The organism is Microbispora sp. NPDC004025, assembly GCF_053604425.1.
In genome coordinates, this window is sequence record NZ_JBSGHN010000001.1 from 110,115 (window position 1) to 225,457 (window position 115,343).

Below are 115,343 nucleotides of genomic sequence, written 5' to 3' on the forward strand. Positions count from 1 at the left end.
GCCGCCACACGGGCGGCCTTGGCGGGACCCACGCCGGGGACGGCGAGCAGCCGATGGGCCTCGGATCGGGCCAGCTCGCCGAGGTCGCCGCAGTGGGCGATGAGCTGGGAGGCGAGTTCGACGGCGCTCACGCCCCTGCTGCCCGAGCCGAGCAGCAGGGCGAGCAACTCCCTGTCGGCGAGAGCCGCGGCTCCGGAGGCCATCAGCCGCTCACGCGGCTGGTCGGCCAGGGGCATGTCCTTGACGCGCATCGGCACCTCCGGATGGGGGATCCGGATCGGTTGTACCAGTGGGCACCGACAGTCAGAGGGGGCTGGGAATGCCGTAGACCAGCCGGAACCTGTCGCCGGGCACCACGGCGTCGCTGGTCTCCACCGGCCGCTCGCCGGCCCAGTACGTGCGCTCGATCTGGAGCACCTGGACGCCGGAAGGCAGCTCCAGCAGGTCGCTCTCGGTCGGCTGGGGAACGCGGACGTGCACGGTCTCGCTGATCTCGGTGAGCGGCATGCCGCTCGCCGCGAGACGGAAGGCCGCGCTCCTGCGTTCGTACGTGCCCTCCTCGGGCGCCTGACTCTGCCCCGGCTCGACCGGTTCGTACGTCGTGAGCAGCTGCACCGGACGACCGTCGCCGCGAAAGACGTATCGGGTCCGGATCACCGGGCTGCACTCGCCGATACGCAGTCGATGGGCGATGTCGGGAGGGGCGTCGGCGAGCTCGCTGCGCCAGCTCCAGCTGGGTTGCCGCCCGCCCGCCTGCATGTCGCCGACGAAGGCGGCGTGCGGTTCGGGGAGGCGGCTGCGGTTGAGCGGGAGCAGGATCGGTTTCTCCCGCACCCGGTGCCCGGAGCCCACGCGGCCGATGATGAGGCCTTCCTGCGCGAGCACGCGCAGCGCGTGGCGGGCGGCCGTCTCTCCGACGCTGTATTTCCGGGTTATCTGGTGCCGCGAGGGGATCGGTGCGCCCGGGGGGAGCGTGCCGTCGACGATCTGGCGGCGAATGTCCTCGACTACGCGCAGGTAGACCGGATCAGAGTTTGCCATCAATCCATCCCTGAGGGGGTGACGGGTCTTCCAAATCTTGGCGTATTCGCCGGGCCACCGAGAGTGACGGGAACGGCCTGTGACTCCAACTTTGCCTGGTGAAAGGGCTGCTAATGGGTGATATTGCCGCTAAGCGGCCAGGTGCTGATATTCCCCTCCCGCCGCCCTATCACGGCATCCATGCCAGCCCTCCGAGGGACAGGCACCGGAAGATCGCGTGGTCGAAACCCACCAATCGCAGCGATCGGGTGCGGGTGCACAGGCACACGTGTGAGTGCAAGGCGACGATCTACGAGCTGTGCTCGGCCGGCGGACTGATGTTCATCCGGCGGACGAAACGGGGCGTGAAGATGGAGATCCGCGAGAGCGAACGGCTCGTCTCCGCGCGGATGCAGGAGCTGTGGGTGCGGCTGCTCGCGGGGGAGGCCCACTGATCCGGCTGCGGCCCCATGCCTGCCGATCCGCCCGCGGTTCACCGATTCGCCGCCTGACGGCCTGGGTATCTTCCGCCCGTAGGGTGTACGACCGGTCGTATTACGACCTTCCGGAAAAATTTCGTCAGCGGCGTGTAACGTCCGCGTAAGGCGCGGCGATTCCCGGTTAGAGGTCGCTGATGTGTGTACCCCCGAGCACATATCGGCGGCCTCTTCCGCTGTCGGCGGCATCGCGGGCGGTACTGGACATAACGGGGTGGCGAGGTCCATCACCCCAGCGGATCCGGGTACCGTTCGGTCTATGGCATCGCCTACTGGAACTTCCGACGCCCCCTTCGGTCGCACGCTGACCGCGATGGTCACACCGTTCACCTCGAACGGCGCCGTCGACTACGAGGGCGTCCAGCGGCTCGCCGCCTATCTCGTGGACGAGCAGTGCAACGACGGGCTGGTCGTCAGCGGTACCACCGGGGAGTCCCCCACCACCTCCGACGAGGAGAAGGACCGCATCCTCCGCGCGGTCGTCGAGGCCGTGGGCGACCGGGCCACGGTCGTGGCCGGCGTCGGCACCAACGACACCCGGCACAGCGTCGAGCTGGCCCGGGCCGCGGAGCGCGCCGGTGCGCACGGTCTCCTGGTGGTGACCCCGTACTACAACAAACCGCCGCAGGAGGGCCTGCTCCGGCACTTCTCGACCGTCGCGGACGCGACCGGCCTGCCGGTGATGCTGTACGACATCCCCGGCCGCGCCGGGGTGCCCATCACGACCGAGACCCTGTTCCGGCTGGCCGAGCACCCGCGCATCGCCGCCGTCAAGGACGCCAAGGGCGACCTGTTCGCGGCCTCGCAGGTGATGTCCTCCACCGACCTCGTCTTCTACTCCGGCGACGACGTGCTGAACCTGCCGTGGCTCTCCGTCGGCGCGGTCGGGTACGTCAGCGTCGTGGGCCACGTGGCGGGCGCGGAGCTGGCCTCGATGGTCGACTCCTACCGGTCCGGCGATGTCGAGAACGCACTTGCCGTCCACCGTCAGCTCCTTCCGGTGGTCTCGGCGATCATGACGCGCACCCAGGGCGCGATCATGGTCAAGGCGGCGCTCACGCTGGTGGGCCAGGACGCCGGGTACGTCCGGCCGCCGCTCGTGGACGCCACCCAGGAACAGATCGCGGCGCTTCGCGAGGACCTCATAACGGGGGGTCTCAAGCTTGTGGATTAGATCAGCAGATGGAGTCGAATGAGCGACGTGTACAGAGAAAACGAACATAGGGAACGACGCGGGGCGAAGGGGGCGGCATGAGTCATCCGCATCCCGAGCTCGGGCCGCCTCCGCCGCTGCCGGAAAACGGCCTGCGCGTCGTCGCGCTGGGCGGTCTCGGCGAGATCGGCCGCAACATGGCGGTCTTCGAGTACGACGGCCGTCTGCTCGTGGTGGACTGCGGCGTGCTGTTCCCCGAGCCGGACCAGCCGGGCGTGGATCTCATCCTGCCCGACTTCGACTACATACGGGGGCGCCTCGACGACATCGAGGCACTGGTGCTCACGCACGCCCACGAGGACCACATCGGCGCGGTGCCGTACCTGCTGCGGGAGCGGCGCGACATCCCGATCGTCGGCTCGCGGCTGACGCTCGGGCTGATCGAGAGCAAGCTGATCGAGCACCGGATACAGCCGGTCAAGGTCGAGGTGATCGAGGGCGAGCGGCGCTCGTTCGGGCCGTTCGAGTGCGAGTTCGTCTCGGTGAACCACTCGATCCCGGACGCGCTGGCCGTGGCGATCCGCACCCCTGCGGGTCTCGTGCTCCACACCGGCGACTTCAAGATGGACCAGCTCCCGCTGGACGGGCGGCTGACCGACCTCGGGGCGTTCGCGCGGCTCGGGGCCGAGGGCGTCGACCTGCTGATGTCCGACTCCACCAACTCGGAGGTGCCGGGCTTCGTCACCAGCGAGCGGGAGATCGCGCCGGTCATCGACGACGTCTTCCGCAGCGCGTCCAAGCGGATCATCGTCGCGAGCTTCGCGTCGCACATCCACCGCGTCCAGCAGATCATGGACGCGGCCGAGAAGCACGGCCGGAAGGTCGCGCTCATCGGCAGGTCGATGGTCCGCAACATGGGCGTGGCACGCGAACTCGGCTACCTGAAGGTACCCGGGGGCCTGCTCGTCGACTCCCGGGAGATCGAGGAGTGGCCGCCGGAGGACGTGGTGCTGATCTGCACCGGCTCCCAGGGCGAGCCGATGGCGGCGCTGTCGCGCATGGCCAACCGCGACCACCCGATCAGGATCGCCGAGGGCGACACGGTCCTGCTCGCCTCGTCGCTGGTGCCGGGCAACGAGACGGCGGTCAGCAAGGTCATCAACGGCCTCAACCGCTGGGGCGCGCGGGTGGTCCACAAGGGCAACGCGCGGGTGCACGTGTCGGGCCACGCCGCCGCGGGCGAGCTGCTGTACGTGCTCAATCTCACCAAGCCGTCCAACTTCATGCCGGTGCACGGGGAGTGGCGGCACCTGCGGGCGCACGCCGCGCTGGCCGAGCTGACCGGCGTCCCCCGGGAGAACATCGTGATCGCCGAGGACGGCGTGGTCGTCGACCTCGTCGACGGCCAGGCGAGGATCACCGGCGCGGTCCCGTGCGGGTACGTCTTCGTGGACGGCACCTCCGTGGGCGACATCACCGACGTGGCCCTCAAGGACCGGCGCATCCTGGGCGACGAGGGGTTCATCTCCATCGTCGTCGTCGTGGACTCCACCACCGGGAAGCTCACCGGCGGGCCGCAGATCACCGCCCGGGGCTCGGGCATCGATCCCGACGCGTTCGACGCGGTCATCCCGCAGCTCGAGGCCGCGCTGCAGGAGGTCGCGGCGGCGGGGGTGGCCGACGAGATGCAGATCCGCCGGACCATCCGGCGTACGGTGGGGCGCTGGGTCAGCGACACCTACCGCCGCCGCCCGATGATCATTCCGGTGGTCGTCGAGGTCTGACGGACAATCCCGTTGTACTCGGAGACGGGCGTGGCGTAGCGTCCCGCCCGTGTCCGAGGTGAGGATCATTTACCGCAAGTACGGCGGTTCGCTGCACTGGCACCACCCCGCGCGGGTGCTGGGCGAGGACGAGCACGGCGTCTGGGCCGGCTGTCCCGCGGGCACCGCCGGCCGGCGGGGGAGCGAGCCGCCGGTGGTCTGGGCGGACCCCTTCGTGATGCTGTTCCCCCGCCACTCGTGGTGGACGGCCACGTTCAACGCCCGGCCGAACAGGTGCGCGATCTACTGCGACGTCACCACAGTGCCCGTCCGCGGCGACGGCCGGATCACCATGGCCGACCTCGACCTCGACGTGCTCCGGATGCGGGACGGCCGGCTGATCCTGGACGACGAGGACGAGTTCGCCGAGCACCAGGTGCGGTACGGATACCCGGAGGAGATCGTCCGCCAGGCGGAGCGGTCGGCCGCCTGGCTGATGGAGGCCGTGGGCGCGCGCACCGGCCCCTTCGGCGGCGCCCACGACCGCTGGCTGTCGCAAGTCACTCGAGCCGGGATCACTTGACGGAGACCGGCTCGTCCACGGACTCCTCCTCTGTCTCCGGGATCACCTTGGGCACGCCGCGCAACGCGAACGGCACGGCGACCGCGAGGACGAGCAGGATCGCCGCGCCGGTCAGCACCGTGACGTGGATTCCCTCGACGAACGCCTGCCGCGCGGCCTGCGCGACGGCCCCCGCGGCGTCGCCCGGCAGCGTGGCGGCGGCCTTCAGGGCGCCCGCGAGCGTGTCGCGGGCCTCGGCCGCCGCGCCGTCGGGCAGCCCGGGCGGAAGCACGAGGCCGTTCCGGTAGGCGCTGGTCAGCACGGTGCCGAGCACGGCGATGCCGAGCGCGCCGCCCATCTCGTGGGCGGTCTCGGAGATCGCGCTCGCCGCGCCGGCCCGCTCCTTGGGCACCGAGGCGAGCACCGTGTCGCCGGTCACCGCGAACGTGAAGCCCATCCCGACGCCCTGGATGAGCATGGCGGCGAGCATGTAGAGATAGGGCGTCTCCATGCCGATCCGGCTGAACAGGATGAACCCGATCGCGGTCAGCACGAGCCCGAGGCCGACGACCGGCCCGCGTCCCCACCGGTGCACGAGCACCCCGGACAGCGCGCCGCCGACGCCCCCGGCCAGGCCGCCCGGCATGCCGGCGAGCCCGGCGGTCAGCGGTGACCAGCCCATGACCAGCTGGAAGTACTGCGCGAAGACCACCGACATGGCGAGCATCGCGAAGACCGCGACCAGTTCGGCGCCGACCGTGGCCGCGAACGCGCGCCTCCGGAACAGCGCGATGTCGATGAGTGGCTCGGCCAGCCGGGTCTGCCGGCGGACGAACACGAGCAGCGCGGCGACCGCGATCACCGCGGCGGCGATCACGGAGGGCCGCGCGACGCCTCCGGTCGTGGCCTCCTTCATCGCGTAGATCAGGCCGAGCACGCCTACGGCGGACAGCGGGACGCTGACGAGGTCGAGCCTGCCGGGGCGGGGGTTGCGCGACTCGGGCAGCACGACGAGCCCGGCGGCCAGGACGACCGCGACGACGGGCACGTTGATCAGGAAGACCGAGCCCCACCAGAAGTGGTCGAGCAGCAGGCCGCCGACGATGGGCCCGAGGGCGAACCCGACCGCCCCGACGCTGCTCCAGACGCCGACCGCGGTGGTCCGCTCTTTGGGGTCGGGGAACACGTTGCGGATCAGCGACAGTGTCGAGGGCATGACCGTCGCGCCGGCCACGCCGAGCAGCGCGCGGGCCGCGATCAGCAGCGGGGCGTTCGGCGCGTACGCCGTCAGCACCGAGGCCGCGCCGAAGGCGGCCAGTCCGGCGAGCAGCAGCCGCCTGCGCCCGATCCGGTCGCCGAGGTTCCCCATGGTGACGAGCAGCGCGGCCAGCGCGAAGCCGTAGATGTCGGCGATCCACAGCAGCTGGGTGGCAGAGGGCGCGAGGTCCTCGCCGAGCTTCGGCAGGGCGAGGTGCAGCACGGTGAGGTCGACGGACAACAGGAGCATGGCCAGGCAGGCGATGACCAGCGTGCCCCACTTGCGGGAGGTGTCGTTCATGGCCGCCAGCGTGCGCGCCGGCGCTGACCGTTCATCCACCGAGCGCTGACAGGTGCCCTTCGACGATGGTCAGCGCCGCGGTGTCCGTGCTGCCCGTGATGCCCCCCGCGACCGGCACCCGCTCCTGTGCGTAGGCGCGGCCCTGGGCGTACGCCCGGTCGAATGCGTCAGCGCCGAGGACGGTCCGGCAGCCCGCCTCGATCCGGGCGACGTCCGGGTCGCCCGCGGCGGGTGCGCCGCGCAGGGCGGCGGCCACGCCCAGCAGCCAGGCCGCCCGCCCGAGGTCTCCTTCCAGCAGCGCGACGCCGGCGACCCCCTCCGCGACCCCGGCGGTCATGCCGAGGCTGCGGGTGCCGGGCAGGGTGGTGAGGGCGCGCCGGTGCCACGCCAGCGACTCGGAGGCGTCGCCCGACAGTTGCGCGGCCCAGCCGAGCGCCAGGTAGACGCGCGAGCGGGTCTCCTCCGCGCTGAACCACGCGCTCGTGCACTCCGCCAGGGCCGCCTCGTAGTGGCGCCGGGCCCCGGTCACGTCGCCCGCGAGCCGGGCGAGCTCGCCGAGCCCGAGGAGCGCCGCCGCGAGGGTCTCCGGGCCGCCGGTCCGCCGCGACAGCTCGGCGGCGCGCTCGAAGTCGGATCTCGCGGCGTCCGCGAGTCCGGAGCGCATCCGCGCCCAGGCGCGCCGGCAGAGGGTCTCCGCGACGTCCGACGCGGCGCCCAGCCGCTCGGCCAGGTCGAGCGCCTCGTTGGTCAGCGCCTCGACCCGCTCGTGGTCCCCCCGCTGGTCGGCGACGTCCGCCATGGCGGACAGCACCAGCACCCGGAGCCAGATGTCCCCCACGGAGCGGGCCTCCCGGAGCGCGCCGGTGAGCTCGTGTTCGGCCTCGGTGAGCCGGCCGTCGAACACCTTGAGATAGGAGAGGCTGAAGCGGCTGAGCGTCCGCGTCCACGGGTCGCGGTCGAACACGCGGAACAGGTCCTCCATGGTGTGGAGCTGCTCGCGCGCGGGGGGACCGCTGATCATCGCCTGCAGCACCAGCAGGAACGGCTGCCGGGGCGGCATGGGCAGGACGTAGGTCCGCCGGACGGTCTCGGCCACGAGCCCGTCCACGGCGGGGCCGCCCGTCCCGCCCCAGGCCACGAGGCAGGCGCACACGACGTGCTCCTCCTCCAGCCCCTCCGGTGGTGTGGCGCCGATCCGGCCCAGCAGTTCGGCGGCCGGCCTGGCGGCCTCGCCACGCAGCCCGCGCAGCAGCCAGTAGCCGGTCGCCGCCGACAGCAGCCGCAGCGCGGGCGCCACGTCACCGGCGCGTACGGCGCGGCGCAGCGCGGCCTGCAGGTTGTCGCGCTCGCCGTCGAGCCTGCGCAGCCACTCGACCTGGTCCGGTCCGCGCAGGTGCGGGTCCGCCGCGGCGGCCAGGTCCAGGAAGTACGCGAGGTGGGCCTGCCGCGTGGACTCGCTCTCGCCGGCCTCGGCCAGCCGTTCGGCGCAGAACGCGCGGATCGTCTCCAGCATCCGGTAGCGGTCGTCCACCACCTCGACGAGGGACTTGTCCACCAAGGAGGCGAGCACGCCGTCGGTGTCGGGCAGACCGCACACCCGCTCGGCCGCCTCCAGCGTCGCGCCGCCCGCGAAGACGGTCAGCCGCCGCGCGAGCGCGCGTTCCGGCTCGTCGAGCAGGTCCCAGCTCCACTCGACGACCGCGCGCAGCGTCCGGTGGCGCGGCTGCGCCGTACGGCTGCCGCGCGACAGCAGCGCGAAGCGGGGGGCGTCGCCCTCCGGCCCGGGATCGCCGGTGCCGAGACGGGCGGCGATCTGGGCCAGGGGCAGCGAGCGCAGCCGGGCGGCGGCCAGTTCGAGCGCCAGCGGCAGCCCGTCCAGCGCCCGGCAGATGCGCAGCACGTGCCCGACGTCGCCGGGCCCGAAGGCGATGCCGGGCCGTACGGCGGCCGCCCGCTCGGCGAATAACCGTACGGCCGGATAGGCGAGCGCGTCCTCGGCATCATCCTCGCCGCCGGGCGGCGGGACCCGCAGCGGGGGGACGGGACACAGGCGCTCGCCGGTGATGCCGAGCGCCTCGCGGCCGGTGGCCAGCACGCGCAGGGCGGGGCACGCCGCGAGCAGCCGGTCGGCGAGCCGGGCCGCCTCGTCCACGACGTGCTCGCAGTTGTCGAGCACGAGCAGCACCGGCCGCAGGGTCAGGGCCGCCACCAGGCGGGCGACGGGATCGGCGGTGCTCGGCCGAGTCCCGGGGCCGGGGATGGGCACGGGGATGGGCACGGCGCTCTCCCGCAGCCCGAGCGCGCCGAGCACGGCCTGCGGCACGTCGGCGCCGTCGGTGAGCGGGGCGAGTTCCACGACGCACACCTCGCCCGGCCACCGGGCGGCCGCCTCGATCGCCAGCCGGGTCTTCCCGGTGCCGCCCGGGCCGGTGAGCGTCACGAGCCGGGCCTCGGCGAGCAGCGCGCCGATGCGTTCGAGCTCGGTGTCGCGGCCCACGAGCGAGGTGAGCGGCACCGGCCGCGCGCCGGTCGCGGCGGGTGGGGGAGCGAGCGCCGGGTCGGAGCGCAGCACCGCGAGGTGGATCGCCGCCAGCTCCGCCGACGGATCGGCGCCCAGCTCGCCGGCGAGCACCCGCCGGGCGTCCTCGAAGACGGCCAGCGCCTCCGCCGGGCGGCCCGCGGCGTACAACGCGCGCATGAGCTGCCCGCGCGAACGCTCCCGCAACGGATGCGCGGCGACCCGTTCCTGCAGCTCGGGCAGCAGGTCGCGGTGCCGCCCGAGGGCCAGGCCCGCCTCGGCGAGGTCCTCGGCCGCCGACAGGCGCAGCTCCTCCAGCCGGGCCGCCTGGGCGGGCGCGAACGGCGCGTCGGGCACGTCGGCCAGCGCCGGCCCGCGCCAGAGGGCGAGCGCCTGGTCGAGCAGGCCGGCGGCGCGGGCCGGGTCGCCGGCGTCGAGCGCCCGCCGCCCTTCGGCCGCCAGCCGTTCGAAGCGGGACGCGTCCACGTCGTCCGGGTCCACCGCCAGCCGGTAGCCCGCCGGCTCTCGTACGACCAGGTCGCCGAGGTGCTGGCGGAGCCGCGACACCTGGGCCTGCAGCGCGTTCGTCGCCCCGGACGGCGGCTCGGCGCCGTAGAGACCGTCGATCAGGCGGTCGGTGGTGACGACCTTCCCGGCATTGAGGAGCAGCAGGCCGAGCAGCGCGCGCAGCCCGGGCCCGCCGACCGGCACCGGGCGGTCGCCGTCGAGCCGTGCCTCTGTCGGGCCGAGGATGCCGAACCGCATGACCATGATTGTCCCGCATCGCCGGCCGGGCGCGGTGGGGAGCGGTGCGGCTCAGCGGCGGATCGCCTCCGCGATCGCCTTCAGCCGGGCCGTGGAGGCGAGGCCGCCGTGGTACCAGTGGATCTCGGCGGCGCCGGCCGCCGTGTAGGCCTCGGCCAGGAACGACAATGCTTCGCCGTCCGCCGGGCGTGGGGGAAGAGCCAGCACGTACGCGCCCACGCGGGGGCCGAGCCGGCCCAGGGCGCGCAGCCCCGCCTCGTCCACCTCGGGCGCGTTCCAGCAGTTGCCGACGAGCAGGTCGGCGTCCACCCCCTGCGGGACGGTCGCGAACGGTCCGGTGGCCCACGGATCGGCGTTGGCGTGCAGGGCGATTCTCAGGTCCGGCCGGATCTCCCGGGCCTCCGCCAGCAGCAGGTCGCGCAGCTCGCCCGCCAGACCGGTGCGCAGGTCGCGCACCGGGTCCGCGAGGTCGCCGAGCGCGTCCTCGACCGAGCCGGGCGCGCTGTCGACGCCGGCCCGCACCCGCGCGCGGACCTCGGCGACGTCCAGCCCGGCCGCCTCGTAGCGGCGCAGGCAGGCCGCGCAGAAGCACAGCGACAGCAGCGCGAGCTGGGCGGGCGACCAGTCGGCGCCGTCGGTCTTCTCGTGGTGCCCGCCGTGGCGGAACCCGAGGGCGCCGCACGCCTCCAGGATCAGCGCGTCGGGGTCGCCGACCTCGACGATCTCGTGGACCAGCGTGCGGCAGTAGTCGCGCACGTCGGCCGCCGCCGGGCACAGCGCGTACGGGTAGGTCTCGCCGAAGGCGTTGGTGACGACGAGGTCGGGGTTGGCCGAGCCGAGCAGCGTGTTGTGGGTCAGCACGGTCCACGCCTGGACCGGCAGGCCCACGGCGCGCAACGCGTCCCTGGCCTCCCCGAACGGATCGTCCGCGTCCACCCACGACGGCGTGCCGGGAACGAGCCGGTTGTCCTTCCACGCCTCCTCGCGTACGGGGACGTAGCAGGCCGCGTGCCGGGCGTCGACCAGCCGGTGCGCCGGATGCAGGGGAGTCGCGGCGCGGGTGGTGTGGTAGGACGCGGCGAGCGCCACCGCGTCGACGCCGAGCGCCTTGAGGCGCGCGGCGGCGCCGGGGTCGCCGACGATGTCCCAGGGGTAGGCGTAGATGACGTTCACCAGCGTGGCCTCCGTGCGGAGAAGGACGGGTCGACGGACCGCATGTACGTCGTGTCGTCGCGGGAGCGGACCCCGCACTTCTCATACTGCTCGTTCATGATTGCGAGGGCGTCGCGGTCGAGTTCCACTCCGAGCCCCGGGCCGTCCGGCACCGGGACCGCGCCGTCCACGAAGCGCAGCGCGCCGGGAGCCACCACGTCCTGGCCGTCCTGCCAGGGGGTGTGGGTGTCGCAGGCGTGGGTGACCGACGGGGTGGCGGCGGCCAGGTGGGTCATCGCGGCGAGGCTGATCCCGAGGTGGGAGTTGCTGTGCATGGACAGCTCGATGCCGAAGGTCTCGCACAGCGTGGCGATGTGCGCCGAGCGCACCAGACCGCCCCAGTAGTGGTGGTCGGTCAGCAGCACCCCGATGGCGCCCTGGCGTACGGCGGGCGGGATGTGCTCGGGGGTGACGACGCACATGTTCGTGGCGAGCGGCATCGGCACCTCGGCGGCGACCCGAGCCATTCCCTCGATGCCCTCGGTGGGGTCCTCCAGGTATTCGAGCACGCCGTCGAGCTCGCGGCCGACCCGGATGGAGGTCTCCACGCTCCAGACGGCGTTGGGATCGAGGCGCAGCGGATGCTCGGGGAAGGCCTCCCGCAGCGCGCGGACCGCCTCGACCTCCTGCTCGGGCGGGAACACGCCGCCCTTGAGCTTGATGGAGCGGAAGCCGTACCTGCCGATCAGCAGGCGGGCCTGCTCGACCACGCCCTCGGGGTCGAGGGCGGCGCCGAAGCCGTCGTCCGGCGCGCCCGGGTGCCCGGCCCACTTGTAGAACAGGTAGGCGCTGTACGGCACGGCGTCGCGCACCCGGCCGCCGAGCAGGTCGACGACGGGCCGGCCCGCCGCCTTCCCCTGGATGTCGAGGCAGGCGACCTCGAAGGGGGAGTAGATCCGGTCGACGGTCTTGGCCCGTGAGGAGGTGCCGGTCAGGCCGTGCAGGTCGGTGACGACGTCGGCCCCGACGAGGCCGGCCACGGTGGCGTACATCGCGTTGCCGCCGTAGACGTCGTGGCCGATCAGCGCCTCGGCGGCGGCCCGCACCCGGACGAGGTGGTCGAGGTCGCCGTAGGTCTCCCCGAGTCCGGTCAGCCCCTCGTCGGTGACGACCTCGACGATCGTGCGCAGCGCCCACGGCTCGTGGACGCCGGCGGCGTTGAGCAGCGGCGGGTCGCGGAAGGCGACCGGCGTGACATGGATCTCGCGGATCCTCATCCCACCAGCTCCAGTCCGGTCGCGATGAGCTTGTCCAGCCGGGCGACGTGCTCGGGGGCGGGGTCGACGAGCGGTGGCCGGACCCGGCCCACGTCGAGGCCGCGCAGGGCGACGCCCGCCTTGACGAGGGAGACGGCGTAGCCGGGCACGAGGTCGCGCAGCTCGACCAGGGGCCGGTAGAAGCCGCCGAGCAGGCGCCGCACCAGGTCGTCGTCCCCGGCGGTCACGGCCTTGTGGAAGGCCAAGGCCACCTCGGGCAGGAAGCAGAACACGGCGGAGGAGTACAGGCTGACGCCGATGCCCCGGTAGGCGGGCACGGTCATCTCGGCCGTCGGCAGCCCGTTGAAGAACGTGAAGTCGCGGTCGGTCGCCTCCCGGACGGCGAGGACGATCCGCTGCATGGCGTCGATGTCGCCGAGGCCGTCCTTGAACCCGGCGACGTTGGGGATCTCGGTCAGCGCCGCCGCGGCGGCGGCCGTGAAGCGGGCGTTGGCCCGCTGGTAGACGATGATCGGCAGGTCGGTGGCGGCCGCGATCTCGCGGACGTAACGCACCAGCCCTTCCGCGGGCGCGCTGACCAGGTACGGCGGCAGCAGCAGCAGGCCGTCCGCGCCCGCCTCCGCGGCCCTGCGCGCGCACTCGCGGGCGAACGGGAGCGAGCCGCCGGCGCCGGACAGGACCGGAACCCGTCCGGCCGCCGACTCGACGGCGATCCGCACCACCCGCGCGTACTCGTCGATGCCCAGCGCGTTGAACTCGCCCGTGCCGCAGGCGGCGAACACCCCGCCCGCACCCTCGGCGACACCGCGCGTCACGTGCGTGGCCAGCACGTCCTCGGCCAGCTCACCGTCCGCGCCGAACGGTGTGACCGGAAAGAAGAGAACGCCGTCGAGCTGCATCCGCCCACTCCCTTGGGTGTCCATATACATGGACAAAGTTCTTAAATATGTCCACGACGCTAGCTGTGCGATCTCGCGAAAGTCAACCGAGGTCATCTCGCGACGGCTCGTCGTCACGTCGGCCCCGTCCTGGTTCGTGTACTCGAACGGGCTCCGCAATTGCGGATGCATGTCAGCAAGACGATAAGAATTGGCAACAGTTGCGTCAAGGAACGATCTCGGGTCAGATATGTGAATCATGCCCGTACTTGTGAACAGCTGGGAATTGCTGCGAGACTGACGCCGTTCGCCATTGACACGGTCCGTACGCCGCGCGGACGATCACGGGGCGCCGCCCACGGCGCGGGCGCCCGGGCCGCGCATGCCGCAGGGCCGCTTCGACAGGAGGCACATGCGAATTCTCATGACCGGCGCGGCGGGCGGCGTCGGCACTCTGCTGCGACCCCGGCTGGCCGGGGAGGGGCGCGTGCTGCGCCTGCTCGACGTCGTCCCGCTGGAGGCGGGGCCGGGTGAGGAGGCGGTGACCGCCGACATCACCGACCCCGAGGCGATGGACGCGGCGATGGACGGCGTGGACGCGGTGCTGCACCTGGGAGGCCACAGCCTCGAACAGCCGTGGGCGGACATCCTGCAGGTCAACATCAACGGCACCTACGTGGTGCTGGAGGCCGCGAGGCGGGCCGCGGTGCGCCACGTCGTGCTGGCCAGCAGCAACCACGCGGTCGGGTTCCACCCGCGCGAGGCGGGCGAGGCCCCCGACTACCTGTTCCCGCGCCCGGACACCTTCTACGGCGTGAGCAAGGTGACCAAGGAGGCGCTCGGCTCGCTCTACCACGACCGGTACGGCATGCACGTGACCTGCCTGCGGATCGGCTCGTGCTTCGAGCGGCCCAGGGACGTGCGCATGCTGTCGACCTGGTTGTCGCCGGACGACTGCGCGCGGCTGGCCGAGGCGTCGCTCGCGGCGGAGGGCTTCCACGTGGTGTGGGGGGTGTCGGCCAACACGCGCCGCTGGTGGTCCCTGGAGGAGGGCCGGGCCATCGGCTACGAGCCCAAGGACGACGCGGAAACATACGCCGATAAGCTCATCGCCGAGCACGGCGAGCCCGATCTCGGGGAGCTGCCGCACTCGCTGGTCGGGGGAGCCTTCTGCGGCCCCCGCTACGACGTCGAGAATCTCACGGCGGGGGGCTGAGGTGACTGACCTGAACACTGACCAGGTGAACGACGCCGTCCAGTCGGCGGTGGAGCGGGCCGCCGCGGCGGGCGAGGCGTGGCGGGCGACGCCCCCGGCCGAACGCGCCGCCGTGCTCGAGGGCGTCGCCGACGCCCTGCTGAAGCACACCGAGGAGCTGTGGCCGGCCGCGGCGGAGGAGACCCGGCTGCCGGAGGCGCGGCTGCGCGGCGAGATCGCCCGTACGGCCGCGCAGTTCCGGCTGTTCGCCGAGGTCCTGCGGGACGGCGGATGGGTGGATGCGGTGATCGACCACCCCGACCCCGGCGCCACCCCGCCGCGCCCCGACGTGCGCCGGATGAACCACCCGCTCGGCGTCGTGGCCGTCTTCGCGGCCAGCAACTTCCCCTTCGCGTTCTCGGTGGCGGGTGGCGACACGGTGTCGGCGCTGGCGGCCGGCTGCCCGGTCGTGGTGAAGGCCCACGAGGGGCACCCCCGCACCTCCGACCTGACCGCCTCCGTCGTACGGCAGGCCCTGCCCGACCCCGGCCTGCTCGGACTCGTGCACGGGTTCGAGACGGGAGCTCCGCTGGTGCGGCACCCGCTCGTCACGGCGGTCGGCTTCACCGGCTCGGTCGCGGGCGGGACGGCCATCCAGAAGCTGATCGACGAGCGCCCCGACCCCATCCCGTTCTACGGCGAGCTGGGCAGCGTCAACCCGGTCGTCGTGCTGCCCTCGGCCGATCCCGCCGAGGTGGCCTCGGGGTTCGCGGCGTCGCTGACGCTGGGGGTGGGGCAGTTCTGCACCAACCCCGGCCTGGTGTTCGTCCCCGCGGAGGGAGGCTTCGAGCAGGCCGTCGCCGAGGCGGTCGGCGCGACCAGCGGCGGGCCGATGCTGACCGACAAGATCCGCGAGGGCTACCTCCGGGCGTCCGGCCGGCTGGCCGAGCGGCTCACCGTGCTGGCCGGCGGAGGCACGGTGGACGGCATCACCCCGCAGGTCTTCGCCGCCGACCTGGAGGCGTTCGCGGACGGGCTGCCCGAGCTGGCGGAGGAGTGCTTCGGCCCGGCGGCGATCGTCGTCCGCTACCGCGACCCCGGCGACCTGCCCGCCGTGCTGCGCCGGCTGCCCGGGTCGCTGACCGCGACCGTCCACGCGGCCGCGCACGAGGAGGCCCGCGACCTCGTCCCGGTCCTGAACCGGCTGGCGGGGCGGCTCATCTGGAACGGCTGGCCCACGGGCGTCGCCGTCTGCTGGGCGATGCACCACGGCGGTCCCTGGCCCGCCTCCACCACCCCGGCGCACACCTCCGTCGGCGCGGCCTCGATCAGGCGCTGGACGACCCCCGTGGCGTACCAGGACTGGCCGGGGGATCTGCTGCCCCCGGAGCTGCGCGACGACAACCCCCTCGGCGTGCCGCAGCGCGTGGACGGCCGCCTGCGCGTCTGACGCCGACGCACGCGTCTCCGTGCCGCCCCCGCACGCGTCTCCGCCGCCCCCGCACGTGTTTCCGCCGCTCCCGCTTGGGGGCGGCGCGGACGCCTATCCGGGATCGAGCCCGAGGATCCGGGCGAGGAGGGCGACCTGGTCGGCGTAGTGCCGGACGAAATCGGGGGAGCGGGGATCGACCCCGCAGACGCCTTCCACGACGTGCGGCAGCGTCGTGGTCGCCATCGCGGCGGCCATCAGCATGACGGTGAGGCAGGCCGGGTCCACCTCGTCCGGCAGCCGGCCGGCCGCCTGCCGGGCGCGGACCTCCTCCACGTAGCCCCGCAGCCGCTCCGAGCGCGGCGCCTGGTCGGGGTCGGTCCGCGGCCCTTCGTACTCCAGGCCGCTCCACGCCAGCAGCCGGACACCGTCCGGGTCGTGCAGCACCTCCAGCGCGTACCGGCGGAGCTGCTCGGGCAGCGGAGTGCCGGGCGTCACCAGCTCGCTCTGGCGCTCCCGCCAGCGTTCCCCGAGGGCCCGGTAGAGGCCTTCCTTGCCGTCGAAGTAGTACGAGATCAGCTGCTGGTTGACGCCGGCCCTGGCGGCGATCGCGCTGAGCCGGGCCCCCGCGTACCCGTGCGCGGCGAACTCCACCGTCGCGGCGTCCAGGATGAGCCGGCGGGTGCGGTCCGGGTCGCGCTGCCGTTCCTGGGGCTGGGGAGACCGGCGTGGCTTCGTGGGCACCCTCCGATCGTATAGCCGACGGCCGTAATCAATCGGATGATTGACACAATTTTAGGTTAGGTTGATTATCGGAGAGGCGGGCCGGCGTCCCGGGCGACCCCGCCGGGCACAGACGGGAGCCGTAGCGATGACCGGACCGTACGACCGCAGGACCGCCGTCCTCATCGTGGGAGGAGGCGTCACCGGCCTGTCCGCCGCGCTCTTCCTCACCCGTCTGGGGGTCCGTCCGATGCTGGTCGAACGGCATCCCTCCACGGCGATCACGCCGCAGGCGCGGGCGTTCAATCCGCGCTCGATGGAGATCTACCGTGCCGCGGGCCTGGAGGAGGAGATCCGCGGGCGTCAGTCGATCCTGGCCGGCCTTCCGGAGATGATCGGCGCGGAGACGCTGGCCGGCCGGGAGCGCTTCCGCGTCGACCTGCTGGCGCACGTCCGGCCGCCCGCCGCGGTGAGCCCCGCCGACTGGGCGATGATCGACCAGGACGAGCTGGAACGCGTCGTGCGCGCCCATGCGGAAGACGGCGGTGCGGAGGTGTGCTTCGGCACCGAGCTGGTCTCCTTCGACGCCGACGACGACGGCGTGACGGCCGTCGTCCGCGACCTCGGCACCGGGGACACGCGCCGCGTCCGCGCCGACTACCTGGTCGCCGCCGACGGCCACCGCGCGGGCATCCGCGACCGGCTCGGCATCGGCGCGGACCGGCCCGGGCCCACGACCGACGTGTCGTATTTCGTCTTCGACGCCGATCTGTCCGCCGTGCTGCGGGGGCGGCGCTTCCTGCTGGCCTACCTCGACCGGCCGGCGCCGGGCACGGTCCTGGTGCCGCTGCGCACGTACGGACGGTGGATGCTCGGGGTGCCCGCGCAGCCGGGCCAGGGCGAGCCCCACGGCGACCTCTCCGAGGAGCGCTGCGCCGAGCTGGCCCGCCTCGCGACCGGAGTGGCGGACCTCGACGTCACCCTCGTGCCCCCGGTGCCCGGGCGGCCGGGGATGGTGTCCCGCAGCACGATCGGCGGCTGGGTCGCGCACCGGTTCCGGTCCGGGCGGGTGTTCTTCGCGGGCGACACGGCTCACGTCGTGCCGCCCGCGGGTTCGTACGGCGCGAACACCGGCATCGCCGACGCGCACAACCTGGCGTGGAAACTCGCCGCCGTGCTCGCGGACCGGGCGGGGGAGGCGCTGCTGGACACCTACGAGCGGGAACGCCGGCCGGTCGCGTGGCTGACGCTGGAGACCGCGACGCGGCACCTGGCCGGCCGCCACTCGGGAGGGGACGTCACCGGGATCGACGACGTGACGATGATCTTCGGCTACCGGTACGACTCCGCGGCGATCGTGCCGGAGACGTCGGCCTTCGAGACACCGGCCTTCGGGACACCGGCCTTCGGGACACCGGCCTTCGGGACACCCGCCTTCGGGACGAAGGCCTTCGGGACGCCGGCTCTCGTGGCGACGGCCGAGGACCCCCGCGTCCCCAGCGGGCGCCCGGGTCTGCGCGCGCCGCACGTGTGGCTGGAGCGGGCGGGGACCAGGCTGTCCACGCTCGACCTGTTCACCGGCGCCTTCACCCTGCTGACCGGCCCGGACGGCGGGGAGTGGGCCGCCGCGGCCGCGGGGGAGGCCGGGCTGCACGTTCATCGGATCGGCGTGGGCCTGCGCGACCCCGAGGACCGGTTCCTCCGCGCCTACGGCATCACGGGGACCGGCGCGGCCCTCGTCCGGCCCGACGGCTTCGTCGCCTGGCGCGCACGCGAGCTGCCCGCGCACGCGAGTCGCCCGCGCCCCGGGCGCCTGTTGCGGGACGCGCTGACGCGGCTGCTCTGCCTGGACGGCGCGCCGCCCGACCGGCCGGTCCTCCCGGCCTGGCCCGGCCCGCCGCCGCCCCGATAACCTGGACTACCAGGTGCGAGGATCGGGGGTCTCGCCGTGGCCGACGTGGTGGACCGGTATTTCAGCGCGTACAACGCCCACGACCTGGACGCGGTGATGCGGTGCTATTGCGCCAAGCCCGTCGCGGTCGGCCCGGGCGGGCCGGCGGAGGGCCGCTCGGAGGTGGCGTCCTACCACACCGGCATATGGCAGGCCTTTCCCGACGTCCACGCCACGGTCCTGCAGAAGGTCGCGGACGGCGCGACCACGGCGGTCGCCGCGGTGGGGACCGGCAGGCACACCGGGCCGTTCGCGATCACCACGGGCGAGGTGCTCGCGGCCACCGGGCGGTACGTCAGCGTACGGTGCTGCTGGTTCTTCGGCACCGAGGGCGGCCTGATCGCCGACCAGCAGGTCTTCTACGACCAGCTTGAGCTGTATCTCCAGCTCGGGTTGCCGCTGGCCCGCCTCGCCATGTGACGCCGGGGGACGCGCGGCCCCTCCGGGCGGAGGGGCCGAACGCCGCCGGCCGTCAGTGGATCTCGCCGGCCCCGGCGTGCCGGGAGACCTCCCTGCGCACGGTCGCGGCGGGGTCGACGGTCGTGTGGAGGGTCGGGGTCCAGCCCGCGTCGGCGCCGAGGTCGGGGTCGTTCTTGGCGTTGTAGGCGGCGATCAGGTCGATCGGCGTCTCCTTGCCGCCGACCCGCAGCAGGTTGCCCTTGGCCGTCAGCGTCGTGCCGCCCCAGTTGTAGAGCAGGTCGGCGGGGTCGACGCTCCGGCTCAGCCGGAAGTAGTTGTTCTCCGCGTAGATCTGGGACTCCACCCCCACGCCCAGCGCGTACTCGAAGGGCCCGGCGTCGGGCACCTGGTAGTAGTTGTTGTAGACGTGCACCTTGCCGAAGCGGACGCGCGGCAGCCGCTGGAGGTTGTTGTCGAACTCGTTGTGGTGCACGGTGACGCTGAGCTTGCCCCGGTCGGTCGCGGGGTTGTTGGTCGAGCCGATCAGCATGGTCTTGTCGTGGTCGGTGAACTTGTTCCACGACACGGTCACGAAGTCGGACCCGGCCGTGATGTCCGCCTGGCCGTCGTGCACCTGGTAGGGCCGGCCGAAGTAGACCGGCTGCGCCGAGTCGGGGTTGTCCCCGTCGCTGAACGTGTTGTGGTCGATCCAGACGTGGGTCGAGCCGGTGACCGAGATGTTGTCGTAGAGGGAGTTCCAGTTGCCCTCGGCGCCGTCGGTGGGATCCCACTGGGGGAAGCAGTCGGCGGCGTCCTCGAACCGGATGTTGCGGATGATGACGTTGTCGGCCTTGTCCACGTGCAGGTTGACGCCCCGGATGGTCGCTCCCGGCAGGCCCACGATGGTGGTGTCGGACGGCACCTTGAGCTTGATGTACTTCGTCTGCGCCGCGGCGGAGGCGGCCCGCGCGTCCTCCATCGGCCCGGACGGCTCGGTGTCGCGGCCCCACACCGCCGGGTCGTACGCCGCGAGATAGCCGGCCAGCGTGTAGCCGCCGGTGGCGAAGTCCGCGCAGGTCTTGTCGACCTCTACGACGCCCTTGACGTAGATGATGCGCGGGCCGGGGGAGGCGAGGGCCGCGGCCAGGCCCGCGCGGTCGGTGACCACGCGGACGTTCGCGGCGGGGGCCGCGGCGCCGCCGGTGGTGCCGGTGCCGGCCGAGGCCCAGCCGTCGCCCGCGGGCAGCGTCTGCCTGCCGAGGTCGGGCCGCGGGGCGGCCGCGGCGGGGCCCGACCCGAGCAGGGGGACGGCGGCCGTGACCGCGAGGGCGGCCGACAGGAGTAGGGATCTTCCGGGCATGACTGTCTCCGTTCTGCGATCGCTCCCCCGAAACTCGTCGCCCGGCGCTCAGGCCGGATCGGGCGACCGCTCCAGTTCGTCGAGAAGGGCGAGACCGCGGTCGATCAGCGCGGCGAGCCTGTCGATGTGCTCGGGGCTGGGATCGGACAGCGGCCGGCGGACGGGTCCCACGTCCAGACCACGCAGGCGCACACCCGCCTTGATGAGCGAGACGGCGTATCCCGGGCCCTCGCCGCGCAGGTCGACCAGGGGCCGGTAGAAGCCCTCGATCAGGCGGTTCGCGACGTCGTCGCGACCGTCCCGCAGCGCCTCGTAGCAGGCGAGCGCGAGATCGGGGAGGAAGCAGAAGACGGCGGAGGAGTAGCGGACCACGCCGAGGTCCCGATAACCGGCCTGGGACAGCTCCGCCGTCGGCAGGCCGTTGAAATACAGCAGGGAGGGCGGGGCGGCCTCGATGATCCGGCGCATGAGGCCGAGGTCGCCGTAGCCGTCCTTGAGCCCGATGACGCCCGGGTGCTCCGCGAGCGCCGCGACCGTCTCCGGCTCGAAGACGGCGTTGTCGCGCTGGTAGAGGATGACCGGCAGCCGGGTGCCGTCCGCGATCGCCTCGTAGTGGCGGCGCAGGCCGTGCTGGCCCGCCTGGACGAGGTACGGCGGCAGCGCGAGCAGGGCCGAGGCCCCGCCGTCCTCGGCGGCTCTGGCGAACTCCAGGGCCATCGCGGTGCCGTAGCCGGTCCCGGCGACCACCGGGACGCGCCCGGCGGCCTCCTCGACGGCCGCGGCCACGCAGGCGGCGTAGTCCCGCAGGCTGAGCGAGGGGAACTCGCCGGTGCCGCAGCAGGCGAACACCGCGCCGCACCCCGCCTCGACGCCCTGCCGTACATGCCGGCGGAACACCTCGAGGTCGAGCCGCTCCTCCTCGTCGCACGGCGTGACCGGGAAGAACAGCAGGCCGTCGAACGTCACCGGCATCCTCCGTCATCCTCCTGCGTCATCCATCTGAACCTGATTCATATTCGTGAACACCGGGACCGTACGGCGCGCGGCGGCGCGTGGTCAAGACGCCCGCCGCAGAAGGGTGAATGTTTCGAAAAGGACACGGGTCCTTGACAGGACCGAGGCCCGAACATCACCGTTGATCCGTCCACGCTTGTGAACGAAGTTCAGGAATATGTCCTGACCGCGTTCCGAAAAGTCCGTGTTACGAAAAGTCCGTGTTCCGGAAAGTCACAGAGGAGATGCGCCGGTGACGACGATGCGCCGCAGGGCCGTGCCGTACCTGCTGATCTCACCGACGGTCGCGCTCATCGCGGCGTTCCTCGTCTATCCCATCGGCAGCGTCGCGTACTACAGCCTGCAGCACCAGAACCTCACCAGGCCATGGGCCAACGGGTTCGCCGGGCTGGACAACTTCCGGCGGATGCTGTTCGAGGACGAGCTGTTCTGGCAGAGCCTCGGTTTCACCGCCAAGTGGGTGATCGTCGAGGTCGGCCTGCAGCTGCTCCTTGGACTCGCGCTCGCCCTCATCGTCAATGAAAGTTTCATCGGCCGGGGGCTCGCCCGGTCGCTGGTCTTCTCCCCGTGGGCCGTCTCCGGGGTGCTGACGACGGGCATCTGGATCCTGCTCTACACCCCCAGCACCGGGGTGCTGCGGTTTCTCGGGCAGCCGGAGGCGGCGGTCCTCGGCAACCCCGACACGGTCTTCCCGGCCGTCGTGGTGACCGAGTTGTGGCGCGGCGTGCCGTTCTTCGCGATCCTCCTGCTCGCCGGCCTGCAGGGCATCCCGGGCGAGCTGTACGAGGCCGCGGCGGTGGACGGGGCGGGCCGGACGAGGCGCTTCTTCCACGTCACGCTGCCGCACCTGCGGGACGCGATCGTGCTGGCCACGCTGCTGCGCGGGGTCTGGGAGTTCAACAACGTCGACCTGCTCTACACGCTCACCGGCGGCGGTCCCGCGCAGGCGACGACCACGCTGCCGCTGTACGTGGCCCAGCGCGCCGTCGACTCCAAGGACTTCGGGTACGGCTCGGCGCTGACGATGGCGGGCTTCGTGATCCTGCTGTTCTGCTCCATCCTCTACCTCCGGCTGAACCGGTTCGGGGAGGACCGAGACCGATGAAGAGGCGAGGGTTTTCGCAATGAGCGCCGACGTCATGACCCGCCCCCGCAGCCGGGCGGCGGTGCCCGCGGGGGCACGCCGCCGTCGTTCGAAGAGGAAGGACCCCGGCCGCGTGCTGCGGCTCTACATCCCCCTCGGGCTGTACCTGGTCTTCACCCTCGTGCCGTTCTACTGGATGCTCGTGTTCGCCCTGCGGCCGGCGGGCTCGACCGACCCCGTCCCGTGGCCGATCACGTTCGAGCACTTCGAGACCGTCTGGAACGACATCGGCTACGCGGTGTTCTTCAAGAACAGCGTGATCGTCGGGGTCTGGTCGCTGCTGTTCACCACGGTCATCGCGGTGATGGGCGGGTACGCGCTGGCGCGCTACCGGTTCCGGGGCCGGAGCCTGTTCATGGTCGTGCTGCTGTGCACCCAGTTCATCCCCGGCGCGATGATGCTGATCCCGCTGTTCTCGATCTTCAAGTCCCTCGGCCTGATCAACAGCCTGGGGAGCCTCGTCCTCGCCGACACCGTGTTCAACCTGCCTCTGTCGATCATCCTCATGAGCGGTTTCATCTCGGCCGTGCCGTTCACGGTGGAGGAGGCCGCGATGGTCGACGGCTGCACGCGGTTCCGCGGCTTCCTCGCGATCGTGCTGCCGCAGCTGCGGCCCGGCCTGATCGCCGTGGGGTCGTTCGCGTTCATCCACACGTGGAACAACTTCCTGTTCGCGCTGATGTTCGTCAGCAAGCAGGACAGCTTCACGATCCCCGTCGGTCTCAGCTACACGATCGGGGAGTACAGCGCCGACTTCGGGGCTCTAGCGGCCGGGGGCGTCGTCGCCGCCCTGCCGGTGGTCTGCGTGTTCGCTGTGGTCCAGCGCTATCTCGTGCACGGCATCAGCGCCGGCGCGGTCAAGGGATAGCACCCCCCACCATTCGAGAGACCAGCCTGTCGAGAGCAGGAGGAACACAGATGAGAATGAAAGTGGCCTGGGCGGCGCTCGCCGTTCTCGCCGTCACCGCCACGGGATGCGGGTCGGACTCGGGCTCGGGTTCCGGCGACGGGTCCGGCAAGACGACCATCACGTTCTGGGACAACAACGGGGGCACCCGCACCCCGATCTACCAGGAGCTGATCAAGCGGTTCGAGGCGGCCAACCCCACGATCCACGTCGAGTACGTCGGCGTCCCGATCGCGTCCGTCCAGCAGAAGTACGACACCGCCATCGCGGGCGGGGACACCCCCGACGTCGGCGGCGTCACCACGTCGTACCTGGCCAACCTGACCGGCCAGCAGGCGCTGGAGCCGGCCGACGACTGGCTCGCCAAGAGCGCGGTGAACGGCAAGCTCGCCACGCCGATGCTCGACTCGGTCCGCAAGACCGTGCCCGACGGCAAGCTCTACCTCGTGCCCAACACCTCCAACATGGACGTGGTGTGGTACCTGAAGGACAAGCTCCAGCAGGCGCCGAACACCTGGGACGAGTTCTTCACCAGCGCCGACGGGCTGACCAAGAAGCCCGACGAGTACGGCTACACCATCCGCGGCGGCGCCGGCTCGATCTTCCAGATCCTCGCCGAGATGTACTCCTACTCGGGCGTGGGCGAGTTCTTCGACGCCTCGGGCAAGAGCACGGTCAACGACCCGAAGAACGCCGAGTTCCTCGGCAGGATGGCCGGGCTGTACAAGAAGGACACCCCCGAGGCCGACGTCACCAACGACTTCCCGAAGATGGTCGCCGCGTTCGGCACCGGGAAGATCGCGATGATGCACCACAACCTGGGCTCCTACAACGACCACGTCAAGGCGCACGGCAAGGACAAGATCGCCGCCTTCGCGCTGCCGACCGGCCCCGGCGGCAAGCGGACCATCGTGGCCAACCCCGTGGACGGGTTCGCGGTGTTCAAGAACAGCGAGCACAAGGACGCCGCCTGGAAGTTCGTGGAGTTCCTGGTCTCCCACGACAGCAACAGCTACTGGAACCAGCAGACCGGCCAGATCCCGGCCAACACCGAGGCGCAGGGCGACTCCTGGCTGCAGGACCTCCAGCACGTGAAGACGGCCGTCGACACGCTGAACGACCCGAACACCCAGGTCGTGTCCCCGCCCTACTACCTGCCGCAGTTCTCCTCCATCACCAAGGCCGACACCGAGCCCCTCTTCCAGAAGGTCCTGCTCGGCCAGATGAAGCCCCAGGAGTTCCTCGACACCCTGGCGCAGAAGCTGACCGACGCCCAGGCCGAATGGAAGAAGGCGACCGGCGGCTGATCAGCCCGCCGGCATCCGGGACCGGGCCGGTGCGTCCCTGACCGCGCACCGGCCCTCCCCGAACTCACTCAGGAGGGAAAAGTCCATGGCGGTCGTCGAACGCGTCATCGTCACGGTCTTCACCACGGTCACCGAATCCGTGGTGGACGGGCACGGCCACCGGCATCCCGGGCCGCCCAGGGAGGTGCGGGAGGCGCTGCTGGCCGTCACCGACAGCGACGGCGCGACCGGGTACTGCCTGGCCGCGCCGGACACCGTCAGGGAGGCGGTGATCACCGGCCACATCGGCCCGGCGCTGATCGGCCAGGACAGCCTCGACCGGGAGCGGCTGTGGCACCGCGTCGCCCGCCGGCAGCGGGGCGCGCAGGGCAACCTGTCCGACCGCGCGCTGAGCGCCGCCGACCAGGCCATGTGGGACCTCGCGGGGCGCAAGCTCGGCCTGCCGGTCTGGAAGCTCCTCGGCGGCGCCCGATCCGAGGTGCCCGCCTACGCGAGCACCATGTGCGGCGACGACATCCCCGGAGGCCTGGCCACCCCCGAGGACTACGCCGCGTTCGCCAAGGAACTGGTGTCCCGCGGCTACCGTGGGATCAAGCTGCACACCTGGATGCCGCCCATGCCGTACGGCGTGGACCGCGACATCGAGGCGTGCGCCGCGGTCCGCGAGGCGGTCGGCCCGGACGTCGCGCTCATGCTCGACAGCAACCACTGGTACTCCCGCTCCGAGGCCTTGACCCTCGGCCGGGCCCTCGACGAGCTGAACTTCACCTGGTACGAGGAGCCCATGGAGGAGGCGTCGGTACAGTCGTACCGGTGGCTCGCCGACCAGCTGAAGACGCCGATCCTCGGGCCGGAGACGTCCTGGGGCAAGCACATGGCGCGGGCCGAGTGGGTCGCGGCGGGCGCCTGTGACATCCTCAGGGTGGGGGTGGTCGGTTCCGGCGGGATCATCCCGGCGATCAAGGCCGTCCACCTGGCCGAGTCGTTCGGCATGGACTGCGAGATCCACGGCAACGGCTCCGGCGCGCTGGCCGTGATCGGCGCCACGCTGTGCGGGCAGTGGTACGAGCGGGGGCTGCTGCACCCGCACTCGGACTACGACACCCCCGCCCCGCACCTGCGGTCGATCGTCGACCCGCTCGTCGACGGCAGGGTGCGGATGCCGGACGCTCCCGGACTGGGGGATGATCTGGATATGGACTACATCGCCTCCCGCACGGTCGCCAGCTGGGGAACCGGCTCACAATAGGAGGCGGACAGGCGGGTCAGGGAGGTACACATGGCGGAACCCGTGCCGCACGTGAAGTCGGCACTCCGGACGGTCGAGCTGCTCGACTTCTTCGCGCAGTATCCCGGACTGCACAGCCTCACCGACCTTCAGGGCAAGCTGGGCTATCCCAAGAGCAGCCTGCACGCACTGCTGCGTACGCTGGTCGACCTCGGCTGGATCGAGACCGACGTCACCGGCACGCTCTACCGGATCGGCATGCGGGCTCTGCTGGTCGGGGCGACGTACATCGACGGGGACCCGGTGGTCCAGCTCGCGCACGACGCCCTGGACTGGCTGGCCGAGGTGACGGGCGAGACGGTGCACCTCGCCCGGCTCGACCACTTCGACATCGTGTATCTCGCCACGCGCGCCTCGCGGCACTACCTGCGGCCGTTCTCGCGGGTGGGCCGCCGCCTGCCGGCGAGCACCACGTCGCTCGGCAAGGCGATCCTGGCGAGCAGGGACGAGGACGAGGTGCGCGCGATGCTGCCCGCCGAGCTGCCCTCGCTGACGGCCCACACGATCGTGGACGCCGAGGAACTGCTGGTCGACCTGCGCCGGGTGCGCAAGCAGGGCTACGCGGTGGACCGCGAGGAGAACACCGAGGGGCTGCGGTGCTTCGGCGTCGCGCTGCACATCAGCGACCCGCCGCGGGACGCCATCAGCTGCTCGGTGCCGATCCCGCGCCTGACCCCGGAGCGGGAGAAGGAGATCGCCTCCTGCCTGCTGGAGGCCCGCGAGCGCATCGAGCGCTCCGCCATGCGCCAGCGCCGGGCGTACTGACCGGCGCCCCGCCGCCCGCCCGGAGGAGCCGCCCGCACCGGACGAGGAGCGCCCCGGGACGTGGCCGCCACGTCGCGGGGCGCCTCGCCGTGTCCGCGTGCGGCCCGGGCCGCCCGGGGAACGCGTGCGCGCCCTGACGAGACGCGTGCGCCGCCGGGGAAGATCCGGCGAGCATCCCGGAAGATGCGCGGGTCACAGCCCGGACGTGACGATGACGGGGTGACGGTCGCGCTGCCTCCCGCTGCACGGGTCCACCGGCCGCGACCCGACCGGAGCCGCCGCCGTGGTGCCGGTAGCGGCCGCTTCCGTACCCAACCTATGGCGGGGTGAGAGATGACTCTGGTCGAGACCGAGACGTCAGTCGATTTCGACGGCGAGACCCTGGACGTCGCGACCGTACGGCGCGTCGCGGAGAACCAGGTGCCGTGCGGTGTGGCGCCCTCCGCGCTGGCCAAGGCCGCGGCCAACAGGCGGCAGTTCGAGGACATCATCCGGCAGGGCATCCCCGTGTACGGGGTGACCACCGGGTACGGCGAGATGATCTACATGCTCGTGGACACCTCCAAGGAGGTGGAGCTGCAGACCAACCTGGTCCGCAGCCACAGCGCGGGGGTCGGACCGACCTTCGCCGAGGACGAGGCGCGGGCGATCGTCGCGGCCCGGCTCAACGCCCTCGCCAAGGGCTACTCCGCGGTCCGGCCCGAGCTGCTGGAGCGGCTCGCGCTGTACCTGAACCTGGGGATCACCCCGGCCATCCCCGAGATCGGCTCGCTGGGCGCCAGCGGCGACCTCGCCCCCCTGGCGCACCTCGCGTCCACGATCATCGGTGAGGGGTACGTCCTGCGCGACGGCCGCCGGGTCGAGACCGGCCCGATCCTGCGCGAGCTCGGCATCGAGCCGCTGCGGCTGCGTTTCAAGGAGGGGCTCGCCCTGATCAACGGCACCTCGGCGATGACCGGGGTCGGCTCCCTGCTCGTCAGCAGGGCGCTGGACCAGGTGCGGCAGGCCGAGATCGTCACCGCGCTGATCTGCGAGGTCCTGCAGAGCTCCACCAGCCCCTTCGTCGCCGACGGGCACGACGTGGCCCGCCCGCACCGGGGGCAGATCGACGCCGCCGCCAACATGCGGGCCCTGCTGCGGGGCAGCCGCCTCGCCGTGGAGCACGGCGACCTGCGGCGGGCGCTCAAGGACGGCGCGGAGGCGTCGCCCGGCACCGAGGGCGTCCACCGCACCGAGGTCTACCTGCAGAAGGCGTACACGCTGCGGGCGATCCCGCAGGTCGTCGGCGCCGTCAGGGACGCCGTCTACCACGCGTTGAGCACGCTGGAGATCGAGCTCAACTCCTCCAACGACAACCCGCTGGTCTTCGAGGGCAAGGAGGTCTTCCACGGGGCGAACTTCCACGGCCAGCCGGTCGCCTTCGTGATGGACTACCTCACCATCGCCCTCACCCAGCTCGGCGTCTTCTCCGAACGCCGCACCAACCGGCTGCTCAACCGGCATCTGAGCAACGGCCTTCCCGAGTTCCTCGTCGCGGGGGACCCCGGCCTCAACAGCGGGTTCGCCGGCGCGCAGTACCCCGCCACCGCGCTGGTCGCCGAGAACCGGACGATCGGCCCGGCCAGCATCCAGAGCGTCCCGTCGAACGGCGACAACCAGGACGTCGTCAGCATGGGCCTCATCGCCACGCGCAACGCCCGCAGGGTGCTGGAGAACAACCACAAGATCCTCGCGGTGGAGTACCTCGCCGCCGCCCAGGCCGTGGACCTGTCCGGCAGGTACGACGGGCTCAGCCCGGCCGGCAAGGCGGCGTACGAGATGGTGCGCTCGCTGGTGCCGACCCTCGACAGGGACCGGTACATGGCAGACGACATCGAGCTGGTCGCCGCCGCACTGTCCCGGGGCGAGCTCGTCAACGCGGTCGCCCGCGCCGACCTCGAGCTGCGCTGAGCGACCGGCCGGAACGGCCGGGACAGGAAAGCCCGGGAAACGCCCGGGGCGGGACTCCCGCCCCGGGCGTTCCGCGTGCGGGGCACGCCCGCGGGCGTGGCGGGGGAGGACCCCTCCCGGCACCTGGTGCGCCAAGGACGAGGCGCTGGTGCGTCGGGTGACCACCGAGGTCCGCGGCCGGGGCGCGCGGGGGGCCCGGCGAAGGGTTGGTGCCGCGGGCCTGCAGCGAGAGGCCCGGCGGCGCGAGACCGGTGCCGGGAACGGCGAACGCGCCGGACCTCGGGGGAGATCCGGCGCGCCGGTGGTCGTGGTCGCGACACGGGCCGCGGCCGGGGCGGCGGTGGCCGCCCCGGCGGGGCTCACAGGTCGAACAGGCTCTTCTTCGCCTGCCGCAGCTCCTCGAACGAGGACAGGTCGGGGACCGTCCAGCCGTCCAGGTCGTACTCGCTCAGGCACTCGTCGACGAACGCCTTGTAGCCGTCGACCTGGCCGTTGGCGATCTGCGCCGACAGCAGCTCCACCCGCGTGTTCTCGTGGTTGCCGGCGTAGTTGCGCTCGTACAGCTCGTGCCGGCCGCCGAACTCGGTGCCGACGGCGTCCCACAGGAGCTTCATCACCTTGATCCGCTCGACCGAGTCGATGCCGTCCGAGCCGCGCAGGTACTTGTCCAGGTACGGCCGGACGTCGGGGTTGCGGAAGTCCTCGGCGCCGGAGTTGACGTAGATGAGGCCGCTGGCGATGTCCTGCTCGACGATCTCCTTGACCCGGGGGTAGCCGATCTGCATGAACCACCGGTAGGCCAGGCCGTACGCCGGGTTGGGCAGGACAGCGCCGTTCACCCACGGGACGGGGTTGCGCGCGGCGGCGTCCGACAGGCCCCAGAACAGGTTGCGCCAGGCCAGCACCTCGCCGATGCGGCTCTGCACGCCCCGGAAGTCCTTGGTCCCGGTGATCTCCACCGCCTTGGCCAGCAGGCCGGCGATGAACTCCAGCTTCACCGCCAGCCGGGTGCACCCGTGGAAGGTGAAGCGCTCGGGGAAGCCGGACCGGCCGGTGAAGAGCTGGACCTTCCCCAGGTGCCCGTAGATGAAGACGTTCTCCCAGGGGATGAGCACCTTGTCCAGCACGAGGATCGTGTCGTTCTCGTCCAGCCGGGACGACAGCGGGTAGTCGAACGGGCTGCCCATCACGGCGGCCATGGCCGAGTAGGACGGACGGCAGATCAGCTTCAGCCCGGGCGCGCCCATCGGCACGGTCGCGACCAGGGCGAACTTCTTGTCCTTGATCGGCAGGCCGTAGTGGGCGATGAAGTTGTAGTGGGTCAGCGCCGAACCGGTCGCCACGACCTTGGCGCCGCTCACGACCAGGCCCGCGTCGGTCTCCTTCTCGACGTGCACGAAGACGTCGGCGACCTCGTCCGGCGGCCGGTTGCGGTCGACCGGCGGGTGCACGATCGCGTGGTTCCAGAACAGGACCTTCTCCTGCGACTCGCGGTACCACCGGCGGGCGTTGTCGGAGAAGGGCTCGTAGAACTCCGCGTTCGCGCCGAGCGTGCCGAGGAACGCGCCCTTGTAGTCGGGGCTGCGCCCCATCCACCCGTAGCTCATCCGGGCCCAGGCCGCGATCGCCCGCTGGTCGGCCACCAGGTCGTCGGCGCTGCGCGGGGTGGTGAAGAAGCTGTGGGTGTAGCCGTCGCTGCCGGTGTCGGTCGGCACGACGAGGGCGTCCCGCCGGTCCGGGTCGTGCAGGGCGTCGTACAGCCGGGCCGTCATCCGGATGGGGTTGTGGAACGCCGGATGCGTGGTGACGTCCCTGACCCGCTCGCCGTACAGGTAGATCTCGCGGTCGTCGCGCAGGCTCTCGACGTACTCGGCGCCGGTCAGGGGACGCGTGCGCGGCGGCGGAGCGTGCTCCGCCGCGAGCGGCGCGTCGTGGAGGTCTGTCATCGCGAGATGTCCCTTCCTTCTCGGTCGTCCGGGGCTCACCCGTGGTCCGCGACGCCGAACCGGGCCCGGGCCAGGTCGCGCTTGGCGATGGTGGCGAGGAAGGTCGAGACGCCGGCGTGCGTGACGAACATCGACATGTCGCGCCACACGCGTTCGATCCGCTCGCCCCGCCGCACGGCGCTCGACCCGGCCGTGGGGAACAGGTAGCGCTCGACCGCGCGCCAGCACAGCGACACCACCTCGGCGCAGATCGCGGCCAGGCGCAGCTCGTGCTCGTGGGTGACCGCCGCCGGGCCCTGGGCGCAGGCCTCGCGCCACTGCCGGATCGCGTCCATGGTCGCGGCCTCGGCCGTGGCGATCAGGCCTGCGGCCTTGCCGTACCTGAGCTGGAAGTCCGGGTCCTGCGAGCGCACCACGATGGGCGGGAACGGGGTGGTGCGGGTGCGCATCAGGTCCTCGTACGCGTCGAGCGCGCCCTTGGCCATACCGACGGCGAGCACCGCGTCCTCCATGACCATGAAGCTGAGCTGGCCGCCGCCGTACTCGGGGTTGCCGTGCAGGGCGCGCCCCGGCGAGCCCTCCCTGACGTCGATCTGGCTCATGTGGGTCTTGATGGTGTAGCGGTCGGGGACGCGGCCGCCGGTGATGCGGATGCTGTGGGAACCGCTCCCCTTGAGGCCCAGCGCGTGACCCCAGTCGTCCAGGCGGGTCCACTGGTCGCGCGGCGCGATGAACATCATGGGCTCCGGCTCGCCGCCGTCCTCCGGGGTGACCATCGCGTGGCCCATGAAGTGCGTGGCGTACGGCGAGCCGGAGCAGTAGCCCCAGGTGCCGTCGATCAGCCAGTCACCGTCCGCGGTGCGCTCGGCCGTGCCGCCGGGCACGACCGTGGCCGGGCAGATGAACTCACCGGAGGCGAAGATCTCGTCCTGAACCTCCCGGGGGAACACGGTGGCGGCCGGGAGCGCGTGCGCGGCGCCGAGGCAGAACATCCAGCCGGTCGAGGGACAGCCCCGGGTCAGCGCGATGGCGACCCGCATGAACGTGTCGATGCCGAACTCGTAGCCGCCGTACCGGCGGGGCACCAGGATCCGGTAGAACCCGGCCTTGCGGAACTCCTCGTGGACGTCCTCGCCGTAGTACGTGCGCTGCTCGGTCTCCGCCTGGCGTTCGACCAGGAGGGGCACCATGGCCTCGGCCCTCGCGACCACCTGCTCGGGCGTGAGGCCGGGCTCGGGAGGGGACGGGAGGCGGTGCTCGGGAAGATCGGTGATGACTCCCATGCTGCGCGGTTCCTCACGGTCTCGTGGGCGTACGGATACGCGGTCAGCGTCACACCCCCCACCGGCCCGGTGCATCTCCCGAAATGCCCTGCCATATCGCGGGACGTGCGGTCATGGCATTCCGGGATAAGACAGCGCGCCGGTGCCCCGGAGAGAATCCGAGTGCGGTTCCCCGTCCCGGAGACGGTCAAGTAGCGGACGAGGCGCCCCCGCGACGCCGGACGCGCCCGGCGTCCGCGCGGCGGGCGCCCTGGCGGTTGGGAGTTGCGGTGACCACAGTCGACAGCCGAACGCGGGACGACAACGTCTACGGAGAGGACGTCAGCGAGATCTACGACCTCCTCTACAAGCGGCGCGGCAAGGACTACGCGAAGGAGGCCGCCGTGGTGGCCGGCCTGATCCGCGACCGCGCCCCGCACGCGGCGACGCTCCTCGACGTGGCCTGCGGCACCGGGGAGCACCTCAAGTCGCTGCGGGCGATGTTCGAGCACGTCGAGGGCGTCGAGCTGTCCGACGCCATGCGGGAGCGGGCCCGGGCCAAGCTGCCCGGCGTCGCCGTCCACCCGGGGGACATCCGCGACTTCGACCTCGGCCGGTCCTTCGACGCCGTCTGCAGCCTGTACGGCACGGTCGGCTACATGGCGGGCACCGAAGAGCTCGACGCCGCGATCGGCAGCATGGCCGGGCACGTGGCCCCGGGCGGCGTGCTCATCGTCGAGCCGTGGTACTTCAGGGACGGCTTCACCGACGGCCACATCGGGCACGACGTCGTCCGCGACGAGCACCGGGTGGTGGCGCGGGTCGCGCGGTCCGTGCGCGTCGGCGACACCGTCGAGGTGCGGGCCCACTACCTGGTGGGCGACGGCGACGGGGTGCGCCACTTCGAGCACGTGCAGGTCATGAGCCTGTTCTCCCGGGAGGAGTACGCCGCCGCGTTCCGGCGGGCCGGCCTCGACGTGACCTGCCTGGAGGAGACGGGCGACATGCTCGCCGGGCGCTCGCTGTTCCTCGGCGTGCGCCGGTGAGGGGGAGGGGCGGGCGGTGATCCCCCTGTTCCGGTCCGCGGTCGCGCCCGGCGCCGCCGACCTGGTCGCCGACGTGCTGCACAGCGGCCGGTTCGGCCACGGGCCGCGGGTGGAGGAGTTCGAGCGCGCCCTCGCGGCGCGCGTCGGCCATCCCCGCCTGGTCGCGCTGAACAACGGCACGTCGGCGCTCCACCTCGCGCTCCATCTGGCGCTGCGGCCGGCGGGCGCGCCCGAGCCGGACGGGCCGCCGGGCGAGGTGCTGACCACCCCGTTCACCTTCGAGGCCACCAACTGGAGCATCCTCGCCAACGGGCTGCGGATCACCTGGGTGGACGTGGACCCGGCCACGCTCAACATGGACCTCGACGACCTGGCGAAGAAGATCTCGCCGGCCACCCGGGCCGTCATGGTGGTGCACTGGGGCGGCTGCCCGGTGGACCTCGACCGGCTGCGGCGCATCCTCGACGACGCCGAGGCGGCGTACGGCGTCCGCCCGGCGGTGATCGAGGACTGCGCCCAGGCGTGGGGGGCCGTCTGCCACGGACGGCCGCTGGGCAACCACGGCAACCACTGCGCCTACAGCTTCCACGCGACCAAGCACCTGAGCTGCGGCACCGGGGGCATGCTCGTCCTGCCCGACGAGCGGTCGCTGGAGCGCGCCCGGCGCCTGCGCTTCTTCGGCATCGACCGCGACGCCGACCGGGTGAACGCCGACTACGACGTGCCCGAGTGGGGCTACAACTTCTACCTGAACGAGATCGGCGCGGCGATCGGGCTGGCGAACCTCGCGGACGTGGACGCCCGGGTCGAGCGGCACCGGCGCAACGCGGCCTTCTACGACCGCGAGCTCGCGGACGTGCCCGGCCTGGAGCCGACGGCGCGCACACCGGGACTGGAGTCGTCGTTCTGGCTGTACCCGGTCAAGGTCGAGGACCGCGCCGCCTTCATGCGGAAGATGACCGCCGCGGGGATCACCGTGAGCGTGGTGTGCCGGCGCAACGACGCGCACGGCTGCGTGACCGCGGCGCGTACGGCCCTGCCCGGCCTCGACGCGGTGCACGAGCGCGTGGTCAACATCCCCGTCGGCTGGTGGCTGTCGGACGAGGAGCGCGAGCACATCGTGGCGACGGTGAGGTCCGGCTGGTGATCGCCGCGCCATTGGCGGAATGCACCGCAACCGCCGATAAGAAATGCCGCGGACGGCGGTGTTAACGTCCAGTCATGGATATTTCCTGCCGGATTTGCGGCGGCCCGGTCAAGGCGTCGGTCGACCTGGGGTCGCACCCCCGTGGAAACGCGTTCCCCAAGCCCGGGGATATCGCGGACGAGTTCTTCTTCCCGCTCATCGTCGGAATGTGTGACTCGTGCACGATGGTTCAGCTCATGGCTGACATCCCGCAGGAGGTCAGATATCACGACGAATATCCGTACCACGCCTCGAATTCGGTGGTGCACAGCCGGCACTTCGAGGGCATCGCCGAGCGGTTCCTGGAGACGGAGCTGACCGGTCCCGACCCGTTCATCGTGGAGATCGGCAGCAACGACGGCGTCATGCTCGCCCGGATCGCCAGGGCCGGGGTGCGGCACCTCGGCATCGAGCCCTCGCGGCAGGTGGCCGAGATGTCCCGGGCGCGCGGCGTCCGGGTCCTGTCCCGGTTCTTCGACGAGGCGGCGGCGGGTCCGATCCGCGCCGAGCACGGCCCGGCCGACGTCATCTTCGGCGCCAACGTGATCGCGCACATCGCCCACCTCGCCTCGGTGCTCAAGGGCGCCAAGCTGCTGCTCGGCCCGCGCGGCGTGTTCGTCTTCGAGGAGCCCTACCTGGGCAGCGTCGTCGAGCAGACGGCGTTCGACATCCTCTACGACGAGCACTCCTTCGTGTTCTCGGTGCGCGCGATCAAGGCCGCGGCCGAGCGCTACGGGCTCGAGCTCGTGGACGCCGAGCACGTCGAGCTGCACGGCGGGTCGATGCGCTACACGCTGTCCCAGCCCGGCGCGCGCGAGGTCCGCCCCGCGGTCGGCGAGTGGCTCGCCCGGGAGGCCGCCCAGCGGCTCGGCGAGCACGCCACGCTGGAGGAGTTCGCCCGGCGGGCCGCGCGCGTCCGCGACGACCTCACCGCGCTGCTGCGGAGCCTGCGCGCGGAGGGGAAGACGATCGCCGGGTACGGCGCCCCCGCGAAGATCACCACGGTGACCAACTACTGCGGGATCGGAACCGACACGGTGCCGTTCGTCTGCGACTCCACACCGTCGAAGCAGGGCCGCCTGGTGGCCGGTTCGCACATTCCCGTCGTGTCGCCCGAGGTTTTCGCGGCGAACCCGCCGGACTACGCGATCCTGTTCGCCTGGAACCACGCCGGGGAAATCATGCGCAAAGAGCGGGAATTCGCCGAGCGCGGCGGCCGGTGGATTCTCTACGTGCCCGACGTCCACGTTGTCTGAGTGCTATTCGGAATAAGCACGGGGGGAGATGCGGCGACGCGCGGCGGATGCGAATGATGGAGTCGCCGGAAAGCGTCATTCCGTGATTGCCCAGCGTTCTCCCGTTCGCCGGCAGGGGCAGTCCGAGTGGAAAGGAATACCCACCGTGTCCGTGGCGACGTCGTCCGTTCACCGCGGCGCCCTCCAGGAGGAGCGCCGCCCCGATCTGCCAGCACTGACCGGCATGCGGATCATCGCCGCGCTGCTGGTCTTCATGAGCCACGTCATCTACCCGATGACCGCGGGCGACCTCGATCCGGCGACGCCGTACCAGGACGACGCCATCACCCAGAACCTCATGTGGTTCTTCTCCCCGGGTGGCTCCATCGGGGTGTCGTTCTTCTTCATCCTGAGCGGCTTCGTGATCACCTGGTCGTACCGGCCCGGCGACTCGGTCCGCGCCTACCTGCGGCGCCGCTCGGTGAAGATCCTGCCCAACCACGTGGTGACCTGGGCGCTCGCGATGCTCCTGTTCGCCGCCGCCTACACGCCGCTGTGGGGGCTGCCGAACCTGCTGCTCGTCAACTCGTTCTCGCCCGACTCCAACTACTGGGGCGGGGCCAACATGCCGGCGTGGTCGCTCAGCTCGGAGATGCTGTTCTACCTGCTGTTCCCGCTGCTGATGATCCCGATCGGGAAGATCAGGGAGAGCCGTCTGTGGGCGTGGGCCGGCGTCACCGTCGTCGCCATGGCCGCGGTCTGCCTCGTCACGTTCACGCTGCTGCCCGACGAGCCGCGCTACCCGGGTGACCCGCTGTCGCTGCCGCAGTTCTGGTTCGTCTACATGTTCCCCCCGGCCCGCCTGTTCGAGTTCGTGCTCGGCATGATCCTCGCCCGGATCGTGATCAGCGGCCGGTGGCCCCGGATCGGCATCACCCCTGTGGCCGTCCTGCTCGCGGCCGCGTACGCCGCCACGCTGTGGGTGCCCTCGCCGTACAGCCTCGTCCTGGTGACGGCGGTCCCGTTCGGCCTGGCGATCGGCACGTTCGCCGCGGCCAACCTGCGCGGACGGCGCACCGTGATGGGCAGCAGGCCGATGGTGTGGCTGGGCAACGTGTCCTTCGGCTTCTACATGACCCAGGCCGTGGTGCTCTTCTGGCTGCGTCCCGCCGTGCTGGGCCGCGCCGAGTACGGCGTCGTGGGCGGCACCCTGCTCGTCCTCGCGCTGATCGGCGTGAACGTGTTCGCGGGATGGCTGCTCTACCGGTTCGTCGAGCAGCCCGCCATGCGGCGGTGGAGCCGGTCCCGCAAGACCGGTACCGAAGGGCCGCGCCTGCAGGCGGCCTCCGCCGGCTCGTCCGACTGAGCGATTCCTCGTCCAACGCACCGAAGCAACCCTGGAGACATCCGTGGAAAGACGCTGCCCAGTCCTCGACACCACCGGCCGGGACATCCACGCGGAGACCGACCGCCTGCGCGCACAGGGTCACGCCACCCGGGTCGAGCTTCCCGGCGGGGTGATCGCGTGGTCGGTCAACACCCATGCCGCGATCCGCAAGCTGCTGACCGACCCGAACGTCACCAAGAGCGCCAGGAACCACTGGCCCGCGTTCATCAACGGCGAGATCCCCCCGGACTGGGAGATGATCAGCTGGATCGCCATGGACAACATGGTCACGGCGTACGGCAAGGACCACGTCCGGCTGCGCCGGCTGGTCGGCAAGGCCTTCACGCCGCGCCGCACCGAGGCGATCAAGCCGCGGATCGTCGAGCTGACCACCATGCTCCTCGACGGGCTGGCGGCCACCCCGCCGGGCGAGGTGGTCGACCTCCGGCAGCGGTTCGCCTACCCGCTGCCGGCGATGCTGGTCGCCGACCTGATCGGGATGTCCGAGGCCGCCCGGGTCGAGACCGCCAAGGTCATCGACATGATGGTGGACACCACGGTCACCCCCGAGCAGGCCCAGGCCATCCTGCGTGGCTGGCGGGGCGCGATGGAGGAGCTCATCGCGGAGAAGCGCCGCAACCCCGGCGAGGACATCACCAGCGACCTGGTGGCCGCGCGCGACGAGGACGGCTCGCGCCTGTCCGAGCAGGAGCTGGCCGACACGATCTTCGCGATCCTCGGCGCGGGCTCGGAGACCACGATCAACTTCTTCGACAACGCCATCACGGCCCTGCTGTCCCACCCCGAGCAGCTCGAACTGGTCACCTCGGGCCGCGCGAGCTGGGACGACGTGATCGACGAGACGCTGCGGGTCGAGTCGCCGCTGGTGCACCTGCCGCTGCGGTACGCCGTCACCGACATCCACCTCGACGGGGTCACGATCCCGAAGGGCGACCCGATCCTCGTCAACTACAGCGCGGTGGGGCGCGACCCGGCCCTGCACGGCGACGACGCCGGCCGCTTCGACATCACCCGGCCGGACAAGGAGCACCTGTCGTTCGGCCACGGGCCGCACTACTGCCTCGGTGCGGGCATCGCCCGGGCGGTCGCGACCATCGGCCTGTCCAGCCTCTTCGAGCGCTTCCCCGAGCTGACCCTCGCCGTCTCGAAGGACGACCTGCAGCCGCTGCCGACGTTCATCATGAACGGCCACCGGGCCCTGCCGGTGCGGCTGACCGCCCCGGTGCCCGCCGGCGTCCGCTGATCGCGGCGGCCCCCGCGGCTCCACGACAGAGCCCCCCGCACCCGGTGACCCCGGTGCGGGGGGCTCTGCCGTGACCGGGCACCCGGTCACCCTGGCACTCGGTCACCCTGGCACTCGGTCACCCTGGCACTCGGTCACCCTGGCACCCTGTCACTCTGGCACTCGGTCACTCTGGCACCCGGTCACGGCGGGCATCCGGCACACACGGCAGGAGGGCCGGGCGGCGCCCGGCCCTCCTGTTCGTCGGCTGGTCCGGCCTCCCGTCACGCGGCGCTGTCCAGCACGGCGGGCTCGCGCACGCCGACCGCGCCGGTGTCGGGCAGGGCCAGCCACCAGGGGTTGGCGCGGGCCCAGGCGATGGTCCGGGCGACGCCCTCCTCCAGCGAGGTGGCGCACCGCCAGCCGAGCACGCGGCGCGCCTTCGTGCTGTCGGGGATGCGCCGGGGGACGTCCTCGTAGGCCGAACCGAGCGCGTGGCGGGTGTCCACGGCGTCCACCGGGTCCTGCGCCGCGTCGGCCCCGGTCAGCCTGGCGACCAGCGCGCCGGCCTCGCGGACCGTCGTCTCGACCATGCTGCCCAGGTTGAACGACTCGCCGACGGCGGCCGGGTGGCCCGCGGCCAGCAGCGTGCCGTCGACGGCGTCGTCCACGTAGGTGAAGCACCTGGTCTGCCCGCCCCGGTCGTACATCACGATGGGCCGGCCGTTCAGCGCGCGGTGGATGCTGCGGCTCAGCACGAACGCGGGGCGCTGGCGCGGGCCGTAGGCGTTGAAGTAACGCACGACCGTCGCCGGCAGGCCGTGCTGGCGGGCGAAGGCGAAGGTCAGGTGCTCGGTCAGCGCCTTGGCCGTGGAGTAGGTCCAGCGGTCGGCGGAGGTGGAGCCGAGCACGCGGTCGGCCTCCTCCGTCCACGGCACCGCGGGGTTCTTGCCGAACACCTCGCTCGTGCTGGCCACGACGACCCGGGCGCCGGCGCGGACGGCCTGCTCCAGCACGTTGCGGGTGCCCTGGAAGTTGATGTCGATGACGTCGAGGGGCCGGGCCAGGTACTGGTCCACGCCGACCACGGCGGCCAGGTGGTAGACCACGTCCACCCCGGCGGTGATCGCCCTCGCGAGCCGGTCCGGATCCCGTACGTCGCCCTGCACGAGCCGGGCGTGCTCACGGGCGAGCCGCTGGTGCTCCGGCAGCGGGCCGCTGTCGAAGACGGTCACCTCGTCCCCCCGGGCGATGAGGCGGTCCACCAGATGGCTGCCGATGAAGCCGGAGCCGCCCGTCACCACCACGCGGGAGGGACGGTGTCCCGTCCCGTGCGGCGGTGACAGCGGATTCACCCTTCTTGCGTCTCTTTCCACGGCCGCTGATCCCTTCCGTAGACGACGACGCGCCTGGTCAGGCGCGCATCCGAAATGGCGCGACGGCCGCCCGCGACCGGCGCGGGGGCCGTCGCGGGCGACCGGGTTGTCTCCTAGTCCTCCGAAGCCTTCGGTGCGGTGGGCCGGTAGTTGAGGATGACGATGCCCGAGGCGAGAGTCCTGCTGTCCACGAGCTCCAGCGGCGAGGCGACGCCCTTGCGGTGGAGCTGCCCCTCCTCGCTGCCCACCAGAACGGGGTGGAGCCAGACGTTGATCTCGTCGAGCAGACCGTGGCTCAGCAGCGACTCGGTGAGCCGTCCCCAGCCGAAGGTCAGGATGTTCTGCCCCGGCTGCTGCTTGAGCTTGGCCACCTCGCCGGCGACGTCGGACCCGATGACGGTGGAGTTGTTCCAGTCGGCCTTCTCCAGCGTCGAGGAGACGACGTACTTGGGCAGGCTGTTCATCCGCTCGGCGTACCCGCTCTCGTCGGTCATCTCGGGCCACGCCTCGGCGAAGCCCTCGTACGTGACCCGCCCGAGCAGCAGGGCGTCGCTGGCGAACAGCAGCTCGCAGGCCTGGGCCTCCGCCTCGTCGCTCCAGTAGTCCATCGACCAGACCTCGGGGTGTTCGATGGCCCCGTCGAGCGACGTCATGACCGATGCGATGAGCTTCCTCATCCGCTGACCTCCTTCGTGTTCGCGGCCGTGCCCCCGCACCCTCCCACGCGGAGGGGGTCGAGCGGCGGCGCCGGCTGGATGTGGCGCGTGGCCGGATCCGGCCGCGCGGGGGAGTGAAGATGCGTTTCGACCGCAATGCCGGAGAGGCCGGTGACGTTCGCGGCTGGCGATCCGTCGGGGTCCGGCGCTCTCCGGCGTTGCGGTCGTGATCGTGCGTCGCCCATGGTCAGACGCGGTCGGACATGGTCAGTCAGGCGCGGTCGGTGGACGCGCCCACCGGCACGCCCGGCTGGGCCGGGTCGGTGGCCGTCACGCGTGCCCTGGTGTCCTTCCTGAACCAGACGTTCCACAGCTTCATCACCGGGCGCTCCAGGGCGTAGTAGCTCACGGTCGACAGGACCACGCTCACCGCGAGCACGAAGGCCGTCGTCTCCCAGAAGCCGACGGTGCCCCGGAACTGGGTGGCGTCGAGCGGGTCCACCCCGAAGATGTTGCCGTTCTTCAGGTAGAACTCCTGGACCAGCACGTGCCAGAGGTAGATGCCGTAGGAGATGCGCCCGAGGTAGCGCATCACCGGGTTGGCCAGGACCGCGTCCATGAACCGCGACTTCGCCTCCGGCAGCGTCAGCGGCACGATGAACAGCACGCCGAAGACGAGCACGAGGGTGTGGCCGACCAGCTCCTGGATCAGGGCGGGCCAGTCGCCCATGCCCGGGGTGCCGAAGGGCTGCGGGGCGTACGCCAGGTAGACGACCAGCGCGGCGAGCCAGAACAGGTTCGGCCGCCGGGCCGCCAGCCGGTAGAGCCCGGGCACCCGGCCGGTCACCTCGGAGTAGGCGTGCAGGATGCCCAGCGCCATGCCGCAGGCGAAGGCCGTCATGTAGTAGAAGGGCCAGAACCAGAACTCGTACGGGCCCTTGAACGAGGGCAGGTTCGTGTAGACGATCCACGCGAACCCGCCGGCCAGCACGAGGGCGGGCGTGATCATCATGAGCCGCATCCGCCGGGCCGGGTCGGCGCTGCGGCGCGCGAGCCGGTTGGAGGCCAGCGCGAGCAGCGGGATGGCCAGGTAGAACGTGAGCTCGGTCGGGACGGTCCAGGTGTGCAGCAGGCCGGTCAGCGGCTGGCCTTCCTGCCAGAAGAAGTGGATCGCCAGGAACGGCCGGATCACGTCGCGGATGCCGTGGATCCCGTTGAGGTTGATGAACAGCAGCGCGACGGCCAGCATCAGCCAGTAGGCAGGCAGGATGCGGAACGCGCGCCGGGTGAGGAACGCCGGCACGTTCGGCCTGCGGGTGCCGGCCAGGACCGCGCGGGCGAAGGGCCGGTAGAGGAACAGGCCCGACAGCACGAAGAAGGGCGGCAGGCAGACCGCCAGGCCGTCCGCCAGGTATCCCCAGATGCCGTTGCCGGGCTGGTCCATGAAGCTGGTGACGCCCGCCAGCCACGCGGCGTGGAAGACGAGCACTCCCAATGCGAGGACGCCGCGCACGCCCTCTAGTCGCGGAATTTTTTCACCGCTGTCGGCTCTCGCGCCGTGCGCGCTGGATGTGGCCACCATTTTCCTGCTCCTATCAGGAGTGAATCCGTTCGCAATCGTTTGGCGATGCCAATCGACCCCCCTTGCGTCGTTATCATCAGGTTCAGCCGGAAATGCGCACATCTCCTGAAATGCTGGATTCGGCGCGGTTTTCCGCCCGCCGCGGCGCGCTCGCCCGCGGACGGCCGCCCTTCAGCAGGACGCGCAGGATCATGCCGGGGCTCATGAGCGCCTGCGGGGGGTCGACGAGCCCAGCGACGCGCATGAACGTCCTGGTGACGACGCCGTCCCTGGACATGGCGTTCTGCAGCCTGCCCATGTAGGCGTTCATCACCCGGACCATGAGCGGGCGCTCGCCCTCGACCTCCGGGAAGCTCAGGTCGCCGCCGGCCGAGATGTTCCAGGGCACGTCGATGACGGCGGCGATGTCGCGCAGGAAGTCGAGCGGCCTGGGCTCGGTCCCCTTGCGCAGGTGCGTGCGCAGGGTGAGCGCCTCCAGGGCGGCCACGGTCATGCCCTGGCCGTACACCGGGTTGAAGCTGCACGCGGCGTCGCCCATGACGAGCAGGCCGTCGGGGAAGCGGGTGAGCCGCTCGTAGTGCCGGCGGACGCTGGCCGGGTAGCGGAAGGAGACCGGGTCGTCCAGCGGCTCGGCGTCCTTGATGACGTCGTGGATGTCGGGGACCGGCAGGGACCGGACGAAGTCCATGAAGCCCTCGGGGGTCGCGGGGGCGCTGTCGCCCAGCACGCCGGTGAGGGACACCACGCACCGGCCGCCCTCGATCCTGGAGAAGAAGGCGCCGCGCGGGTGCGAGGGCGAGGAGACGGGGTTGATGGACAGGTCCCCGTGGAGGATGCTCTCGTCGGGCAGCCGGAAGTGCCGGGTGGTGTAGGTCAGGTTGATCTTGACCTTCTCCTCGGCCGGCCGCTCGTAGCCGAACTCCTCCAGCCACACCGGGGTCCGCGACCCCCGGCCGGTCGTGTCCACCACGAGGTCGGCCTCGATGGTCACCTCGTCGCCGTCGCCGGCCTGGGGCCGTACGCGCGCCCCGGTCACCCGGCCGCGGTCGGGCGTGGCGACCAGCCCGGCGATGTCGTGCTCCTCCAGGAACGTGACGTTGGGGAGCGCGGTCACCCGGGCGCGTACGTGACTCTCCAGCACGGGACGGGCGGCGGAGACGCAGATCAGCCCGGTGCGGGCCGGCTCCAGCCGGGCCCCGTTGAAGAACCAGCGCAGCTCGCCGAGGTCGCCGGTGGGCACGCCGGCGGCCACCGCCCCCTCGGTGAACCCGGGGAACAGCTCCTCCAGGATCTGCTGGCCGCGGGCGAGCAGCCCGTGCACGTGCCGGCCCTGGGGGACGCCGCGGCGCGCGGTCGTCACGCCGCTCAGCCGGTCCCGGTCGACCACCACCACCTCGGCGTAGCCGTCCGCGAGCACCCGCGCCGCGAGCAGGCCCGCCATGCTGCCGCCGAGCACCACCGCGCGGTTTCCCACGAGACTGCTCATCGGGTTACCTCCCTGTGTACCGGATCGCGCGGAAAGTGCGGCGATCCGCCGTTTCGCACCCCGTCATCGTCAGACGCCCTCGGGAAGCGGCGCATCTTCCGCAGTGCTCCGGTGTTCCGGTGCCCGGCGGGCTGTTCGCGGGCACGCCGAAGGGCCGGGCGGCCGGGACCGGCTCCGGTCCCGTCCGCCCGGCCGTGACGTCCGGTGCGGTTACGGCGTCAGACGTTCACCGGCGCCGGCCGCAGCGAGCGCGCGAAGGCCCGCACGTCGCCGACCAACAGGCCGGGCTGCTCCAGCGCGGCGAAGTGCCCGCCGCGGTCGAACTCCGTCCAGCGCGTGATCGTCGGCAGCGTCTGCTCGGCGAAGCGGCGGATCGGCCGGGTGGCGTCATTGGGGAAGACCGCGACCGCGACGGGCACGGTGAGCGGCCACGGCCCGCCCCACGTCCGTGCGAAGGCCGCGTCGCCGTAGCTGGACTCGTAGTAGAGCTGCGCGGACGAGCCCGCGGTGGCGGTGAACCAGTAGATGGACACGTTGGTCAGCAGGTCGTCGCGGTTCACCGCTTCCTCGGGGGAGTTCTCGGCGCCGCTCCACTCCTTGAACTTCTCGGTGATCCAGGCGAGCTGGCCGACCGGGGAGTCGGTGAGCGCGTAGGCGAGGGTCTGCGGACGCGTGGACTGGATCTTCTGCCAGCCCACCCCGTCCTGCTGGAACCGGCCGCCGTGCTCCAGCCGGGCCAGCTCGTCCGCGTCCAGGTCCATCGTGGAGGGGTCGCCGGGCGGGAACGTCACCAGCATGTTGATGTGCACGCCGGCCACGTGCTCGGGGTCGACGAGACCGAGCTGCAGCGAGATCACCTTGCCCCAGTCGCCGCCCTGCGCGATGTACCGGTCGTACCCGAGGCGCTTCATGAGCTCCGCCCACGCGCGCGCGACCCTGGTCACGTCCCAGCCGGTCTCGCCGGTGGGACCGGAGAAGCCGTAGCCGGGGATGGACGGGATCACCACGTGAAAGGCGTCGGCCGGGTCGCCCCCGTGGGCCGCCGGGTCGGTCAGCGGGCCGATGACGTCGAGGAACTCGGCGACCGAGCCGGGCCAGCCGTGCGTGAGGATCAGGGGAGTGGCGTCGGGCTCCGGCGACCGGACGTGGATGAAGTGCACATCCGTGCCGTCGATCTCGGTCACGAACTGGGGGTACTGGTTGAGCCGCCGCTCGGCGGCGCGCCAGTCGTAGCTCGTCCGCCAGTACTCGGCGAGTTCCTTGAGGTACGCCAGGGGGACGCCCCGGTCCCAGCCGACGCCCGGCAGCTCGTCCGGCCACCGGGTGGCGGCGAGCCGCCGCTTCAGATCGTCCAGGTCGGCTTGCGGGATTTCGACACGGAATGAACGCATGTGTGCACCTGATTCGGTAGTAGCGCTGCCTGATGCGATGCGATCTCGGGCGCCGGCGGAGTCGGCGGGCCGCGTGAGGACCTGTCCTCACCCCGCCATCGTCGGCCGGTGGCCCGCCGTGCCGCATCTCCCGCAGTGCTCCGTGCGCTGTCCCGTAACGGCAAGGGCTCCCTCTCCGCCGCACCAGGCGCGGTACGGCGGAGAGGGAGCCCGTGACGGAAGGACCCCGGCGTCGGTCACACGGCGTCTGTCACACGTTGGCGTCGGCCTTGGTGATGACGTCGGAGACCGCGGCGACGGCGGAGTAGTCGCCGGGGCTGAACCGGGTCTTGGTCAGCGCGAACGTGGTCCCGCTGGACAGGTCCATGTCGGCGTGGGTGCCGCCCGCGCCGGGCCAGCCGAGCACGCTCGACGGGTCCGGGCCGTTCTCCACCGGGCGGCCCAGGCCGAAGCCCAGCGCGTACTGCGTGGGGTGGCCGAAGATCTCGTCGACGCCGTCGACGGCGACCGCCGAGACCTCACGCAGACGCTCGGGCGAGATCAGGCGGACGCCGTCCACCTCGCCGAGCAGCGCGGCGTACAGCTTCGCGAGCGCCCGGGCGCTGAACGTGCCGCCGGCCGGGATGTCGGCGGCGAGGTAGTCGCGCCGGTTGCACATCTCGACGCTGAGCTGCACCGCCTTGGGGACGGCCTTGAAGTAGGTGGGCATCCACTGCTCCAGCTGGTCGAGGTCGACCGGGTCGCCCACCTGGACGAGCGGGGCCACCTTGTCCAGGTGGGAGGCCGGCACGCCGAGGAACAGCTCGTCGGCCACGCCCAGCGGGGTGGCCACCTCCTCCTTGAGCACCTGGGAGATCGGCTTGCCGGTCGCGCGGCGCACGGTCTCGCCGAGCAGCCAGCCGAAGGTCTGGGCGTGGTAGCCGGTCTTGGTGCCCGGCTCCCACCACGGCTCGGCGTCGGCGAGGGCCGTGACCATCTTGTCCCAGTCGATCAGGTCGTCCGGGGTGGTGTCCGCGGGGACGCCGGGGGTGCCGAGGGTGTGGGTCAGCGCGTGCCGGATGGTCGCCTTGTCCTTGCCCTTGGCGGCGAACTCCGGCCACACCTCCGCGATGGGAGTGTCGTAGCCGAAAACGCCCCGCTCCACGAGCACGTGCACCACGGCCGAGGTCAGAGCCTTGCCGGCGGAGCTGCTGTAGATCAGGCTGCCGGACGTGATCGGGCTTCCGGTCGCGGCGTCGACGCCGGCGACGGCGTCCACCACCTGACGGCCGTCCTGGTAGACCGCGACCTGCAAACCGGTCTCGGCCCCTGACTCGACCAGCTGGTCAATGGTTTCCTGAACTTTCCGCTGGAGTTCGCTCATGTCCTTTTCCCTTGTCGTCGGCCATTCCGTCGTATTTTCTCGCCCGCGGTGGCCGTCCGACAACGCGTTGTCAGGACAGCGCAATCTGAAAGAAGTTTTCCCCGCAATTTCAGAGATGCGGCGTGCGGCGCGGCCCGACCACGATGTCACGGTAATCAGGGATTTATCGACAAGTTTCGTGGTGCCGCGCCGGCGCCTGTCGCGCCGTCACCGCAGCCGGTTGTCGACGAGGTCGTAGGGGAGGCTTGATGGCATCGCTCGGACCGGCCCGCCCGGAGACCGCCGAGTACTGGAACCGCAAGACGGAGACCATGCCGCGCCGGGAACTGGAACAGTGGCAGTGGCGCAAGCTGTCCAAGGCCCTGGACTACGCCCGGAGCAACTCGCCGTTCTGGCGGGAACGGCTGCCCGAGCGGATCGGCTCACTGGAGGAGTACTTCGCGACCGTCCCGTTGCTGCACAAGTCGGAGCTGATCGCCGCGGAGGAGGCGGCCCCGCCGTACGGCGCCTGGCCGTCGACCGACCCCATACTGGGGATCCGGCACCACCAGACCAGCGGCACGAGCGGCAGCCCGCCGGTGCGCACGTTCGACACCCTGCGCGACTGGACCTGGGGCGTGGACCTGTGGTGCACCGTGCTGTACGGCATGGGCGTGCGCCCCGGCCACCGGGGGATGGTCGCCTTCGGCTACGGCCTGTTCATCGGCTTCTGGGGCATGCACTACGGCCTCGAACGCATGGGCTGCCGGGTCGCCCCCTCGGGCGGGCTCGACTCGAAGGCACGCGTCCGGCTGCTGGTGGACCAGCAGATCGAGGTGCTCGGCTGCACGCCCAGCTACGCCATGCGGCTGATCGAGACGGCCCGCGAGATGGGCGTCGACCTCGCCAGGGACGCCAACGTGCGGATCATCATGGCGGGCGGCGAGCCGCGGCCCGAGTCGACCACGCGGACGATATCCGAGGCGTTCGGGGCCCGGGTGTTCAACGCCGCGGGCACGACCGAGTTCGGCACCGTGTCGATGTTCGAGTGCCCCTGGCAGAACGGCGGCTGCCACATCATCGAGTCCGGGCTCATCGAGGAGGTGCTGCACCCCGAGACCCTGCAGCCCGTGGGGTACGGCGAGGAGGGCGTCCGCGTGACGACCGGCCTCGGCCGTGAGGGCGTGCAGCTGTTCCGCCACTGGACCGACGACCTGGTGGTGAAGCGGCCCTGGCACGAGTGCGGCTGCGGCCGCACCTGGGACTGGTTCGACGGCGGCATCCTCGGGCGGCGCGACGACATGCGGAAGATCCGCGGTGTGTCCGTCACGCCGGTGATGATCGAGGACGTGCTGCGGGGCTTCCCCGAGGTGAGCGAGCACCAGGTGATCCTGCGTACCGTCCGCGGGCTCGACACGATCGTCGTGCGGGTGGAGCCGCACGACCTCGCCGGCCTGGACGCGCCGGGCCTGTGCGAGCGCATCAGCAGGGCGGTGAAAGAGGAGATCGGCATCCGCCCGGAGGTCGAGACGGCCGAGCCGGGCAGCCTTCCCCGATTCGAACTGAAAGCGGCGAGGTTCCATGATGAACGCTCCAGGTGAGCTGTCCCCCAAGCAGGAGCGGCAGCTCCGCGAGTGCTACGCGACCCTGCACGAGCTGGCCGAGTCGTGCGGCGTCCCGTCCGTCGCCACCGCCGCGCGGGTGGCCGTGGCGGAGCTGCACGCGGCGCTCGACGGGCAGGCCCTCGACTTCGAGTTCTACTCGCACCGGTGGAGCGGCGAGCGGGAGATCCCGTTGCGGGAGGCGTCGTGACGGGCCGGCGCAAGCGGATCGTCGCCATCAACGGCTCCGAGCGCGACGGCAACACGGTGGACGTCCTGCTGCACGCGGCGGAGGTCGCCGCCAAGCGCGGCGTCGACCTCGAGGCCGTCGACCTGCGGAACATCCGGATGGTGGCCTGCGGGCCGTGCGGCGACTGCAACGACCGCGTGGTCCGCTGCGTGCAGACCGACGACGTCGCGGGCGTGGTGGAGAAGATGAGCGCCGCGGACGGCATCATCTACGCCGCCCCCGTCCACGGCTTCGGCACCTGCAGCCTGATGCAGACGTTCCTGGAACGTGCCGGGGTCGGCTACCTGCGCTTCGACCGGCCCCTGCGCAACAAGGTGGCCGGTGTGATCGCGCTCGCCCGCCGCTACAGCGCGGGAGAGGTGTGGGCGCAGCTCACCGCCAACGCGCTGCTCAACCGGATGATCGTGGTCGGCAGCGGGTTCCCCGCCACCGTGCACGCCCTGCACAAGGGCGACGCCGCGTACGACGAGGAGGGCATGATCAACGTGACCCGGCTGGTGGACCGCATGATCGACATGATCGAGCTGCTGGACGAGTACCGCGAGCTGACCGGCAGGGAGGAGATCCTCCCGCTGCGGGAGCGCAGCGAGCGCGACGGCCTGACCTGGGACGCCGCGCGGGAGCGGATGTGAGTGCCGTCGCGGCCCGGCCGGTGGTCAACGCCGTCGCGGCCGAGCCGGCCGGCCCGCCCGCGCTGCGCGCGTTCTGGCAGGAGTACCGGCGCACGCTGCGCGCCTTCCACGACGGCCGCATGACGGAGGCGGACTGGGATCGCTGGTACGGCGAGCGGCTGACGGCGGTGCTGCGGCACGTGACGTCCCGCTCGCCGTTCTACCGCCGCCACCTGGCGGGGGTGGACGTCGAGCGGGTCACCCCGCGCACCCTGTCCACGCTGCCCTTCACCACCAAGGACGACCTGCGCCGCGAGATGTACGACGTGCTGTCGGGCAGCCCGGCGGAGGCCGCCATCTTCTACGAGACGACGGGCACGACCGGCGCGTCGACGCCGTGCCCACGCGGGGCGAAGGACATCCTGACCAGCAACTCGGCGGTCGAGGAGTCCTGGCGGCGGCTGTTCGAGGCCCGCTTCGGCGACCGGAGACCGGTGGTCGGGCTGATGGGCCCCTCCGAGCTGTACGCGTTCGGCGATGTGTTCACGGCGGTGACGGCCGCTCTCGGCGCGTGCCACGTGAAGATCTGGCCGGAGTCGCCGCGCGTCGGGTTCCGCAAGGCGCTGCGCCTGATCGAGGAGCTGGGCATCGAGGTCCTGGTCTGCGCGCCGGCGATGTGCCTCAGCCTGGCGAAGGCGGCCCGGCACTACGGCTACGACCCGGCCCGGCTGCCCGTCTCCCTGTTCCTGGTGCTAGGCGAGGTCTGCACCCCGGCCTTCGCCGCCAACGTCTCCTCGCTCTGGCCGGAGGCGATCGTCCGTCCCGCGTTGTACGGCTCGCAGGAGGCGCTGTGCATCGCGACCGGCGCGATCACCGGCGACCTGCACCTGTCCAAGCTGAACTACCTGGTGGAGGTCGTCGACCCCGACACCGGCGACGTCCTCGGCGACGAGGGCGTGGGGGAGCTGGTGCTGACGATGCTGGTCGACGGCATCAAGCCGCTGATCCGCTACCGCACCGGCGACCTCGTGCGGATCACCCCGGCGCCGGACGGCGCGCCGCTGCCGGGGCCGGTCGTCGAGGTCATCGGCCGCGCCGCCGACCGGATCCACCTGGGCACCGCGGTGCTCCAGCCGGCCGAGCTGGAGACCGCCGTGCTCACCGGCGTGCGCGGCTGCCTCGGCTACCAGATCGTCATCGACGGCGACGGCGCGGGCGGCGACAGGGTGACCGTGCGCATGGACCTCCTGCCCGAGATCGCCGGTGACCCGCGCGACATCGGCGCGGGGGTGGCCGCCCGGCTGCGCCGGCTCGCCGGGGTGGACGCGGACATCACGGTCGAGGCCGAGCTCGACCCGGTGACCAACACCGGGGCGTTCGTGAGCTGGAAGGCCGCCAGGATCCTCGACAACAGGTCCGCGCCGGACCCCGCGGCGCTGATCGCCCGCGAGGTCGCGCACCGCTACGCGATCACGACCTGAAAGGGGCCGCCCGGCCGGCGTGCCGCCCGCACGCCGGCCGGGCTCCTCCATGTCCTCCGCCCGGCCCACCGCCCGTCCCCGCGGACATGCCGCGCGAACGTCTCACGTCGACCTGTCGCGTGGACGTTCAGCGTGGACGTCCTGCGTAGCGTCTCGCGCGGACATCTTTCGCGGACGCGGAACGCCGCCCGGCCGCGCGTGAGGCGTGACCGGGCGGCGCGTGCGGACGTCGCCGGGGAAGGGCTAGCCGAGGAAGGGCTAGTTGGCCGAGTCGACCCTGATCGCCTGGGCGATGTAGTCGCGCAGCGCCTCGTGGTTGATCTGGTCGGGCTTCTTGATCTTGACGTGCCGCGTCTGCTTTCCCACGCCCGCCAGCAGGCCGTGCGCGTCCTCGAACTCCGCGCCCCGCTCGAAGGCGAAGGTGATGTGGGTCTTGCTGCTGCTGATGATCGCCAGGATCTTCTTCTGCTGCCAGGCCGGGGAGCCGAACTTGATGACCTCCGCCGCGTCCGGCGCGCACTCCGCCATCAGCTCGCGCAGAGCGGTGACGATCTCCTGCTGCTCGGGCGTGAGCCTGGTCTTCATGTACTCGTCCACGTCCGGGTTGCCCATCCGGGGGACCTCCTTCGGAATCGTCCGCGCCGGGCGTCGGACCTCGGCGCCATGGTCATCTTCGCAATCCCGTCCCGCGCGCGGTGCGCGTTTTCACAGACGGGAGGCATTCGGGGTGATGTCGCCGCGGAACAGCCCGTCCGGGTCGACGCGCTCGCGGACCCGGTCGGCCGCGGCGATCTGGTCGGGGTCGAGGTGGCCCTGCGGCTGCTCGACGTTCTCCACGAACGAGGGCGCGGTCCGCCCGGTGTCCCATGGGCTCAGCGCGGCGCGCACGGCCGCGCAGTGCTCCTCGATGGCCGCCAGGCTCGCGGCGTCCTCGACGACGCCCGCGCCGGAGTACGCGTACGCCGCGTCGAGGTGACTGAGCGCGCCGCCCGTCGGGTCCGGCACCGCGTACGCGCCGCCGAGCTGCCGCAGCCCGGCGGTCACCAGCGGCGAGGGTCCCCCGAGCAGCCGGAGGAACTCGGCGGCGCCCTCGTCGCCGAACTCACGCAGCAGCATGTGGTCGCCGGCGATGGCGATGGGGTCGTCGGGCTCCATGTGCGCCTCCAGCACGGCGGCCGGGACGGTCTCCTCCCAGGTGTCCATGACCGGCTCCGCGACGGCACGCAGCGGGGCGAGCAGGTTCTCCGCCTGCCGTCGTGCGAGGGTCAGGTCGTCGCCCGCGGTGCCGAGCACGGCGCCGTCCACGCTCACCACGGGACCGGCGCTCAGCGCGGGCGGGATCTCCGGCAGCGGCGGCAGGTTCATGATCCGCAGCGACGTCGTCACCTCCCAGGGGGCGTCGAGCGTCCACCGCCGCCACTCGGCCAGCAGCCGGGGCGCGTGCGCGGCGGGCCAGAAGGACGCCCCGGTGATCACCCGGGCCGCCGGGAACAGGTCGATCTCGATCGCGGTGACGACGCCGAAACCGCCCCCGCCGCCGCGCAGCGCCCACAGCAGCTCGGGGTCGGACGTCGCGTCCGCGCGGCGCAGCTCGCCGTCGGCCGTGACCAGCTCGACCGCGCGCACGCTGTTGGCGGCGAGCCCGTGCAGCCGGCCGTAGAAGCTCAGCCCGCCGCGCAGCAGATAACCGACCACGCCGACGGTCGGGGCCGAGCCGTGGGGCGCGGCCAGCCCGTGGGCGGCGGCGGCCTCGACCACCGCGGCCCAGCGCGTGCCGGCGGGGACGCGCGCCACCCGGCGGTGGGAGTCGATCTCGACGCCGCCCCCCAGCTCCGTGCGGATCAGCAGCGCGTCCTCCACGGGACGGCCCGCGGGGGCCGCGTGCCCCGTCGTGTGGACGCGCACCGGCAGCCGCCGCGCTCTGGCGTACCGGATGGCGGCCCGGACCTCGTCGACCGTGCGGGCGGTCGTCGCGGCCACCGGCCGCACCCGCCCGGCGAGGTTGAAGATCTGCGTGGCGGCGTCGAACGCCGCCTCTCCCGGCAGCGCGATGCTCACGCCCTGCTCGCCGACCATCGTCATGACTGGCGTGCCCTCCAGCTCAGCGGTGCCAGGCCGGTGTCCTGGCGTTCGGCCGTTTCCCAGGCTCGCACGCCGGTCGCGCGCGCCGCGTCTCCCAGCGTGCGCAATGCGCGGCCCCGCCGCCGGGCCCGTCCGCCCCCGCACTCTGGGAGATGTGGCCGCGCCGCCCGCCACGGACGATGGCGTCGACGCGTTGTGTCCCGGGTCCGAGCCCGTCCGCCTAGATGAGGGCGGCACGATGGGAGCGACATCTCCATGGCTTTCGAAGTGGGTTCCGAAGCCGTCGATACGGCAGAGATCGGCAGGCACTACGACGAGCGCTCGCCCATCGGCGACGTGCTGCGCGACGGCCAGATCCACATGTGGTACTGGTACGACGACGAGGACGACACCCCGCTGGCGGAGGCGATCCACCGCCTCGGCCGCAAGGTGACCGACACCCTGGGCCTGCGGCCCGGCGAGCACCTGCTGGACGCGGGGTGCGGGCCGGGCGCGACGGCCGTCTTCCTCGCCCGGACCTACGGCGTGCGGGTCACCGGCGTCACGGTGAGCCGCTTCGAGATCGACACGGCCAGGACGCGGGTGAGCGCCGCCGGCGTCGGCGACCTGGTGCGCGTCGAGTACGGCGACTACGCGGCCCTGCCCTACCCGGACGCCTCCTTCGACGCCGTGCTGGCCCTGGAGTCGCTGCAGAACGCGGCCGACCTCGACCGGGTGCTCGGCGAGCTGCACCGGGTGCTGCGGCCGGGCGGCCGCCTCACCCTCTCGGACTTCAGCCTGGAGTCGCCGGCCGAGCCCGAACGGGTGGCGAAGTTCATGGACACCCTCAAGCTGCGCGAGCTGCCCACCACACAGGGCTGGCTCGACCGCGTGCGTGCCGCCGGGTTCGCGGTGGAGGAGCACACCCAGTGCGGCCCGCGCGTGTTCGGCAGGAAGTCGAAGTACATCAAGGCCGCGATGGCCAGGCGGGACGAGGTGGCCGGGAGGTTCGGCGAGGAGGCCGTGACCCGGTTCTCGCAGCGTCATCTGGGCTTCTTCGCCCCCCGGCCGGACCAGATCGGCTACGTGATCGTCTCCGCGCGCAAGCCCCGCAACGACCAAGCCCCCCGCGAGTTCCCCCGCGAAAGGACGCGCAAATGACCACATCCCTTGTGCAGCCGGCCGTCGCCGATCTCCTGCACGCGTTCGCCGACGCGCCGCCGGAGCGCCGGGACGAGGAGTTCCGGCGCCTGGTGGACGCGCTGTGGCACGACGGCGCCCTGACGGACCTCGCCCTGCCCGCCGTGCCCCTGCTGGTGGAGACGCTGGAGCGGATCGGCGACGACGGCGGGGCCCACCTCGCGGTCCTGCTCGGCATGCTGGCGGAGGCCGAGGACCCCACGGACGGCGAGGTGGCCGCAGCCGTACGGCAGGGCCTCGACCTCTACCTGGAGCTGTGGGCCGGCAGCGCGAACGGGCAGCCGCTGTCGCTGGCGCTGGCCTACCTCCTCGGGCACTTCCCCGAGGACCGCGAGCGCGTCCTGGCCGCGGCCGAGGGCCGGGGGCTCGACGTGTACGACCTGTCCAAGCTCGACCGCGCCCTGCAGCGGCTGGACCCGGAAAACCCCGTGCTGGGGCGGGTCTTCCCCTCACCGGCGGTGTGGGCGCTGATGGACGAGGCCGAGCGGGACTTCGACAACTCCTGGATCAAGCGGCTGCCGGCCGAGCAGATCACGCGCAACTGGAACAACGACACGCAGACCGTGCTGGGCAACCTCGGCGCCATGGCGTACTGGGCGGCCGGGAACGGCGCGCCCACGCCCGTGGAGGTCGGGACCGTGCCGCCCCGCGACACCCTCCCGCCCCCGCCGGAGGCCGGCGTCGACCTGTTCGCGCGGCACGCGGAGGCGTTCCGCTGCCCGCACTGCCGCGGCCCGCTGGCCTTCGAGGGCGACGGGGTGCGGTGCGCCGACTGCTCGGCGTCCTACCCGATCGCGAGCGGCATCCTCAACCTCACCGAGGACGCCGAGCGCAACGCCGGCGACTTCCTCTACAAGCTGGCCGAGGTGCCGAGCATGGGCCACTTCTACGAGGCCTACGCGCGGCCGAACTTCCTGCGGCTGGCCGGCTCCAACTGGGGCGCCGCGGTGACGCCCGCCGACGAGGACGCCTACATCGCCGAGCACGTGCGTCCGGTGGACGGGCCGGTGCTCGACCTGGCCGCCGGCGCGGGCCGGTGGACGGAGACCCTGATGAACGCGGTGGGCGCCGAGCGGCTCATCGCGCTGGACATGTATCCGCCGATGCTGACCGCGCTGCGCAGGAGGCTGCCGCAGGTGCCGGCCGTGATGGCGAACGCCCGCAGCCTGCCGTTCGGCGACGCGACGCTCGGCGCGGTGATGTGCTGGAACGCCCTGCAGGCGTTCCCCGACCACGCGGCCGAGGCGATCGCCGACGTGGGCCGCTGTCTGCGTCCCGGCGGCACGTTCACGTTCCTGACGTTCCGCACGCCCTCCGACCCGATCGCCCGCTACTTCCAGTCGCGCCACTTCTTCCCCGGGCACCAGGGCGGGCTGGAGCTGTTCGACCTCGACGACATCAAGGCGTGGCTGGCCGCGGCGGGGCTGACGATCCGGGACGAGCGGGGCCCCGGCACCTTCGTCATCATCACGGCCGAGCGTCCCAGCTGAAAACACAGCTGAGAAGACACCCGCGCGGCTGAGCGGGCGTACGTCAGGGCCGGTCCGGGCATCCGGGCCGGCCCTTCCGCTGCCGTCCTCCCGCCGTCCATGAGGGCCGTGCCCCTCCCGGGGCGAACAGGAGAAGGCCGCCGCCCCGGTGGGGGACGGCGGCCTCGGAGTGCGACGGGGGCTCAGCGGGCGAGCTTGAGCCGTACGACCTTCTCCAGGTCGGCGGCCGAGTAGTCACGGCCGGCCGAGGCCTCGCTGAAGGACTCCACGGCGAGGCTGTGGCCGGGGGTGCCCGCCGGGTCGCGGAACCCGTTGCGCAGCGCGTACTCGTTGTACGCGTCCAGCAGCCGCTGGGCCTCGCGGGTGGCCTCGGTGAAGCGGACCAGCGGGTCGGCGCCGTGGGCCAGCACGTCGCCCATGGCGCGCGTCATGACGTCCTGGTTGCCGGCGAAGTCGCCGAACAGCGCGCCCTGGGAGAGCGGCACGCCGCCGGCCAGGGCGGGGTCGACGGTCGCCCCGCTCGGGTAGCGGCTGACGTGCTCGTAGGCCAGGCGGTGGTAGGGGTGCTTGTCGAACCAGCCCTCCTCCTCCAGCAGGTCGTAGGAGGCGCGGGTGATCGGGATGAAGCTGCTGAACTTGTGCCGGTCGGCCGCGTTGCGCGGGTTGTGCAGGAACTGGATCAGGGCCAGCGCGCCGTCCTGGGTGGCCTCGTCCAGGCCGTTCGCCAGCCACAGCGAGGTTCCCGCCACCGCGTTGCCGACGTACGGGACCTTCTCGTTGTAGGGGAAGATGCCGATCTCGATGGGGAACCCGCTCTGCTCGGCCGCCTGGACCATGTAGTTGACGTCGTTGGACGAGGTGAACCTGATCGCCACGTCCTGGTCGGCGAAGGCCTTGAACGTGCCCGCCCAGTCGGGGATCTTGCCCGTGTAGAGGTAGTGGCCCCTGCGGTGCAGCCCCCGCCACCACTCGACCCAGGCGAGCATCTCGTCGGAGGCCAGGTAGGCGGTGGTGGCCCGGCCGGAGCGGCCGTTGTCGTTGTCCACCAGCAGCCCGCCCTGGCTGGCGAGCGCCTGCTGGAAGAACGTGCCGTGGTTCGACCAGGTGATGGCGTGCGCGGGACCGTTGCGGAGCTTGGCGATCTCGTCGCAGACGGCCTCGACCTCCGTCCACGTCTGCGGCAGCTCGGAGACGCCGGCCGCGCGCAGCAGGTTCGCGTTGGCGAACAGCAGGCTGGTCGTGCCGCCGGACGGCATCGAGGTGAGGTCGCCGTCCAGGGAGTAGTAGTCGCGGAAGGCCGGCAGCAGGTCGTCGATCACGACGGGCTCGCCGAGGATCTCGGTGCGTCCCCCGACGGCCTTCTCCACCGAGGTGAAGACCGGGCTGCCGTCCCTGTTGCGCATGTCCCGGGCGGCCTGGCCCATGTAGAAGTAGATCTCCGCGACCATCGGCGCCCGCCCCTCGGCGGCCGCCTCGGCCACCTTCAGCGGGAACGTCCAGAAGTCCTGGCCCACGATGTTCACCCGGTATTCCGGGTGCGCCTTCTCGAAGTCCCGGCCCTGCTCGTACCACCGGTCCATCCAGCCGGGGAAGGTCAGGTCCGGCACCCAGACGTCGAGGACGATTCGGTCCTTCATTCCATCTCCTCGTGCTCGCTCGCTCTTGCGTGGCTTCGGCGGGCCCGGCGCTACCGCCGGTGCTGGCCGGTCAGCTTCTCCAGGTCGGGGACGATGTCCGAGGGGCTCGGCTTGGCCAGCCACTCCTCGTGCACCGCGTCCGCGCCCGCCCGGATCGACGGGTCCTCCAGAGCCTTGACGATCAGGTCGCGGACCTCCTCGGCCGACTGCTTCTGGTGGTCGAGGCGCAGCCCCGCCCCGCGTCCGGTCACGTACGCGGTGGCGATCGGCGAGAGGATGTGCCGCTCGGGGATCGTGCTGCCGCCGTCCTCGTGGAACTCCAGCCGCTGGCTCTCGTCGGTGTCGGTGATGATCTGCGGGAGGTTCGCCGCCACCGAGGACCAGAAGGTGCCGCTCGACCCGTGGTTGATGCTCACCGCGCAGGTCGGCAGCAGCTGGGTCAGCGGGACGTAGTCGACCGTGCGCACGTTCGGCGGCAGCGGGGGCAGCCCGACGAGCTGGTCGGCGTTCAGCGTCGCGACGAGCTCGACGTCCAGGTCGGCGACGGCCTCGAGGATCTTGGGGGTCCGCCACTCGCCCTTGTGGTAGGTCCGGGTCGACAGGCCCACCGACAGGGCGATCCGGGGCCGCTCCGGCCTGCCGTACAGCCACTCCGGCACGACGCCGCCGCCGTTGTAGGGGATCCAGCGGACGGGCAGCGAGGAGAGGTCGCGGGACAGGCGCATCTCGGGCGGCAGCGGGTCGAGGGTCCACTGCCCGAGCAGCAGCTCCTCGTCGACCTCGACGCCGTAGCGCTCGGCCAACGGGCGCACCGCCTCGGCCAGCGGGTTGAGCACGTCGCCCGAGCCGGTGGCGCCGCCGGCGTGCTCGGCGAACCTCTCGGTCGCCCAGCCGCTGTAGTCGGGGCCCATCAGCATCCGGGCGTGCGCCGCGCCGCAGGCACGCGCGGCCACGGCTCCGCCGGGGAACCAGGGGTCCCACAGGACCAGGTCGGGCCGCCAGCTCCGGGCGAACGCGACCAGGGCGTCGTTGTCGGTGCTGGGCTCCGGCGGGAGGTGGTACTTCGCCGCGGACAGCAGGAACTGGAAGAACACGTCCCAGCTGTCGCGGTCGGCGGAGCCGATCTTCACGGCGTCGGCGAGACGGTCCATCTCGCCGGGGTTGGGCGCGAGGTCGGGCCTGGCCCACCCCTGCGCGGTCGCCTCAGGGGTGCCGCAGACGACCGCGCTGAGCCCCGCCGCCACGATGTCGGCCTCGGCGCCCGGAGGGCAGGCGATGCGGACCTCGTGTCCCGCGGTCTGCAGGGCGTGGGCGTACGGAATGATCGGGTACAGGTGGCACTTCTGCGGCCAGACCGTGAGCATTACCTTCATCGAGGCTCCTGCATCTGTAACGACGGACGTGGACCGCGGCGGGGGAGCGCCGGGGCGTCCCACCCGGCCGCGCGATTTCGGGGCCGCCCGGCGGGCACGGCGGCGTGGAGCGAGCGGTGGCGGCGCGGGTGCTCGGCCGGGGCATGCGCGCGAACGGCGGCACGCCGCGGTCGTGGCCGGGACCTCGCATGCCGCCAGCGTCACATCGCCGCCTGACCACGCGCATCTTCCCTCGTGCGGAGCACGGCCAGGGTGTCCCCTGCGGAGCCGGCTGAGGGCCCTTGATCAACTTGATGACGAATATCAATGACTTCGATGACAGAAAGGTGTCAAGTCGCGCGCAACATGCTGACAGGGATTTGTCTGGAATGCCGGTCGCGAATCAAGCACATTTGTTCTTGCAAGCACCACTGACCGCTCGAAGAAAGGATGCGGAAAATGAGGAACAAGACCGGTGTTCTCGCCAAGCTCGGTGTCGCCGCCGCCATGATGGTCGGTCTGACCGTCGCCTCCCAGACGGCCGCGGCGGCCGCCGCGCCCACGTTCTCCGTGTCGCCGGCGTCCGGCCTGCACGACGGCGACACCGTGACGGTCACGGTGACCGGCGCCGGCGCGAACGAGGTGTACGGCATCGCGCAGTGCGCCAACATCGGCGCGTCGTTCGGGTGCGACGGGAGCACCGCCACCACGTTCACCACCAACGCGAGCGGCGCGGCCACGTTCACCTTGCCCGTGCACAAGACCTACCAGGCCGTGACGCACGACGGCGTGTCGCTGGGCACGGTGGACTGCGGCACGACGAGCTGCTACATCGGCGCAGGGAACCAGAACCTGGCTCTCGGGGACGTGGTGCTGTCCTTCCGCTGAGCCGGGTGCCCGCACCAGAAGATGGGCCCTGCCGGTAGTCATTGAAACCGGCAAGGCCCATCTCCGGGCGAATCTGGTCGATCACCGTCGTTCGCGCGAGACGGAGGGCTCGCGGCCCGGGTGCGTGCGCGCCGCCCCCGGGCCCGCCTCCCGCCTCTCGTGCACGACGGACTGTTCGAAACGGCCTCAGGAAATACGCGCGGCCGCCTCGGCCGGCTCCTGGACGGACTCCGCCTCCGTTTCGGGCAGCCGCTCGCCGCCCTCCTCACCCGTGCCCTCCTGCTCCGCGTCGCCGCTCGCGGGAACGTGCCGCAGCGCGACCGCGGCCAGCGTGGCGAGCACGAGCGCGATGGCGGCGCTGACGCCGGCGGTGGAGTTCAGCGCCGTGGTGAAGGCCTCGCGGGCGGTGGTCAGCAGCTCGGTCGCGAGCGGGGCGGGCAGCTGCTGCGCGGCGGCGTAGGCCCCGGCGATGCTCTCCCCGGCGGTGCCCGCCGCCTCGGCCGGGACCCCGGCCGGGATGGTGCCGGACAGCGCGCCCTGGTAGACCGCCGTGCCGACGCTGCCGAGGACGGCGATGCCGAACGCGATGCCGAACTCACCGGTGGTCTCCGAGATCGCCGACGCGGAGCCCGCCTTCTCCGGCGGGGCGGACCCGATGACGAGGCCGGTGCCCAGCGCTCCCATGGGGCCCGCGCCGACGGAGCTGACGATCAGACCGGCCACCAGCAGGGCGACGCCCGTCGCGCTGCCCACCTGCGTGATCAGCAGGTAACCGGCCGCCGTGACCACCAGGCCGCCCGCGATGACGTACGCGGGGCGGACCCGCCGCGCGATGGCCGGGGCCATCATGACGCTGGCGATCGTCGCGAGCGTCGAGGGGACCAGCCAGCCTCCGGCCTGCAGCGGCGAGAGCCCCTCGACCGTCTGCAGGTACAGGTTGACCAGCAGGTGGGTGCCGCTCATGACGCCGCCGCCGATCATGATCACCAGGGCGACGCTGAACGCGCGGTTGCCGAAGAGCCGCAGGTCGAGCAGCGGGCTGGCCAGGCTGCGCTGACGCCGTACGAAGACCGCGCCGATGATCAGGCCGGCCACGACGGAGACGACGGGCAGCACCTGCCAGCCGTTCCTGGCCACCTCCTTGAGGCCGTAGATGACCGGCATGATGGCGGCCAGGGAGAGCGCGACGCTGGCGAGGTCGAGCCGCCCGCCCTCGGGGTCCCGATACTCGGGCAGCAGGCGCGGCCCGACCAGCAGGAGCAGCCCCATCACCGGGACGCCGAGCAGGAACACCGATCCCCACCAGAAGTTGGTGAGCATGATCCCGCCCACGACCGGGCCGATCGCCATGCCGCCCATGAAGCAGCTCATCCAGACGGCGATCGCCATCCCCATCTGCTTGGGGTCCTTGAACATGATGCCGAGCAGCGACATGGTCGAGGGCATCAGCGTGGCCCCGGCGACGCCCATCAGCGCCCTGGTGGCGATCAGCATCTCCGGGCTGGACGCGTACGCGGCGAGCGCCGAGGCGGCGGCGAAGCAGGCCGCGCCGATGAGCAGCAGTTTGCGGCGGCCGATCCGGTCGCCGAGCGTGCCCATCGTGACCAGGAAGCCGGCGATGAGGAAGCCGTAGATGTCGGTGATCCACAGCTGCTGGGTCGCGTCGGCCCCCAGGTCGATGCTGAGGTGCGGCAGTGCCAGGTACAGCACGCTCATGTCGAGCGACAGCAGCAGCGTGGGCAGGGCCAGGACGGCCAGCCCGATCCATTCCCTGCGCCCGGCCCGCTCGGCCGGGCCGGATTCGGTGCCTGCGTGCATGAAGGAGTCCTTCCGTCTGGTCGCCCGGGCCGTTGCGGGGGAGCGACGACGAGCGATTGTCGGGTGGGGGGTGCGCGCGCGTCGCTCTTCACCGGCTCCGCACACGCGGCGGCTTCCGGCGGGGCCGCGGCCCCGCCGGCGAGCCTCAGCGCAGGGGGGCGTCGGGAGTGGTGACCACCGCTCGCAGCACGCTGTCGAACTCGGTCATCCACTCGGCCATCGTGTCGGCCCGCCACAGGTTGGTGTTGAAGCCCAGGGTCCCGATGATCTCCCCCGACGGGGTGAGGTTGAGCTCGCACAGCGAGCCGTCCGGGATGTCCCCGCCCACCGGCTGGGAGACGAGCCGTGGCACCTCGGCGTACTCGACGTCGCCGACCACCTCGCCGGCCATCCCGAAGGGCGACTGGAAGACCTGGAAGAGGAACAGCGCGCGGTCGTCGGCCGCCGCCGGGGCCATCAGCTCCGGCGCCTCCGCGGCGATCTGGGCGAAGGGGATGTCGTGGGAGTAGGCCTCCAGGCAGGTGGCGCGGGTCCGCCGCACCGCCTCCCGGTAGCTGTCGCACCCGGTGAGGTCCGTACGCAGCGGCACGAAGTTGAAGAACGACCCCACGGTGGTGTGGAACCGCTCCTGGGTGCGCCCGGTGGTGAACGTCGGGACCACGACGTCGCTCACGCCGGTGATCCGGTTGAGCAGGATGTTGTTGGCCGCGAACAGGACCATGAACGTGGAGCAGCGCAGCTCCTTGGCGGTCCGGCGGGTCGCGGCGCTCAGCTCGGGGCCGAGCGTGAACCGGTGCCACCCGGTCGTCTTGGCCAGCCCGGCCGACCGCGGGTGGTCGGTCGGCAGCGTCAGGATGCTCGCCCCCCGCAGCTTCTCGCGCCAGTACTCCCGCGCGCGGTCCAGGGCGGGGGACGAGGCGCGCTCCTGCTCCCACAACGTGTAGTCGCGGTACTGCGGCGCCTCGGGAAGGGCGGCGGCCTCCCGTCCGCGCCGGGCGGCGTAGCTGTGGGCCAGGTCGCGCATGATCACGTGCATCGACCACGCGTCGGCCGCGGTGTGATGCGCGATCAGCACGAGGACGGCGTCCTCGTCGTCGAACCGGGCCAGCACGGCCCGCAGCAGCGGCACCTCGCGGGCGCTGTAGGAGCCCGCCTCGATCTCGTTGACCAGTTCACTCGCGCGGCGGTCGCGGTCGGCGGGGGCGACGCCGGACAGGTCGCGCAGCGTCAGCTCCACCGGGCCGGACGGGAGGATGCGCTGGTGGCGGTCATCGGGGTCGCGGACGATCAGCGTGCGGAGGGCCTCGTGGCGCTCCGCGACGTCGTGCAGGGCCGCCCGCAGGGTGTCGACGTGGACCCGCCCGCGCAGCCGGCTCGCGTAGAAGATGTTGTATCGGGGGCCGAAAGGCCCGGAATCGTCTCCCTCGTCGAAAATGCAGAGGAATTCCTGATTGAGAGAGAGGGGCACCCGGCTCGCCGGCTCGCTCGGCGCGTTCGGGATCTCGGAGACGCTCACACCACAAGCCTTTCGCTAGCAGGCGGTTTCGCCCTGTGTCTGCGCGCGCGGGTAGCTCAGATGGTAGGAGCGGCTTTCCCGGGCACGCTTATTCTGGATTGCCGTATACGGATGTCCGGCGCGGAATTCACCGCCCGACGCCCTGGTAGACGTAACCGAGCCGGCGCAGTTCCGCGATCTTGTCTTTCGGGTAGTAGGCCCGGCCGTCCAGCACCAGGCAGTCCGGCGCCACCGGCAGGTCCGCGAAGTCGATGTCCCTGAACGGCCGGTGCAGGGCCATGACGGCGACGCAGTCGGCGTCCCGCACGGCCTCCCGCAGGTCGGCGCAGGGAGCGACGCCGAACAGCGCCTCGGCCTGCACCGGGTCCACCAGCGGGTCGTGGACGCGGACCGTGGCCCCGGCCTTGGCCAGCGTCGTCACGAAGGCCTCCACCGGCGTCGCCCGCAGGTCGCCCGTGTCGTTCTTGAACGCCGCGCCCAGCACGGCCACCGTGGCCGTGGCGGGGTCCTTGCCGAGTCGCACCAGCGTGTCCACGACCAGCTGCGCCGCGTACTCCGGCATGCCGGTGTTGACCCTGCGCCCGGCCGGCGCCGTCTGGATCTCCAGGCCGCGCCGGCGGGCCGAGTGCCAGACCATCCACGGGTCCTTGACCAGGCACGACCCGCCCACGCCCACGCTCGGCAGCAGGATGTTGACGTTCCCCGTGCCCTTGGGGACCGTGTTGGCCGCCGCGATCACGTCGAGCACGTCCACGTCGTACAGCGCGCAGAACTTGGCCAGCTCGTTGGCCAGTGCGATGTTGAGGTCGATCCACCAGTTGTCGGCCAGCTTCACGATCTCGGCCGCCTCCGGGGAGTCCATCGGGACGATCGCGACGTCGAGCACGCGGCGCCAGAACTCCGTCCCGGCGCGGGTGCTGTCGTCGTTCAGCCCGCCCACGGCGATCGGGAGGGAGCGCAGCTCGCGCAGCGCGGTGCCCTCGGCGAACCGCTCCGGGGTGAAGGCGAGCCCGAAGTCCTCACCCGCGACGAGCCCGCCGCGCTCCAGCAGCGGCCGGGCCAGATCCCGGGTGGTGCCGGGCGGCACCGTGCTCTTGAGCAGCACGAGCTGGCCCTCGCGCAGGTGGGCGCCGAGACGCCGGCACGCCTCACGCAGGTGGTCGTCCAGCAGCGAGCCGTCCGGGTGGACGGGCGTGCTGACGGCGACGAGCACCACGTCGGCGTCCCGTACGCCGGCGTAGTCGGCGGTCACCCGGAGGCGTCCGGACGCGACCGCGGCCGCGACGAGTTCGGGCAGGCCGTGCTCCTGGTAGCGGCAGTGCCCGCGGGCCAGTTCGCCGAGCAGGGCGGTGTCGATGTCCACGCCCGTGACCGTGCAGCCGCGGTCGGCCAGGATCGCCGCCAGGCACGAGCCGACGTAGCCGAGTCCGACGACCGCCACTTTCAGGTCCCGCTGGTCGGGTAGGAAACGCATGAAACGCTCCTGAGTCGAAATGGGAATGTGTTTCCTGGTGTTGCCGGGCGCGTCCCCGTCGATATTTCCGGCGTACCGCCGGATCCTGACGCGATTCTCCGTTCGCATTGTCATTCCCGGCCGCCGTCCGCCGCATCTCCCGGCGTGCGAAAGGGGAAAACGCCGCGCGTAATACGGCGCGAATTACGGCCCCGGGGGCGGCAATCCAGGAGATGCGGGGCGATCGGCGCCGCCGGATGCTGGGACGGTGCGTCCGTGGCTCCCCCGTGACCTGCCCGTGGCCGGCCGGAAGACGACCGGCACCGTCCACTCGACCGACAAGGACCTGAGATGAACGATCACAAGGCGCTGATCCTGGACGAGGTCCGCAAGTATCACCAGGATGTCCAGACCGGCGGGGAATTCGTGCCCGGGGTGACCGAGATCTGGCCGACCGGCGCGGTGCACGACGTCGAGGACCGCGTGGCCCTGGTCGAGGCGGCGCTGGACCTGCGGGTGGCCGCCGGTCAGCGGGCGCGTAAGTTCGAGTCGCTGTTCGCCCGCAAGATGAAGCGGCGCAAGGCGTTCCTCACCACCTCCGGGTCCTCCGCGAACCTGCTGGCGGTCTCCGCGCTGACCTCGCAGCGCCTGCAGGACATGCGGCTGCGGCCGGGCGACGAGGTGATCACGGTCGCCGCGGCCTTCCCGACGACGGTCAACCCCATCCTGCAGAACGGCCTGGTGCCGGTCTTCGTGGACGTCGAGCTCGGCACGTACAACCCGACGGTCGAGGCGGTGGAGCGGGCGATCGGCCCGAAGACCAAGGCCATCATGATCGCGCACACCGTGGGCAACCCGTTCGACGTCGTGGACATGGCCCGGCTCGCGACCGAGCACGACCTCTTCCTCATCGAGGACAACTGCGACGCCGTCGGCGCCCTGTACGACGGCGAGCCCACCGGCACCTTCGGCGACCTCGCGACGGTGAGCTTCTACCCGGCCCACCACATGACGATGGGCGAGGGCGGCTGCGTCCTCACCTCGAACCTGGTGCTGGCCCGGATCGTCGAGTCGCTGCGCGACTGGGGCCGCGACTGCTGGTGCGAGCCCGGCGAGAGCAACACCTGCCTCAAGCGGTTCGACTACCAGATGGGCACGCTCCCGAAGGGCTACGACCACAAGTACATCTACTCGCACGTCGGCTACAACCTGAAGGCGACGGAGCTGCAGGCGGCGCTCGGCCTCAGCCAGCTCGACAAGCTCGACGACTTCTGCGCGACGCGGCGGCGCAACTGGCGGCGGCTGCGCGAGGGCCTGGACGGGGTGCCGCACCTGCTGCTCCCCGAGGCGACCCCGCGCAGCGACCCCAGCTGGTACGGCTTCGTCATCACGGTCGACCCGCAGGCGCCGTTCGGGGCGGGCGAGCTGGTGGACTTCCTGGAGAACCGCAAGATCGGCACGCGCCGGCTGTTCGCGGGCAACCTGATCAGGCACCCGGCCTACGCGGACCAGCCGTACCGCGTCGTCGGCGAGCTGACCAACACCGACATCATCACCACCCAGACCTTCCACGTCGGGGTGTATCCCGGCCTGACCGACGAGATGATCGACTACGTCGTCTCGTCCATCACCGAATTCGTGCGGGCACGTGGATGACCGCCCGGCCGCGCTGCCGGTTGCGCACGAGACGAGCCGTGTTCCGAGGGGGACCGAGATGCGCGTACCGCTCACTTTCCGGCCGGTCCACGAGCGGGTGCTCAGGCACGCGCTGACCCGGCCGGACGACGTCGCGATCGCCCTGGGCGGCCACGGCGTCGGCTACGCCGAGCTGGCGCGGCAGGCGGCCGCGGTCGCCGCGGCGCTGACCGCGAGCGGCGCCGCGGGCCGGCCGGTGGCGGTGCGGATGGACCCCGGCCCGCGTCAGGCCGCCGCCGTGCTCGGGGCGCTGAGCGCGGGAGCCCACCTGCTCTGCCTGGACCCCGGCGCGGCCGGACAGCGCGGCGCCGCCGTGCTGGAGGACCTGCGCCCCGCGTGGCTGCTGCTCGACGGCGTCTCCGGCGGTGCGGCTGAAGGGGACGCGGCGCGAGGCGGCGCGGCGGGAGGTGACGCGGCAGAGCGGGACGACCTCGCCGATTGGTACCGCCGCACCCTGCCCGGCACGGTCCTGGACGTCGCCGGCCTGCTCGGACCGGCCGAGGCCCCCACGCCGACCCCTGCCGACTCGTCCGACTCGTCCGTTTCGCCGGCCGCGTCCGGCGTGGACCCGGACGACCTGATGTACGTCGCCTACACCTCCGGCTCGACCGGCAGGCCCAAGGGCATCCCGCAGACTCATCGGGGCTTCGCGCAGTTCGTGACCTGGTTCGCCCGGGAGTTCCGGATCGGGCCCGGCGCCCGGGTGGCCCAATGGGCGGCGCCGGGCTACGACGCGAGCCTCGTGGAGATGTTCGCCCCGCTCGTCGCGGGCGCGACGCTCTGCCCCGTGCCGCCGAAGATCAGAGCGCACCCGGAGCGCCTCGCCGACTGGCTCACCGCCGAGCGCGTCACCCACCTGCAGACCGTGCCCAGCTTCGCCCGCCGCCTGCTCGAGGCGATCGCGGCTGCCGGGCCGGAGGGCCGCCCGCCCGCCCTGGGCCACCTCCTGCTCGCGGGCGAGCCGCTCACCGCCGAGCTGGTCGGCGGCCTGCGCGCCGCCCTGCCCACGACACGGCTGGTCAACCTGTACGGCCCGACCGAGTCGATCCTCGCCACCTGGCACGAGGTGACGGAGACGGGCGAGGGCCGCGTGCCGATCGGCCGGCCCATCCCCGGGCGCGTGGTGCTGGTGCTGGACGAGCTGGACCGCCACTGCCCGCCCGGCGTCACCGGCGAGCTCGTCATCCGCAGCCCCTACCTCACTCCCGGGTACGCCGGCGCCGCGGCGGGGGAGCGGTCCGCCTTCCGCCCGCCGCGCGGGTCCGCCCGCCGGGGCCGGTACTACCGCACGGGCGACCGGGGCCGGTGGACGGCGGACGGCGTGCTGGAGTTCGAGGGACGCCGCGACTTCCAGGTGAAGTTCAACGGCATCCGGCTGGAGCTCGGCGACGTCGAGGCGGCCCTGAACGCGCACGAGAGCGTGGCCGAGTGCGCCGTCGTCGCCGTGCCGGGCGCGCACCGCCAGGTCGCCAGCCTGGCGGCGTACGTCGTCCCGCGCGCTCCGACCGCCGAGGCGACGCCCGCCGCCTGGCGTGCGGCGCTGCGCCGCTGGTTCGGCAGGGCCATGCCGCCCGTGAGCTTCACGGTCGTGGGCCACCTGCCGCGCACCGCCGGCGGCAAGGTGGACCGGGACCGGCTGCGGCGCGAGCGCGAGGACCGGCAGGCGGCCCAGGCGCGACCGAAGGGGTTGATCGCATGAAGGCCCTGGTGCTGTCCGGCGGCTCGGGCACCCGGCTGCGGCCGTTCAGCTACTCCATGCCCAAACAGCTCATCCCCATCGCGAACCGGCCGGTGCTGGAGCACGTGCTGGGCAACATCCGCGACTGCGGCGTCACGGAGATCGGGCTCGTCGTCGGTCACTGGAGCTCGGAGATCGCGCGTGTGATCGGCGACGGCGACCGCCTCGGCGTGCGCGTCACCTACATCCCGCAGCACGAGCCGCTCGGGCTGGCCCACGCGGTACGGCTGGCGCGGCCGTTCCTGGGGGACGACGACTTCGTCATGTACCTCGGCGACAACATGCTCCCGGACGGGATCGCCGGCATCGCCCGGGACTTCCGCGCCGGGCGGCCGGCGGCCCAGGTGGTGGTGCACCGCGTGCCCGACCCCCGCGAGTTCGGCGTCGTCGAGCTGGACGCGGCGGGCGCGGTGCGGCGGCTGGTGGAGAAGCCCGCGCACCCCCTCAGCGACCTGGCCCTCGTCGGCGTCTACTTCTTCACCGCCGCGATCCACGAGGCGGTCGAGGCCATCCGGCCCGGCCGCCGGGGCGAGCTGGAGATCACCGACGCCATCCAGTGGATGCTGGCGCGGGGCGCGGCGGTGAAGGCCACCGAGTATCGCGGCTACTGGAAGGACACCGGCAAGGCCGAGGACGTCCTGGAGTGCAACCGCCGCCTGCTCGGCGAGCTCGGCGAACAGGTCCTGGTCGCCCCCGGCGCCCGCGTGGTGCGCTCCGTCGTCACCGGTCCGGCGATCATCGGCCCGGGCACGCTGGTGGAGGACTGCCATCTGGGCCCGAACGTCTCCGTCGGGGCGGGCTGCGTGCTGCGCGGCACCCGGCTGGCCGACTCCATCGTGCTGGACGGGGCCTCGATCTCCGACGTCCCCGGCCTGTACGGCTCGATCATCGGTCGCGGCGCCGTCATCGGCCCCACCCGGCCCGGCGCGGCGCGGCACCGCCTGCTGGTCGGCGACCATACCCGGGTGGAGATCTCCGCCTGAGCCGCCCGAGCCGCCCGCGCCGCCCGCGCCGCTTGACCACTTGAGCACCCGGGCGTTCGGGCCCGCAGCACCGGCCGCTGACGAGCGGGCCCCCGGAAACGGAACGAGGAGGACTCCGCGGAGTCCTCCTCGTCGCCGGTTCCGCGCGCGGATCAGGCCGCCGCGCCGATCGGGGTGTTCTGGTAGGCCGTGATCAGCCAGGTGCCGTCCTGCCGGGCGAGCACCCAGGTGGCCCGGATGGCCCGCTCGGGCGCGACCTCGGTCTCGCCGGGTGCCAGGACGCCGCCCCGCGTGACCAGCACGGCCGCGTCGGCGCCGATGAACTTGACCGAGATCGGCTCGCCGGTCACCCGGGTCCCCTTGTACGGCCCGGCGTAGGCCGCCTTGAAGAATTCGCGGATCGCCTCGCGTCCGCTGACGAAGACGCCACCGGGCAGGATCATGGTGGCGTCCTCGGTGCAGGCCGCGGCGAAGGCGTCGGCGTCGTTGCCGGCCCACGCGGCGACGATGCGCCCGGGCACCTCGCGGAGGGCCGCGATCTCGTCGTTGATCGTCGAAGTTGCGCTCATGCTCGTTGTTCCTTCGCTGGACGGCTGGAACTCACCTCCCCATCGTCGGGACCGGGCCGCTGACCACGCATCTCTGCGTGTGCGCTCCCGTACGGCGTCAGGCGCCGGGGGGCGGCGGCGGGCAGCCGAGGGTCGCGAGTTCGGCGCGGCCCTCGGCGGCGCGCCCGGGCAGCAGCAGCAGGGTGCAGGCGCGCTCGAACCGGGCGCCGACGCGCTCCCACCCCCGCACGGACGCCTCCAGCGCGGCGAGGTCGCCGTGCAGCCGCCCGGTCGCGCGGGCGAGGCAGGCGGCGGCCCAGTCGTTCTCGTCGCCCTCGGCGGCGGTCGCGATCCGGCGCGCGGCGTCGGGCAGCCCGGCGGCCACGGCGAGCTCGGCCCCGGCGGCCCGCGCGTACGTCTGGTAGCGCCCCTGCGGGAAGTCCGTGAAGACGAGGTCCACGAGCGCGGCCGCGTCGCCGTACCGTGCCAGGTGGACGGCGATGCGCGCGTCGACGAACGTCGCGAACGACGCGTGGTTGCGGGCCCGGCCCGCGACCTGGGTCGCCCGCGCGCGCCAGAAGCGGAATCCGTGCTCGTCGCCGCGCAGTCCGTGCGCGAGCGCGATCGCGGCGACCGCGGGGGACAGCCAGCCGGCGGTGGGGCTGCCGGCCCGCTCCCAGCCGTCCCACACGGCCGGCGCGTGGCGCAGGGCCTCCTCGAACTCCCCGGTGAGCACCAGGGGGATGACCAGATTGAGCGCGGACAGATAGGAATGGTGGCCCAGCAGGTCGTCGTCCAGGGCGGCTCGCGCGGTCAGCAGCGCGGTGTGCAGGTTGCCGGTGGCCACCGCGTACGTCGAGGCCATGGTGAAGGTGTCGACGATCTCCGGGGCCGCCCGGGGGTCGTCCCTGGGCATCGCGGTGAGCAGGGCGAAGCGCTCCCGGGTGACCCGGTGCGCCTCCCGCAGCCGCCCGGCCGTGGTCTCCGCGGCGCACACCGCGTCGAGCGCGGCGCTGACGAGCACGGGGTCGCCCGTGACGCGGGCCGCCGCGACCGCCGCCCGCGCGAGGGCGGCGTCCGGGTTCATCTTCTCCGGGCCGGCGTTCCAGGCCGCCGCGGCGGCGAGCGCCGCCGCGACCACGGGGTCGCCGGAGTCGCCGGCGCGCACCGCTTCCTCGAGCAGGCCGCACAGGCGTTCGTACGGGACCTCCTCGGCGAAGCCGGCCGAGAACCGGTTGGCCGTGACGACGGCGGAGGCGAGGGCGATCGCCCTGCCGTCGCCGTCGTCTCCGTCGCGGGCCCGCTCGGCGGAGGCGAGCAGCAGATCGAAGGCCTGGTCGCCGGAGGGAGCGATGGCGTGCGCGCCGTCGGCGGCGCTCCGCAGATCGCGGGCCGCCTCCGCGGGGGAGGGCGCCCGGCGCGCGGCCTCCGTGTAGTGGCGCAGCGACTCGGTGAGGAACCGCCGCGCGTAGGTGAGGTGGCCCAGCGCCCGGGCCAGGCGATGCGGCCGCTCGCCCGGGCCGGGCGGCGCCGCGGCGAGCGCCGCGCGCAGGTCGTCGGCCACGGCGTCGAAGCCGTCGCGCCATCCGCCGTCCCGCCACTCGCCGGGGAGCCGGGCCTCCAGATCCGCGGCGGCCGCCGTCGCCCACGTCAGGTGCCGCTCCCGTGTCCCGGCCTCCTCGCCGCTGCCGGACAACTCGTCGGCGGCGAAGGCGCGCACGGTCCGCAGCAGCCGCCATCGGCTCGGCCGGCCCCGCAGATGAACCACGAGGCTCTTGTCGACCAGCCGCCCGAGGACGTCGGCGACCTCGCTCGTGTCGCCGCCGGGCGTCACCGCGACGGCGGCGTCGAGGTCGAAGCCGCCGGCGAACACGGCGAGCCGCCGGAACAGCGCCCGCTCGTCCTCGCCGAGCAGGTCGTGGCTCCAGCCGATGACCGTGCGCAGCGACCGGTGCCGCTCGTCGGGCCCGCGACCACCGACCAGCAGCCGCAGGACGTCGCCGAGGGCCGTCAGCAGGCCGTCGGCGCCCAGCGAGGCGCTGCGCGCGGCGGCGAGCTCGATGGCGAGCGGCATGCCGTCGAGCCGGGCGCACAGCTCCGTCACCAGGGCGGGATCGGCGGTGAAGTCGGGGTCGGCCGCGACGGCCCGCTCGTGGAACAGCCGTTCGGCCTCGGGCGCCGGCGGCAGCGGGGCGACCGGGATCGTGCGCTCGCCCGGGACCCCCAGCCGGGCCCGGCTCGTCACCAGGATCCGGGTGCCGGGGCACAGGTCGAGCACCCGCACCGCGAACGCGGCCACCTCGTCGAGAAGGTGCTCGCAGTTGTCGAGCACCAGCAGCGACCGGTCCCGGCCGAGACGTTCGGTCACCGCGTCGTCGAGCGGCTGCCGGGGCCGCTCCGTCACGTCCAGCGCGGTGGCCACCGCCTGCGCGACGAAGCCCTCGCTCACCGGCACCAGGTCGACGAACGCGCCGCCGGAGGCGAACGAGGCGGCGGCCGCCCCGGCCACCACCATCGCCAGCCGGGTCTTGCCGACCCCGCCGGGCCCGAGCAGGGTCACCAGCCGCGCGGTCTCGAACGCCGCGAGGACCGCCTCACGCTCCCGTTCGCGCCCGACGAACGAGGTCCGGGCCACGGGCAGGCCCGCCAGCCGGGCGGGCGGCCCTTCCGGCGTCGCGCGCCCCCCGGTTCCGTGCTGCCCGGTTCCGTGCTGCCCGGTTCCGTGCTGTCCGGTTCCGTGTCCCCGGGATCCATGCCCCCTGGATGTGTATCCCTCGGTTGCGTATCCCTCGGTTGCGTATCCCTCGGCTCGGTGCCCCTCGGATTTGTGCCGCTCGGCCGCCGCCCGCTCGGCTGCGGCCCGCTCGGCTGCGGCCCGCTCGGCTGCGGCCCGCTCGGCCGCGGCCTGCTCGAAGACGGCCGCGAGGGCGCGCCGGTCGGCGACGCCGTACTTGCGCAGCAACGACGACACGTGGCTTTCCACCGTGCGCACCGAGATCTGCAGCCGCCGTGCGATCTGAGCGTTCGACAGATGGGCACCGAGCGCCTCGAGCACCTCGGCCTCGCGTGCGGACACCTCACCGCGCCCCGTCGACGTCACCGCAACATCTTCACCCATTAGCCCCCATCCGTGGCGCGTCCGTGGTGAATCCGTGGTCGCCACGGATGCCCCGGAGCCCGTCCGCGGGAGATCATGGTCCGGAGCCAGGAGTAGGGGCGCACGGCGGACAACAGCCCGACCGCGCCGTCGACACGCGAGACGAGGGAAGGTTTTCCGAGATGAGCCAGCACGTCCAGCGGCAGGCGTACCAGGCCCGGCAGGCCGGGCCCGGCGACGGACCGGCCGTGGCGCGCGACCTGCGCCGCGAGTTCGCCGGCGCCGTGCACCTCCCCGGCGACACCGCCTACGACGCACTCCGGGAGGCGCCGTACTCGAGCATCGACCCGCGGCCGGCGCTGATCGCCGAGGCGACGAGCCCCGCGGACGTGCGGGCCGCGATCGTGGCGGCGCGCGAGTCCGGTCTGCCCTTCGCGGTCCAGGCCACCGGGCACGGCACGCAGGTCGCGTGCGACGGCGGCCTGCTGCTCAGGACGGGCGCGATGGGCTCGGTGCTGGTCGACCCGGACCAGCGCATCGCCCGCGTCGGCCCCGGCGTCATGTGGCAGGAGGTGACCGCGGCGGCCGAGCCGTTCGGCCTGGCGCCGCTGGCGGGCCCGGTCCCGTCGGTCGGCGTGACCGGCTACACGCTCGGCGGCGGTTTCGGCTGGCTCGCCCGCAAGTACGGCTTCGCCGCGGACAGCGTGGTCCGCGCCGAGGTCGTCACGGCCGAGGGCCACATCGTCGCGGTCGGCCCCGACCGGCATCCCGACCTGTTCTGGGCCCTGCGCGGCGGCGGCGGCAACTTCGGCGTCGTGACCTCGCTGGAGTTCCGGCTCCACCCGGTGGCCCGCGTCCACGCGGGCACCGCGTTCTTCGCCGCCGACCGGGCCGCGGAGACGCTCGCGTTCTACCGTGACTGGATCGCCGGCGCGCCCGACGAGCTGAGCACCGCGATCCTGATCACCCGGATGCCGCACGATCGGGGCCTGCCCCCGCAGCTGCGCGGCAGGCGGGTGGTCGGCATCCAGGCCATGTACGCGGGCGAGGCGGACGAGGCCCGCCGGGCCCTGCGGCCCCTGTGGGCGGCGGCGGGACCGGCGCTGCTGGACACCATGCGGACGACGCCGTTCGGGCACGCCATGATGGGCGGCACCGCGCCCATGCACGTGGAGCTGCTCCACACGCTGTCCGATCCGGTCATCGAGACGCTGGTGCGGGCGGGCGAGCGGCCGGGCTCGCCGGTCACGACCGTCGAGATCCGCCACTGGGGCGGCGCCATCGCCGCGGCCGGGCCGGACGCCGGGCCGGTCGCCCACCGCTCGGTGCCGCTGTCGGTCGTCCTCGACGCGCACGTCCCCGAGATCGAGCGGGCGCTGCGGCCGCACGTGACCGGCGGAACCTTCCTGAACTTCCTGCACGACCCCGCCCGGACCGAGGCGGCCTACACCCCGGACGACTGGCGGCGCCTGCGCGAGGTGAAGCGGGACTACGACCCGGACAACTTCTTCCACGTCAACCTCAACGTGCCCCCGGCCGGCTGACCAGCCGCCGGGTCCGGCCCCCGATGAGCACCGTGACCTCGGCCGACGGCACCCCCATCGCGTTCGACCGCGCAGGTGGGGGGCCGCCGGTCGTCCTCGTCGGCGGCGCGCTCCGCCACCGGGCGTGCGACCCGGTCGCGGAGCGGCTGGCCGCGCTCCTCGCCCCGTCCTTCACGGTGATCAGGTACGACCGCCGCGGCCGGGGCGGCAGCGGGGACACCGCGCCGTACGCCGTGGCCCGCGAGATCGAGGACATCGAGGCCCTCGTCGCGGAGGCCGGCGGCGCGGCGGCGGTGTGCGGGTTCTCCTCCGGCGCCGTCCTCGCCCTCGACGCGGCCCGCCGCCTGCCCGGCATCACACGCCTGGCCGTCGTCGAGCCGCCGTTCGTCGTCGACGACAGCCGTCCGCCGCTGCCGCAGGACTACCTTCCGAGGCTCGCCGCGCTGTTGGCCGCCGGCCGGCGGGGGGACGCGGTCGAGTTCTTCCTGACGCGGGCGGCGGGCCTGCCCGCCGAGCGCGTCGCCGTGCACCGGCGATCCCCGGCGTGGCCCGAGTTCGAGGCCGCCGCGCACACCCTCGTCTACGACAGCGCCGTGATGGGCGCGACCATGTCCGGCGCGCCGCTGCCCGCCCACCGCTGGGCCTGCGTCACCGCGCCCGTGCTCGTGACCGGCAGTGCCGGGGGCCCGGCGTTCCTGCGCGGCGCGGCGCGGGCGCTCGCCGGCGTCCTGCCGTGCGCCCGGCTGCGGCTCCTGGCAGGTGCCGCCGGTGGGCGGGACCACCCCGAGACGGTTCCCGCCGGTGGCGGGGATCGCCATGGCGAGGCGGGTTCTGCCGGTGGCGGGGATCGCCGTGCCGAGGCGGACCCTGTGTGCGATGGGGGGTACCACGCGGAGACGGCCGCCGCGCTCGCGCCGGTGCTGCGCCGTTTCTTCGCCGCCTCCTGAATCCGCCGCCGCGGACCCCGTTCGAACAGCGCCGTGAACGCCGCCGACCGGCCGCGTCACGGCGTGCCTCCTGAACCCGCCGCCGCGAAACGCCGCGCGAAAACGCCGTCGGGACGGCCGCGTCACGGCCGTCCCGGGAGGTTCGCTCCTCGTCGTCATCCGCTACTTGTCGCCGAACCGTCGTCACAGCTCGACGCGCACGCCGTACATCCGGACCCAGGTGTTGAACTCGATCAGCCTCTCGATGACCGCGCGGGCGCTCCAGGGCCCGCCCATGGCGTACGTGCCGACGGGCGCGTCGAGCAGCATGCGCACCTCGGACTCCGACACCAGGTCGAGCACCGGGCCGCCCTCGGCGAGGATCGCCTCCATCCGCTCGCGCAGCGCCACCTCGTACTTCTCGTCCTGCGTGGAGGGGTAGGGGTTCTTCTTCCGGTCCAGCACCGAGTCGGGCAGCACCCCGCGCATGGCGGCGCGCAGCAGGCTCTTCTCCCGGCCGTCGAAGGTCTTCATCGCCCAGGGCGTGTTGTAGACGTACTCGACCAGCCGGTGGTCGGTGAACGGAACGCGCACCTCCAGGCTCGCGGCCATGCTGACCCGGTCCTTGCGGTCGAGCAGGAAGCGCTCCCACCGGGTGAGGTTGAGGAAGGTGAGCTCCCGCATCCGCGCCTCCAGACCGGTCTCGCCGGGCAGCCGCGGCACGTCCTCCAGCGCCTCGGTGTAGCGCCGCTTGACGTACTCGCCGAGCCCCAGCCGGTCCCAGAGGCCGACCGCGCGCAGCGCGCCGATCCCGCCGGCCTTCTCGAACGGGTGGTGCCAGGGGAAGGTGTCGGACTCGACGGCCTCGCGGTCGTGGAACCAGGTGTAGCCGCCGAACAGCTCGTCGGCTGCCTCCCCCGACAGGGCCACCGTCATGCGCTCCTTCAGCGCCCGGCACAGGACCAGCAGGGAATACTCCATGTCGCCGGTGGACACCGGCAGGTCCTGGGCCCGCAGGACGGCCTCGCGCACCTCGGGGTCGAGGATCTGCGCGTTCTCCAGCTCGACGATGATGTGCTCGGCCCCCACGTGCTCGGCGACCTCGATCGCGAACGGCGTGTCCGGGTCCTCCCACTGGACGTTCGACTGGAACCGCGTCTCGTGCCCCTGGAAGTCGACCGAGAACGCCTTGAGCGGCCCGGCCCCCTTACGGGCGAGCACGCGGGCGGCGAGCGCGGTGATGGCGCTGGAGTCGAGGCCGCCGGACAGCAGCGTGCCGACGGTGACGTCGGCGACCATCTGCCGCTCCACGATCTCCTCCAGCATCCGGCGCACGGTGACGACCGTCGTGGCCAGGTCGTCGGTGTGCTCGCGGGCCTCCAGCCGCCAGTAGCACTCCTCGGACGCGCTGTCGCGGGAGAAGCGCATCACGGTGGCCGGCCGGACCTCGTACATGCCGCGGAACACCGCGTGGCCCGGCGTCTTGACGATGCTGAAGATCTCCCGCAGCCCGTCGGCGTCCACGACGGCCTCCGCCTCGGGGTGGGCGAGGATCGTCTTCGGCTCCGATCCGAACAGCAGGCCGTCGGGCGTCGGGTAGTAGTAGAGCGGCTTGACCCCCATCCGGTCGCGGACCAGCAGCAGCTCCTCGGTGCGGGGGTCCCAGATGCCCAGGGCGAAGATGCCGTCGAGCCGCTCGGCGAAGGCCGGTCCCCACTGCAGGTACGCGCGGAGCACCACCTCCGAGTCGCTCGACGTGCGGAACTCCTGGCCCAGCGCCTCGAGTTCGGCCCGCAGCTCCCGGTAGTTGTAGACCTCGCCGTTGTACGTCATGACCGGCAGGGCCTCGTCGCCGGCCGCCATCGGCTGCCGCCCGCCCTCCAGGTCGATGATCGCCAGCCTGCGGTGCCCGAGGGCGGCGCGGGGAGAGGTCCACACGCCTCCCGCGTCCGGGCCCCGGTATTCCAGAGTGGCCGTCATGGCGGAGATCGTCTCCGTCTGCCCGGTCAGATCGCTCGCGTAACTCACCCAGCCGGCGATGCCGCACATATCAGGGGTTTCCTCTCTCAGGTCGGTTCAGCTCAGGGGGAGGGCTTCGACGAAGTCCCGGGCGCCGTGCAGCCACGAGACCTTGTCGTGCAGTTCGTCCTCGGACAGCGCGGCCAGCATCCGGTTCCTGGCGAGCGCGCCGGGGCCGGCCGGGTGGTACAGCACGCGGCCCATCTCACGGGCGACGATCTGCGCCGCCGCGGTGCGTGCCCGCCGCAGGGCGTTGTACTTCTCGAAGCGCTGGGGAAACTCGTCGGCGCCGCAGTCGAGCAGCTCGCCGAGCAGGACCGCGTCCTCCAGGGCCATGCAGGCGCCCTGCGCGGCGTACTGCAGCATGGGGTGCGCCGCGTCGCCGAGCAGCGCCACCCGGCCGTCGGTCCAGTCGTCCACGGGGTCGCGGTCGCACAGCACCCACTCCCTCCACTCCTCGCCCAGTCGCAGGAGGCGCGCGGCGGTGTCGCCGAGTCCAGGGAACTCGCCGAGGACGCGTTCGCGGGGGACGGGCCGGCCCGTCACCACGTGCCGCGCGCCGTCGTCGCGGGTGGCCGCGAGGTTGAGGAACCTGCCGCCGCCGATGGGGTAGTGGACGAAGTGCCAGCCGGGGCCGGCCCACAGCGTCACGGTGTTCCACCGCAGGTCCTCGGGCACCCGCTCCATCGGGATGACCGACCGGTAGATCGTGTGCCCGGACACCCGCGGGTCGCCGTCGCCGACGAGCCGGGCGCGCACCGCCGAGCGGATGCCGTCGGCCCCGATCAGCGCGCCGCCGCGCACCCGCTCGCCGCTCGCGAGGACCGCGCTGACGCCGTCCGCGTCCTGCTCGTAGCCGACGACGTGACTGCCCGCGCGCAGCTCGATCCAGGCCGACTCGCGGCAGGCCGCCAGCAGCGGGCCGTACAGGTCCATCCGCTGCACCACGGCGTACGGGCCGCCGAACCGGGCGCGGTAGCGCTCGGTGAGCGGCATGCCCGCCACGCGCTCGCCGGTCGTGCCGTCCATGAAGCGCAGCTCCTCGATGTGGACGGCGAGGGCGCGGACCTCGCCGCCGACGCCGAGCCGGTCGAGCGCGCGGAACCCGTTGGGGGCGATCTGGATGCCGGCCCCCATCTCGGTGAACTCCTCGCGCCGTTCCAGGACCACGGCCCGGTGCCCCTGGCCGGCCACGGCGATGGCCGCGGCGAGGCCGCCGACGCCGCCGCCGGCGATCAGTACGGTCGTCATCTCCTGCCCCTCACTGGTGGTCCGGCCTCACTGGTGGACCGGCAGCCGGTCGAGCACCGCGACGATGGCGTCGCGGAGGATGGACACGCCGTTCTCGGTGAGCACCGACTCGGCGTGGAACTGCATCGAGCCGAACCCGGGGCCGCGCAGCGCGTGCACCTCTCCGGTGCGCGGGTCGCGGCAGACCTCGACGGGCGCGGCCAGTCCGGGGATCTCGACGACGTCGGCGTCGGCTCTGGCGGCGAACGCGTTGTAGAAACCGACCCTGACCCGGCGGCCGAACAGGTCGATCTCGCGCTGGACGCCCTGGTTCGGCACGGGCCTTCGCACCAGCGGCAGCCCGAGCGCGGTGCTGAGCACCTGGTGGCTCAGGCACACCGCGACGAAGGGACGCTGCTCCCGCAGCAGCCGGCGTACGGCCTCGCGCAGATGGGCGATCTTGGGATGGGCGACGTCGCGCGGGTCGCCCGGGCCGGGGCCGAGGACCACCAGGTCGTGGCCGTCCAGCGGGTACGGCTCGTCGAACCGCCGTACGGTCACGTGCAGGCCGAGCGACCGGAGCTGGTGGGCGATCATCGAGGTGAAGTTGTCCTCGGCGTCCACCACGAGGACCCGCCGGCCGATCAGGCCGGGCGTCCACTGGACCCGGTCCTCGTCCTCCCGCAGCCAGAAGCCGGCGATCGTGTCGTTGCGGGCGTCGAGCGCCCGGCGCACGTCGGGGTGGTCGGCGAAGCGCGCCGGCGGCTCCATGCAGAGCACGTCGAGCAGCCCGGCCGCCTTGGCCCGCGTCTCCGCCGCCTCCGACAGCGGGTCCGAGTGACGCACCAGGGTGGCGCCCACCGCGATCCGCACCCGGCCCTCGCTGTCGATGTCCGCCGTGCGGATGAGGATGGAGGAGTCGAGCGTGCGGCCGCCGTCGGCGTCCCTGCCGATGAGCGCGACGACGCCGCTGTAGTAGCCGCGTCCCTCCGGCTCGTAGCGGCTGATCACCCGGCAGGCGCTCTCCAGCGGGCTCCCGGTGACGGTGGGCGCGAAGAGCGTCTCGCGCAGGATCTCGCGTACGTCGCGGTTGGTGTGGCCGTCGATGAAGTACTCGGTGTGCGCGAGCCTGGCCATCTCCTTCAGGTACGGCCCGGACACACGCCCGCCGGAGTGGCAGATGCGCGCCATCATCTTGAGTTCCTCGTCGACCACCATGTAGAGCTCGTCGGCCTCCTTGCGGTCGGCGAGGAAGTCCATGAGCCCCGGCAGGGTCGGGCCGGACGCGGGGTAGCGGTAGGTGCCGCTGATCGGGTTCATCGTCGCGACGCCGCCGGACAGGCTGACGTGCCGTTCCGGTGAGGCGCCGACGAACGTGCGGTCGCCGGTGTGGATGACGAAGGTCCAGTACGTCCCCGCCTCGCGTTCCACCAGCCGGCGGAAGAACGTCAGCGCGCTCCGCACGGAGTAGCCGGAGATCTCGGCGGTGAACGACCGCTTGATGACGAAGTTGGCGCCCTCGCCGTGGCCGATCTCCTCCTCGATCACCTTGCGGACCACGGCCGCGTACTCGTCGTCGTCCAGGTCCACGCGGCGGCCGCCGGCGACCACGGGTGCGTCGGGGATCCGCCGCAGCGCGTCGGCGAGCGGCAGCGTCCCCTGCTCGGCGATCGTCATCGCCAGCAGCGGCTCGTTGTCGTCCACAACGGTGAAGCCCCGCTCGGTGATCTGCCGGAAGGGGATGACGGCCAGCGTCTCGTGCCGGGCCTCCCCGGCGGAGCCCTCGGGACCGTCGGGACCGTCGGGGAGCGGCAGTTCGTCGAGCGTCCCGACCGCGGACATGTCGCCCACGAGGATGTCGAGCAGCCCCCGGCGGCCGGCCCCCGCACGGTGCAGCAGCGCGAAGGCGGGAGGATCCGGGGAGAGCACCTTGTCGAGGAGTCGTTCGGCCGTCATCGCTGTCCCTCCGAACTCGAGGAAAGGCCCGGCACCGGGGCGAGGCCCGGCGTGGGGGAAAGGTCCGGCGCCGCGGAGAGGTCCGCCAGCACCTGCTCGGTCGTGACGGTCACACCGCACCGCCGGGCGGCGTAGTCGAGCGTCATGCGGTGGTCGGCGGCGGTGAAGTCCGCGATGGCGTCGGCCACCAGGAAGGGCTGGATGTCGTTGGTGAAGGCGTCGACCGCGGTCATCAGGATGCCCACGTGGGCGTACACCCCCGCGAGGATCAGCTGGTCGCGGCCGCTCTCCCGCATCCGGCTCAGCAACGTGGTCCTGTGGAAGGCGCTGTAGCGCCATTTGGTGAAGAGCCAGTCGCCGGGGGCGGGCGCCACCGCGGCGACGATGTCCCGGTGGGACGGCTCGGCTGTCATGCCGGGGCCCCAGAACTCCCTGAGCAGCCCCCGCTGCTCCTCCGTCATGTCCCCGGGCTGTCCCGTGTACGCCACGGGGATGCCGAGGCGGGCGCACCGGTTCCGCAGCGCCGTCGCGTTGCCGACCAGGTCGACCACCGGAGGCCGGCCCGCGGGGAACGGCTCCAGGAAGAAGTTCTGCATGTCGTGCAGCAGCAGCACGGCCCGTCTCGAATCGACCGTCCAGGACGCCGTGTTCCCCGGCAGTTCTCCGGCCTCCGGCATGGAATACGGTGCGATCTGTGGAATTCCTGCCATCGAAATCCTCTTGTGTGCCGTGATTTGTGATTTCGTTATCAGGCGCCGAGGGTCGCGCCGCCGTCCACCGTCAGGTGTTGCAAGGTGATGTGACCGGCTCTTTCCGAGAGCAGGAACGCGACGGCCTCCGCGATGTCGGCCGGTCGCGCGATCTTTCTCAGCGGGATTCCGGTGCGATAGAGGTCCGGGGCGCCCTCGATGGAGGCCCGGTGGCCGTCACCGTCGTGCCACAGCGAGGTGAGCATCGGAGTGTCGGTCGAGCCGGGCGCCACCACGTTGCAGCGGATGCCGTAACGGGCGACCTCCAGGCCCAGGTTCTTGGTGAACATCGTCACCGCCGCCTTGGAAGCGCCGTAGGCGGACATGCCGACGCGGGCCGTGTGCGCCGCGTTCGAGGCGACGGTGACGACGGCGCCGGCCCGCCGCGGCACCATCCTGTTCACCACTGCCCGCGAGACGTGGAAGACGCCGGTGACGTTGACCGCGAACGTCGCGGCCCAGTCGTCGTCCGACAGCGTCCTGACCTCGCCCACGCGCAGCACGCCCGCGGCGTTCACCAGCCGGTCGATCGGGCCGATCCGCCGCTCGACCTCCTCCACGACCGCCTCGACCCGCGCCGCCGAAGTCACGTCCGCGGCGAACGCGACCGCCTCCAGCCCGTCGGCGACCAGTTTGCCGACGACGGTGCGCAGCGCGTCCGCGTCGCGGTCCACAGCGGCCACCGGCACGCCGTCCTCGGCGAGCACCCGGGCGACCTCGGCTCCGATGCCGCCGGCGGCGCCGGTGACCAGGGCGACCATCACGCGCTCCCGGCGGCGGTCGCGGTGGCGTTCGTCGAGGCGTCTCCTTCGCGGGAACGACATGAGTGAACGCGGGGGGACGGCCGATCCCACGTCGTCCCGCCTGTCGCGGAAAGGGTGCGGGGAAACCGCGAAATGTTTTTCATGGCAGAACTGTGCGGCCCGGCGTAAGTCGCCAACAAGGCGAATGAAAGGCAGCATGTTGCCCGCCGATAGCCGTTTCCTGCCAACGTCGGCCCGTACGGGAAAGAGCCTGCCGTGGTCCCCTCGTGGCAGCCCGGATCTCTCGCCGGTGAATTGACTGGAGGTCAGGAGAATTGTCATCCCAAGCGTTCTCCCTGGCCGGGACGAGGGCTGGCAGGAAGCTGTACCGCGCGGGCATCTTGCTGACGCCGCCCTGTCTGGCCGGTGCCACGCAAACGCGCGAGATTGCCGATGCGGAGATCCGTAATCGCACCAAGGGAGAGGCATGATGACTTCGTCGTCGATTCGCCGCGTCACGATCATCGGCTGTGGTCTGATCGGCGCCTCTGCCGCGCTCGCGCTGCGCAAGGCGGGCGTCGAGGTCGCGCTGTCCGACCGCGACCCGCACGCGGTGGCCGCCGCCGAGCGGATGGGCGCGGGCGTCGCGCTGACCCCCGGCGCGCCCGCGGCGGACGTGGTGGTCGTCGCCACGCCGCCGTCCACGGTGGCCGCCGTGCTGCGGGACGCCCAGGCCAGGGGGCTCGGCGCCGTCTACACCGACGTCGCGAGCACCAAGGCCCGCGTCGTCGCCGAGGTCGAGCGGGCGGGCTGCGACCTCACCGCGTACGTGCCGGGGCACCCGATGGCCGGTGCGGAGGCGTCGGGTCCCCTGGCCGCCCGGGCGGACCTGTTCGCCGGACGGCCGTGGACGCTCTGCCCGCTTCCCACGACGTCGCTGCGATCGGTGCGCGTGGTGGCCGAACTGGTGGCGGCGTGCGGAGCGGAGCACCGGCTGCTGGCGCCGGACGTCCACGACCTGGCCGTCGCCACGAGCTCGCACGCGCCGCACCTGGTCTCGGCGGCGCTGGCGGCGAGGTTCGCCGGCGCGGACGAGACCACGCTCTCCCTGGTGGGGCCGGGCCTGCGGGACATCACGCGGGTCGCGGGCGGGGCCCCCGGCCTGTGGTGCGACATCCTCCGGCAGAACGCCGAGCCGGTCGCCGCGGTCCTGGACGCGGTGGCGCGGGACCTGGCCGCCGCCGCGGCGGCGCTGCGCGACCCGGAGGGCGGGCAGCTGCTCGCCGACCTGCTCACGAAGGGCAACCACGGCCGCGCGCGCATCGTCGGCGGGGGCGCGGAGCACCCGGCACCGGCCGGCGCGCTCGCGGCCTGAGCCGCGTCCCCTGGAGCGCCACCGGCGGCGGCCGGTGACGTCCCGCCCCGGTACGGCGCCGGGCTGCGCAACCAGAAAGGTGTGCCGCCCGCGGGGCCGGTGCGACAGTCGAGGAGACCCAGCGGCGGCCACCGCACCGCACCGCACTGCACTGCATCGCACTGCATCGCACTGCACGGCACTGCACGGCATCGCACTGCATCGGCGCGTCGCGGGCGCGGGCGCCCCGCCCGCCCCATGTGCCGTGAGCTGGGACGCGAGGAGCGGCTTCAGCGCCGACGGCACGAGGAGGAAACGATGTTGACGACCGGGGTTCCGACACGGGAGGAACTGGTTCGGCGCGCGTCCGAACTGCTGCCGCTGCTGCGCGGCCACGCGGACTGGGCGGAGGAGAACCGGCGGATCCACGACGAGTCGATCGAGGCCCTGGCCGACGCCGGTATCTTCAAGATGCGGGTGCCCGCCCGCTACGGCGGCTACGAGTGCGACACGCGGACCCTCCTCGAAGTGGCGGCCGAGCTCGGGCGGGCCGACGGCTCCACCGCCTGGACGGCCTCGGTCTACTGGATCCCGACCTGGATGGCCTGCCTGTTCCCCGACGAGGTGCAGGACGAGGTGTTCTCGACGCCGGACGTGCGGGTGTGCGGCACGCTCAGCCCCACCGCCATGGCCGCCCCGGTGGACGGCGGCGTCGTGGTTAACGGCAAGTGGGGGTTCGTCAGCGGCGCCTGGCACAGCCACTGGCAGGAGATCGTGGCGATCCAGGTCGGCCCCGAAGGCGAGCCCATGCCCATCATGGCGCTGGTGCCGATGTCGGACCTGCAGATCGTGGACGACTGGCACACCTCCGGCCTGCGGGGCACCGGCAGCGTCACCACGGTCGCCCAGGACGTGTTCATCCCGGCCGAGCGGGTGCTTCCGCTGCCCGCGGTGCTCATGGGGCAGTACGCGTCGAAGCTGAACGCCGCCAGCCCCATCTACCGGACGCCGCTGCTGCCGGTCGCCTCCGCGTCCTCGGTCGGCACGGTGATCGGCCTGGCCCGGGCGGCCAGGGAGGCGTTCTTCGAGCGCCTGCCCAACCGCAAGATCACCTACACGCACTACGAGAGCCAGAGCGAGGCCCCGCTGACCCACCTGCAGGTGGCGGAGGCGTCGCTCAAGATCGACGAGGCGGAGTTCCACGCCCAGCGCCTGACCGGCCTGGTGGACGGCAAGGGCGTGACGGGCGAGCAGTGGACGCTGGAGGAGCGGGCCAGGGCGCGCGCCGACATGGGCGCGGTGTGCCGGCTGGGCAAGGAGGCCGCGGACGTCCTCGCCATGGCCAGCGGCGGCTCCTCCATCTACACCCAGGTGCCGATCCAGCGGATCGCCCGTGACATCACCGCGGTGAACCTGCACGCGCTGATGCACCCCAACACCAACACCGAGCTCTACGGCCGGGTGCTGTGCGGCCAGGAGCCCGGCACCTTCTACATCTAGACCACACCCCCTCCGCCGAGACGGTTCCGCGGCCCAACGGCGTGCCGCGGGACCGTCTCGTACGTGTGCCCGGAGTCCACCCACCGCTTACGGCCTGCGCGCGGGACAGACACCCGGGCAGACGGAAAGGCCGGAGGCGTGGGACACGCCTCCGGCCACGACACGCCGGTTCGGTCACGCGGCGGGCGAGACCGCCGCCTTCCCCGCGACCATGCGGACCAGCGCGTCGAGGTTCGGGTCCTCCTCGAAGAGGTCGCCGACGTCGACGCTGACGCCGAGCTCCTCCTCGATGCGGGACACGAGGCGGACCGCGGCGATCGACTCGCCCTCCAGGTCGAAGAAGGTCGCGTCCTCACTTCCGTCCGGCACGTCGAGCACCTGCTTCCAGATCTCGGCGACCTTGGCCTCGATGACCGGGAGAACGAGCTCGCCGGGGTGATTGCCACTCATACGGTGTCCTCCCCAAACGTCCACGATGGCGCGCATGGCGTCCTGGCTGCCTGCTGGCTGCCCTCACAGCATCGCAACCGCCGGGGGCCGCGGCACCTCCCAGAGTGCGAGGTCAGGTCCTGACCACCGGTCCCAGGCCGTCCGAGATGCGCAGCCCGCCGCGGACGTCGGGCCGGCCCGGCCGCGTACGGGAAAGCCGCTCGCGCACCTGCCGCCCGGCGCGCGGGTCGATCCGGTCCGCGAGGTCGAGCGTGCGGGTCATCGCGTCGTCGGCCTCGTCGTAGTCGCCCGTGGCGTAAAGCGCGTCGCTCAGCATGATCAGGGTCTGCGCTTCGAGCAGCGGCATCTGCATCCCGCGGAACAGGGAGGCCGCCCTGCGCAGATGCGCCGCGGCCTGCTCGTTCTCGCCGTTCGCGATGGCGACCTCGCCGAGCCCCGACATCACGCGGGCCTCCGCGAGCCGGTGCCGCGAGCTGGTCGCGAGCCGCAGGGCCTCGCTCAGCGTCTCGCCGGCCTCGGCGATCCTGCCCTGGCGCAGCCGGGCGACGCCCAGGCCGTGCAGGGCGAACGCCTCGCCGATGGAGTCGCCGATGTCCCGCACGACCGTCAGCGACTCCTCGAAGGCGCCGGCGGACAGGCCGAACTCGTCCGCCTGCAGATGCGCCTGTCCCATCCGGTGCAGCACCTGCGCCGTCACCCTGCGGTCGCCCCCGGCCTTGCTTCGCGTCAGCGCCTCCGACAGCAGCGCCTTGGCGCTGTCGAGGTCGTCGCAGTCGAGGCGAACCTGGGCGAGGCTGTGCAGGGTGTGCGCGGCGGAGACGTGGTCGCCCGCGTTGTGGAACACCTGCAGCGCCTTCTCGTAGTTGGCGACCGCCTCCGCGAACCGCCCGTTGATGCGTTCCAGGACCGCGATGCTGCGGATCGCCAGGGCGATCCTGAGCTCGTCGCCGACCTCCTCGAACAGCCGCACCGCCGCCTCCAGCTCGCGCCTGGCGTCGTCGAACCGCTGCTCACTGAACGACAGCGAGCCGATGGTGTACAGCATCTCGGCCTGGCCGCGCAGGTCCCCGGCCTGCCGCGCCGCCTCCAGCGCGAGCTCGTGGGTCTCCCGCCAGTCGTCCAGGTAGACCCGTGACTCGAAGAACATCGCGGCGTTCGCGGCGAGCCGCCAGCACAGCTCCACCAAGCCCGCCTGCGCCGCCTGCCGGATGCCGGAGACCAGCAGGTGGCGCTCGCGCTCGAACCACGCCATCGGCTCGGCGACGAGCTGCTCGACGAGCTTTTCCGGCAGCGGCTGGGGGATCGCGCCCTCCTTCCGGGCGAGCACGTCCGAGCCGAACTCCCGCGACCTGGCCGCGTCCGTCAGCGACAGCAGCGAGCCGAGCACCCGGGACAACGCGGCCTTCCGCTCCGCCACCGGCTCCTCCGCCGCCAGGCGCTCGCGGGCGAACACCTTGACGAGGTCGTGGAACCGATACTGGGTGTGCTTCCCCCGGCCGACCGTCACCTCGACGAGGTGGGCGTCGGCGAGGTTGTCGAGCAGGTCCTGGGCCTCGGTGAACGACTGGTCGAGCAGGGCCGCGCCGGTCCACACGGAGAACACGTGGGAGTCGAGGATCGCCAGCCGCCGCAGCAGCCGCCGCGCCTCCTGGCTGATGTTGTCGTAGGTGAGCGAGAGGCTGGCCCGGATGCCCATCTCGCCGTGCATCAGCTCGTCGAGCCTGCGGGTCTCGTCCCTGAGGCGGTCGACGAGCTGCTCGACGCTCCAGTGCGGTCGCGCCGCCAGCCGCGCGCCGGCGATGCGCAGGGCCAGGGGAAGGTGGCCGCACAGGTCGGCGAGGGCCTCGGCGGAGCTCTGCTCCGACTCCACCCGCCCGCCGCCCGCCACCTGGGCGAGCAGGTTCACCGACTGGGCCGAGTCGAACAGGTCCACGTCGATGTGGGTGGCCCCGGCCAGCCCCACGAGGCGGCTGCGGCTGGTCACGATGACGGCGGAGGCGGGATTGCCCGGCAGCAGCGGCAGGACCTGGCTCTCGCTGCCCACGTCGTCCAGCACGATCAGCATCCTGCGGTCCGCGAGCAGCGTGCGGTAGGTCTCCGCCCGCTCCTCGAGGCCGTCGGGGAGCGCGGTGCCGGGCACCCCGAGGGCACGCAGGAACCGTTCGAGCACCTGCATCGGGCTGACCGGGCGGGAGACCCCGCCGTGCATGTGGGCGAAGAGCTGACCGTCGGGGTAGTGGTCGGCGACGCTGTGCGCGGCGTGGACCGCGATGGTCGTCTTGCCGATGCCGGCGCGGCCGGCGATCGCGATGATCGGCACGGCGAAGCGCGCCATGCCGTCGGGGACCTGCGTCAGACGGCGCCGTATCTCGTCGAGGTGCCCGTGCCGGCCGACGAAGTCGGCGATCCCCGAGGGGAGCATGCCGGGGACCGGGGGAGGGACGGCGGGCTCGGCCACGGCGATCCGCGCGCTCTCCCGCTCCGGCGGCGCGTGGAGGCTCTCGTCCGCGGTGAGGATGGCGTGTTCGAGCTGCTGCAGCCGCTCGTTGGGCTCGATGCCCAGCTCGTCGATCATCATCCGCCGGGCGTCGCGGTAGACCTGCAGGGCCTCCGCCTGCCGGCCGGAACGGTACAACGCCGTCATGAACTGGCCGAGCAGCCGTTCGCGGAGCGGGTGCTCCTCCACGAGCCTGCGCAGCTCCGTCACCAGTTCGTGGTGCCGGCCGAGGTCGAGTTCGAGCTGGACGCAGTCCTCGTTCGCGGCGAGCCTCTCCTCGTCGAGCCAGCTCGCGGCCGCCTGGACCATCCTGCTCTCGATGCCCTCGAGCGCCGGCCCGCGCCAGAGGGACAGCGCCTCACGGTAATGCTTGACGGCCTCGTCCGCGTCCCGGTTGTCGCGCGCCTGCCGCGCCTTCAGCACGAGGCTCTCGAAGCGGTGCATGTCGATCTGCTCGCTGTCGGTCCGGAAGGCGTATCCCTGGGACCGTGTGACGATCATCTGATCCCGGCCGTGGGCGGCGAACAGGCGTCGCAGGGCGGAGATGCAGATCTGCACCTGGGCCCGGGACGTGGCGGGCGGGTCGTCCCCGTAGATGGCCTCCATGAGACGGCTGACGGCGACCGGGCGGTTGGCCTCCAGCAGCAGCACGGCCAGGACCGTGTGCTGCCGCACCCCCCCGAGGTCGAGCCGTTGCCCACCCTCCGTGACTTCGAGGGCTCCTAGCAGGCGAAACTCCACATGCATCTCCCTCTGAAACTGCTGGAACCATGCACAGCGCGGATAGCGGAGCTTGCTCTCCGCGATATGCGCATTGTGGCCTCACATAAAAGGCTCTTTGTGGTGCGACGGCAGTTTACGGAATGTTTGCGATGGAGCCGTGATCACCGGCGGAAACGGTGTCAGGTGCGATCACCGCCTGCTCTGGCATGTAGTCGCCCGCGCGTCCCATATTGACATTGTTGTCAGGGATCGTACAGCGCAAGGCGGCCGGTGGCTAGGCGAATGCGCGGTCCGGCAGGTGAACTCCGGTTCACGTGCGCATCTGCTAGGACGCCTTACCTGTTGAAAGTCGCTAAGTCAGAATAGCGACGGGGGCGGCCGGACAATGCCTGGGAAAAGCGCGAGCGGCCGGAGACGCGAGGTCTCCGGCCGCTCGGGCGGCGGGTCAGTCCCAGGGGTTCACGTGGGTGTTGGTGGGGCTCGGCGACGGGATGCCCGCGGGGGTGTGCGGCCTGGCGCTGTCGTCGACGACGGTGCGGGCGGTGCGGGCGTGAGCGTGGGAAGCCGACGCCACCGAGATCATCGCGCCCGCCGACGCCGCTGCCGTGAGGGCGATGAAAAGGGAGACGGCGAATCGCTTGACGATGCTGCTGCTGGCGGCCACTTGGTTACCTCCACCCTGTTCGCGGCGTTCCGTACGCCGATCGCTTACGGCACCGACGCTCACACCCCTCGCCATCGGGGCCTTATCGCCGCGCTTCCGGGGTGCCATCACCGCAGGTCGAAGGGGGAGTGGACGACGGAGCGCGGGGTCTTGCGCCGCCTGCCGCGGGGTGCGGCCCGGCGGCCGGCCGCGTCCCGGCGATGGCGGGCCATCGCCGGCCGATGCCTGGGCGATAGCGGGGCGATGCCGGGCCGATAACGGGGTGCGCCACTGTGACAGCAACCCGGGCGGCACCCGCACGCAGGCGGCGAAGCCCGGGCCACAAGGTCGGAAGACGAGAGCGTTGAGCCGGGTCGTCAGAGGCCCGGGATTGTGTGGCGATGAAATGGGGATTGCTCTGCAGGCGCTGGACGGCCTCTACGGCCGGCCGGCCGCCGGTGTCCGCGTGCGGCTCGAGCGCATCGACAACGGCATCTGGTGTGCCGAGGTCAAGGCGGAGACCGACCACGAGGGCCGGGTGGGGGAGTGGCGCGGGCGCAGATTCGACCGCGGGCTGCACCGCATCGTCTTCGAGAGTGACTCGTACTTCGTCGGCCTGGGGCTCACCGCCGCCTATCCCGAGATCTCGATCACGTTCCGCATGCAGGACGAGACCGACTCCTACCAATTGCAGGTGCTGCTCTCGCCGTACTCCTACTCCGCCTATTTCGGATCGCTCACCTAAGGAGCCGACCGTGAATCTCGGACGCTACAGCGGTTCTCCGCGGGTTCCCCTCGCGGGCCGCGCCTGGCCCGACGCGACCATCGGCTCGGCACCGCGCTGGCTGTCGACCGACCTGCGCGACGGCAACCAGTCGCTGGCCGAGCCGATGACGCCGGCCCGGAAGCTGATCATGTTCGACCTCCTGGTGGACATGGGCTACAAGGAGATCGAGGTCGGCTTCCCGGCGGCCAGCAAGGACGACTACGACTTCGTCCGGATGCTCGTCGAGCGCGACCTGATCCCCGACGACGTCCGGATCTCCGTTCTGACGCAGGCCAGGGACGAGCTGATCGAGCGCACGGTGGCGAGCCTGGAGGGCGCGCCGCGCGCCACCGTCCACCTCTACGCCGCGACCTCGCCGCTGTTTCGCGGCCTGGTGTTCGGCATGAACCGCGACGAGTGCAAGGACCTCGCCGTCCAGGGGACCCGGCTGGTGATGAAGTACGCCGAGCGGACGCTGGACGGCTGCGACCTCGGCTACCAGTTCTCGCCCGAGCACTTCGCCGACACCGAGCCGGACTTCGCGCTGGAGGTCTGCGAGGCCGTCATGGACGTGTGGCAGCCGGAGGCCGGCCGCGAGACCGTCCTGAACTTCCCCACCACGGTCGAGCGCGCGACGCCCAACGTCTTCGCCGATCAGATCGAGTGGATGCACCGCAACCTGTCGCGGCGCGAGCACGTGTGCCTGTCCGTCCATCCGCACAACGACCGGGGGACCGGCGTCGCCACCGCGGAGCTGGCCGTGATGGCGGGCGCCGACCGCGTCGAGGGCTGCCTGTTCGGCAACGGGGAGCGGGCGGGCAACGTGTGCCTGGTCACCCTCGGGCTCAACCTCTCCACGCAGGGTGTGGACCCCGGCGTCGACTTCTCCGACCTCGACCGCGTCCGCCGTACGGTGGAGCACTGCACGGGGGTGCCGGTCCATCCCCGGCACCCGTACGGCGGCGACCTCGTCTACACCGCCTTTTCCGGCTCTCACCAGGACGCCATCAAGAAGGGTCTGGACGCCGTGGAAAGGGAGGCCGTCCGCACCGGGGACGACGCCGCGCATCTGCCGTGGCGGGTGCCGTACCTGCCGCTTGACCCGCAGGACGTCGGCCGGACGTACGAGGCGGTGGTGCGGATCAACAGCCAGTCGGGCAAGGGCGGCCTGGCCTACGTGATGAGCGCCCGGCACGGCCTCACCCTGCCGCGCGACCTGCAGGCCGACTTCGCCGGGAGGATGCAGGCGCTGACGGACGCCGAGGGCGGGGAGATCGCGCCGGAGCGGGTTCTCGAGGTCTTCGTGCGGGAGTACGTCGTGGACTCCGCCCTGCCGGTCCCGCCGTCCCTCGAGGTCAAGGGGACGGTCACCCTGCACATCGACGCCGGCTGGTTCCGCACCGGCCCGGCCAGGACGGACACGGTCCAGGCGGTCCGCGCGGAGCTCGCGCGCCGGGGCCTGCGGGTGCGGGTCGTCCACCACACCCGCACGGCCGCCGGCGCGGGCGCGGCGGGGCGGGACGACGCGGCGGTCTACGCCGAGTACCGCACGGGCGGCGTCTGCCACTGGGGGGCCGGGATCGAGCGGGACGTCGAGCGGGCAGCGCTGGCCGCGGTGCGCTCCGCCCTCGCCCGGGCCGCCCGCGACCGGGTCCCGGCCACGGGTGACGCCCAGAGCGACGGTAGGGGCGGTAGCCGGGGGGCAACAGAGGGGAACGGGCGGCACGGACGCCAGGGCGCCGGGCGTACCCGGCGGGTGACGGCCGGCAGGTGACCACGTGAAGGGCGGCGACACGGCGATGGCCATGGTCGAACGGGAACAGGAACTCGCGCTCCTCGAGGCGCTCCTCGCCAGCGCCGTCATGGGCAGGGGCAGGGTCGCCCTGGTGGGCGGCGCGGTGGCGACGGGCAAGAGCACACTGCTGCACACGTTCGCGGAGCAGGCCATCGAGCTGGGCGCGCTGGCCGTCACCGCGACGGGCTCGCCCCTGGAGCGGGACGTCCCGCTGGGCGTGCTGCGCCAGCTCGTCGAGGACGCGCCGCTGGTCCCGCAGGAGCGGGAGCGCGCGCTGTCCCTGATCGAGGAGGGCGCGCGGGCGGGTGCGGGCGTGGACGAGCGCCGGCCGGTGGACGCCCAGCTCGTCCACGCGCTCTGCGGCGTCCTGCTCGACCTGTCCGAGCGGTGTCCCCTGGTGCTCGTCGTCGACGACGTCCACCACGCCGACCGCGAGTCGCTGCTCTGCCTGGCCTACCTCGCCCGTCGGGTGCGGCTCGCCCAGATCGTGGCCATCTTCGGGCACGCCGACCAGGCGTGGCACACCGACTCCTACTTCCAGACCGAACTGCTGCGCCAGCCGCACTGCCGCCGGGTCAGGCTGACCCGGCTGTCGCGGGCGGGAGTGGCCGCGATGCTCGCCGCGCGACTCGGCGGCGAGGCCGCCGAGCGGCTCGCCGACGAGATGTACGCGCACAGCGGCGGCAACCCCCTCCTGGTCACCGCGCTGGCCGACGACTACGAGGAGTCCGCCCGTACGGCGCCGGAGCCCCCGGCGGGGGTGGTCGTCGGCGAGCAGTACGCCCAGACCGTGCTGTCGTGCCTGAGCCGCGGCGAGGCGCGGGTGGCGCGGGCCGCCCGCGGGCTCGCGGTCCTCGGCGAGCCCCGCTCCCTCGACCTCCTGCTGGGCGTGCCGGCGGCCGAGGTGAACAAGGACCTGCACGCCCTCGGCGCCGCCGGCCTGACCGCGCTCGGCACGTTCCGCCACGAGGCCGCTAGGCAGGCGATCCTGGGGGCGATGGACGCGGGGGAGCGGGCGGAGCTGCACCGCCGGGCGGCCGAGCTGTCGTACGGCGTCGGCGCCTCCCCGGCCGTGGTCGCCCGGCACCTGCTGGAGGCGGGGCGGGTGGACGCCCCCTGGGGCATCGAGATCCTGGAGGAGGCGGCCAGGAGCGCGCTGCGGGCCGGCCAGGTCGACAGCGCGGTCGGATACCTGCGGCTGGCCTGGCGCGCGTGCGCGGACGACACGCAGCGGGCGAAGATCATGACGATGCTCGTGCGGGCCGAGTGGCGCATCAACCCGGCCGCGCCCGCGAGCCGCCTCGCCGAGCTCGCCGAGGCCGTGCACCGGGGCAGCCTGCGGGGCGGCGACGCCGTCGTGCTGGTCCGGGCGCTGCTCTGGCACGGCCGCGTGGACGACGCGCGCGACGTGCTGGAGCAGGTGCTCGAATCGGGCGGGACGGCCGACCAGGAGACGCGCGCCGAGCTCGTCGTGGCCCGGCTCTGCCTGCGCGCGGCCCATCCCCCCTTCCTCACCGCGCTGGGGCAGATGACGAAGGAGGAGGGGCCGGGCGGCATCGTCTCGGTGTCGGTCAGCCGGCGGCTGGAGTCGGCGCTAGCGCTCGCGGAGGTGCTGACCCGGGGGCCGCGCGAGGAGTACGTCGACGCCGTCGAGCGCATCCTGGAGGACTCCCGGCTCGACGAGATGTCGCTCGACACGGTCGAGAACTCGCTGCTGACGCTGACCTACGCCGGAAGGGCGGAGCGGGCGGCCCCGCTGTGCGACATGTTCGCCGCCGAGGCGTCGGCGCGGCAGGCGCCCAGCAGGCGCGCCAGGCTCGCGGCGATCCGGGCGGAGATCGCGATCCGCCAGGGGGACATGCCGGCCGCGGAGCGCCACGCGCGCGCCGCGCTGCAGATCATCCCGATGAGCGGCTGGGGCGTCGCGGTCGGCGGCCCGCTCGGCAGCCTCATCCTCGCCCTCACCACCATGGGCAGGTACGACGAGGTGCGCGAGCACCTGGACGCGCCGGTTCCCGAAGTCATGTTCCAGACCCGCTACGGGCTGCACTACCTGCACGCCAGGGGCCGTCACAGCCTCGCGACCGGCTACCCCGCCCTGGCACTGGCCGACTTCCGGCGATGCGGCGACCTGATGACGGAGTGGAACCTCGACACCCCCGGCCTGATCCCCTGGCGGGCCGACGCCGCCGAGGCGTGCCTGCACCTGGGACGAGTGGAGGAGGCGCGCGAGCTGGTCCGGGGCCAGCTGGACGGGGACGTGCCCGACGACCCCCGGGGCAGGGGCGTCGCCCTGCGGCTGCTGGCCGCCACCCTCGACCCGGGCGACCGTCCGGCGCTGCTGCGGCAGGCGACCGGGTGCCTGCAGGCCGCGGGCGACAGGTACGAACTGGCCCGCGCGCTGGCCGACCTCGTGGAGACCTACGACGCGCTCGGGGAGTACCGCCGGGCGCGGACGATCGCCACCTGGGCGCAGGCCGTCGCCGCGGAGTGCGGCGTCGAGCCGCCGGCCTCGTCCCTGCGCCCGGCGCAGCAGCAGTCGCACAGCGGCCCGCACGGGTCGTCGCGCACCGGATCGCGGGCCGGGTCCGGCGGCGGGCCGGAGCACGGGGCGACGGCGACGGCGGTCCGTCCCCCGGCCGTGCCGCTCGGCGAGCTGAGCGACGCCGAACGCCGGGTCGCGTCCCTGGCCGCGGCCGGCTGCACCAACCGGGAGATCGCGGCCAAGCTCTTCGTCACGGTCAGCACGGTGGAGCAGCACCTGACCCGCACCTACCGCAAGCTCGGCATCACCCGGCGCTCCGACCTGCCGCTCGTGCTGGAGTTCGGCGAGCAGGCGGGGGTCTGACACCGGCGGCACCACACCGGGATCCCCTGGGCAACCGGAGAGTTGCCCGCCCGCGTCGCGCGGTGTGACCGTCGAGGCGGGAGGCGCACATGGAGGACAGCACCGATCTGATCGTCGTACGCGGCGACCCGACGCCCGAGGAACTCGCGGCGGTCGTCGCGGTCGTGGCCGCCGTCGCCGCGCGGGCCGGGTCCGCCGCGGCCGCGCCCGAACCGCCCGCCGCGCCGGTGTCGCCGTGGGCCTCGGCCTGGGCCGCCTTCGCCTGGCTCGCCCCCGGCCCCCGGCCGGTCGCCCGGGGCGCGTGGTCTTCTCCCAATGTGCGCTGGCACTGGATCGCCTGAGGAATCGCCCGCCACGGGCACCGATCGCGCATTTTACGAAAAGCCGTAAAGGGCCCGCGGACGCATCCTGAGGAAAGTGCCGTCGAGGCCGACCGGGGAAATCGCGGGACGACGAAATGCGGCTTCGCGGCGCGGTGCCGACGGGGTTCTGGGCCCGTCCGGGGACCACGAGTGAGAGGTGTGCCATGTCGACGTTGTCCGGTTCGCTCCGCAGGCTGGTGCTGGCCCCGTCCCTACTCGATGTGACCTTCGCCGCGCGGGGGTTCCCGGGCTCCCCGTCCGAGGTCACCCGGCGGCTGGAGACGATCCCCCAGGCGGTCGTCTGCGGTTTCGAGTGGGGGATCGACGCCCGCGACCAGTGGGAGGTCGAGCGCAGGCTGAGCATGGTCGAGCCCGAGCTGCGCGGCTTCGCCTACGAGGGCGCGACGATGGCGTTCACGGTGCTCGACGCCATGGGCGGCGGGCGGGGCCACCGCACCCGCGACCTGCTGCTCGGGCCCGGGCAGCCGCACATCTTCCTCACCTACATCGGCATCGGATTCGCCATGGCCCGGCTGCCCCGGGTGCTGTGGCGGAAGGTGATGCCCGACCTCGGCGGATCGCCGTACTACCCGACCATGAGCTGGCTGGCGGTGGACGGCTACGGCTTCGACCGCGCCTACTTCGACACCCGGCGCTGGGTGGACGAGCAGCGGCTCCCGTCGCCCTACCCCTGGGAGGGCTCGCCGGACTACTTCCCGCGCGCCGTCGACCAGGGCATCGGCCGGGCACTGTGGTTCATCCACGGAGCGCGGGTGGGAGACGTCGCCACCGCCGTGCGGCGCTTCGCGAGCCACCGGCAGGCGGACCTGTGGAGCGGCGTCGGCCTGGCCGCGACGTTCGCCGGGGGCTGCGACGCCGACACGCTGGCCGTGCTGCGCCGCGAGGCCGGAGAGCACGCCCCCGAGGTGGCGCAGGGCGTGGTGTTCGCCGCGAAGGCGCGCAGCTACGCCGGGTTCGTGCCGGCGCACACCGAGGTCGCCACCGCCGCCCTCGCGGGCCTGTCCGTGCGGGACGCGGTCGCGCTGGCCGACGACAGCGAGGTCGCGCCGGACCCGTCCGCGTCCGTTCCGGCGTACGAGCTGTGGCGGGGCCGGGTCCGCGAGCACTTCGCCGCGCGCCTGGTGGCCTGACCCGCCGACCTGTTTTCCCCGTCGCGTCGAATTAATTTCACCGCGATTTCTTTCGCCATGCCCGGAAATAGCGACAAATGGGCACTTTTGAAGTGGTTCGGGCCCGGCGAAATATGCGTAAATAGCGCCAGAATCAGCCATATGTGCGGGATTTTATGGAGGGCGGAGAGGTAATTGACGAGTTTCCTGCGTTCACTGAGACGCCGAATCATGACACCGGACATCTCGGAGACGAAGCTCGCCACCCGAGGTTTCCACGTGAAGAGCCCGGAGTCCCGGGACCTGCTCGAGACCGTCGGTGAGACCTTCCTCAAGGGCTACGGCTACGCGATGGAGGCGTGCACGGTCGCGGAGGCGGAGGAGCGCCTGGAGCAGGTGCCCACCCGGTTCCGCGGCTTCGCCTACGAGGGCGCGGGAATGGCCTTCGCCATCCTCGACGCCACCCCGTTCGGCGGCGGGCGGGTCGAGGAGTTCCTCGCCGGCCGCGGCGGACGGCACAACTACATGATCTACGTCGGCATCGGCTGGGCGATGGCCCGGCTGCCGAGGTTCCTGTGGCCGAGGCCCGAATCGCTCGACCCGCAACTGCGCTGGCTCGCGTTGGACGGCTACGGCTTCCACCAGGCCTACTTCCGCACGGACAAGTACGTCCACGGGCAGTACCGCGACGCGGCCTTCCCCTGGCCCGCCGACGCCACGCGGCCGTACGCCAACCGGGCGATCGACCAGGGCATCGGCCGGGCCATCTGGTTCGTCGCCGGCACCGACGCGGAGCGGTGCGCGGACCTGATCGACCGGTTCGACCCGTCGCGGCGCGCCGACATGTACGCGGGCGCCGGGCTGGCCGCCACCTACGCCGGCGGCGCGGCCGAGGAAGAGCTGCTGACGCTGCGGGAGCGGGCCGGCGAGCACCGCCCGCAGCTCGCGCAGGGCTCCGCGTTCGCCGCCGAGGCCCGGGTCCGCGCCGGCCTGGTCGTGCCGCACACGCGCCTGGCCACCGAGATCTTCTGCGGCCTGCCCGAGGAGCGGGCGGCCCAGATCACCCAGCTGGTCCGGCCGCCGCAGCCGCTGCGGGACGGCGACCCGCCCGCCTACGAGCTCTGGCGTCAGTGCATCGCCAACGAATTCGTCTCCCTTGGAGGTGTTACCCAGTGACCGCGACACTTGGCTGGCTGCGCAGGCAGACGGCGGGGATCGTGGCGCTCGTGCTGATCGCGACCGCCTTCCTGATCGCCCGACTGCCCTCGTACTCCGCCGCGCAGACGGCGGAGACGGCGAGCAAGTACTCCTTCACGCCGCTGTCCATCGCCCTGCCGAGCGGCTACGACCAGCAGTCGATCCGCAAGGTCAACAAGGACTACACGCACATCGACGCCTGGATCTCCTCAGTCGGGGCGGCGATCGCGATGAACGACCTCGACGGCGACGGGCTGTCCAACGACCTGTGCCTCGTCGACACCCGCATCGACCAGGTCGTGATCACGCCGACGCCGGGCGCCAAGTCGGAGCGGTACGCCCCGTTCGCGCTGAACCCGGCCCCGCTGCCGGTCAACGACCACATGGCGCCGATGGGCTGCGTCCCCGGCGACTACAACGAGGACGGGCGGCTCGACCTGCTCGTTTACATGTGGGGCCGCACGCCCATCCTGTACCTCGCCAAGACGGGCGCGAAGGGGCTGTCGGCCGCGACGTACAAGCCGGTCGAGCTGGTGCCGGGCGTGAACGCCACCAACGGCCGGTACACCGGCCCGCAGTGGAACACCAACGCCGCGACCGTGGCCGACTTCGACGGCGACGGGCACGACGACATCTTCATCGGCAACTACTTCGCCGACGGGCCGGTGCTCGACCCCACCGTCTCCGGCGGCGTGCACATGAACCACTCCATGTCGAACGGCCACAACGGTGGCGAGAACTACTTCTTCCGCTGGAGCGGCGCCAAGAGCGGCGACAAGCCGGCGGCGACCTACCAGAAGCTCGACGACGTCCTGCCCGAGGAGGTGTCGAAGGGCTGGGAGCTCGGCGCGGCCGCCAACGACCTCGACGGCGACCTGCTGCCCGAGCTGTACCTGGCCAACGACTTCGGCCCCGACCGGATGCTGTACAACCGCTCCACCCCGGGGCACTTCAAGTTCTCCCTGGTCGAGGGCGTCCGCACGCCCTTCATCCCCAAGTCGAAGAGCGTGGGCCACGACTCCTTCAAGGGCATGGGCGTCGACTTCGGCGACCTGAACCACGACGGCATCTACGACATGTTCGTCAGCAACATCACCACCTCCTGGGGCATCGAGGAGAGCAACTTCCAGTTCGTCGCCGACGTGAAGAACCAGGCCGAGCTGCGGGAGAAGTTCCGCGAGGGCGTGGCGCCGTACCGCGACGAGAGCGCGCCGGCGCAGACCGCCTGGTCCGGCTGGGGCTGGGACGTCAAGATCGAGGACTTCAACAACAGCGGTGAGCCGGCCATCGCCCAGGCGACCGGCTTCATCAAGGGTCAGACCGACCGCTGGCCGCAGCTCCAGGAGCTGGCCACGGCCAACGACCAGATGCTGCAGAACCCGACCTGGTGGCCGAACGCCCGCGCCGGGGACGACATCGCGGGCAACCAGACGCTGCACTTCTTCGCCAAGGGTCCCGAGGGCCGCTACATCGACCTCGCCCCGCAGCTCGGTCTCGCCGTGCCGGTGCCGACCCGCGGCATCGCCACCGGTGACGCCGACGGCGACGGCCGCCTGGACTTCGCCGTCGCCCGCCAGTGGGACGCGCCGATCTTCTACCACAACCAGAGCCCGTCGCAGGGCGCGTTCCTCGGGCTGCGCCTGACCCGCGACGACAAGCCCGCAGACGGCGCCCTGCCCGCGGCAGGCTCGCCGGTGACCGGCGCGCAGGTCTGCGTCATGACCCCCGACGGCCGGACCTACATCGGCCGGGTCGACGGCAGCAGCGGTCACTCGGGCCGCCGCACCACCGACGTGCACATCGGCCTCGGCCAGAACATCACGGGGCCCGTGAAGGTGCGCCTGCAGTGGCGCGACCGCACCGGACAGGTACGCGAACAGGATCTCCAGCTCACCCCGGGCTGGCACTCGCTCGAGCTCGGCCGGCAGGCCAAGGAGAAGTGATCGGACATGGCTGAGAACACGCCCGTCGCGGGGCCGCGCCACGACCCCAAGGTGGTCATCGCGCTGCGCAACTTCGCGATCTCGATTTCGGTCTTCAACATCGTCGGCTACACGATTCTCGGCTTCGAGCAGCCCTGGCTGTGGCCCTTCATCGCCCTCGCCACCGGATACACCACCGAGATCGTCCTGGAGCGGATCGGCTCGCGCGCCGAGGGCCGGCCCCCGCGCTACAAGGGCAACGGCCTGCGCGGGCTGATCGAGTTCCTCTACCCGGCGCACATCACCAGCCTGGCCATGAACATGCTGACCTACGTCAACGACCAGGTCCTGGTGCTCGTCTTCGGGGTCGTGGTCGCCGTCGGCGCCAAGTGGGTCCTGCGGGCCCCGGTGAAGGGCCGCCTGCGCCACTACATGAACCCGTCGAACTTCGGCATCGCCGTCATCCTGCTGCTGTTCCCCTGGGCCAGCATCGCCCCGCCGTACCACTTCACCGAGAACGTCGACACCTGGATCGACTGGCTGGTGCCCGGGATCATCATCGTCGGCGGCACGATGCTGAACGGCAAGCTCACCGGCCGCATGCCGCTCATCGCCGGCTGGGTCGGCGCGTTCGCCCTGCAGGCGATCCTGCGCGGCGTCTTCTTCGGCACCTCGATCCCCGCCGCGCTCGCCATGATGACCGGCGTCGCCTTCATCCTGTTCACCAACTACATGATCACAGACCCGGGCACGACGCCGTCGAAGCCCGGCTCGCAGATCGTCTTCGGCGCCGGCGTCGCCCTGCTGTACGGCCTGCTCACCGCCGTCCACATCTCGTACGCGCTGTTCTTCGCCACGGCCGGCGTCTGCGCCATCCGGGGCGGCTTCTTCTGGGCGCTGCACTTCGTGAACAAGGCCCGCCAGCAGGCGCAGGCCCCGGCTCCGGCCCCCGGACCGGCCATCTCGGCCCACACGCCGGCGCCGGTCATCGTGACCGGCCCCGTCTCGGTCAACGGCAAAGAGGCGGCGTCCGTATGAGCACGACCAGGATCGCCATCGTCGGCATGGCCTGCCGATATCCCGACGCCGCCTCACCGCGGGAGCTGTGGGAGAACGCGCTGGCCGGCCGGCGCGCCTTCCGCAGGCTCCCGGACGAGCGGATGCGCCTGGAGGACTACTGGGACCCCGATCCGTCGGTGCCCGACCGGTTCTACGCCCGCACCGCCGCCGTCATCGAGGGCTACGAGTTCGACCGGGTCGGCTACCGGATCGCCGGCAGCACCTACCGCTCGACCGACCTGACGCACTGGCTCGCCCTCGACATGGCGGGCCGTGCGCTGGCCGACGCGGGCTTTCCCGAAGGGGAGGGGCTGCCGCGCGAGCGCACCGGCGTCGTCGTCGGCAACACCCTGACCGGCGAGTTCACCCGCGCCAACATCATGCGCCTGCGCTGGCCGTACGTCCGCCGCACGGTCGCGGCGACGCTGAAGGACCAGGGCTGGGACGACGAACGGCTGGCCGCCTTCCTCGCGGACCTGGAGGCCACCTACAAGAGCCCGTTCCCGGAGGTCGACGAGGACACCCTCGCGGGCGGCCTGTCGAACACCATCGCCGGGCGCATCTGCAACCACTTCGACCTCAACGGCGGCGGCTACACCGTGGACGGCGCCTGCTCCTCCTCGCTGCTGTCGGTGACGACGGCGTGCAAGGCGCTGCTCGACGGCGACCTGGACGTCGCCGTCGCCGGCGGGGTCGACCTGTCCATCGACCCCTTCGAGATCATCGGCTTCGCGAAGACCGGCGCGCTGGCCAAGGGCGAGATGCGCCTGTACGACAAGCACTCCAACGGCTTCTGGCCGGGCGAGGGCTGCGGAATGGTCGTGCTGATGCGCGAGTCCGACGCGGTCGAGGCCGGTCGCCGGATCTACGCCGTCATCGCGGGCTGGGGCGTCTCCTCCGACGGCCGGGGCGGCATGACCAGGCCCGAGGTGAGCGGCTACCGGCTCGCGCTGAGCCGGGCCTACGATCGGGCCGGCTTCGGCATCGAGACGGTCGGCCTGTTCGAGGGCCACGGCACCGGCACCGCGGTGGGCGACGCCACCGAGCTCACCGCGCTGTCGGAGGCCAGGACCGACGCGGCCCCGGCGGCGGCGCCCGCCGCCGTCACCTCGATCAAGGGGATGATCGGGCACGCCAAGGCCGCGGCCGGGGTGGCCGGACTGATCAAGACCGCGATGGCGGTCCACGAGCAGGTCCTGCCGCCCGCCATCGGCTGCGTCGAGCCGCACCAGATCCTCGCGCGGGAGGACGCCCCGCTGCGCGCGCTGCGCAAGGCGGAGCCCTGGCCCGAGGACGTCCCCGTCAGGGCCGGCGTCACGGCCATGGGCTTCGGCGGCATCAACACCCACGTCGTGCTGGAGAAGAGCGGGCCGCGGCGGCGCGTGCTGCCCGCCCGCACCAGGAGCCTGGCCTCCTCCCTGCAGGACGCCGAGCTGCTGCTGGCCGACGCCGCCTCGCCGCAGGCGCTGCGCGAGCGGGTGGCCACGCTGGCCGACTTCGTGACCCGGCTGTCGTACGCGCAGCTCGCCGACCTGGCGGTCACCCTGCAGCGCGAGCTGCGGGACCAGCCCTACCGGGCGGCGGTGGTGGTCTCCTCGCCCGAGGACGCCGAGCGGCAGCTGCGGCGGGTGCTCACCGCCCTCGACGGCGGCGAGACCAGCCTGTTCGCCTCCGACGGCCGGGCCTTCCTCGGCCACGCCGACGGCCCCCGCCGGATCGGCTTCCTCTTCCCCGGGCAGGGCTCGGGCCGCGGCACCAGCGGCGGGGCTCTGCGCCGCCGCTTCCCCGAGGTCGAGGAGATCTACGCCAGGGCGGCGCTGCCGTCCTCGGGGGACATGGTGGCCACCGCGGTCGCCCAGCCGCGCATCGTCACCGGCTCGATGGCGGGACTGCGCGCGCTGTCCCTCCTCGGCCTGGAGGCGGACGTCGCGGTCGGCCACAGCCTCGGCGAGCTGTCGGCGCTGCAGTGGGCCGGAGCCATGGACGAGGACACGCTGCTCGGCCTGGCCGCCGCCCGCGGCCGGGCCATGACCGAGCACAGCTCCTCGGGCACCATGGCGGGCATCCGGGCGACCCCGCAGACGGTGGCCGACCTCATCGCCGGGCTGCCGGTGGTGATCGCCGGATACAACGGCCCGAGCCAGACCGTCGTCGCCGGCCCGGCCGACGCGGTGGAGGAGGCGGGGCGCAGGGCCTCCGACGCGGGCCTGAACTGGACGCCGCTCGCGGTGTCCCACGCCTTCCACTCGCCGCTGGTGGCGCCCGCGGCCGAGGCGTTCGGCGCGTACCTGGCCGGGCAGGAGTTCGGCCCGGTCGGGCGGCGGATCGTCTCCACCGTGACCGGCGAGGAGCTGCCGGCGGGCGCGGACCTGCGCGAGCTGCTGCGGCGGCAGATCACCGAGCCGGTGCGGTTCACCCAGGCGGTCGAGCGGGCGGCCAAGGACGTCGCTCTGTTCGTCGAGGTCGGTCCGGGCCGGGTGCTCGCCGGTCTGGCCGCGGCGGCGACGGAGGTGCCCGCGGTCGCGCTCGACACCGACGACGAGTCGCTGGCCGGGCTGCTGCGGGTGGCCGGCGCGGCCTACGTGACCGGCGTGCCCGTCCTCCTGGAAGACCTCTTCCACGGCCGGCTGGTCCGGCCCCTGGAGGTCGGCGCGGAGTTCCGCTTCTTCGCCAGCCCGGCGGAGGCCGCCCCCCGGGTCACCGTCGCGGCGACGCGGGCGCACGCGGCCGGGGAGGCCGCGCCGCCCGCCGTGCCGGCGGCGCCCGTGGTCTCCGGCGACGCCGCGGCCGAAGCCGGGTCGAGCATCGACCTGCTGCGGCGCCTCGCGGCCGAGCGGGCGGAACTGCCGCTGGAGATGGTGAGCGAGGACAGCAGGCCGCTCGACGAGCTGCACCTCAGCTCGGTCACGGTGATGCACATCATCGACCAGGCCGTCCAGCGCCTGGGGGTGCCCGCCGCCCAGGCCCCCACCAACCTCGCCACCGCGAGCCTGCGCGAGCTGGCCGAGGCGCTCGACCGGCTCACGCGGGAGCCGCAGGGCCGGGCCGCCGCCCCGGCGGCCACGGTGGCCGGCGCCGCCGACTGGGCCAGGCCGTTCGCGGTCGACCTCGACGAGGTGCCGCTCCCGGCGCGGACCGGCCCCGGGGACAGCGGCCGGTGGCGGCTGTACGCCGCCGGGTCGTCCCCGATCGCCGAGCCGCTGCGCCGGGCGCTCGAGGAGGGGAACGTCGGCTCCGGGGTGCTGGTGTGCCTGCCCCCGGACTGCGCCGAGGAGCACCTGGAGCAGGCGCTGCTGGGCGCCAAGGCCGCCCTGGCCGGCCCGCCCGGCACCCGGTTCGTCCTGGTCCAGCACGACCGGGGCGCGGCCGGGCTCGCCAAGACGCTGCACCTGGAGGCGCCGCACCTGCGGACCACCGTCGTGCACACCCCCGCGGTGCCGGAGGCGGTCGGCCGCGTGGTGGCCGAGGTGGCGGCGACCACCGCCTTCGCCGAGGCGTACTACGACGCCGACGGCGTGCGCCGGGTGCCGACGCTGCGCGCCCTGCCGGTACGGCCGGCCGCCCAGGCCCAGCCGCTCGGCGCGGAGGACGTCCTGCTGGTGACCGGCGGCGGCAAGGGCATCACCGCCGAGTGCGCCCTGGCGGTCGCCGCCGACAGCGGCGCGAAGCTGGCCGTGCTCGGCCGCTCCGACCCGGCCGGCGACGCGGAGCTCGCCGCGACCCTGGCGCGGATGGCCGAGGCCGGGGTGACCGTGCGGTACGCCAGGGCCGACGTGACCGACCCCGGTCAGGTGCGCCGGGGCATCGCCGAGCTGGAGGCGGAGCTGGGGCCGGTCACCGCGGTCCTGCACGGCGCCGGCCGCAACGAGCCCGCCGGGCTCGCCGGCCTCGACGCCGACGCCTTCACGCGGACGTTCGCCCCCAAGGTCGGCGGGCTGCGCAACGTGCTCGACGTGGTGGACCCCGGCAGGCTGCGCCTGCTGGTCACCTTCGGCAGCATCATCGGCAGGGCCGGTCTGCACGGCGAGGCGCACTACGCCACCGCCAACGAGTGGCTGGCCGAGCTGACCAGGGAGGTCGCCGACAAGCACCCGGGCTGCCGTGCCATCTGCATGGAGTGGTCGGTCTGGTCGGACGTCGGCATGGGCGAGCGCCTGTCGGTGGTCGAGGGGCTGACCCGCAAGGGCATCGCCCCGATCACCCCCGAGCAGGGAGTGGAGATCATGCGGAGGCTGGTCGCCGATCCCGCCTCGCCCGTCGTCGTCGTGATCAGCGGGCGCACGGAGGGAATCGGCACGGTCCGCAGGGACGAGCCTCCGCTGCCCCTGCTGCGCTTCGTCGACCGCCCGCTGGTCCGCTACCACGGCGTCGAGCTCGTCACCGAGGTCGAGGTCAACTCGGGCACCGATCTCTATCTCGCCGACCACCTCCTCGACGGCAACCTGCTGTTCCCGGCCGTCTTCGGGATGGAGGCCATGGCCCAGGTCGCGTACGCGGCCACCGGGCGGCGGGAGACGCCGGCGATCGAGGACGCGCGGTTCCTGCGGCCGATCGTGGTGCCGCCGGCCGGCAGCACGACGCTGCGGATCGCCGCGACGGTCACCGGCGACGACACCGTCGAGGCGGCGATCCGCAGCTCGGACACCGGCTTCGAGGTGGACCACTTCCGCGCCCGGCTGCGCTACACCGGCGAGCCGGTGGCGGACGGGCCGCCCGGCCAGGTCGCCGAGGGGCTTCCTCCGGTGACGCTGGACCCGGCTCGGGAGATGTACGGCGACCTGCTGTTCCAGGGCGGCCGCTTCCACCGGCTGCGCCGCTACCACCGCGCCGCCGCCCGTCACGTGGACGCCGACGTCGCCGCGCTGGCCGACGGGGACTGGTTCGCCCGCTACCTGCCGGACACCCTGCTCCTGGGCGACCCGGGCACGCGGGACGCGCTGATGCACGGCAACCAGGTCTGCGTGCCGGACGCCACGCTGCTGCCGGTGGGGATCGAACGGGTGCGTCCCGGAGGCCCCGCCCTCGCGGAGGCGGGCGCGCTGCGGTACTGCGCGACGGAACGCGAGCGCGACGGCGACACCTACGTCTACGACATCGCGGTCCGCACCGAGGACGGCACCGTCGTGGAGCGGTGGGACGGCCTGACCCTGCAGGCCGTACGCAAGAAGGACGGCGGCGCGGGTCCCTGGGTGGCCCCCCTGCTCGGCTCCTACCTGGAGCGGACGCTGGAGGACCTGACCGGCGACCGGGTGGCCGTCGTGGTCGAACCCGGCCTGCCGGGCGAGCCGGACGGCGCCGCCGGGCGCGGCGTTCGCGCGGCCGTCGGGCTGGGCCGGGCGCTCGGCCGCCCCGTCGAGGTGCGGTCCGGTCCCGGCGGCGAGCCGGAGATCGACGGCGAGGCCGGCGACGGCGTCGCGGTGTCGGCGGCACACGGGGCCGGGGTGACGCTGTGCGTCGCCGGCGCCGGGCCGCTGGGCTGCGAGATCACCGAGGTGACCGCGTCCGGGGAGGGCGACGAGCGGTGGCGGGAGGCCCTCGGGCCGAACGCCGCGGTCGCCGAGCGGGTCGCCGCCCTCACCGGCGAGGCCCCCGAGGTCGCGGCCGCGCGGGTCCTGGCCGGGGTGCGGTCCCTGCGGCGGGCCGGCCTGCCGGAGGACACCCCGCTCGCGGCCGGCGCCGTGTCCGGCTCGTGGGCGGTCGTCGACGCCGGGGACGCGCGGATCGCGACGCTCGTCACCTCCCTGCGGGACGTCGCGGGGCCGGTAGTGATCGCGGTTCTCACCGAAGGGCGGTCGCGGGCGTGAGCGACTACTACGAATACCTCCACACCGTGGGATTCGAGGAGACGAACCTCGTCGGGAACGTCTACTACGTCAACTACCTGCGGTGGCAGGGACGTTGCCGGGAGATGTTCCTCAAGGAGCGGGCGCCGGAGGTGCTCGCCGACCTGCAGGACGACCTGAAGCTGTTCACGCTGAAGGTGGACTGCGAGTTCTTCGCCGAGATCACCGCGTTCGACGAGCTGTCCATCCGGATGCGCCTGGTCGATCTCGCCCAGACGCAGGTCGAGTTCAGCTTCGACTACGTGCGGCTCAACCCGGGCGAGGGCGAGACGCTCGTGGCCCGCGGCAGGCAGCGCGTGGCCTGCATGCGCGGGCCGAACACCCGCACCGCGCCCGCCCGGGTTCCCGAGTCGCTGGTCAGGGCGCTCGAACCGTACGCGTCCTAACCCCAGGAGGTCAGCGTGACTGTCGACCAATCAACGGCATCATCCCTGCAGATGGACGGCCAGGTGAACGACGCCAAGGCGCTGCGGCGGGCGTTCGGCGCCTTCGCCACCGGTGTGACCGTGGTGACGACGGGCGGGTCCGTCCCGCACGCCATGACCGCCAACTCCTTCGCCTCCGTCTCGCTCGACCCGCCGCTCGTGCTGGTCTGCATCGACCGGGCCGCCGTCATGCACCAATGCCTCAGCATGACGGGCTTCTTCGGGGTCTCGGTCCTCGCGGCCCACCAGGAGAGCGAGGCGAGGCACTTCGCCAACCGTTACCGCGCGCTGGGCGCCGCCCAGTTCGAGGAGGTCGAGTGGCTGCCCGGCGACCTGACCGGGGTCCCGCTGATCGCCGGGACGGTCGCCAGGTTCGAGTGCGAGCTGTGGCGCACCTACGACGGCGGCGACCACACGATCTTCCTCGGCAAGGTGCTGTCCATGGAGCAGCAGACCGACCGGGAGGGCCTGCTGGTCTACCGCGGCCGGTTCCAGGAGCTCACCGACCGGCCGGGGGTGCCGGCGTGAGCGCCACGAGCCGCCGCGCCGTCCTCGCCCCGCCCCGGACCCGCACGGGCGGCGCCCAGGTGGCGCCGCCCGGCCCTCCGGTGACGGCCACGCCGCGGCTGTTCCTCCAGCTCGTCCGCGACCGGCTGGGGATGCTCACCTCGGCCACCGCGGCGTACGGCGACGCCGTACGGCTGACCATCGGGCCCAAGAGCATCTACCTGTTCAACCACCCGGACCACGCCAAGCACGTGCTGGCCGACAACAGCGCGGCCTATCACAAGGGGATCGGCCTCGCCGAGGCGAAGCGGGTCATCGGGGACGGGCTGCTCACCAGCGAGGGCGAGGTGTGGCGCGCCCAGCGCAGGACGGTCCAGCCGATGTTCCAGAACAAGCGCATCGCCCGCCAGGACACCGTGATCGCCGGCGAGGCGGCGCGCCTGGTGGAGCGGCTGCGGGCGCGGGTGGGCGGGCCGCCGGTCGACCTGGCGGGGGAGATGACGCGGCTCGCCCTCGGCGTGCTCGGCCGCACCCTGCTCGGCGCCGACCTCGACCGGTTCCACTCCCTCGGGCACGCCTTCGAGGACATGCAGGACCAGGCGATGTTCGAGATGGTGTCGCTGAGCATGGTGCCGCTGTGGCTGCCACTGCCCGGGCACCTGCGCTTCCGCCGCGCCCGCCGGGACCTGTACCGGGTGGCCGACCGCCTGGTGGCGGGTCATCCGGACGGCGGGGACGACGTCGTGACCCGGCTGCTCGCCTCGCCCGGGGGCGCCGATCCCCGGCCCGCGCGGGTGCGGATGCGGGAGGACCTCGTCACCCTGCTGCTGGCCGGGCACGAGACGACGGCGAGCACGCTGTCGTGGGCCTTCCACCTGCTGGACCGGCATCCGGAGGTGCGCGAGCGGCTGCGCGCCGAGGCCGTGGAGGTCCTCGGCGACCGGCCGCCGGTGTACGACGACCTGCACCGGCTCAGGTACACCGCCATGGTGATCGAGGAGGTGATGCGTCTCTACCCGCCCGTGTGGGCGCTGACCCGGGTGGCCCAGCGGGACGACGAGGTCGGCGGCTACCACGTGCCGGCCGGCGCGGACGTCATGATCAGCCCGTACACGCTGCACCGGCACCCCGCCTACTGGACCGACCCCGAGCGGTTCGACCCCGAGCGGTTCGACCCGGACCGCGCGCACGGCCGGCCGCGCTACGCCTACATCCCCTTCGGCGCCGGACCGCGGTTCTGCGTCGGCAACCACCTGGGCATGATGGAGGCGACGTTCGTCCTCGCGATGGTCTCCCGCGAGCTGCGGCTGACCCATGTGCCCGGCCGTCCCGTGGTCCCCGAGGCGATGCTGTCGCTGCGGGTCCGCGGCGGCCTGCCGATGACCGTGCACAGCGCGTAGGGAACCGCGCGGGCGAACCGCGGAAAAAGCGAGCGGCCGGGCGGTGACGCCCGGCCGTCTTCGCGTTCGATGCCGCGTGGGAGCCGCGTGGGTGCGCCGTTCAGCAGGCCTGCCTGGCGGCGCCCACCGGCGACGACAACAGGTCGCGCAGGGCCAGCAGGACCGGCGGGTCGAGCGGGCGCATCGGCCGGAGCCGGACGTCGGCGACCTGCGCTCCCGCGCCGGGCCGCACGGTGATCGGCCCGCTGCACGCGATGCACTGCGCCTCGTCCTCGCCGCGGGGGATGCCGAAGGCGTCCTCGTGCCCCTCGGCGGCCGACTGCGCGATCAGGTGCCATCGCCCCGGCGGCACGTTCTCCAGCACGTACGGCCCGGGCCGGTCGAGCAGGGTGTAGCAGACCGGGCGTCCGCCGAGGATCCGCTCGGGGAACAACCCGGCGAAGACCGGCCGGTCCGGCAGCGGCGAGGAGATCTCGCCCGCGATCGTCGCCGTGGCACCGGAGGGGGTGGCGCCACGGCCGGCCGCGAGCAGTTGCGGCGTCACGCTTCCGAGCACGCGGTACCTGCTCGGGGACAGCCCCACACTGCTGGTGAACCGCGAGCTGAAGGTGCCCACGCTCGAATAGCCCACCTGGTGGCTGATGTTCGTCACGCTCATCACCGTCGAGGACAGCAGCCTCTTGGCCTCGCGGAGCCGCACGGCCGACAGGAAACGTCCCGGGGACAGTCCGGTGACCCGCTGGAAGACCCGCGAGAAGTGGAACTTGCTGAACATGGCCACCCGGGCCATGTCGTCGATGGTGATCGGTTCGCCGAGGTTCTCGTGCATGTTCTCGATCACCCTCAGCGCGGCTCGCTCGATTACGTCGTCCATTACTCCTCCCGGCGTCCGGAGGCGTCTGGTGAGCGATCCTGAATCGGATCGGCGGGTCCGCGCGCGCGAATCGTGCCGCCCGCGGATTTCGTGGAATGCTCGTCGCCCGGAATTCGCGGCGGCGCCCTCCGATTTCCGGCCGCCTCGTTCCGGTCTTTCGTTCTTTTACATGCGGCCGGAGGGGCCCGGCGCTGCATGGAAACGGGAATTAATTTGACAATTGTGTTCGGGTGGTCGTCCGGTCGCTTTCCGTGTCCGCCGTGCCGCGTGGCGGCACGCGGGCGGTGTGCCGGTGCTACGCCGCGGCGGGAAGGATCTGCCGGGGCGCCGGCGGCCCGGCGTGGTGGCGCCGCTCGCGCGGGTAGCCGAGCGACACCTCCTCGAACCGGACGCCGTCGTGCCATGTCGTCCGCGGCACGTGCAGGTGGCCGTACACCACGGCGGACGCGTGGTAGCGCAGGTGCCAGTCGGCCGTGTGCTCGGTGCCGCACCATTGGGCGAACACCTGGTGGCGCAGCACGCGGGTGGGCTCGCGCAGCAGCGGGAAGTGGTTGACCAGTACGGTCGGCAGTCCGGGGTCGCGCGCCTCGAGCCGCGCCTCGGTCTCCCGCAGCCGCGCCCGGCACCACGCCTCCCGGCTGGAGTACGGGTGGGGGTCGAGCAGGATCTCGTCGGTGCAGACGACGCCCAGCCGGTACGCCTGGGCGAGCGACTCCTCCTTGGTGGTGTGCGGGTCGCGGAAGCTGTAGTCGTACAGGAGGAACAGGGGGACCACGGTCGCCGGGCCGCCCGCCCCGGTCCACACCGGGTAGGGGTCCTCGGGTGTGAGCACCCCGATCCGGCGGCAGACCTGGACGAGCCGGCGGTAGCGCTCCTCGCCCCGCAGGGGCTCGGGGTCGCCGGGCGTGGTCCACAATTCGTGGTTGCCGGGCGTCCACACAACCGCCGCGAAACGCTCCCGCAGCGTGGCGAGCGCCCATTCGACGTCGGAAATCCGCTCACCGACGTCGCCGGCGACAATAAGCCAGTCGCCCGGCGCGCCGGGACGCAGCGACTCCACGAGCGCCCGGTTTTCCGGGTGGGCGACATGGAGGTCGCTTATCGCGAGCAGTCTTCCATTTTTCGTCCGCCGGCCGGTCACGACGAAATCGTAAAGGGATCCGGCGGGCGCGGGAATCGCTCGCGGCGGTTATGGGACCCCAGATTTCCGGATAGGGGACAGGGGGTCCGGATAGGGGTTGTGACGCCAGGTTGGGGCGGCCAATTCTGGCTCCGTTGGCCCAGGCCGCGGGCCGCGCGCTCCTATCGCCGCCCGCGGGCAGGGGACGCGCCCTATGGGGAGTGTGGCGGATGGCCGAGGCTCGCGACGACGGGTTCTCGCGCTACGCGAGACAGGCCTGGCCGGCGCTGCGGCGCACGGCCTTCCTGCTCACCTCGGACTGGCACGAGGCCGAGGACCTCGTCCAGCGGACCCTGATCGCCCTCCACCGCCACTGGGACAGGCTGGAGCGGCACGACAGGATCTCCGGGTACGCGCGGGCGATCATGGTCCGGCTCGTCTACAGCGACCGCAGGTCGCACCGGTGGTCGCGGGAGGTCCTGCACGAGCTGCCGCCCGAGCCCGAACCCCCGGCCGACCCCTACACGCTCGTGGTCGACCGCATCCTGCTGATGAACGCGCTCGCCGGTCTCGGCCCCCGGCAGCGGGCCGCCGTCGTCCTGCGCTACTGGGAGGACCGCAGCGTCGAGGAGACGGCGTCGGCGATGGGCAGCGAGGGCTCCACGGTCCGCAGCCAGACGGTCCGCGCGCTGGCCACCCTGCGTACGGCCCTGACGGCCGCCGCGGACGGCACGGCCGCGGCGGCGCCGCGCAACGCGGAAGATGCGGCGCGCGCGGCGGTGCCCGGACGATGAAGGTGACCTGAGTCGAACTGAGACACGAGGGAACGCCCATGCCGCCGCGAGCCCCAGCAGACGACAAACCCAGGACGAGCACACTGGAAGCCTTCGCGGACACGATCGTCCCCGGTGAGAAGAGGCACCCCGGCGACCTGGCCGTGGCCGGCGCGGCCGAGGGCGCGGGCGCGGTGCAGGCCGGGGCCATCGAGCTGCTCGAATGGAACGCGACCGGCGTCACGGAGGGCCTGGACGACTACGCCCGGCTGCTCGGCGACCACGCCCGCGACTACGCGGCGGAGCACGGGCTCACGCTGGACGACTCGGTGCCGCCGTTCGTCGCCCTGCCCTTCGAGCACCGGACCGCCCTGGTGCGCCGGCTGACCGCGCCCGACCACCCGGAGAAGGCGTTCTGGGTCCTGCTCGCGCTGTTCAGCAACATGGCCTACGACTCCGCGGCGCACACGAGCACGGCCGAGGCGATCGCCGCCGGGCATCCCGGGCTGCTCGCGATGGGCGTCGCCCGCCCCGGCGACGACGGCCTGTGGCGGTTCCCCGCCCACTCCTACGGCAGGCCCCTGGCCCGCCTGCACCCGGACACGACCCCCTCAGGGAGCCCCGCATGACCAGCACTGAACGCACCGACGTCCTCGTGGTCGGCAGCGGCTTCGGCGGCGCCATCGCGGCCTACCACCTGGCCGCGGGCGGCGCCCGGGTCGTCGTGCTCGAACGGGGGCCGTGGCTGGGCACGCAGGACTTCGAGCACGACTTCAAGCTCGGCTCGTCCTACACGCGGGCCTTCGACTTCGTCGTCGGCGACGGCATGAGCGTGCTCGGCGGCAACTGCGTGGGCGGCGGAAGCGTCGTTTACTTCGCCGCCATGCCCCGCGCGCCGCGCTTCGTCTTCGAGCGCCACGGAACCATCGGCCGCCGGATGTGGCCGGCCTCCGTCAGCCGCGACACCCTCGACCCCTGGTACGACCGGGTGGCGGAGTCCATCCCCGTCACCACCCAGGACTGGAACGACGTCACCTACGCGGGCGGGCTGTGGGCCGCCGCCTGCGACCACTCCGGCCGCACCGCCAACCCGGTGCCGGTGGCGATCGACAACGCCAAGTGCGTCAACTGCAACTGGATGATGGCCGGGTGCCGCTTCGACGCGAAGCGCTCGCTGCTGACCAACTACCTGCCGGCGGCGCTCGCCCACGGCGCGCAGATCCGCCCGCTGCACGAGGTGCAGCGCATCGAGCGCAACCACGACGGCTCCTACCGCGTGCACTACGACCTCATCGACGAGGAGGACTACCGGATCCGCTACGACGGCGGGGCGATCGACGCCAAGATCGTCGTGCTGGCGGCCGGGGCCGGTGCCACTCCCGTCATCCTGCAGCGCAGCGAGGCGACGCTCGGCGCCATGCCGCACGCCGTGGGCCGCTACTTCTCCGGCAACGGCGAGCGGCTCAACACCGCGGTGCTCAACGAGGACCGGGTGCGCGACGTGCTCGGCCTGTCCCGGGGCGACGGCCTCGCGTACGCGGCCAACCAGATCGGCAAGGGCCCGACCGTGGCGAACTGGGACCGGCTCGACGGGTCGCTGCCCGAGTTCACCCGCTACTCGCTGGAGCAGCTCTACTTCCCGCCCGGCCTCGGCACCATCCTCGCGCAGGTCGCCGACGCCGCCCCGGGCGAGTCGACCTGGTTCGGCGTGAAGAAGAAGGAGATGCTGCGCCGCTGGCAGTCCTGGCTGATCATCTTTCAGATGATCGAGGACGCCAACGAGGGCGTCTTCGGCCCGCCGCCCGCCAAGGGCAACGCCGACCGCGTCTCCCAGCAGATGCTCGGCGTCGGGCGCCTCAAGTACGACCCCGCCGAGACCACGCTGCGCGCCTGGGCCATGGCGGACGCCGAGGTCAAGGAGATCCTGGAGCGCGACGGCCTGGCCACCGTCACCGCCTGGACCAACGACGTGATCGGCGCCTACACCGTGCACCCGCTGTCGTCCTGCCGCATCGGCGACGACCCCGCGACCTCCGCCCTCGACGACCGGAACGAGCTGCGCGGGCACCCGGGCATCTTCGTCACCGACGGCTCCGCCGTGCCGGGCGCGCTGACCGTCAACCCGGCCATGACCATCGCGGCGCTGGCCGAGCGCGCGATCCCCGGCATCGTCCGGGCCGCCCAGGACCGCGGCGTGGACGTCACCTACGGCGCGCCGGCCCCCGACGGCGGGACCAGCGGCCGCCGCGGGGTCGCCGACCTGCTGCCGAGCCTGACGAGAAGGTAGGGGAGGAGCCGAGATGGGGGCCGTCCTCACCCGCGCCACGCTGCCGGGCACGCTGGCGCAGGTCCGCCACGTCGCCCCGGTGCGCCCGAACGCGGCGCCGGACCTCGTCCGCCGGGTGTACGCGCAGGTCGAGCGGGACTTCGGCATGCTGGCGCCGCCCGTGATCCTGCACTCGCCCGCCCCGCCCGTCCTGGCCGCGTGCTGGCTCGCGCTGCGTGAGTCGCTGCTCGCGCGGGGCGCGGTCGCCCGGCCGGTCAAGGAGGCCGTCGCGACGGCCGTCTCGCGGGGCAACTCCTGCCCGTACTGCGTGGACGTGCACCGGGCCACGATGGACGCCCTCGTCAGACGTGGCGGCGCGGCCGCCGACCCCCGGACCTCGCGGATCGAGGAGTGGGCGCGGGCGTCCGCGCGGCGTGAGGAGGCCGCCTCGCACGCCCTCCCGGTGCCGTCGCACCAGGCCGCCGAGCTGATCGCGGTGGCCGTGACGTTCCAGTACCTGAACCGGATGGTGAACGTCTTCCTCGGCGACTCCCCGCTGCCCCCCGGGGTGCCCGTACGGGCCCGCAAGGGACTCATGCGGCTGTTCGGGCTGCTCATGGCCCCCGCGGCGAGCAGGGCGGCGACCCCGGGCGACTCGCTGAGCCTGCTGCCGGACGCGCCGCTGCCGCCCGACCTGTCCTGGGCGCGGGACGTCCCGCACGTCGCCGGGGCCTTCGCCCGGGCGGCGGCGGCCGTGGAGGAGGCCGGGCGCCGCTCGGTGCCGGAACCGGTGCGCGACCTGGTCACGGACATGCTCGACGGCTGGAACGGCGAGCCTCCCGGCCTGGGCCGCGCCTGGGTCGCCGGCGCCGTGTCCGCCCTGCCCGACCGGCACCGCCCGGCCGGACGCCTGGCGTTGCTCACCGCCCTCGCCTCCTACCAGGTGGACGAGGGGGTCGTGGACGCGTTCAGGCGCGTGGAGCCGGACGACCGGGCGCTCGTCGAACTGACGGCGTGGGCCGCCATGTCCGCCGCCCGCCGCGCCGGCGCCTGGGCCCACGAGGCCCGCCCGCACGTCGGTGACCGTGACACCGCGACGACTTCTAGTGAGAGGACTGCCCGATGACCCAGCTGGAGACCGTGCTCAGGGACCTCACCGCGGAGGGCGAGCAGCTCGACCGCATCGTGGCCGGCCTCGACCCGGACCAGTGGAACCTGCCCACTCCCGCGCCCGGATGGACGGTCAGGGACCAGATCGCCCACCTCACCTTCGTCTTCCGGCTGGCCGCGACGGCGGCGAGCGACCCCGAGGCGTTCGAGGCGATGACCGCCCCGGCCAAGGGGAACTTCGACGCGGCGGTGAACGCCGCGCTCAAGGCCTTCGAGAACGACACGCCGGCCGAACTGCTCGCCAAGTGGCGGGCCGTGCGCGCGGAGGTGGTCGAGGCGCTCGCCGCCGTGCCCGCGGACGCGACCGTGCCCTGGCTGGTCAACCCGCTGCCGCCGGTCGTGCTCGCGTGCGCCGGGATCATGGAGCAGTTCGCCCACGGCCAGGACATCGCCGACACGCTGGGAGTGGAACTCGAGCGCACCGACCGCCTGGGTCACCTCGTCGTGTTCGCCGTGCTGACCCGCGACTTCGGCTACCTGTCGCGCGGCCTCACGCCGCCGGCCGAGCAGTTCCGCTTCGAGATCACCGCGCCCTCCGGCCAGGTGTGGGCGTACGGGCCCGAGGACGCCGAGCAGCGGGTCTCCGGTCCCGCCGCCGACTTCTGCCTTCTGGTCACCCGGCGCCGGCACCGGGACGACCTCGCGGTCACGGCCGTCGGCGCCGAGGCCGACCGCTGGCTGGACATCGCCCAGGCCTACCGCGGCCCGGCCGGAGAGGGTCGCAGGCCGGGCCAGTTCGCTCCCGCGCGCGTGTAGCCGGAGGCGGAGTAAGGAGGAACCGATGAGGCCCACACCCGCGGGCTTCCGGACGGCGGGGGAGACGCCGGGGACGGCGGGAGAGGTGGCCGGCTGCCTGGACGGCACGGTCCACCTCGCGTACGCGCGGGCGTCGGCGGCCGATCCTCCGGTGGTCGCCGCCGGTTTCTCCGCCGAAGCGGCACTGTCCAGGGCACGGGCCCGCGCCCGGGCCCTGGGCCTGCTGCGTGAAGGACCCGGAGCGGGGGCGACGCCCGGCGGGGGCGGCAGGGCACTGCGCCTGTCCGACTTCGTGCCGCACCCCACCGCCCCGCACGGCACGGCGCCGCACCCCACCGTGCCGCACAGCACCGTGCCGCACAGCACAGGGAGCGGAGGCCCGCACGTCGCGGGCAGGGGACTGCTCACCGGCGCCGGTTACCGGCTGCCGGGCGAAGTGGTGTGGCTGGGGGAGCACGGCGGCCCGATCGAACCCACCGCGATCGGCGTGGTGGACGACTGCGCCCCCGCCGGCGTCGCCGACGTGCTCGCCCACGACGCGGTCCTCCGGTGGCGGGCCGCGTCCCGCCGCCCGCCGCTGCGGATCACGCCCTACCTCGGCGGACTGCTGCCGCCCGGGGTCGCGGATGCGGCCTCCGGGCTCGGTCTGCCGGTCTCGGCGTACGTGCTGCCGGCCGGCGAGGTCAGGACCGTGCTCCTGCGCGTGCACGGCGCGGCCACGACCACGGCCGCCGCCTGCGGGCGCACACTCGGCGCGGCGGTGCGTGAGGCGTTCCTGCTCGCGATCGCGGCCGCGGCCCAGCCGGAGCGGGCCGTCCCGGACCTGAGCGCGCCGGGCCGCCTCGCCGCGTGGCGCCACGAGGACGGGCACCCGGCGGACCTGGAGCGCACGGCCGTCGACGCCGATCCCGGGATCGTCGACGAGCCCGCCGGGCCCGTCCCGTCCGGCTGGGCGGGAGTCGCCTACCGGCGGTTCGGGCACGAGCCGATCCTCGTCGAGGCGGGGGAGTTCAGCGAGGCCGTCAAGGTGGTCTGCCCGGGCGCCGCCTGCTACCGGAGACGGCGGCCGGGGATCGGGGTGCCGTGTCCGGTTCGCTAGTTCCCGCCCCGACGCACACCCCGCCGCGCACATCGCACCACGAAGACGCGGGAGGTGAGCCGTGGACGTGTCCGTGATCGGCATCTCACCCGAGGCGGCCGAGATCTACCGGTATTTCCTCCGGTGCAAGGGCGAGGGAGTCGGTTCGGTGCCGGAGGCCCTGGGCCTCGCCGCGGACACCGTCGAGGCCGCCGTGGAGACGCTCAGCCGGCTGTCCCTGCTCGACATCGCCGACCGGCACAGGGTCGTGGCGACGGAGCCGCGGATCGGCATCGAGCGGCTGGTGGAAAAGCGCCTCAACGAGCTCAACGCCGAGATCCGCCGGGTCCTCGCGGCGCGCGACGCGATCGCCGTCTTCATGGAGGACAAGCACGAGGGCGACCGCGCGGCGACGGTCCTCGACATCGAACGGGTGGAAGGCGTCGAGCGGGTCCGCCAGCGCATCGATGACCTTGCCTTCTTCTCCTACAAGGAGACGCTCTGCCTGCATCCGGGCGGCCCGTTCAGCCGGGTGATGATCGAATCGGCGCTGCCGCTGGACACCCGCTCGCTGCGGAGGGGCCTG

At 72.6% G+C, this 115,343-nt stretch carries 89 protein-coding genes (2 of these 89 cut by a window edge); 52 read left to right on the forward strand and 37 right to left on the reverse strand.

The annotated features are described in order from the left end of the window. Positions 1-251, reverse strand: partial view of a JAB domain-containing protein gene (locus ACWEQG_RS00545; protein ID WP_452280544.1) — the 5' portion only. 424 nt of this gene lie to the left of the window's left edge; the window shows 251 of its 675 coding nt (coding positions 1-251); the start codon lies at positions 249-251; the stop codon falls past the left edge of the window. A 52-nt stretch (positions 252-303) separates the two neighbouring features. Then, positions 304-1,041, reverse strand: a complete 738-nt coding sequence (locus tag ACWEQG_RS00550; protein WP_363463618.1) for a GntR family transcriptional regulator — start codon at positions 1,039-1,041, stop codon at positions 304-306. A 254-nt stretch (positions 1,042-1,295) separates the two neighbouring features. Here ACWEQG_RS00550 and ACWEQG_RS00555 point away from each other — a divergent pair, with 254 nt between their 5' ends. The 4 genes from ACWEQG_RS00555 (at position 1,296) to ACWEQG_RS00570 (ending at position 5,016) form a co-directional block, all read left to right on the forward strand. Beyond that, positions 1,296-1,475 carry a hypothetical protein gene (locus ACWEQG_RS00555; protein ID WP_452280545.1) on the forward strand — a complete coding sequence of 60 codons (180 nt, stop codon included), beginning with the start codon at positions 1,296-1,298 and terminating at the stop codon, positions 1,473-1,475. Positions 1,476-1,776: 301 nt separating this feature from the next. Then, a complete protein-coding gene (gene dapA / locus ACWEQG_RS00560) occupies positions 1,777-2,691 on the forward strand; it encodes a 4-hydroxy-tetrahydrodipicolinate synthase (RefSeq protein WP_452280546.1) in 915 nt (304 codons plus the stop codon). Positions 2,692-2,768: 77 nt separating this feature from the next. Beyond that, a complete protein-coding gene (locus tag ACWEQG_RS00565) occupies positions 2,769-4,454 on the forward strand; it encodes a ribonuclease J (protein WP_452280547.1) in 1,686 nt (561 codons plus the stop codon). Positions 4,455-4,503: 49 nt separating this feature from the next. Beyond that, positions 4,504-5,016: a DUF402 domain-containing protein gene (locus ACWEQG_RS00570; protein WP_363463624.1), complete on the forward strand. Its 513-nt coding sequence runs from the start codon at positions 4,504-4,506 to the stop codon at positions 5,014-5,016. Here ACWEQG_RS00570 and ACWEQG_RS00575 read toward each other — a convergent pair. From ACWEQG_RS00575 to ACWEQG_RS00595, 5 genes are read right to left on the reverse strand one after another with little or no spacing between them, the layout of a single operon-like run. Beyond that, positions 5,009-6,553, reverse strand: a complete 1,545-nt coding sequence (locus ACWEQG_RS00575) for a DHA2 family efflux MFS transporter permease subunit (RefSeq protein WP_452280548.1) — start codon at positions 6,551-6,553, stop codon at positions 5,009-5,011. The genes ACWEQG_RS00570 and ACWEQG_RS00575 overlap by 8 nt on opposite strands. Positions 6,554-6,584: 31 nt before the next feature. Continuing rightward, positions 6,585-9,836 (reverse strand): BTAD domain-containing putative transcriptional regulator, encoded by a 3,252-nt coding sequence (locus ACWEQG_RS00580; protein ID WP_452280549.1) that lies wholly within the window; start codon positions 9,834-9,836, stop codon positions 6,585-6,587. A gap of 51 nt (positions 9,837-9,887) precedes the next feature. Then, positions 9,888-11,009 (reverse strand): hypothetical protein, encoded by a 1,122-nt coding sequence (locus ACWEQG_RS00585; protein ID WP_452280550.1) that lies wholly within the window; start codon positions 11,007-11,009, stop codon positions 9,888-9,890. Beyond that, positions 11,006-12,265, reverse strand: coding sequence for a glucarate dehydratase family protein (locus tag ACWEQG_RS00590; RefSeq protein WP_452280551.1), 1,260 nt, complete (start codon positions 12,263-12,265; stop codon positions 11,006-11,008). The genes ACWEQG_RS00585 and ACWEQG_RS00590 overlap by 4 nt, the downstream gene beginning before the upstream one ends. Then, the gene (locus tag ACWEQG_RS00595; protein WP_363463633.1) at positions 12,262-13,164 is read right to left on the reverse strand and encodes a 5-dehydro-4-deoxyglucarate dehydratase; all 903 of its coding nucleotides are present in this window, start codon (positions 13,162-13,164) and stop codon (positions 12,262-12,264) included. Before ACWEQG_RS00595 ends, ACWEQG_RS00590 begins: the two co-directional genes overlap by 4 nt. A 391-nt stretch (positions 13,165-13,555) precedes the next feature. On the opposite strand from ACWEQG_RS00595, the gene ACWEQG_RS00600 reads away from it, so the two are divergent. Continuing rightward, a complete protein-coding gene (locus ACWEQG_RS00600; protein WP_452280552.1) occupies positions 13,556-14,359 on the forward strand; it encodes an NAD-dependent epimerase/dehydratase family protein in 804 nt (267 codons plus the stop codon). Positions 14,360-14,384: 25 nt separating this feature from the next. Beyond that, positions 14,385-15,788: an aldehyde dehydrogenase (NADP(+)) gene (locus ACWEQG_RS00605; RefSeq protein WP_452280553.1), complete on the forward strand. Its 1,404-nt coding sequence runs from the start codon at positions 14,385-14,387 to the stop codon at positions 15,786-15,788. A 93-nt stretch (positions 15,789-15,881) separates the two neighbouring features. Here ACWEQG_RS00605 and ACWEQG_RS00610 read toward each other — a convergent pair whose 3' ends face one another. Then, on the reverse strand, positions 15,882-16,511 hold the full coding sequence (locus ACWEQG_RS00610) for a TetR/AcrR family transcriptional regulator (protein WP_452280554.1): 630 nt from the start codon (positions 16,509-16,511) through the stop codon (positions 15,882-15,884). Positions 16,512-16,638: 127 nt separating this feature from the next. On the opposite strand from ACWEQG_RS00610, the gene ACWEQG_RS00615 reads away from it, so the two are divergent. Next, positions 16,639-18,402: an FAD-dependent monooxygenase gene (locus tag ACWEQG_RS00615; protein ID WP_452280555.1), complete on the forward strand. Its 1,764-nt coding sequence runs from the start codon at positions 16,639-16,641 to the stop codon at positions 18,400-18,402. A 36-nt stretch (positions 18,403-18,438) separates the two neighbouring features. Beyond that, a complete protein-coding gene (locus ACWEQG_RS00620) occupies positions 18,439-18,861 on the forward strand; it encodes an ester cyclase (RefSeq protein WP_452280556.1) in 423 nt (140 codons plus the stop codon). Positions 18,862-18,913: 52 nt separating this feature from the next. Here ACWEQG_RS00620 and ACWEQG_RS00625 read toward each other — a convergent pair whose 3' ends face one another. Beyond that, positions 18,914-20,200, reverse strand: a complete 1,287-nt coding sequence (locus tag ACWEQG_RS00625; RefSeq protein WP_452280557.1) for a pectate lyase family protein — start codon at positions 20,198-20,200, stop codon at positions 18,914-18,916. Between the two features lie 48 nt (positions 20,201-20,248). After that, positions 20,249-21,172 carry a 5-dehydro-4-deoxyglucarate dehydratase gene (locus tag ACWEQG_RS00630; protein ID WP_452280558.1) on the reverse strand — a complete coding sequence of 308 codons (924 nt, stop codon included), beginning with the start codon at positions 21,170-21,172 and terminating at the stop codon, positions 20,249-20,251. Positions 21,173-21,455: 283 nt separating this feature from the next. Between ACWEQG_RS00630 and ACWEQG_RS00635 the strand changes: the two genes are divergently transcribed. From ACWEQG_RS00635 to cmdF, 6 genes are all read left to right on the forward strand, one after another. Next, positions 21,456-22,319: a carbohydrate ABC transporter permease gene (locus tag ACWEQG_RS00635; RefSeq protein WP_169979830.1), complete on the forward strand. Its 864-nt coding sequence runs from the start codon at positions 21,456-21,458 to the stop codon at positions 22,317-22,319. Between the two features lie 19 nt (positions 22,320-22,338). After that, positions 22,339-23,226: a carbohydrate ABC transporter permease gene (locus ACWEQG_RS00640; protein ID WP_169979474.1), complete on the forward strand. Its 888-nt coding sequence runs from the start codon at positions 22,339-22,341 to the stop codon at positions 23,224-23,226. A 50-nt stretch (positions 23,227-23,276) separates the two neighbouring features. Then, on the forward strand, positions 23,277-24,572 hold the full coding sequence (locus ACWEQG_RS00645) for an ABC transporter substrate-binding protein (protein WP_452280559.1): 1,296 nt from the start codon (positions 23,277-23,279) through the stop codon (positions 24,570-24,572). A gap of 85 nt (positions 24,573-24,657) precedes the next feature. Further along, positions 24,658-25,821 carry an enolase C-terminal domain-like protein gene (locus ACWEQG_RS00650; protein WP_452280560.1) on the forward strand — a complete coding sequence of 388 codons (1,164 nt, stop codon included), beginning with the start codon at positions 24,658-24,660 and terminating at the stop codon, positions 25,819-25,821. Between the two features lie 30 nt (positions 25,822-25,851). Continuing rightward, a complete protein-coding gene (locus ACWEQG_RS00655) occupies positions 25,852-26,625 on the forward strand; it encodes an IclR family transcriptional regulator (RefSeq protein WP_346227565.1) in 774 nt (257 codons plus the stop codon). 333 nt (positions 26,626-26,958) lie between these two features. Next, on the forward strand, positions 26,959-28,575 hold the full coding sequence (gene cmdF, locus ACWEQG_RS00660; protein ID WP_452280561.1) for a tyrosine 2,3-aminomutase: 1,617 nt from the start codon (positions 26,959-26,961) through the stop codon (positions 28,573-28,575). 359 nt (positions 28,576-28,934) lie between these two features. Here cmdF and ACWEQG_RS00665 read toward each other — a convergent pair whose 3' ends face one another. Together ACWEQG_RS00665 and ACWEQG_RS00670 are read right to left on the reverse strand one after the other, a co-directional pair. Continuing rightward, complete coding sequence (locus tag ACWEQG_RS00665) at positions 28,935-30,521, reverse strand: 4-hydroxyphenylacetate 3-hydroxylase family protein (RefSeq protein ID WP_452280562.1); 1,587 nt, start codon at positions 30,519-30,521, stop codon at positions 28,935-28,937. A gap of 35 nt (positions 30,522-30,556) precedes the next feature. Beyond that, positions 30,557-31,804 carry an acyl-CoA dehydrogenase family protein gene (locus ACWEQG_RS00670; RefSeq protein WP_452280563.1) on the reverse strand — a complete coding sequence of 416 codons (1,248 nt, stop codon included), beginning with the start codon at positions 31,802-31,804 and terminating at the stop codon, positions 30,557-30,559. Between the two features lie 269 nt (positions 31,805-32,073). Between ACWEQG_RS00670 and ACWEQG_RS00675 the strand changes: the two genes are divergently transcribed. The 5 genes from ACWEQG_RS00675 (at position 32,074) to ACWEQG_RS00695 (ending at position 37,901) form a co-directional block, all read left to right on the forward strand. Then, a complete protein-coding gene (locus ACWEQG_RS00675; protein ID WP_452280564.1) occupies positions 32,074-32,829 on the forward strand; it encodes a class I SAM-dependent methyltransferase in 756 nt (251 codons plus the stop codon). A 16-nt stretch (positions 32,830-32,845) separates the two neighbouring features. Beyond that, positions 32,846-33,976 (forward strand): DegT/DnrJ/EryC1/StrS family aminotransferase, encoded by a 1,131-nt coding sequence (locus ACWEQG_RS00680; RefSeq protein ID WP_452280565.1) that lies wholly within the window; start codon positions 32,846-32,848, stop codon positions 33,974-33,976. Between the two features lie 74 nt (positions 33,977-34,050). Beyond that, positions 34,051-35,271, forward strand: coding sequence for a class I SAM-dependent methyltransferase (locus ACWEQG_RS00685; protein WP_363462940.1), 1,221 nt, complete (start codon positions 34,051-34,053; stop codon positions 35,269-35,271). Positions 35,272-35,416: 145 nt separating this feature from the next. Then, positions 35,417-36,616 (forward strand): acyltransferase family protein, encoded by a 1,200-nt coding sequence (locus ACWEQG_RS00690; RefSeq protein WP_452280566.1) that lies wholly within the window; start codon positions 35,417-35,419, stop codon positions 36,614-36,616. A gap of 43 nt (positions 36,617-36,659) precedes the next feature. Then, positions 36,660-37,901, forward strand: a complete 1,242-nt coding sequence (locus ACWEQG_RS00695; protein WP_363462942.1) for a cytochrome P450 family protein — start codon at positions 36,660-36,662, stop codon at positions 37,899-37,901. A 263-nt stretch (positions 37,902-38,164) separates the two neighbouring features. Here the strand turns inward: ACWEQG_RS00695 and ACWEQG_RS00700 are convergent, their stop codons facing one another. From ACWEQG_RS00700 to ACWEQG_RS00725, 6 genes are all read right to left on the reverse strand, one after another. Then, entirely contained in the window at positions 38,165-39,235 is a 1,071-nt protein-coding gene (locus ACWEQG_RS00700; protein ID WP_363462943.1) for an NAD-dependent epimerase/dehydratase family protein, read from the reverse strand. Positions 39,236-39,369: 134 nt separating this feature from the next. After that, positions 39,370-39,933: a dihydrofolate reductase family protein gene (locus ACWEQG_RS00705; protein WP_452280567.1), complete on the reverse strand. Its 564-nt coding sequence runs from the start codon at positions 39,931-39,933 to the stop codon at positions 39,370-39,372. 250 nt (positions 39,934-40,183) lie between these two features. Beyond that, positions 40,184-41,425 carry an acyltransferase family protein gene (locus ACWEQG_RS00710; RefSeq protein ID WP_452280568.1) on the reverse strand — a complete coding sequence of 414 codons (1,242 nt, stop codon included), beginning with the start codon at positions 41,423-41,425 and terminating at the stop codon, positions 40,184-40,186. Positions 41,426-41,576: 151 nt separating this feature from the next. Next, positions 41,577-42,980: an FAD-dependent oxidoreductase gene (locus ACWEQG_RS00715; RefSeq protein ID WP_452280569.1), complete on the reverse strand. Its 1,404-nt coding sequence runs from the start codon at positions 42,978-42,980 to the stop codon at positions 41,577-41,579. Positions 42,981-43,198: 218 nt separating this feature from the next. Next, positions 43,199-44,371: an epoxide hydrolase family protein gene (locus ACWEQG_RS00720; RefSeq protein WP_452280570.1), complete on the reverse strand. Its 1,173-nt coding sequence runs from the start codon at positions 44,369-44,371 to the stop codon at positions 43,199-43,201. A 250-nt stretch (positions 44,372-44,621) separates the two neighbouring features. Next, positions 44,622-45,734 (reverse strand): serine hydrolase domain-containing protein, encoded by a 1,113-nt coding sequence (locus ACWEQG_RS00725; protein WP_363462948.1) that lies wholly within the window; start codon positions 45,732-45,734, stop codon positions 44,622-44,624. A 248-nt stretch (positions 45,735-45,982) separates the two neighbouring features. Here ACWEQG_RS00725 and ACWEQG_RS00730 point away from each other — a divergent pair, with 248 nt between their 5' ends. Genes ACWEQG_RS00730 through ACWEQG_RS00745 form a run of 4 tightly spaced genes read left to right on the forward strand, consistent with a single transcriptional unit; the run spans position 45,983 to position 49,656 of the window. After that, positions 45,983-47,314, forward strand: a complete 1,332-nt coding sequence (locus tag ACWEQG_RS00730) for a phenylacetate--CoA ligase family protein (RefSeq protein ID WP_363462949.1) — start codon at positions 45,983-45,985, stop codon at positions 47,312-47,314. Next, a complete protein-coding gene (locus ACWEQG_RS00735) occupies positions 47,298-47,525 on the forward strand; it encodes a DUF6052 family protein (protein ID WP_363462950.1) in 228 nt (75 codons plus the stop codon). The genes ACWEQG_RS00730 and ACWEQG_RS00735 overlap by 17 nt, the downstream gene beginning before the upstream one ends. Continuing rightward, positions 47,522-48,196 (forward strand): flavodoxin family protein, encoded by a 675-nt coding sequence (locus ACWEQG_RS00740; RefSeq protein WP_363462951.1) that lies wholly within the window; start codon positions 47,522-47,524, stop codon positions 48,194-48,196. Before ACWEQG_RS00735 ends, ACWEQG_RS00740 begins: the two co-directional genes overlap by 4 nt. Further along, positions 48,193-49,656, forward strand: coding sequence for a phenylacetate--CoA ligase family protein (locus ACWEQG_RS00745; protein WP_452280571.1), 1,464 nt, complete (start codon positions 48,193-48,195; stop codon positions 49,654-49,656). The genes ACWEQG_RS00740 and ACWEQG_RS00745 overlap by 4 nt, the downstream gene beginning before the upstream one ends. A gap of 258 nt (positions 49,657-49,914) precedes the next feature. On the opposite strand, the gene ACWEQG_RS00750 is transcribed toward ACWEQG_RS00745, so the two are convergent. Both ACWEQG_RS00750 and ACWEQG_RS00755 read right to left on the reverse strand, forming a co-directional pair. Next, complete coding sequence (locus tag ACWEQG_RS00750; protein ID WP_363462953.1) at positions 49,915-50,268, reverse strand: DUF1801 domain-containing protein; 354 nt, start codon at positions 50,266-50,268, stop codon at positions 49,915-49,917. A 93-nt stretch (positions 50,269-50,361) separates the two neighbouring features. Then, positions 50,362-51,738, reverse strand: coding sequence for an FAD-binding oxidoreductase (locus ACWEQG_RS00755; RefSeq protein ID WP_452280572.1), 1,377 nt, complete (start codon positions 51,736-51,738; stop codon positions 50,362-50,364). 255 nt (positions 51,739-51,993) lie between these two features. Between ACWEQG_RS00755 and ACWEQG_RS00760 the strand changes: the two genes are divergently transcribed. After that, a complete protein-coding gene (locus ACWEQG_RS00760) occupies positions 51,994-52,878 on the forward strand; it encodes an SAM-dependent methyltransferase (RefSeq protein ID WP_452280573.1) in 885 nt (294 codons plus the stop codon). Next, on the forward strand, positions 52,875-54,407 hold the full coding sequence (locus ACWEQG_RS00765; RefSeq protein WP_452280574.1) for a methyltransferase domain-containing protein: 1,533 nt from the start codon (positions 52,875-52,877) through the stop codon (positions 54,405-54,407). Before ACWEQG_RS00760 ends, ACWEQG_RS00765 begins: the two co-directional genes overlap by 4 nt. A 182-nt stretch (positions 54,408-54,589) precedes the next feature. On the opposite strand, the gene ACWEQG_RS00770 is transcribed toward ACWEQG_RS00765, so the two are convergent. Then, positions 54,590-56,044, reverse strand: a complete 1,455-nt coding sequence (locus ACWEQG_RS00770) for an extracellular solute-binding protein (protein ID WP_452280575.1) — start codon at positions 56,042-56,044, stop codon at positions 54,590-54,592. Positions 56,045-56,094: 50 nt separating this feature from the next. Further along, complete coding sequence (locus ACWEQG_RS00775; RefSeq protein ID WP_363462958.1) at positions 56,095-57,417, reverse strand: nucleotide disphospho-sugar-binding domain-containing protein; 1,323 nt, start codon at positions 57,415-57,417, stop codon at positions 56,095-56,097. A gap of 438 nt (positions 57,418-57,855) precedes the next feature. On the opposite strand from ACWEQG_RS00775, the gene ACWEQG_RS00780 reads away from it, so the two are divergent. Continuing rightward, positions 57,856-58,284 (forward strand): enediyne antibiotic chromoprotein, encoded by a 429-nt coding sequence (locus ACWEQG_RS00780; protein WP_363462959.1) that lies wholly within the window; start codon positions 57,856-57,858, stop codon positions 58,282-58,284. Positions 58,285-58,470: 186 nt separating this feature from the next. On the opposite strand, the gene ACWEQG_RS00785 is transcribed toward ACWEQG_RS00780, so the two are convergent. The 3 genes from ACWEQG_RS00785 to ACWEQG_RS00795 all read right to left on the reverse strand — a co-directional run bounded on the left by ACWEQG_RS00785 (position 58,471) and on the right by ACWEQG_RS00795 (position 63,092). After that, complete coding sequence (locus tag ACWEQG_RS00785) at positions 58,471-60,102, reverse strand: MFS transporter (protein WP_363462960.1); 1,632 nt, start codon at positions 60,100-60,102, stop codon at positions 58,471-58,473. A gap of 145 nt (positions 60,103-60,247) precedes the next feature. Then, on the reverse strand, positions 60,248-61,618 hold the full coding sequence (locus ACWEQG_RS00790; RefSeq protein WP_452280576.1) for a condensation domain-containing protein: 1,371 nt from the start codon (positions 61,616-61,618) through the stop codon (positions 60,248-60,250). Positions 61,619-61,745: 127 nt separating this feature from the next. Further along, positions 61,746-63,092, reverse strand: a complete 1,347-nt coding sequence (locus ACWEQG_RS00795) for a nucleotide sugar dehydrogenase (protein WP_363462962.1) — start codon at positions 63,090-63,092, stop codon at positions 61,746-61,748. Positions 63,093-63,422: 330 nt separating this feature from the next. Between ACWEQG_RS00795 and rfbH the strand changes: the two genes are divergently transcribed. Genes rfbH through ACWEQG_RS00810 form a run of 3 tightly spaced genes read left to right on the forward strand, consistent with a single transcriptional unit; the run spans position 63,423 to position 67,487 of the window. After that, positions 63,423-64,727 carry a lipopolysaccharide biosynthesis protein RfbH gene (rfbH, locus tag ACWEQG_RS00800; protein WP_363462963.1) on the forward strand — a complete coding sequence of 435 codons (1,305 nt, stop codon included), beginning with the start codon at positions 63,423-63,425 and terminating at the stop codon, positions 64,725-64,727. Positions 64,728-64,785: 58 nt separating this feature from the next. After that, positions 64,786-66,465, forward strand: a complete 1,680-nt coding sequence (locus ACWEQG_RS00805) for an amino acid adenylation domain-containing protein (RefSeq protein WP_452280577.1) — start codon at positions 64,786-64,788, stop codon at positions 66,463-66,465. Continuing rightward, complete coding sequence (locus ACWEQG_RS00810; protein ID WP_363462965.1) at positions 66,462-67,487, forward strand: glucose-1-phosphate thymidylyltransferase; 1,026 nt, start codon at positions 66,462-66,464, stop codon at positions 67,485-67,487. Before ACWEQG_RS00805 ends, ACWEQG_RS00810 begins: the two co-directional genes overlap by 4 nt. A gap of 152 nt (positions 67,488-67,639) precedes the next feature. On the opposite strand, the gene ACWEQG_RS00815 is transcribed toward ACWEQG_RS00810, so the two are convergent. After that, positions 67,640-68,056, reverse strand: a complete 417-nt coding sequence (locus tag ACWEQG_RS00815) for an SgcJ/EcaC family oxidoreductase (RefSeq protein ID WP_452280578.1) — start codon at positions 68,054-68,056, stop codon at positions 67,640-67,642. A gap of 97 nt (positions 68,057-68,153) precedes the next feature. Next, positions 68,154-71,135: an ATP-binding protein gene (locus ACWEQG_RS00820; RefSeq protein ID WP_452280579.1), complete on the reverse strand. Its 2,982-nt coding sequence runs from the start codon at positions 71,133-71,135 to the stop codon at positions 68,154-68,156. Positions 71,136-71,314: 179 nt separating this feature from the next. On the opposite strand from ACWEQG_RS00820, the gene ACWEQG_RS00825 reads away from it, so the two are divergent. Then, a complete protein-coding gene (locus ACWEQG_RS00825) occupies positions 71,315-72,676 on the forward strand; it encodes an FAD-binding oxidoreductase (protein ID WP_452280580.1) in 1,362 nt (453 codons plus the stop codon). A 23-nt stretch (positions 72,677-72,699) separates the two neighbouring features. Continuing rightward, positions 72,700-73,623 (forward strand): alpha/beta fold hydrolase, encoded by a 924-nt coding sequence (locus ACWEQG_RS00830; protein WP_452280581.1) that lies wholly within the window; start codon positions 72,700-72,702, stop codon positions 73,621-73,623. A 183-nt stretch (positions 73,624-73,806) separates the two neighbouring features. On the opposite strand, the gene asnB is transcribed toward ACWEQG_RS00830, so the two are convergent. Genes asnB through ACWEQG_RS00855 form a run of 5 tightly spaced genes read right to left on the reverse strand, consistent with a single transcriptional unit; the run spans position 73,807 to position 80,317 of the window. Next, positions 73,807-75,651, reverse strand: a complete 1,845-nt coding sequence (gene asnB / locus ACWEQG_RS00835; RefSeq protein ID WP_452280582.1) for an asparagine synthase (glutamine-hydrolyzing) — start codon at positions 75,649-75,651, stop codon at positions 73,807-73,809. A 27-nt stretch (positions 75,652-75,678) separates the two neighbouring features. Further along, a complete protein-coding gene (locus ACWEQG_RS00840) occupies positions 75,679-76,872 on the reverse strand; it encodes an FAD-dependent monooxygenase (protein ID WP_452280583.1) in 1,194 nt (397 codons plus the stop codon). Positions 76,873-76,899: 27 nt separating this feature from the next. Further along, positions 76,900-78,807: an anthranilate synthase family protein gene (locus ACWEQG_RS00845; RefSeq protein ID WP_452280584.1), complete on the reverse strand. Its 1,908-nt coding sequence runs from the start codon at positions 78,805-78,807 to the stop codon at positions 76,900-76,902. Further along, positions 78,804-79,517: an isochorismatase family protein gene (locus tag ACWEQG_RS00850; RefSeq protein ID WP_169979404.1), complete on the reverse strand. Its 714-nt coding sequence runs from the start codon at positions 79,515-79,517 to the stop codon at positions 78,804-78,806. The genes ACWEQG_RS00845 and ACWEQG_RS00850 overlap by 4 nt, the downstream gene beginning before the upstream one ends. Before the next feature lie 38 nt (positions 79,518-79,555). Then, a complete protein-coding gene (locus tag ACWEQG_RS00855) occupies positions 79,556-80,317 on the reverse strand; it encodes a 2,3-dihydro-2,3-dihydroxybenzoate dehydrogenase (protein WP_452281641.1) in 762 nt (253 codons plus the stop codon). A gap of 469 nt (positions 80,318-80,786) precedes the next feature. Here ACWEQG_RS00855 and ACWEQG_RS00860 point away from each other — a divergent pair, with 469 nt between their 5' ends. Further along, the gene (locus ACWEQG_RS00860; RefSeq protein ID WP_452280585.1) at positions 80,787-81,674 is read left to right on the forward strand and encodes a prephenate dehydrogenase; all 888 of its coding nucleotides are present in this window, start codon (positions 80,787-80,789) and stop codon (positions 81,672-81,674) included. Between the two features lie 297 nt (positions 81,675-81,971). Continuing rightward, positions 81,972-83,153 (forward strand): acyl-CoA dehydrogenase family protein, encoded by a 1,182-nt coding sequence (locus tag ACWEQG_RS00865; RefSeq protein ID WP_363468394.1) that lies wholly within the window; start codon positions 81,972-81,974, stop codon positions 83,151-83,153. Positions 83,154-83,327: 174 nt separating this feature from the next. On the opposite strand, the gene ACWEQG_RS00870 is transcribed toward ACWEQG_RS00865, so the two are convergent. The 3 genes from ACWEQG_RS00870 to ACWEQG_RS00880 all read right to left on the reverse strand — a co-directional run bounded on the left by ACWEQG_RS00870 (position 83,328) and on the right by ACWEQG_RS00880 (position 87,487). Further along, positions 83,328-83,603, reverse strand: a complete 276-nt coding sequence (locus ACWEQG_RS00870) for an acyl carrier protein (protein WP_363468396.1) — start codon at positions 83,601-83,603, stop codon at positions 83,328-83,330. A gap of 112 nt (positions 83,604-83,715) precedes the next feature. Then, the gene (locus ACWEQG_RS00875) at positions 83,716-86,841 is read right to left on the reverse strand and encodes an AfsR/SARP family transcriptional regulator (protein ID WP_452280586.1); all 3,126 of its coding nucleotides are present in this window, start codon (positions 86,839-86,841) and stop codon (positions 83,716-83,718) included. A 427-nt stretch (positions 86,842-87,268) separates the two neighbouring features. After that, positions 87,269-87,487 (reverse strand): hypothetical protein, encoded by a 219-nt coding sequence (locus ACWEQG_RS00880; RefSeq protein WP_452280587.1) that lies wholly within the window; start codon positions 87,485-87,487, stop codon positions 87,269-87,271. A 385-nt stretch (positions 87,488-87,872) separates the two neighbouring features. On the opposite strand from ACWEQG_RS00880, the gene ACWEQG_RS00885 reads away from it, so the two are divergent. The 12 genes from ACWEQG_RS00885 to ACWEQG_RS00940 all read left to right on the forward strand — a co-directional run bounded on the left by ACWEQG_RS00885 (position 87,873) and on the right by ACWEQG_RS00940 (position 106,720). Further along, on the forward strand, positions 87,873-88,211 hold the full coding sequence (locus ACWEQG_RS00885) for a hydroxyisourate hydrolase (RefSeq protein WP_452280588.1): 339 nt from the start codon (positions 87,873-87,875) through the stop codon (positions 88,209-88,211). A 10-nt stretch (positions 88,212-88,221) separates the two neighbouring features. Continuing rightward, a complete protein-coding gene (locus ACWEQG_RS00890; RefSeq protein WP_452280589.1) occupies positions 88,222-90,006 on the forward strand; it encodes a 2-isopropylmalate synthase in 1,785 nt (594 codons plus the stop codon). Positions 90,007-90,010: 4 nt separating this feature from the next. Then, the gene (locus ACWEQG_RS00895) at positions 90,011-92,875 is read left to right on the forward strand and encodes an AAA family ATPase (protein ID WP_452280590.1); all 2,865 of its coding nucleotides are present in this window, start codon (positions 90,011-90,013) and stop codon (positions 92,873-92,875) included. A gap of 89 nt (positions 92,876-92,964) precedes the next feature. Next, positions 92,965-93,216, forward strand: a complete 252-nt coding sequence (locus ACWEQG_RS00900) for an acyl-CoA carboxylase epsilon subunit (RefSeq protein WP_182904361.1) — start codon at positions 92,965-92,967, stop codon at positions 93,214-93,216. A 185-nt stretch (positions 93,217-93,401) separates the two neighbouring features. Then, complete coding sequence (locus ACWEQG_RS00905; RefSeq protein ID WP_452280591.1) at positions 93,402-94,388, forward strand: DUF1702 family protein; 987 nt, start codon at positions 93,402-93,404, stop codon at positions 94,386-94,388. Positions 94,389-94,562: 174 nt separating this feature from the next. Further along, complete coding sequence (locus ACWEQG_RS00910) at positions 94,563-95,543, forward strand: DUF1702 family protein (protein ID WP_452280592.1); 981 nt, start codon at positions 94,563-94,565, stop codon at positions 95,541-95,543. Next, the gene (locus ACWEQG_RS00915) at positions 95,540-97,507 is read left to right on the forward strand and encodes a CRTAC1 family protein (RefSeq protein ID WP_452280593.1); all 1,968 of its coding nucleotides are present in this window, start codon (positions 95,540-95,542) and stop codon (positions 97,505-97,507) included. Before ACWEQG_RS00910 ends, ACWEQG_RS00915 begins: the two co-directional genes overlap by 4 nt. 6 nt (positions 97,508-97,513) lie before the next feature. Then, positions 97,514-98,524, forward strand: coding sequence for an enediyne biosynthesis protein (locus ACWEQG_RS00920; RefSeq protein WP_452280594.1), 1,011 nt, complete (start codon positions 97,514-97,516; stop codon positions 98,522-98,524). Next, the gene (locus tag ACWEQG_RS00925; protein WP_452280595.1) at positions 98,521-104,349 is read left to right on the forward strand and encodes a type I polyketide synthase; all 5,829 of its coding nucleotides are present in this window, start codon (positions 98,521-98,523) and stop codon (positions 104,347-104,349) included. The genes ACWEQG_RS00920 and ACWEQG_RS00925 overlap by 4 nt, the downstream gene beginning before the upstream one ends. Then, positions 104,346-104,774 carry an acyl-CoA thioesterase gene (locus ACWEQG_RS00930; protein WP_363467057.1) on the forward strand — a complete coding sequence of 143 codons (429 nt, stop codon included), beginning with the start codon at positions 104,346-104,348 and terminating at the stop codon, positions 104,772-104,774. Before ACWEQG_RS00925 ends, ACWEQG_RS00930 begins: the two co-directional genes overlap by 4 nt. Positions 104,775-104,825: 51 nt before the next feature. Next, entirely contained in the window at positions 104,826-105,341 is a 516-nt protein-coding gene (locus ACWEQG_RS00935) for a flavin reductase family protein (RefSeq protein WP_169979818.1), read from the forward strand. Beyond that, a complete protein-coding gene (locus ACWEQG_RS00940) occupies positions 105,338-106,720 on the forward strand; it encodes a cytochrome P450 (RefSeq protein WP_452280596.1) in 1,383 nt (460 codons plus the stop codon). Before ACWEQG_RS00935 ends, ACWEQG_RS00940 begins: the two co-directional genes overlap by 4 nt. A 100-nt stretch (positions 106,721-106,820) precedes the next feature. Here ACWEQG_RS00940 and ACWEQG_RS00945 read toward each other — a convergent pair whose 3' ends face one another. Together ACWEQG_RS00945 and ACWEQG_RS00950 are read right to left on the reverse strand one after the other, a co-directional pair. Further along, the gene (locus ACWEQG_RS00945) at positions 106,821-107,594 is read right to left on the reverse strand and encodes a helix-turn-helix domain-containing protein (RefSeq protein WP_452280597.1); all 774 of its coding nucleotides are present in this window, start codon (positions 107,592-107,594) and stop codon (positions 106,821-106,823) included. A gap of 295 nt (positions 107,595-107,889) precedes the next feature. Next, positions 107,890-108,735, reverse strand: coding sequence for a metallophosphoesterase family protein (locus ACWEQG_RS00950; protein WP_452280598.1), 846 nt, complete (start codon positions 108,733-108,735; stop codon positions 107,890-107,892). 209 nt (positions 108,736-108,944) lie between these two features. Here ACWEQG_RS00950 and ACWEQG_RS00955 point away from each other — a divergent pair, with 209 nt between their 5' ends. From ACWEQG_RS00955 to ACWEQG_RS00985, 7 genes are all read left to right on the forward strand, one after another. Continuing rightward, positions 108,945-109,508: a SigE family RNA polymerase sigma factor gene (locus ACWEQG_RS00955; RefSeq protein WP_452280599.1), complete on the forward strand. Its 564-nt coding sequence runs from the start codon at positions 108,945-108,947 to the stop codon at positions 109,506-109,508. Positions 109,509-109,546: 38 nt separating this feature from the next. Further along, complete coding sequence (locus tag ACWEQG_RS00960; protein ID WP_452280600.1) at positions 109,547-110,116, forward strand: DUF5987 family protein; 570 nt, start codon at positions 109,547-109,549, stop codon at positions 110,114-110,116. Next, on the forward strand, positions 110,113-111,774 hold the full coding sequence (locus ACWEQG_RS00965) for an FAD-dependent oxidoreductase (RefSeq protein ID WP_452280601.1): 1,662 nt from the start codon (positions 110,113-110,115) through the stop codon (positions 111,772-111,774). The genes ACWEQG_RS00960 and ACWEQG_RS00965 overlap by 4 nt, the downstream gene beginning before the upstream one ends. Positions 111,775-111,787: 13 nt before the next feature. Further along, the gene (locus ACWEQG_RS00970; protein ID WP_452280602.1) at positions 111,788-112,879 is read left to right on the forward strand and encodes a carboxymuconolactone decarboxylase family protein; all 1,092 of its coding nucleotides are present in this window, start codon (positions 111,788-111,790) and stop codon (positions 112,877-112,879) included. Beyond that, on the forward strand, positions 112,876-113,679 hold the full coding sequence (locus ACWEQG_RS00975) for a TIGR03084 family metal-binding protein (protein WP_363467080.1): 804 nt from the start codon (positions 112,876-112,878) through the stop codon (positions 113,677-113,679). The genes ACWEQG_RS00970 and ACWEQG_RS00975 overlap by 4 nt, the downstream gene beginning before the upstream one ends. A gap of 25 nt (positions 113,680-113,704) precedes the next feature. Further along, complete coding sequence (locus ACWEQG_RS00980) at positions 113,705-114,778, forward strand: hypothetical protein (protein WP_452280603.1); 1,074 nt, start codon at positions 113,705-113,707, stop codon at positions 114,776-114,778. 61 nt (positions 114,779-114,839) lie between these two features. Next, positions 114,840-115,343: the 5' portion of a hypothetical protein gene (locus ACWEQG_RS00985; protein ID WP_452280604.1), read on the forward strand. It continues 483 nt past the right edge of the window; 504 of the gene's 987 nt are visible here — the first part of the coding sequence; its start codon is at positions 114,840-114,842; the stop codon falls past the right edge of the window.

Coding starts and splice junctions, on each gene's coding strand:
- ACWEQG_RS00550 (WP_363463618.1), bottom strand. CDS start 1,041: ATGGCAAACTCTGATCCGGTCTACCTGCGCGTAGTCGAGGACATTCGC.
- dapA (WP_452280546.1), top strand. CDS start 1,777: ATGGCATCGCCTACTGGAACTTCCGACGCCCCCTTCGGTCGCACGCTG.
- ACWEQG_RS00565 (WP_452280547.1), top strand. CDS start 2,769: ATGAGTCATCCGCATCCCGAGCTCGGGCCGCCTCCGCCGCTGCCGGAA.
- ACWEQG_RS00575 (WP_452280548.1), bottom strand. CDS start 6,553: ATGAACGACACCTCCCGCAAGTGGGGCACGCTGGTCATCGCCTGCCTG.
- ACWEQG_RS00580 (WP_452280549.1), bottom strand. CDS start 9,836: ATGCGGTTCGGCATCCTCGGCCCGACAGAGGCACGGCTCGACGGCGAC.
- ACWEQG_RS00590 (WP_452280551.1), bottom strand. CDS start 12,265: ATGAGGATCCGCGAGATCCATGTCACGCCGGTCGCCTTCCGCGACCCG.
- ACWEQG_RS00595 (WP_363463633.1), bottom strand. CDS start 13,164: ATGCAGCTCGACGGCGTTCTCTTCTTTCCGGTCACACCGTTCGGCGCG.
- ACWEQG_RS00600 (WP_452280552.1), top strand. CDS start 13,556: ATGCGAATTCTCATGACCGGCGCGGCGGGCGGCGTCGGCACTCTGCTG.
- ACWEQG_RS00615 (WP_452280555.1), top strand. CDS start 16,639: ATGACCGGACCGTACGACCGCAGGACCGCCGTCCTCATCGTGGGAGGA.
- ACWEQG_RS00625 (WP_452280557.1), bottom strand. CDS start 20,200: ATGCCCGGAAGATCCCTACTCCTGTCGGCCGCCCTCGCGGTCACGGCC.
- ACWEQG_RS00630 (WP_452280558.1), bottom strand. CDS start 21,172: ATGCCGGTGACGTTCGACGGCCTGCTGTTCTTCCCGGTCACGCCGTGC.
- ACWEQG_RS00635 (WP_169979830.1), top strand. CDS start 21,456: ATGCGCCGCAGGGCCGTGCCGTACCTGCTGATCTCACCGACGGTCGCG.
- ACWEQG_RS00640 (WP_169979474.1), top strand. CDS start 22,339: ATGAGCGCCGACGTCATGACCCGCCCCCGCAGCCGGGCGGCGGTGCCC.
- ACWEQG_RS00645 (WP_452280559.1), top strand. CDS start 23,277: ATGAGAATGAAAGTGGCCTGGGCGGCGCTCGCCGTTCTCGCCGTCACC.
- ACWEQG_RS00650 (WP_452280560.1), top strand. CDS start 24,658: ATGGCGGTCGTCGAACGCGTCATCGTCACGGTCTTCACCACGGTCACC.
- ACWEQG_RS00655 (WP_346227565.1), top strand. CDS start 25,852: ATGGCGGAACCCGTGCCGCACGTGAAGTCGGCACTCCGGACGGTCGAG.
- cmdF (WP_452280561.1), top strand. CDS start 26,959: ATGACTCTGGTCGAGACCGAGACGTCAGTCGATTTCGACGGCGAGACC.
- ACWEQG_RS00665 (WP_452280562.1), bottom strand. CDS start 30,521: ATGACAGACCTCCACGACGCGCCGCTCGCGGCGGAGCACGCTCCGCCG.
- ACWEQG_RS00670 (WP_452280563.1), bottom strand. CDS start 31,804: ATGGGAGTCATCACCGATCTTCCCGAGCACCGCCTCCCGTCCCCTCCC.
- ACWEQG_RS00685 (WP_363462940.1), top strand. CDS start 34,051: ATGGATATTTCCTGCCGGATTTGCGGCGGCCCGGTCAAGGCGTCGGTC.
- ACWEQG_RS00705 (WP_452280567.1), bottom strand. CDS start 39,933: ATGAGGAAGCTCATCGCATCGGTCATGACGTCGCTCGACGGGGCCATC.
- ACWEQG_RS00715 (WP_452280569.1), bottom strand. CDS start 42,980: ATGAGCAGTCTCGTGGGAAACCGCGCGGTGGTGCTCGGCGGCAGCATG.
- ACWEQG_RS00720 (WP_452280570.1), bottom strand. CDS start 44,371: ATGCGTTCATTCCGTGTCGAAATCCCGCAAGCCGACCTGGACGATCTG.
- ACWEQG_RS00725 (WP_363462948.1), bottom strand. CDS start 45,734: ATGAGCGAACTCCAGCGGAAAGTTCAGGAAACCATTGACCAGCTGGTC.
- ACWEQG_RS00730 (WP_363462949.1), top strand. CDS start 45,983: ATGGCATCGCTCGGACCGGCCCGCCCGGAGACCGCCGAGTACTGGAAC.
- ACWEQG_RS00735 (WP_363462950.1), top strand. CDS start 47,298: ATGAACGCTCCAGGTGAGCTGTCCCCCAAGCAGGAGCGGCAGCTCCGC.
- ACWEQG_RS00750 (WP_363462953.1), bottom strand. CDS start 50,268: ATGGGCAACCCGGACGTGGACGAGTACATGAAGACCAGGCTCACGCCC.
- ACWEQG_RS00755 (WP_452280572.1), bottom strand. CDS start 51,738: ATGACGATGGTCGGCGAGCAGGGCGTGAGCATCGCGCTGCCGGGAGAG.
- ACWEQG_RS00760 (WP_452280573.1), top strand. CDS start 51,994: ATGGCTTTCGAAGTGGGTTCCGAAGCCGTCGATACGGCAGAGATCGGC.
- ACWEQG_RS00765 (WP_452280574.1), top strand. CDS start 52,875: ATGACCACATCCCTTGTGCAGCCGGCCGTCGCCGATCTCCTGCACGCG.
- ACWEQG_RS00770 (WP_452280575.1), bottom strand. CDS start 56,044: ATGAAGGACCGAATCGTCCTCGACGTCTGGGTGCCGGACCTGACCTTC.
- ACWEQG_RS00775 (WP_363462958.1), bottom strand. CDS start 57,417: ATGAAGGTAATGCTCACGGTCTGGCCGCAGAAGTGCCACCTGTACCCG.
- ACWEQG_RS00780 (WP_363462959.1), top strand. CDS start 57,856: ATGAGGAACAAGACCGGTGTTCTCGCCAAGCTCGGTGTCGCCGCCGCC.
- ACWEQG_RS00785 (WP_363462960.1), bottom strand. CDS start 60,102: ATGCACGCAGGCACCGAATCCGGCCCGGCCGAGCGGGCCGGGCGCAGG.
- ACWEQG_RS00795 (WP_363462962.1), bottom strand. CDS start 63,092: ATGCGTTTCCTACCCGACCAGCGGGACCTGAAAGTGGCGGTCGTCGGA.
- rfbH (WP_363462963.1), top strand. CDS start 63,423: ATGAACGATCACAAGGCGCTGATCCTGGACGAGGTCCGCAAGTATCAC.
- ACWEQG_RS00805 (WP_452280577.1), top strand. CDS start 64,786: ATGCGCGTACCGCTCACTTTCCGGCCGGTCCACGAGCGGGTGCTCAGG.
- ACWEQG_RS00810 (WP_363462965.1), top strand. CDS start 66,462: ATGAAGGCCCTGGTGCTGTCCGGCGGCTCGGGCACCCGGCTGCGGCCG.
- ACWEQG_RS00815 (WP_452280578.1), bottom strand. CDS start 68,056: ATGAGCGCAACTTCGACGATCAACGACGAGATCGCGGCCCTCCGCGAG.
- ACWEQG_RS00825 (WP_452280580.1), top strand. CDS start 71,315: ATGAGCCAGCACGTCCAGCGGCAGGCGTACCAGGCCCGGCAGGCCGGG.
- ACWEQG_RS00830 (WP_452280581.1), top strand. CDS start 72,700: ATGAGCACCGTGACCTCGGCCGACGGCACCCCCATCGCGTTCGACCGC.
- asnB (WP_452280582.1), bottom strand. CDS start 75,651: ATGTGCGGCATCGCCGGCTGGGTGAGTTACGCGAGCGATCTGACCGGG.
- ACWEQG_RS00840 (WP_452280583.1), bottom strand. CDS start 76,872: ATGACGACCGTACTGATCGCCGGCGGCGGCGTCGGCGGCCTCGCCGCG.
- ACWEQG_RS00845 (WP_452280584.1), bottom strand. CDS start 78,807: ATGACGGCCGAACGACTCCTCGACAAGGTGCTCTCCCCGGATCCTCCC.
- ACWEQG_RS00850 (WP_169979404.1), bottom strand. CDS start 79,517: ATGGCAGGAATTCCACAGATCGCACCGTATTCCATGCCGGAGGCCGGA.
- ACWEQG_RS00855 (WP_452281641.1), bottom strand. CDS start 80,317: ATGGTCGCCCTGGTCACCGGCGCCGCCGGCGGCATCGGAGCCGAGGTC.
- ACWEQG_RS00860 (WP_452280585.1), top strand. CDS start 80,787: ATGATGACTTCGTCGTCGATTCGCCGCGTCACGATCATCGGCTGTGGT.
- ACWEQG_RS00865 (WP_363468394.1), top strand. CDS start 81,972: ATGTTGACGACCGGGGTTCCGACACGGGAGGAACTGGTTCGGCGCGCG.
- ACWEQG_RS00870 (WP_363468396.1), bottom strand. CDS start 83,603: ATGAGTGGCAATCACCCCGGCGAGCTCGTTCTCCCGGTCATCGAGGCC.
- ACWEQG_RS00885 (WP_452280588.1), top strand. CDS start 87,873: ATGGGGATTGCTCTGCAGGCGCTGGACGGCCTCTACGGCCGGCCGGCC.
- ACWEQG_RS00900 (WP_182904361.1), top strand. CDS start 92,965: ATGGAGGACAGCACCGATCTGATCGTCGTACGCGGCGACCCGACGCCC.
- ACWEQG_RS00905 (WP_452280591.1), top strand. CDS start 93,402: ATGTCGACGTTGTCCGGTTCGCTCCGCAGGCTGGTGCTGGCCCCGTCC.
- ACWEQG_RS00920 (WP_452280594.1), top strand. CDS start 97,514: ATGGCTGAGAACACGCCCGTCGCGGGGCCGCGCCACGACCCCAAGGTG.
- ACWEQG_RS00925 (WP_452280595.1), top strand. CDS start 98,521: ATGAGCACGACCAGGATCGCCATCGTCGGCATGGCCTGCCGATATCCC.
- ACWEQG_RS00935 (WP_169979818.1), top strand. CDS start 104,826: ATGGACGGCCAGGTGAACGACGCCAAGGCGCTGCGGCGGGCGTTCGGC.
- ACWEQG_RS00945 (WP_452280597.1), bottom strand. CDS start 107,594: ATGGACGACGTAATCGAGCGAGCCGCGCTGAGGGTGATCGAGAACATG.
- ACWEQG_RS00955 (WP_452280599.1), top strand. CDS start 108,945: ATGGCCGAGGCTCGCGACGACGGGTTCTCGCGCTACGCGAGACAGGCC.
- ACWEQG_RS00960 (WP_452280600.1), top strand. CDS start 109,547: ATGCCGCCGCGAGCCCCAGCAGACGACAAACCCAGGACGAGCACACTG.
- ACWEQG_RS00965 (WP_452280601.1), top strand. CDS start 110,113: ATGACCAGCACTGAACGCACCGACGTCCTCGTGGTCGGCAGCGGCTTC.
- ACWEQG_RS00970 (WP_452280602.1), top strand. CDS start 111,788: ATGGGGGCCGTCCTCACCCGCGCCACGCTGCCGGGCACGCTGGCGCAG.
- ACWEQG_RS00975 (WP_363467080.1), top strand. CDS start 112,876: ATGACCCAGCTGGAGACCGTGCTCAGGGACCTCACCGCGGAGGGCGAG.
- ACWEQG_RS00980 (WP_452280603.1), top strand. CDS start 113,705: ATGAGGCCCACACCCGCGGGCTTCCGGACGGCGGGGGAGACGCCGGGG.